Genomic DNA, 112,147 nt, shown 5'->3' on the forward strand with positions numbered 1-112,147 from the left:
CATTGGTGAACGGCGCAATCCCGAACTCCGGATAGATCTCGCTCGGGAAATACATCGTTCCGCCGCGCGAGACGAGAGCGATCGACTTGATCGCTTTGAGGTCTTCGGTCGGGTCACCGGGAACCAAGAAGAAGTCGGCGAGCTTGCCGGGCTCAATCGCGCCGCGGCTGTCGCCGAAACCCATATAGTCCGCCATGTCATAGGTGGCGCGCTTTAAGGCTTGGGCCGGCGTGAACCCGAAGCGCTGGAACAGTTCGACCTCGCGGTGCAGTTCGAAGGCGCCGCCGAGATCGGTGCCGGGAACGATGAATATCCCGCGCTCATGCATCATCGCCAGCGTGTCGATGATCTTGTCGAAGGCGGCGCGATAGGCGGCGTCTTCTTCCTCGTCGGCGACGTTGAGAAGCGCGACCTTCGACCCTCGTTGCACGGCCACGGGCATGTGGTCCACATAATCGGCCATGCCAATGCGAGTCTCGCCATTACGCGCGAGCAGGCCGAATTCGTGGATCACCGTGGTTGGATCGACAACGATGTTGTTGTCCACCATGAGGTTGATGGTGCGCTGGACCTTTTCACTCTCCAGATCGAGATCGGCGAATTTCGCCATTCCGGTAATCCGGGCGAGGGTGCGCGTGTCATCCTCGGGGCCCAGCACCCAGCTCAGCATCACCTGATTGATATGCGTGATTTCGTCATAACCGGCTTCGATCATTTCATCAGGCGTCGAAAAGGCCGGGATGTGACCGGCGACGCGCATGCCATGAGCATGGGCTTCGGCGGCCATGGCCGGCACCCATTCGCCCTTGACCGAGCTGTAGACCTTGATCTGGTGATAGCCGCCGCGCTCTGCATACATGCGCACGAGGTCAACCGCTTCTTCTTCGGAGGTCGCAAGCTCGCCTGTCGAATTGTTGGTTTCGCTGACGCCTTCGATGAAGCCGCTCATGGAGATGCGCGGCCCGGCGAGAACGCCGCTTTCGATTTTCTCACGCAACGGCTCCAGGACGTCGATCTCATTGCCCATGTCGCGCACGGAGGTAATCCCGGCGAGCACGTTAATAAGCGCGTCATCATCGCCCATATGGCCATGCATGTCGTAAAGACCCGGAATGAGCGAGCCGCCTGCGCCGTCGATCACCACTTCATTGTCGCCGCCTGCATCGGCGGCTTCGATGGCGGCGATGCGGTCGCCTTCGATGACGACGGAGACAGGCGCGGACATGTCGAGGCTTTCGGGCTGGAACAGCCTCACATTGCGGATGCGCACGGGGCCGTCATAGCGGTGAGCGTAGCGGGCCTGAATATCCTCATACCGTGCAGCGCCGTATTTGGCGGCGAGATTTCTGAGCCGTTCTTCCTCGCCTTCATAGCCTTTGCGAATGGTGATGAAGCGCGGCGTGATATAGGCGAAGAATTTGTTCTCGTCGTCGAGGATGAAATAATCAGGATCGAGATCGGCGCCGGAAAGCGCATAGGTAGTGATTGTTTCATCGCCGCCATCGCCGGTGACGGTCAGCGTCTCCATTTCCGTCAGGCGAAGCTCGCCGGCGGGCAGGGCCGGCATGGTGCGGTCGCTGTCCTGCAACAGGGCGTTTGCCTGAATGAAGGCGGCGTAAGGGCTGCCGAACTGGTTGATGTAAAGCGTCGGTTCGCCGACCGTCGCATTGCCTTCGCCGGCGGCGTCGGACCATGTGGCCGCTCCGCTGTTTAGCGCGTAGCTTTCCTCAATCTGATTACCGAAGGTCGTATTACCCGCAATCGACCAGGCGACAGGCGTTCCCGCCTCATCGAGCGACAGCGTTTCCTTGAAGCCGGGGCCCCGGCCGTTGTTTTTGAAGTCGTAGTCGATGGCGTATTCATTTCCATGACGCTCGACATTCATATAGCCGACCGGCGTTCCGGCGATGATCACCGAATAGGCTTCTTGCGACGCGGCCGTTTCAGTGGGCTCTGCAGCTTTCTGCGAACAGGCTGCGGCCAGCAACAAGATGACGCCAGCGCCGGCGCTGCGGCGCGCAATGGATAAAATTGACATGAAGCCCCTCTTTTCCCCGGTTTTGTAGTAAAAATAGTTTCTGATTGTGGACGACATTCTCATAAACCGCCAAGGCTGGCCAGCACGTTTTGCCGCAAAAAATAAGGGCTTGGCCGCATTGCCGGGCGTCTCGCAGAAAGCTACATACGGGGCCATCTCACTCATAATAATCAGGAGACGGCCCGAACGGCCGGCCAACCCAAATGACCAAACAGACCTTCGACTGGCAGGACCCGTTAAGCCTTGAAACACAGCTTTCGGATGAGGAGCGGATGATCCGCGACGCGGCGCGAGGGTTTGCGCAGGACAAGCTGATGCCGCGTATTCTCATGGCGAACCGCGAAGAGCGCTTCGACCGCGAGATCATGACCGAGCTTGGCCAGCAAGGATTGCTCGGCGCCACAGTGGCGGAAGAATATGGCGGCGGCGGCGCGAACCATGTCGCCTATGGTCTTATCGCAAGGGAAGTTGAGCGCGTTGATAGCGGTTACCGCTCGGCCATGTCGGTTCAGTCGTCTCTTGTCATGTACCCGATCGAAAGCTTCGGCACGGAAGAGCAGAAGAAAAAATATCTGCCGAAACTCGCGAGCGGCGAATGGGTCGGGTGTTTCGGCCTGACAGAGAGCGACGGCGGCTCCGATCCGGGCGCGATGCGCACGAAAGCGGAAAAGGTTGACGGCGGCTACAAGCTCAACGGTTCGAAAATGTGGATCACCAATTCACCCATTGCCGATCTCGCGGTGGTTTGGGCGAAGTTGGATGGTGAGATCCGCGGCTTCGTTGTTGAGCGCGGAACGAAAGGGTTTGAAACACCGAAAATCGAAGGCAAGCTTTCGCTGCGCGCCTCCGTGACGGGGGAGATTGCGCTTGATGACGCCATTGTGCCGGAAGATGCGCTGCTGCCGAATGTCAAAGGTTTGCGCGGCCCGTTCTCCTGTCTCAACAAGGCGCGTTACGGTATTTCGTGGGGCGCTATGGGCGCGGCGGAATATTGCTGGATGGCGGCGCGCGATTACGCCATGGAGCGCGTCGTCTTCGGCAAGCCCATCGCCGGCACGCAATTGGTTCAGAAAAAACTCGCCGACATGCAGACCGAAATTGCGCTCGGGCTTCAGGGCGCGCTGGCGCTGGGGCGTCTCCTCGACAGCGGCGCATATGTGCCCGAAGCGATCTCTATGATGAAGCGCAACAATTGCGGCAAGGCGCTCGACATCGCGCGCGTCGCCCGTGATGTCCATGGCGGCAACGGCATCTCTGATGAGTATCATGTCCTGCGCCATGCGGTGAATCTCGAAACGGTCAACACTTATGAGGGCACGCATGACATTCACGCCCTCATCCTCGGCCGCGCCATGACCGGCATCCAGGCGTTCATGTAATTTGCCTCACCCGAAGGCGGCGCCGGCTGCGCCGCCTGTAGCGGAGCTTGCCGGCGCCAGCGCCGTCCGGTGGCGTTTCCTCGCGAGGACGTTTCCTCCAGGGACGGCGCAGCCGTTATGTTCGGCTGTCTGCTCGGGCGCTTGGCGCGCCCCTGGGCGAGCGTTTAGCACGAGTACGGACAAAGGTCATTTTGCAGGCGCGAAGAGCGTTTCAGCCGCCGACTTGCGCCTGCAACCCTTTCGCAGATGTGGTGTGCTGGAATTTCAGCTTCCGGTCCGGAAAGACGTAATGGAAGGCCCCATGGGACATGAGCGCCGCCTCATGAAAGCCGGACAGGATCAGTTTCAGCTTGCCTGGATACCAGGCCATATCGCCGATGCAGAAAATGCCCGGTACGGAGGTTTCGAATTTTTCCGTGTCGACCTCGATGCGGTTTTCCGTGAGGTTCAGCCCAAATTCCGCGATCGGTCCCAGCTTCATGGTGAGCCCGTAAAAAGCGAGAAGCGTGTCGCAAGGAATGTCGAAAGCCCCGTCTTTTTCGCTCTCGACGGAAACTGCGCTGATCTGGCCGTTTATGCCTTTGAGCCCTTTGATCTGCGCCACTTGAAAGTCGATTTTCTCTTCATTGGCGAGCGCGTGCATTTTCTCGACACTGTCCGGCGCGGCGCGAAAATCCGGCCGGCGGTGAATGAGAGTTATCTTTTTGGCGATGGGCTGGAGATTTAAGGTCCAGTCGAGGGCGGAGTCTCCGCCGCCTGCGATGACGATGTTTTTGTCCTCAAAGGCGTCGCGTTCGCGCACGGCGAAAAAGACCGACTGTCCTTCGAAGTCATCGACGCCGGGGATGGGCGGCTTTTTCGGCTGGAACGAGCCGCCGCCCGCGGCGATGACAATCACAGGCGCAGTGATTGTCGTGCCGAGGTCGGTGGCGATCGTCCACTTTCCGTCCGGCGTTTTATCCAGTGAGACCGCCATTTCATTCATGTGAAATTTGGCGCCGAACGGGTCGATCTGTTCGAGTAATTGTTTCGTCAGTTGCTCGCCGGTGATCGACTTGATGGCGGGAATGTCGAGGATCGGCTTTTCGGGGTAAAGCTCGGCCGCCTGACCGCCGGGCTTGTCGAGAATATCGACTAGATGCGACTTGACGCCGAGGAGACCGAGTTCGAACACGGCGAAGAGGCCGCAGGGTCCTGCGCCGATGATGATCACATCGGTTTCATGGGCGCCGCCGGGCGGAACGCTCTCCACGGTTGCTGCGGCCATCGCCTTTCCTCCCGTCGAGTTTTGCGGCAAAGCCTAGACGAGTTCCGGGGCGTCAGGGAAGGGGCGCTTGAGCTGAATGCAGCCTCAGTTCAAGAGTTCGGCTTGCGAAGGCTCCGGAAAACCCGGGCGCGTCGCCTGTCTTCCAGACCAGAGGAAACGCGCCCCATGGGGTCGCCGCGGCGAAGATGAGCTTGCCCGGTCTTTCGGCCACCAGGACCGCGTTAATATGCTCGATTGGCGCCTCCAACGCCGCCAGCCAGACCGCCAGTTCTCCTTTGGGAGTAATCGTGACCGCACAAACGCCCTCCTGTTGAGCAATGCTGACAGCGCCCATTGCATTGTCAGCTTGCGGTTTTGCGTCCGGGTTGGAAACGAAAACGCCATCGTAGCCCCATTCGCCAGTAGGGCAGTGAACCGGATCCACGGTTTCGGCCGCAGCCGTCGCGATCAGTTCGCCTGTCGTTTCAATTCGGGATGTCCATGCGGCATTGGACAGGAGCGCTGAGGCGAAATTTCGAGAGCGGTTGTAGGTGAGTATCGATCTTGCGCCGGGCGTCACGCCGGCATGGTGGACGACCGGCTCTCCTTCCCAGTTTTTCCCTATGCGCCAGCCAAAGCCGATGGAAAAACGGTTCGTGCTGACAGGGTCGCCATTGTTCAGCGTCGCAGGGGTGATGGAGGCGTCTCGAAGATCGGGCCTGACAATCGCGCCGCGCATATAAGCATCAGCGAAGGTAACGAGGTCGGAAGGCGTGCTGAGAATGCCCGTGGCGCCAACTACATGATGCTGATCGTTCCGCGGGATTTCACCGCCATGTTGAACAAACAGGTGTGATGCATCGTTTGGCAGAGCATCGATATGTTCGACTTCGGTCCCCGTAAGAGAAAGAGGCTCCAAAATTTGCTGGCGAAAGTTTTCTTCAAAAGAAGCGCTTGTCGCGTTTTCAATCGCGGCGCCCATGAGCGCATAACCGTAGGAGCTATAATTATATTTCTCGCCGGGTGAGAACAGCAGGGGCTTGTGTGCGTATATCGAAAGTGAATCATTCAAAGAGGGATAGCTTGCAGTTGGATCGTAATTATCGTCACCGGTGTAATGGGCGATGCCCGAAATATGAGCCGCTAAATGGCGCAGGGTGATCTCACCTGCTGCGTTTTCAGGCCAGTCAGGGACGTAAACGCGAATATCATCGTCGATATTCAGGACTTCCGCCTCACTGAGCTTCAATGCCATCGCAGCGGCGAAAAGCTTGGAAACGCTGGCGATGCGAAATTGTGTCCGCTCTGTAATCGGGATCAGCCGTTCTGCGTCTGTAAACCCGGACTGTCCCGTCCATATGATTTCGCCGTCTTTCATGACAGCGGCGCTCAGTCCTGGCGCTCCCGATACTACCTGAAGAGAGTCTAGGAGGTGCTGCGCAGTGGTTTCGCCGGCATGCGCCGAGCCCAATAGCGTGCTGAGTGCGCAACAGATTGCCGGAACGAAGCGCCTTTTTATCATTCTCCCATCCCTCTCACTTTGGCGTATTTGGATTTCAACGCTGCAAAACCGGATTTCCGTCGCAGACAGTCTTGCCTTATCTCAAAAACAAAAAAAGGGCCCATATGGGCCCCTTTTCCGGTTGCGCTCTGTGCGCGCCTATTTCTGTTTTTCGGCCTCTTTCAGCTGTTCTTTCAGGCGCGCGATCATGGCTTCCCGGCGCTCGGCGTCACGCTTGGCGCTTTCTTCCATCCGGGCGATGGCCTTGCGCAGATGTTCCGCGCGCGCTTCCGGATCGGCGCTGTCATGGTCGCTGAGGCAGATGACTTCCCGGCTGATGACGCGCTCGCCGCCGTCGCCGTCATCTTCGCCCCAGGAAAGCACCATGGGGTCATCAGCCTCGACACCGTTGCAATCCGCCATCTGAAAATAATGGTCGCCATGGGCGCCATCCGATGTGACCGTGACCCAGCGCATGGCGCTCGCTTCAGGCGGCAAAGGCGCATCAGGAGCGGCGATGGAGTCAAAATCCGTATCGGCGTCGACATCGCCTGTGGTGAAAACCCTCACTCTGTGCGGCGCGCCTGCGCGCTTGATGGAGATTGTTTGTTCCTTGCCATCCTTCTTGTTGATCAGGGTGACTGTTTCAAAAGGCATTTCGTCGTCATCGTCGTAAATATCTTCAGAGATCAGCTTTCCCTTGCGGTCGAATATCTGGACATTTCGCTCGCCGTTTTCTTCCTCAATGACAAGCTTGCCCGGATTTTTAACGCCGTCGATTTTCATGGTTTCGCCGTCGTCAGCGGTGATGATCGTTCTTGACGTCACTTTCTTTTGTTCACCATGAGCGATCTTGATTGTCTTTGTTTGCTTTGCGTCTTTTTCGTCGGCAAACCCATAGGAGGCGGTTGCGGCGAGGCTGACGGCCGTGAAGATCGCGGCGGCGGCGACGCCAGCGGCGAGACGGGCGCGGCTTTTCTTGCGGGACTTAAGCAGCATTATTCTCTCCTTGACGGGATGGGCGAGGGTGAGGCCATAGGCGGGGGCGTTCATCTCCCTACGGACGGATTTCAAAATGGCGGCGGCGTAATTGCCTTCCGCGCCGCCGCAGCGGGCGAGGACAAAGGCGTCGCAGGCGGCTTCCTGATCGGTGCGGAAGGCGGAAAAGAAAAAATGCGCCAGCGGGTTCGGCCACTGCGCCGCCTGGAAGGCGAGGGCGGCCAGCGTCGCCGCCATATCGCCGCGCGCCACATGGGCGATTTCATGGGCGAGGACGAGGCGTTGCTCGGCGCGGGCGTAATCGGTTTCAAAGCCGGCGGGCAGGAAAATCACCGGCCGCAAAAGCCCGATGAGGCAGGGGCCATCCGTATCATTGTTATTCACGCGCAGCTGCGGCGCGCGGGAAAGACGCAGCCCCCTGGCGATGTCCTGGGCCATTGCGCTGGCGGACGGGGAAGCAGGCTTTGAATCCGCAATGCGTGCGCGCAGATATTTTGCCTGGTTTTCAAGATGAAGGCAGAACCAGGCGAAGGCGACCGCGGCCCAAAGGAACAGTGCGGCGCCGGCGACAAGCGAGAGCCAGTCGACGCCATATGTCAAAAATTCCGTATTGGACGGAAGCGGCGCTACAAGCGTCTCCCATCCCTGGGGCGCATTTACGGTGGCTGGTTCGGCGGCCGGGGCGATGGCCGGCTCCAGCGTGTCCGGCGCCGGAAGCAGCTTCAGCTCGGGCAGAAAGAGACGCGCCGCAGGGGCAAGCCACAGCGCATAGGCTGCGCGCGCGCCGAACAATCGCGCGAATGGTTTCCTGACCAGCAGAACAAGAAGGATCAAAATGCTGAGCGCCAGCGAGGTTTCGCCGAGCCAGCGGAGAAGGTCAATCGCTGTCACGTTTCAACTCTCCAATCAGGGCTTCAAGCTCACTTAAATCTTCGCGCGTGAGCCCCTTGCTCTCCGCCAGATGCGCGACCAGCGGCGCGGCGCGGCCGCCGAACAATTGGTCTGCAAGGCGCTGTGTCGCGCGCCGGGCATGGGCGTTCCGCGTGACTTTCGGGCTGTAGAGATAGCGCCTGCCATCAGGCTTGTGTTCAACGGCGCCTTTTTCAACAAGGCGCGACAGGAGCGTCTTTACGGTTTTAAGGCTCCAGCCGGTTTCGTCGGCGAGCCTTTCGGCGACAGTGGACGCTGCGAGCGGACTTTCGGCCCACAGGACATCCATGATCTGGAATTCCGCTTTGGTTATCTGCCTGGTCATCAGATTCCGGCGCTCACTTCCCTGCTGACTACAACTGTAGGCATTTCATGGATTACATCTGTAGTCAATAGGGGTTTGTCGCAGGGAAAGGTCGCTTTGACGTGAGGGTGATTTGCTCCCCGGGACGGCGCGCGTTATGCCTCCGTTTCAATGATAACCACTTAAATGTTGCGTATCAGGAAGTGTTTCCCATGGCCGCGAAGAATCAAAAGCCGCTCGGAACAGGGCTCGGGCCCCATACGACCGCTACCGAGGTGATGGAAGGCGTCCGCCTCGACGGCAAGACGGCCGTCGTGACCGGCGGTTATTCCGGCATCGGACTAGAGACGGTGAAGGCGCTTGTTGCGGCGGGCGCTGAGGTGATCGCCCCGGCGCGCGACAAGCGCAAGGCGGACGAAGCCTTCGCCTCTGCCGGGCTTGCCATCGCAACACTTGAAATGGATCTCGCCAATCTGACCAGCGTCTTTGAGGCGGCTGCGGAAATCGGCGACAGTCACAACAGCGTCGATTTCTTGTTCAACAATGCCGGCGTCATGGCCTGTCCGGAACAGCGCGTGGGCCCGGGCTGGGAATTTCAGTTCGCCGTGAACCATATCGGTCACTTTGTCTTCACGCGTGAGCTGATGCCTTATCTCCTGAATGGCGAAGGTGCGCGCGTCGTCACCACCTCTTCTGTGGGACACAAGCGCAGCCGCATTCGCTGGGACGACATCCATTTCGAAAAAGAGCCTTACGACAAGTGGCTTGCTTATGCGCAGTCGAAAACCGCGAATGCGCTTTTTGCATTGGAGCTTAACAATCGCCGCGATCGGGACGGGGTGAAATCGTTTTCCGTACATCCCGGTCCCGTGCTGACGCCGATCATGCGTCACATCACAGATGACGAATTGATCGCGATGGGCTGGAAACAGCCGAATGGCGACCTAACGGAGGAAGCGCACCGTTTCGTAAAGTCGCCTCTGACGGGCGCGGCGACATTGCTCTGGGCGGCGACAAGCCCGCTGCTTGAAAATCGCGGCGGCGAATATTGTGAGGATTGCGACATCGCGGCCATGTCGACGCCGGAAGCGCCGCGCTGGGTCAATGTCGCTGAATGGGCGGTCAATGACGATGACGCCAAGCGCCTTTGGGCGATGACCGAAGAGATGGTGCTGGCGGCGGAGGCTTAAACCGCCGCGCCGAAAAGAGATCCGATAAAATAGGTCGCCCCGCCCGCAAGCGCGCCGATAAACGCCATGCGCAAACCACCCGCAAGCGCACTTTTTCCGGAAAACAAACTCAAGGCGGCGCCAATGGCGAAAAGGCTGACGCCGGCCAGAGTCGCAGCGGCGGGAACGGCATTGTTTCCTGCGCCAAAAACGAACGGGACAAGCGGAATGATCGCGCCGCAGGTAAAAGCGAGAAAAGACGATAGCGCCGCTCCGGCTGGCGAGCCGAGATTGTCGGGATCAAGCCCCAACTCCTCACGCGTCAGGGCATCAAGCGCCGCGTCGTGATCCTTGATCAGGTCAAGCGCAAAGCTTCGCGCGTCTTCGAGCGCCATGCCGCGCGCATGATAGATCAGCGCCAGTTCTTCGGCCTCTTCTTCAGGATAAAGCTCCAGCTCTTCGCGTTCCTGTCCGATCTGATGCTCATACATCTCCCGTTGCGAGCGCACGGAAACATATTCACCCGCCGCCATGGAAAAGGCGCCGGCGAGCAGGCCGGCGACGCCGGTCAGTACGACGTCATTTGTCGCGAGCGCGGCGCCGGAAACGCCCATGACGAGCGACGTGTTTGAGATGAGCCCGTCATTGACGCCGAACACCGCCGCGCGCAAAGAGCCGCCGCCCGTCTGATGACGTTGCCCGATCTTTTCGACATCTGTCGGCATGGGATGGCCCGGTCTGAGCACGGGTCCTGAATAAACGGAGACGCCGCGCACTTTCACCGCGGCGAGAACGGGCCGCATGGCGCGCGGTCCGAATAGACCGACCATTTTGGCGATGAGCCGCGCCCGCAAGGACGGCGCGAAGGGCGGCGGCGAAAAGTCTTTGGCGATGATGCCAGCTTGCTCTTCCGCCGCAGCGGCCATTTGTTCAAACAGCTTTTTGCGCGCCGGCGCGTTCTCCGCTCTGGCGACGGCGGCGCTCAGATAGGCGGCGGTCTTTTCCGATGTCCAGCGGTCGAGATGGTCTTCCGGCATGGGCGCTCCCGGTCATGCAGCGCCGGGCTTTGCGTTTCCGGCGAATGGGTTAGACTGGCCAAAACAAAAGGGGTTTCGGGGTGATAATCAGACAGTTTGCGCGAATTACAACAATCGCCGCGACGATTGTCGCGTTTCTTTTTGCCGTGGCGGAGGCGCAATCCGTGCCGGACCGGTCCCTGGGTGAGGGGCCTTATGACCGGCTTGTGATCCGCGGCGTCACCGTCATCGATGGGGCGGGCGCCCCGCCTTTCGGGCCGGCGGATGTTGTTGTTGAAGGCGGCCGGATCACCGGGATTGTGCCCGTGGGCGCCCCGGGCCTGCCGATCAATCAAAACCGGCGCCCGGAGGCGGGCGGGCGCGAGATTGACGCCGACGGCATGTATCTCCTGCCGGGCTTCGTCAACATGCATGGCCATATCCATAATGAGGATACGGGCCAGGGCGTGCCGCCGGACTACATTTTCAAGCTCTGGCTCGCGCACGGCATCACGACTGTGCGTGAACTCGGCAACGAGGCGGGCGCGGCGTGGACCTCCGGCGTTGCGCGGGCGTCGGCGCGCAATGAAGTCGATGCGCCGAACATCTATCCTTATCCGGTGTTTCGCGGCTGGAGCGCCGGCGACGTCGACACGCCGGACGAAGCGCGGATGCGCATTCGCCAGTTGAAGCGCGACGGCGCCGTGGGCGTTAAATTCTTCGGCGCGCCGGAAGAGATCTTATGGGCTGGTTTGGAAGAGGCGAGAAAACAGGGCCTCAAAACCACCATGCACCACGCGCAGCTTGATGTGGCGCATGCGGATGTCATGGATACATCGGCGCATGGTCTCGGCTCCATGGAGCATTGGTACGGCTTGCCGGAAGCCCTGTTCGACGATCGCACGCTTCAGGATTATCCCGTCGAGTACAATTACAATGACGAGCAGCACCGCTTTGAGAACGCCGGCAAGCTCTGGAAACAGGCCGCAGGGCCTGACAGCGACCGCTGGGAAGAGGTGATGTCGACGCTTTTGGAGCGTGAGTTTTCCATCATTCCGACCTTCTCGATCTACTCTGCAAGCCGCGACTGGATGCGCAAGCGCCGCGCTGAATGGCATGACGAATACACTATGCCGTCGCTTTGGAAGTTCTATGCGCCCGACCGCAACGCCCATGGCTCTTACTGGTTCGACTGGGGCGCGGAACAGGAAGCGGCGTGGAAGGAAAATTACCGCCTGTGGATGCGCTTCATCGAGGAATATAAAAATCGCGGCGGCAAGATCGGCGTCGGCGAGGATGCGGGCTACATCTATTCCACCTATGGCTTCGGCTTCGTCGAAGAGATGGAGATGCTGCGTGAAGCCGGTTTTCATCCGCTGGAAGTCATCAAGGCGGCGACGCTCGACGGCGCAAAAATTCTCGGGCAGGACGGCGAGACCGGCTCCATTCAGGTGGGCAAGCGCGCCGATCTTGTGATCGTCGGGGGAAATCCGCTCGCCAATCTGAAAGTGCTTTACGCCACGGGCCATGTGAAGCTCGACCCCGAGACCAATCGTCCCGTTCGCGTCGGCGGCGTTGACTATGTGGTGAAGAATGGCGTCGTTTATGAGGGCGCGAAACTGCGCGACGACATCAAGGCGATGGTTGCCGGCGAAAAACAGCGCCTCGGCGTCGCGCCGGGGCCGATGCCGATTGTCGACTTTGAATTGCAAGGAAATTGAGGACGAGAATGAAAAAGTTTCTGTTATCCGCCGCCGCTGTCTTTGCGCTGACGGGCGCCGCCCAGACGGCCGCGCAAGCCGATGAACTGACTGATGCGGTGGCTGAGGATTACGACTACGTCTTCAATCTTTACAAGCACTTCCATGAAAATCCGGAGCTTTCCTTTAAGGAGAGCGAGAGCGCCAAGCGCATGGCCTCGGAGTTGGAGGGGCTGGGCTTTACGGTCACGACCGGCCTTGGCGACAAATGGACCAAGGCCAAGGCGAAAGCCGAGACCGGCGAGGTGCGCGAGGGCGTCGGCGGCTATGGCCTTGTGGCGGTGATGGAGAATGGCGAGGGGCCGACGGTTATGCTGCGCGCCGACATGGATGCGCTCCCGCTGGAGGAAAAAACCGGGCTTCCCTACGCCTCTAAAGTCGTCGCTGAAGATTACACCGGCCAGACTGCGCCGGTGATGCACGCCTGCGCCCATGACAGCCATATGGCGATCCTGATCGGGACCGCGCGCCGCCTTGTCGCCATGAAAGACCAGTGGTCGGGCACTTTGGTGCTGATCGGTCAGCCTGCGGAGGAAATCGGCTACGGCGCCATGGCGATGATCGATGACGGTCTCTACAAGAAGTTTCCAAAACCCGATTACGTGCTGGCGACGCACACTTCCGGCTGGGACGCCTCCTGGGACGTCACCTATACGCCGGGCTGGGCGCTCGCCAATGTCGATAGCGTCGACATCATCGTGAAGGGCGTGGGCGCCCATGGTTCGGCGCCGCATATGGGCAAGGACCCGGTGATGATCGGCTCGCAGATCGTCACCGCGCTGCAAACGCTCGTCAGCCGCGAGATCAATCCGCAGGATGACGGCGTCGTTACGGTCGGGTCCTTCCAGGCCGGTTACAAGCACAACATCATCCCCGATCAGGCGCATCTTAAAATCACCGTGCGCTCTTATTCGGACGACGTCCGTAAAACCCTGCTCGACGGCATCGAACGCATCGCCATCGCGCAGGCGCAATCCGCCGGCTTACCCGAAGACCTGATGCCGGAAGTGAAATTCGCGAGCGACTACACGCCCGCCACCTATAACGACGAGGAGATGACGATGCGCGTGATGAGCGCCATCGCCGGGCATATCGGGGAAGATCATGTTTATGAACGTCCGGCCAGCATGGGCGGAGAGGATTTCTCCCGTTTCGGGCGCACCGCGGATGACATTCCAACGGTGATTTTCTGGACCGGCTCCGTAGACCCCAAGGCCTTCAAGGCCGGGCAGGAAGGCAAGGCGCCGATGCCGCCGGCCAATCACTCGCCATTCTATGCGCCGCAGCCTGAGCCTGCGCTCAAAACCGGCGTCACCGCGATGACGGCCGGTGCGCTGGAATTGCTTGGGGAGTAAATGGTTTTTGGCAGGCGGGTGCTGGGGCTAAGATTTATGCTCCAGCAGGATCTGGCCCTGCTTTTCGATCTTGCCGGAAATGGATTCCGCCAGTGACGCGAGCAGGCCGGGCAGGGTCGCCGTAATGCGCACATGCTGCGGAAAGACGTCGATCGCGCCGGTGATGGTCTGGCCGAGACCTTTGGCGGTGAAGGTGAGCGTGTCTTCGCTGGTCCATTCCTCTGAGAATTTGAACATCAGTCCGTTGGTCATCGATCCCTTTAACTGATCGAAACCGTCGCGGATGCGCGCCCGCGCGCCCTCTTTTCCGAGGTCGTGGGAAATGGTGACGGTGACGGGCCGGGCCATGGACGCTCCTTATGCCTTGTTGAACGCCTCAAATGGGGTTTCGTTCCCGCGTGTTCAAGTTTGCGTCAGGCGAGCGCATCGGCAAACAGCGTCAACAGATGCGACCAGGCATGCTCGGCTTGCGTGTGGTTGTAAACGCGCGAATCCGGCGGGCACCAGCCATGCATGGCGCCTTTATAGACTTCGATTTTCGCAGGAAGTCCGGCGGCGTCATAGGCTTCGCGCAGCTTCACTTTTGCTTCCGGATCGCGCTCATCGTCATTCTCGGCGATGGCGATCAGCGCAGGGGCTTTCATCTGCGGGACGAGAAGATGCGGGCTGGTGGGTTCATCCGTTGCAAGACCGCCGCCATGAAACGATCCGATGGCGCCGATGCGGTCAGGCATCGCGGCGGCGCAGCGCATGGCGAAAGAGCCGGTCATGCAATAGCCGGTGACGCCGATCTTGCGTTTTTTGTCGACCTGGCCGCTCTTGTCGAGAAACTCAACGAACGCTTTGCCGTCTGTCACGGTTGTTTCCGGCGAAAGAGAACGGGCGTGCGGCAACAGGCGCTCGCGAACCTTCGGATCGGAGAAGCTTTCGCCTTCCTCGATGACGTCGCCCTTCGCCGTGCGATAATACGGATTTACAACGAGTACGGAATAACCGGACTGGGCGAGCCGCTCGCCCATCTGCCGGAAGGCGGGGCGGATGCCCATAATATCCGGCCAGATGATGACGCCGGCGTGTTTGCCGTTTTTGGGGTGAACGAAATAGGCGTCCGCCTCGCCGTCGGGCGTCTGAATGGTGACGTTGCTCGCTTCCACCGCCATCGCGTTCGCAGGCGCCGGAAGAATTATTGCAGCGCCCGCGCCGGCGGCGAGGGTCGTGAAATCTCGCCGGGACAGGCCCTTCATCCTTTTCAGATAAGCTTCGTTATCGGCGACGGTGTTGTCATCACACATAAGGCTGGCGCTCCGGTTAGGTAAAAATCGCGTGAAAGATGTGTTTCTAAGGCTATCGCAAGCGCGCTGACCCTGCAAATTGAGGACTTTGTGCTGTCCTGTCGTGTCTTTACTGGCAGGTGCAATTGAGTGTCGGTTGCGCTATGTTCCGGCCGGGGCTGGAAACGTATCAAGGGGCGTTTAATGAGAATTCTGACATTGCTTTTGGGTTTGGCCGCGCTTGGCTGTGCATTGGCGATTGCGCTCGCCGGACCGGGAACGCAAATGGGCTGGTGGAGCTGGGGCGATGGGCTTGGCCTCATCCGCAAGGTTTCGGCGCCGGTGGAACTGGGGCCGGTCGGCCTGCCGCCGGTCTTCACCCTTGCGGCGCTCGCCGGGATCGCCGGGATCGCAAGCTTTTTCATGAGCGCCCGCGGCGTCGGTCTGTTCGCAATCGCCGCCGCTGTTGCAGCGCTGGCCGCGGGACAGGTTCCATTGAAAATGCGGGCGGCCTTTGAAGGCAATCCGTTCATTCATGACGTTACCACGGATTTCGAAAACCCGCCGCAGATCATCGCCGGCGCCGATAAAGAGCGGATCAATCCTCCGGACTATATGGGCGATGATCTGGTTCCTAATTCCGACAAGACAGTGCGTGAAGCGCAGGAAGAAGCTTTTCCCGACCTTACGCCGCGCAAGGTGAATGCGAGTCTCGATGAAACGGCGGAGATCGTGCGCGTTATCCTGAGCGACATGAAGATGGAGATGCTCGACGAAACATTGACCGACGATGGTTGGCGGCTGGAAGCGGCCTATACGTCGCAATGGTTCGGGTTCGTCGATGATTTTGTCGTGCGGCTGACGCCGGAAGGGTCCATGACGATCGTCAATGTGCGCTCAAAATCGCGCGTCGGCGGCTCTGATCTTGGCGCGAACGCGGCGCGGGTGCGGGCGTTTTTCGAAAAGCTTGAATCAGCGACGTCTTAAATAACGGGCGGGTTGATGAGCGCGCCTTGCGCGGCGACGCTTTCGTCATAGGTGACGGTGGCGCCCGTAAGCCGCGCTTTGCCTTCAATGAGAAGACGAAGGCAGGCCGGATAAAGCCTGTGCTCTTCTTCGAGGATGCGCGCTGCGAGTTTGTCAGCATCGTCGCCGGGCAACACCGGCACGGCGGCCTGGCCGATGATGGGCCCGGAGTCGACTTCTGCAGAAACGAAGTGGACGGTGCAGCCGGCGAGTTTGACCCCGGCCTCGATCATGCGCTCATGCACATGCAAGCCTTCAAAGGACGGCAGCAGTGAAGGATGGATATTGATGAGCCTTCCGCGCCAGTCGCTGGCGAAGCCGCCGGTCAATACGCGCATGAATCCGGCAAGGCAGATGAAGTCAATCTTTGCGGTTTTGAGCGCGTCGTTGAGCGCCGCGTCGAAATCCTCGCGGGTTTCAAAATCCTGGTGATTGATGACCTCGCGCTGGATCCCTTCCAGCCCCGCCTTGTCGAGACCCGGCGCCTTCGGGCGGTTTGAAATGACGAGGGCGATGTCGGCCGGATAATCGGGATCGCGGGCGGCGTCGATCAGCGCCTGCATGTTGGTGCCGCGCCCAGAGATGAGAATGGCGATGCGCGCTTTCGCCATTACGACGCGCTCACAATGTCGCCGATGATGTGGGCCGTCTCTCCAGAAGCGGTCAGGCGCGCCAGGGTCGCCTCGACGGCTTTTGGAGAACACACGACGACGCCGCCAATGCCGCAATTAAACGTGCGGCGCATTTCTTCGTCGGAAAGCCCGCCTGCTTCTTTTAACCACTGAAATAATGGCGGCAACTGAAGGGCGCCGTCATCGAAGCGCGGCGCCAGGTCTTCGGTCAGGACGCGCGGCGTGTTGTCGGTGAGGCCGCCGCCGGTGATATGCGCGAAGGCTTTGACGTCTTCATCGTCGAGAAGACCAAGAATGCTTTTCACATAAATCCGTGTCGGTGCGATCAGCGCTTCGCCCAACGTTTTCGATGAATCGAACGGCGCAGGAGCGTCATATTTTGCGCCGGCGTCAGCGGCGATCTTGCGGATCAGCGAGTAACCGTTCGAATGCGCGCCGGAAGAGGCGAGGCCGATCATCACATCGCCTGCGGAGACCTTGCGCGGCAATAACCGGTCCCGCTCTGCGGCGCCGACACAAAAGCCGGCGAGATCGTATTCGCCCGGCCCGTACATGCCCGGCATCTCCGCGGTTTCACCGCCAATGAGAGCGCAGCCGGCTTCGGCGCAGGCGCGCGCGATCCCGGCGACAACGCGCGCCGCCGTGTCTTCATCGAGCTTGCCGGTCGCAAAATAATCGAGAAAGAAAAGCGGCTCCGCGCCCTGCGCCAAGACATCATTGACGCACATGGCGACGAGATCGGATCCGATCGTGTCATGCAGGCCGGTCTCGAAGGCGATCTTCAGCTTGGTGCCGACGCCGTCCGTGCCGGAAACGAGGATCGGGTCTTTGAAGCCCGCAGCCTTCAAGTCGAAAAGCCCGCCGAAACCACCGAGCGCTGCGTCCGCGCCAGGGCGCGCTGTCGCTTTTGCGAGCGGGCCGATGGCGTCCACCAGCCGTTCGCCGGCATCAATGTCGACACCCGCTTTTTTATACGCTTCGCTCATGGACCAATTGTCCTTTTTTAAGGCCTGATCAGGTTCCGGTGTTTGGGCGCCTTCTACGCAGGGTTGGCCGCCCAGACAAGCGCGGCCAACGCCGTGTCCGGGCTATTGAGACCCGGCGAAGACCGTATCCATACCCTCCAGCGCCAGCCAGTCCTTGGGCGGCTGGCTCAGCGTCAGGTCCAGAAACATCGGCGCAATGCTCCACAGGCGCCTGCTGCGCGTATTGGCGAGAACGACAATGCCCGCATTCAGTTCCGGGATGAAGGCGATTTGCGCCCCATAGCCGTCAACCGAGCCGCCATGAGCAATGATGCGCTTGCCGGCATAGTCATAGACGCGCCAGCCATAGGCGTATTGCGATGAAGCCAGATTCTGCATGACCGATCTCATGCGCCGCGTTTCGGAAGGCGTGTTCACCTGCGGCGTGTGGATCAGGTCCAGCACAGAAGCGGAGAGCACTTCCGGCGCATCGCCAAGCTGCGCTTTCAGCCATTGCGTCATGTCTGTGATGCTGGCGTTGACGCCGCCGGCCGCGGGAACGCCGTAATAAGGCTGTTTGACCTCGACTACATGCCAGGGATTGGGCGGCGCGTCGCGCGACTTTTTCCGGTCGCGCAAATGCGGGCGCGCCCAGTCGCCGGTTTTCGTCAGGCCCTCGGCGCCAATGGAGGCTGTTGTCATGCCAAGCGGCGTGAACAGGCGCGTTGAGACCAGATCGGCGTAAGGCGCGCCATAGGCCGTTGAGACGGCGCGACCTGCGAGATCGTAAGTGATGTTTTGATAGGTGTAGCATCTGCCGACGCCGCAGATCGGCTTCACTTTGCGATATTGCGGCAGGATCGACGTCGGCGGCACGCCCGCTTCGAGAAGATTGTCATAGGCGTTTGGCGGTAGCCCCGTGCGGTGGCTGAGAAGATGCGCCAGGGTCAGGCTCTTCTCAGCGCCGCCGGCCAGCGCCAGGGTAGGCGCGAAATCGATCGCCGGCGCATCGAGCGACAATTTTCCTTCGCTGACGGCGAGGCCCGCAAGGCTCGAGGCGAATCCCTTCGACAGGGAGGCGATGCGAAACAGCGTGTTTGGCGTTACCGGTTGACCGCCGCCGATTTCCGTCACGCCGTAGGTTTTTAGAAACTTTGTCTCGCCATTGCGGACGACGGCGACGGCGAGGCCGACAAAATCGCCGCTTTCCATGGCGCGTTCAATCGCTTCATCAAGCTGGTCGAGCTGGCTGTCCTCAAGGCTCAACGGGGCGAATGGCGTCAGCGCGGTCGGGGCGCCGTCGTCGGCGGCGTCCAGGGCGGCGGCCGGCAAGCCGGTGATTCCCGCCAGCAACAACAAGAAGGCCAGCCATCTGCCCATACACAACTCCTTCATGGTCCGCCTGTTTTTATGCTGGGCGCTGCTGCGCTGCGTCAAGCGCCGTGAGGGTGGGGAAATCATGCCTGAAATATCGTCAAGACAGGCGCTTCCGGGGTCGTTTCCGGGGGCGGGTCCGGCTATAAACGGCCGCAATCGGTGGTTATAATCGCGGCGCCTCGCGAAAACGGAGTTCTGAATGACCATAATTCGGCGTGCATTGATGGTTCTGGCCGCTCTCATGGCCTCGATCCCGGCGGCTTATGCGGCTGGCGACGACGTTTTCGTGGTGCCTCGCGTCACGGTTCAGGCCCAGGCTGACAGCGCTACGGCGGCGAAAAACATCGCCCAGCGCCAGGGCCGCCGCAAGGCTATCGAAATTCTGCTGCGCCGCCTCACGATCGAGGATGACTGGCCCTATCTGCCCCGCGTCGGCGCCGCGGCCGAGACCATTTCCCCGGACGGCCCCACCGCCAGCGTTGTTGATCGCACGGTGATCCCGCTGAGCGACCAGACCCTTGAGGATCTCGAATCCGGTTTCGAGGTCTATAACGAGAAGAGTTCGGCCAACACTTATCGCGCCTTTATCACCTATCGCTTCAAGCCGGCGTCGGTGCGCCGCCTGTTGCGGGAGGCGGGCATTCCCTATTCCGAGGCGCAGACGCGTACGGCGCTGGTCCTGCCGGTTCTGCAAACGGCGAACGGCCTTTATCTTTGGGAAGAGAACAATCCATGGATGGCCGCATGGAAAATTCGTCCTTACAACAATGAACTGACGCCCATGACGGCGCCGCTGGGCGATCTGGAAGACACCGCCGTCATCAGCGCGCGTCAGGCGCTGGCGCTCAATACGGAAGCGCTTGCGCGCATGGCGGAGCGCTATTCGGTCAGCCAGGTGATTGTCGCCCACGCTTATCTCCAGCAGGCCGAGGGCCAGTACAAGCTGCGTGTGCGCCTGATCAACGGGTTCCGTGAATCCGCAGAACTGAACGATGCAGACGACATGCTGAACCGGGTGAGCGCTGACGGCGCAGCGGAATTCGGCGGCGCCTTGCAGGGGCCGGCGACAAACACCTTCATCCCCGCCAAGGTCGGCGATGTGCTGGCGGAAGCGTGGTTCACGCGCGAGGCGGGGAATTTCCCGACGCTCGCTGAGGAGGCGATTGAGGTCGTCATCGCCAAACACGCCAAGCCCTGGAAAGAGCAGACGCTGATCGATCACACCGAGGCCGCCTTGCTTGAAGCGAGCGCCTATTTCCGCTCCCTCGACGAATGGGCGAAAATCCGCTCGGCGCTGATTTCGACGCCGCTTGTCGGGTCTGTGCAGGTGCGGTCCCTGTCGCGTTATGGCGCGGAGATGCTGGTGCGCGCCTATGGCGATCCGGACAAGCTGATTGTCGCCATGGAGGCGCAGGGCCTTGCTCTGTGGAGCGAAGATGGCGAGCGCTGGATGGTGGCGACGCCTTCGACGGCGCAGCAAGTGCGCGGTGACTCCCGTCGTCGCGGACAGCGCTTCGGCGCAACGGGCGAGCAGACTATTCCGGTGCAGCCCGCATCCTATGAGGAAACGCCGGACACGCGTTATTAAGCTGCCTTTATGCGCGGCGAAGGCGGCGTGTCCGCTTTCGAAGACAAGAACGGCGACGCCTTACCGGTGCGCCGCTATATGATTGTGGGTGAAAGCCCTTTTGACCGATAAACCAGAGCCGACCTTCATGTCCCTGACGGCGCGCCAGCTTCCGCTTGATCTGCCCGAAACACCGCCGCGCTACGACCGGGCGTCATTCGTGCGCGCGGACTGCAATGACGCCGCCTGGCGCGCGGGCGAGGCCTGGCTTAAATCCTCGGAGCCGGCATTGGTTATTTGCGGGCCTTCAGGCGCGGGAAAAACTCATTTCGCCCATGCGCTGATGGAGGGGCTCGACGCCGCGACGCTCACCGCTGATGCGCTCGCCGCGGCGCCTTATGGCGACGGGCTTGCGATCATCGACAATATGCCGGCGGAAGATCCGCGCGCCTTTCTGGCGGCGTTTGAAGGCGGGGCGAGCGAGGGCCGCCGTTTCCTTCTGGTCGGAGAGGGCCATCCCGGGTTCTGGTCCGGCGGGCTCAAGGATTTGCGGACCCGGCTGGAAGCTGCGCCCCGGGCGATCCTCGCCGACCCCGACGAAGCGCTCATCCGGGCGGTCATCGCCAAGGGTTTCCGCGACCGTCAGGTGGCCGTGTCCCCGGCCGTCATTGAATATGCCGTCCCGCGCCTGCCGCGCACTTTTGTGGCGGCGCGCGCATTTGTTGCGCTTGCGGACCGGGCCGCCCTCGAAGAAAAGCGGAAAATAACGACTCCTTTGGTTCAAAAACTTCTTGATAACCTTTCTGAAGGCGATCCGGCGGCATAAAAGAGCCTCGTAGCATTGCTGATGAGGAGAGCGCCGTGGCGGCGGATGACGGAACCAGACAGAATGTTGACGGCGCCGCACGGATTGCGCCCGACGCGCCTTCGCGTTTCATCAACCGCGAATTGTCGTGGCTGGCCTTCAATGGCCGTGTTCTTGAAGAGTCCTTCAACGAAAACCACCCGCTTCTGGAGCGGCTGAGATTCCTGTCGATCTCCGCCAGCAATCTTGACGAATTTTTCATGGTGCGCGTCGCTGGTCTTCGCGGACAGGTGCGCGAAGGCGTTTCAGCGCTGAGCCAGGAAGGTCTGCCGGCGCAGGAACAGCTGACCATGATTTCCGAACACGCCGCCGCGCTGATGAGCGAGCAGCAGCGTTGCTGGCGTGAGTTGAAACCCTTGCTACGTGACGCCGGCGTTGTCGTCATCGACGAAGATGAACTGAGCGATGCGGACGCCGAATGGCTGGAAGAAGAGTTCCAGTCGAACATCTTTCCGATCCTGACGCCTCTGGCGCTTGATCCGGCCCATCCCTTTCCGTTTGTGCCGAATATGGGATTCGCCCTTTGTTTTGAACTGACGCGCGCCGACGGTCAGCCGATGGAGGCGATCCTGCCGGTGCCGGTGAAAATCGGCCGTTTTATCCGCTTGCCCGATGCGCCCGGCGGCGAGGAAGCCCGCCCGCCCGCGCGATACATTTCGCTTGAAAAAACCATCGTCCGGTTCATTCATCACGTCTTTCCCGGCTTTGAAATTGCGTCACATGGATCGTTCCGTGTCTTGCGCGACAGCGACGTAGAGATCGAGGAAGAAGCCGAAGACCTCGTCCGCGTGTTCGAAACGATGCTGAAGCGCCGCCGCCGCGGCGACGTCATCCGTGTCAAGATTGACGCGGGCACGCCTCAGCATTTGCGCGATCTTATCCGCGAGCGGCTGCAGGCGACAGCGCAGGACATCGTTCTTGTGGATGGCATCCTCGGTCTTGCGCAGGTGAATGAGCTTATTCCCGCTGACCGGCCCGATCTGCAGTTCGCGCCTTATGAACCGCGCTTTCCGGAGCGTATCCGCGAACATGGCGGCGATTGTTTTTCCGCGATCAGGGCGAAGGACATTCTCGTTCATCACCCTTACGAGTCGTTCGATGTGGTGGTGCAGTTCCTGAAACAGGCCGCCGCCGACCCAAAAGTCGTCGCTATCAAGCAGACGCTTTATCGCACATCAAAACAGTCGCCTATTGTCGAGGCGCTGATCGAAGCGGCGGAGGCCGGCAAGAACGTCACTGCGCTCGTTGAGCTCAAGGCCCGTTTCGACGAAGAGGCGAATATCCGCTGGGCGCGGGCGCTGGAGCGCGCCGGCGTCAATGTGGTTTACGGCTTTCTCGAGTACAAAACCCACGGAAAACTCTCGGTTGTCGTCCGTCAGGAAGAGACCGGCACGCGCACCTACACGCATGTGGGCACGGGCAATTACCACCCGATCACGGCGAAGATTTACACTGACTTGTCGCTCTTTACCTGTGATCCGGCGATTGGACGCGACGCGGCGAAAGTCTTTAACTTCATCACCGGTTACGCCGCTCCGGAAAGCTTTGAGAAATTTGCGGTGGCGCCGCTGAACGCCCGAGAACATATCGTCAAGCTGATCGACAAAGAGATCAAGAACGCCCAGAAAGGAAAGCCTGCGGCGATCTGGATGAAGATGAATGCGCTCGTCGACGGGGCGATCATCGACAAGCTTTATGAAGCGTCAAACGCCGGTGTGCAAATCGATCTCGTCGTGCGTGGCATTTGCTGCTTGCGGCCGGGCGTTCCGGGCCTTTCTGAAAATATCCGGGTCAAGAGCATTGTCGGGCGGTTTCTGGAACATGCGCGCATCTATTGTTTCGGCGCCGGCGACAGCCTGCCCAATCCGGACGCCAAGGTTCTTGTTGCTTCCGCTGACTTGATGCCGCGCAATCTCAATCGCCGGGTCGAAGTTTTCTGTCCGGTCGAGAATGCGACGGTGCACAGCCAGATTCTCGATTATATCATGGTGGCGAACCTCAATGACGAGGCGCAAAGCTGGAAGCTCTTGCCGGATGGCTCTTATGAGCGGGTGAAGCCGAGCGGCGACGGCGAGCCTTTCAATGTCCACACCTATATGATGACCAATCCGTCCCTGTCGGGCCGCGGCGCGGCGGTTGAACTCAGCGCCCCGCGCGAGCTCAAGCGCAGAAAATAAACGGTGGCAAAGGGCGTTGTCCCTGCGAATCGGGAAAAACTGACGGATGGCGGCACGTCGCCGAACCGTTTAGAATGCGCCTCCAGGCATGATTTCGCGTAACGACATTTCCTCGATGAACCGGCCCCCGGCGAACATGCGCCGCGCCGTGGTCGACATCGGGTCGAATTCCGTTCGCCTGGTTGTTTATGACGGCCCTGCGCGTGCGCCTCTGCCGATTTGCAATGAAAAGGCTTTATGCGGGCTTGGGCGCGATATGACGCCGGAAGGCGGGCTCAATCCGGCGGCTGTTGAAGATGCGCTTTCAACGCTGAAGCGGTTTCGCCATGTGCTTGACGATCTCGGCCGCCCGCCGGTGACCGCCATTGCAACCTCTGCGGTCAGGGAGGCAACGGACGGTCCGCGGTTTGTGGCGGCCGCCCAAACGATCGGTTTCGACGTTGAGGTCATCTCCGGCGGAGAGGAAGGCGAGCTGGCCGCGCTTGGCGTAGCGTCGGTGGAGCCGGGCGCTACAGGGCTGGTGGGCGATATGGGCGGTGGCAGTCTTGAACTCGCCGTCCTTGAAAATGGCGAGCCCGGCGAGCGTCTCAGCCTCCCCATCGGGCCGTTAAGCCTCATGCGCTCTGCAAATGGCGATGTGAAAGCCGCTTTGGCCATCATTGAGGATCACCTCAAGGCCGTGCCGTTTTTGGAGAAAGGCGCATTCGATACACTCTATGCTGTCGGCGGCGCCTGGCGCGCGGTTGCGCGCATCCATATGAGCGTCAAAAACTATCCGTTGCCGGTGCTGCATCATTATGAATTGACCCCGGCGCAGGCAATTGAGGTCTGTGACCTCGTTTCCCGTCAAAGCCGCAAATCGCTGGAAGAGATACCCGGCATTCCGCGCCGGCGCATCGACACCTTGCCGCTAGCGTCCATCGTGTTGAAGTCCGTCATTACGCGAATGAAGGCGAAACGGGTTTGCATGTCGTCCGGCGGCGTGCGCGAAGGGCTCCTCTATCGGCACTTGTCGCGGGAAGAACGGGCTTCCGATCCGTTTCTTGACGCCTGCCGTTTTTATGCGGGCCGTCTGGCGCCTGACCCTGCCTTTGGTGAAAAGGCCTTTGATGTCATTGAGCCGCTTTTTGCCCGTGACGACCCCGATGGCGCGCGGTTGCGGTTCGGCACAGCGCTTCTTTGCGATATCGGCGCCTATTTTCATCCCGATTTGCGGGGGCGGCACGCTTTTGACACAGCGCTGCGCGCGCCATTCGCGAGCGTCAGCCATGAGGAGCGCCTTTGGATGGCGCTCGCCCTGTTCCGCCGCCATCAGGGGCGCTCAGCAGCGCCGCCCAATGAGCAGGCCATGGCGCTTTTATCGCCGGACGCGCAGCGGCGTGCGACGCAATTCGGGCTTGCCATGCGCTTCGCCGCCGCCATTGCGCCAAAGGCGCCTGCGGCGCTCGAAGGATGCAGCCTCGACGCGCGCGAAGGCGAACTTATTTTTCGTGCGCCGTCAGACCGCCAGGCGTTGATGGGCGAGACGCCGCGTCGCCGCTTTGTCTCGCTCGCCGCTGCATTCGACGCGATCGCCGCGGAGCAATATGAGGACTAAGGCGGATTACTTCCGGTATTTGGCGAGTCCGTTGACGCGCTCCAGCACACGGTCGGTGACGCCGGACGGCAGAAGATTTCGCAAAGCCAGCGCATAAGACATTTTGAACGGCGCGGTGTAACGCGAATGCGGATTTTCCGCTGTCAGGGCGTGATGGACAGCTTCAGCGACAACGACAGGCGAGGGCGCCGTCGGATGCTGCCGTGAAAACCAGGCTTTGAAAGTGCGCACCTGATCCCCGTAAGGATCGTCATTTTCATAGTTGGCGAGCATCTCCACTTCATGCTGGCCGAAGGGCGTATTGATCGCGCCGGGCCGAATGACGGAAACCTTGACGCCATAGGGCACAAGTTCGCGCCGGAGCGAATCCGACATGCCTTCGACCGCATGTTTCGTGGCTGCGTAAGCGCCCTGGAACGGTGAGGCGATGCGTCCCGTCAGCGAGCCGACATTGATGATGCGTCCGCGCCCCGCTGCGCGCATTTGCGGCAGCACGGCCTTCGTCACGGCCACAAGGCCGAAAAGGTTGGTTTCGAATAACCTGCGCCACTCATCGAGGGGGAGCTTTTCAACCGGCCCCATCGCGGAAACGCCTGCATTGTTGATGAGCCCGTAAAGCCTGATCCGTTCATCTGCGATTGTTTTTAGCGCAGCCTCAATGGAGGCCTGGTCGGTGACATCCATTTGCAGGGGCGTGATGCGCCCCGATCCAACGGCGGTCAGCTCTTTCAGCTTGTCGATCCGGCGCGCCGCTGCAAACACGCGAAAGCCTTTATGAGCGAGGAAGACGGCGCATTCCTCGCCAATGCCGCTGGATGCGCCGGTGATAAGAACGGATTGAAGCAAGGCGGCGGTCTCCTTTTGCGGCTTGCGCCAAGTCTACCGGCTGCCGTCTGGCGACGCAAAAATAAAGGCATAAAAAAAGCGCTGCAGCCGAAAGCTGCGGCGCCAGTCTGGCTTCATGGGGAAGCTTACCGCGATGCGATGGGGTCGCGGCGTTTGCGGGCGGCGAAACCAAGACCCGCAAGTCCTGAGAGAAGCAGCGGCAGGGCGGCCGGCACCGGCACTTCGCTGGCGTTGACAGTCAACTGGGCGATGGAGAAACCGCCTTCCGGCGTCAGCGCTTCGATCAGGAAGGACATGCCTGTACCGAGGAAGCCGATGACATCCTGCGCTGCGATAACGCCAACCACCATGCCGTCAATGGTCAGGCGGAAGTCACCACAAGGGCCTTCATCGCCAAAGCTTGAGCAATTGACGTCGCCGCCGGCGTTGAATTCAACATCCGTGACGGTGACTTCTTCATCGAAAGTGAAGGCGATCGATTCGCCCGTATCGAACTGGGTCTGGTCGTCATTCGGGTTCATTTCCGAAAAGGCGCCAAGACCTGAATCACCGGGCACCACATCCTGAATGAGGCGGGTCGGCTGGCCTTCGGCGAACGCGACGACATTTAAATTGACGCCGTCGAGCTCGTAATCAAAGCCGGCGGCGTCATTGATGGTGCAGTAGTCAGAACCGACAGTGCCGCAGTCGCGGGCATAGTCTACGCCTTCTGCGCCAAGCGGCGTGACATTGTTGCCGTCGCCTTTGAATATGAATGTTGTTGCGTGGGCCGCGCCTGTGGAGGCGGCGAGCGTCGCGGCGGCGATGGCTAAATGACGAAGTCTCATATTGATTATCTCCCGGTAGTAGAACTGCACACAGGGGAGGAACGCGGCGGGATCAGCTTCGTTCCGCATTTGAGACAAAGTTTTTTCAAATTATTTCCATATTGCGTTCTGGCGAGCGAAAGGGCGATCGCTTTTCGTCTTTAAGGAGAAATATGGACGGGTGAGCCCGCGCCTAGACCAGGCGCGAACGCTTGACCGCAGCGTCTATAAAGGACGCAAAGAGGGGGTGCGGATCGAACGGACGGGATTTCAGCTCCGGATGATATTGGACGCCGATAAACCACGGATGGTCCGGAATCTCCATAATCTCGGGCAATTCACCGTCAGGCGACGTGCCTGAGAAAATGACGCCATGGGCGGCGAGCCGGTCGGCCCAGTTTTTGTCCACCTCGAAACGGTGCCGGTGGCGTTCGGATATGTCTTCCGAGCCATAGATTTCGGCGACGCGGCTGCCCCGTTTGAGGCGCGCCGGATAGGCGCCGAGGCGCATGGTGCCGCCAAGGTCGCCGTCCTGTTTGCGGGTTTCGGTTTCATTGCCGCGCACCCACTCGGTCATGAGGCCGACCACCGGCTTGCCGCACTGTGAGAACTCCGACGAGCTTGCGTCTTTTTCACCGACCAGGTTTCGCGCCGCTTCGATCACCGCCATCTGCATGCCGTAACAGATGCCGAAATAGGGGATCTCTTTTTCACGGGCGAATTGCGCCGCCTTGATCTTGCCTTCTGCGCCGCGCTCGCCAAAGCCGCCGGGCACGAGAATGCCATGGACGCCTTCAAGGGCGGAGATCGCCTCTTCTTCCTTTTCGAACTTGTCGCTCTCGATCCACTCGATATTGACGCGCACATTATTGGCGATGCCGCCATGGGCGATCGCCTCGATGAGCGACTTATAGGCGTCTTTCAGGACCGTATATTTGCCGACCACAGCGATGGTGACTTCGCCATCGGGAGCTGTGATGCGTTCGACAATATTTTGCCAGCCTTCCAGCTTCGGCTCTGGCGGGTTCTTGACGCCGAAGGCGTCGAGCACTTCGCTGTCAAAGCCTTCCTTGTGATAGGTCAGGGGCACTTCGTAAATCGTGCGGCAATCGAGCGCCTGCACCACGGCGGATGAGCGGACGTTACAAAAGAGCGCGATCTTGCGGCGCTCGTCTTGCGGGATGTCGCGGTCGGCCCGCACAAGCAATACGTCCGGCTGAATGCCGATCGCGCGCAGTTCGCGCACCGAATGCTGGGTGGGTTTGGTTTTGAGCTCACCCGCAGACGGGATGAACGGCATCAAGGTCAGATGGACATAAACGGCGTCGCCGCGCGGCAGTTCGTTGCCGAGCTGGCGGATGGCTTCGAAGAAAGGCAGCGCCTCAATATCGCCGACCGTGCCGCCGATCTCGCATAAAACGAAATCCGCGCCGCCGGCGTCAGACAGGACGAACTGTTTGATGGCGTCAGTGACATGCGGGATCACCTGCACCGTCGCGCCGAGATAATCGCCGCGCCGTTCGCGTTCGAGAATATTCGAATAGATCTGCCCGGTCGTCACATTGTCGCCTTTTGAGGCCGACACGCCCGTGAAGCGTTCATAGTGACCGAGATCGAGATCGGTCTCCGCCCCGTCATCGGTGACAAAGACTTCGCCGTGTTGATAGGGCGACATAGTGCCGGGATCGACATTCAGATAAGGGTCGAGCTTGCGCAATCGAACCTTGTAGCCACGCGCCTGAAGGAGCGCGCCCAACGCCGCCGAAGCAACACCTTTTCCGAGAGACGACACCACGCCGCCGGTAATGAATATGTACCGCGCCATGGAAGTCCGTCTTAGCGAAGATTCCGTCAGGGGCAAACGCTATTTTTAAAAGATGCGAAAAAGGCCGAAATCGCGGGGGGAAACGTTATTCCTGCGGCGTTTCTTCTTCAGACGGGGCCTCGTCGGCCGGCGCCGCCGGCGCGTCGGCTTCGCCGCCCGGCTGGGTCTCAACGCCAAGATCTTCAAGCAGGTCTTCGGTGGTCGCCGGTTCGTTCTCCGCCGGCGCCGTTTCTTCGGCGCCGAGAGAATTCAACAGGTCGTCAGCGGTAATGTCGGCGGGATCGGTCGTGGTCTCGACAGCCGCCGGGGCGCTGGCCGCGCCGGTCAGCTCGTCAATCACCCGCTCATCGTCTTCCCCGCCGCCGGCGCGGATCGCGAGAATCAGGGATGTGGCGAAAAAAGCCGCCGCCAGGATGGAGGTGGTGCGCGTCAGGGCGTTTGCCGCGCCGCGGCCGGTCATGAAGCCGCCGCCGCCCCCACCGCCGCCAAGGCCAAGGGCGCCGCCGTCAGAGCGCTGCAGGAGCACGACGCCGATCAGGGCGATCACGATAAGGGTGTGAATCGTAAGAATGACGGCGGTCATGAATGTCTCTCTTGGCGCTGGGGCCGGGCCTCGTGGAGCCTATTTAGGGAGCCGGGCCGCGATGTCAAAGACAGGCAAGCGGGGCCGGGCGGAAGGGGCCGGGACATAACGGAAACCCCTCAATTCCGCAAGGCCCGCTCCCGGACGTCCCCGACTGCGCCAAGCGCCGCGCCCCGTAGCCTTTCGGCTAGCGGGCCAGCTTGCGCCGCACCCGGGCCACCTGACGCATGAGCACCGGCGGCAAGACGTCCTTCAGGAACTCGTCGGAGCGCACATGCCAGTCATAACGGTCATGGGTGCCGGGCCGGGCGTAGAACTGGGTGGTCTTGGAGGCTTTCGTCTCGTCCCAGGTGGAGGTGTAGTAATAAAGCGCGATGGACCGGCGTGCGCCGCCATTCGGATGATTGATCGGCTTCGGGTGGCCGTGCATGGACTGGCCCGTCGTCGTGAACATCACACAGCGATTGGCGAGCGGCAGGATTGACTGAACCTGCTCTGACATGTCCGTGCGCCAAAGCTCAAGCTGCCCGCCATATTCCTCTTTCCAGTCCGGGTTGAGATAGATGAGGACATTGACGCGGCGTTCGAGATCAAGCGGCTTGTGATGGTTAAAGTCCGCATGCATGTCGAGATGACCGCCCTGGCGGGTCTCGTGAAAACCGCCGCCGAGGTAAAACGGATCGGGGATAAGCCCCCTGATGCCGGTGATGTTTTCAACGATGCGAATGAAAGGCCGCGAGTTGAACGCATAGAAAAGATGACGCAGCTCCGGCTCCATATTGTCCGGATGATAGCTGGTCTTGTAGCGCTCCTGATCGCGGTCAAAGCTTTCGCTGCCCGGATCGGGCCTTTGAGGAAACTTTTCAATGCACAGATTGATCAGGTTTTCAGGCAGGAAGTTGTCGATAGCGATATGCGGGAAGGGATCGCCAGAAGCGTAGGTCTCGCTCAGCTCCTTGCCGAGATCCTTGACCGCGTCAAACTCAAAAAGGGTCGGGTCCTTCGGGTTGGTGGGAAGATACGACATGGGACTTCGCGCCTTTATTAACTCACTTGGATACTGCCCTTTAGCATGCATAGAACAGGCCGCGCCGCATTGACAAACGTCAAGTTAACGCGGGCGTTGAGATATCCCGTTGTCGTTAGTTTTTGATGACCAGCGGCAGGAGCAGGGCCGCGGCCAAAAAGATGATAAGCGCTAAAATCGCGGTCTTGAGCGAGATTTCCGCCGGCAGGAAGCCCAGATTAACCAACACAAGGTAAACTAGCGCAGCGCCTGCGAGCCAGATCACAAAAGCGAGTTTGAGTGCAAATGCTACGGTCTTGCGCCGGGCGTTAGCGAACAGCCAGACCATAGCGAACGCATAGATGAAGTCGGAAACGAGACTCACCAGTTCTTTTACGATGGGCGGCCAGGGCGGCGTAAATCCCATTTGAGCCGCTTCGCCTGCTGCGTCCCATAACTGGCCGAGCAACAGATTGTTGCCCAGCCAGCCAAGGATATTGAAGCCGAGTCCGAAAACAACCGTCCACAGAAGAATTCTTGGCCTGGCGTTTTCGGACTGATCAGACATTGCTCTATGCTTTCTGGTCCTCGACCCAGTCGTCAGCGACCTCGCGCAGGATGTCGAGGGGCATGGCGCCATTGATGAGGATCATCTCGTTGAAATCGCGCAAGTTGAACTTGTCGCCAAGCTCTGCTTCGGCTTTTGCGCGAATATCGAGGATCGCAAGCTGGCCGGTCTTGTAGGCGGTGGCCTGACCCGGCCAGACCACATAGCGTTCGATTTCACGCGTGACTTCCTCTTCGGTCATGCCGGTTTTTTCTACCATGTAGGCGATGGCTTCTTCGCGCGACCATTTTTTCGCGTGCATGCCGGTGTCGACCACAAGACGCACGGCGCGGAACATTTCCGCCTGAAGCCGTCCGAGATCGCCAAGCGGATCGTCCGCATACATGCCCATGTCCTGCGCCGCGAGACGTTCAGCGTAAAGCGCCCAGCCTTCGGTGTAGGCCGAGAAGGGCGAGAGGGTGCGCAACATCGGCACATTCTTCATTTTTTGCGATACCGAAATCTGGAAGTGATGGCCGGGCGCGGCTTCGTGATAGAGCAGCGTCGGCAATGTCCAGCGCGGATTGTCGGTGGTGTTTTTGAGGTTGATGTAGAACCGGCCCGGACGCGAGCCATCGATGGCCGCCTGATTGTAATACCCGCCCGGCGCGGAATCCTGCGAATATTCGGGCACGCGCACGATCTCCAGTTCCTGATCCGGAATGGTGGCGAAAAATTCCGGCGCTTTCGCCATCACTTCGTCATTCAGCTCGACAAGGTAATCGAGCATCTGTTGACGGCCTTCGTCGGTGTTCGGAAAATTATGCTCGGGCGCAGTCATAAGCGCTTTCACGCGTTCCGACACGGCGCCTTCCGTATAACCTTCCGCGGTCATGATGGCGTCCATTTCGGTCTCGATGCGCGCCACTTCCGACAGGCCGACATTGTGGATTTCGTCGGCTGTCATGTTGGTTGTTGTGTTGGACTTCAGAGCAGCGGCGTAAATCTTGTCGCCGTCCGGAATGCGCCAGATGCCGGCGTTGTGATCGGTGTTTTCAAGCAGCTCTTCATAAAGCGCGATCATGGCTTCGTAACCGGGGATGACCTCGGCTGCGACCGCGTCCTCAATTTCCGCGAGATAAGCGGCCTGTTCCTCGTCGCTAAGGCCGTCAATCTCTTTCAGCTTGTCCGGCATGGTCGTGACAAGCGGGTTTTCTGACGCGCCGCCCTCAATGAAAGAGCGCATGACGCCGAGCGACTTTTCGATGATGAAATCCGGGGGCACAACGCCGTGAGCGCGGTCGTCTTCAACCCTGGCTTTGACTTCGCCGAGCACGCGGCCGAATTCGTTAATGCGGGAGATATAGCGTTTGACGCTTTTCTCGTTCTTGATGACATGGGTGTCGGTGAGGAATTGCGGGAGATCCACCGTGACGCCGGAATTTTGCACCACGCGATACCCGCCATATTCGAATTCCGCCTGACGGATAATATCGTCAAAGAACCAGGCCGTGATTTCCCATGACAGCAGCTCCTGGCCGTCAAGCCCGTCAGGACCGTATTTGTCGAGACCGGCCCGCGCTTTTTTCAGCTTGGCCATGGTCTTTTCGTCCTGGGCCTTGGTGTAGTCGGCGAGCTTGCCGGAATGGAAATCGAGGGGCGTGTTGTCGATCATGCCGAGCCCGGTCAAGAGCTCCGGCGAGTCGACCGCCAGCTGAATGGTCACTTTGTTGATGTAATTGTTCACCCCGACCGGCGTGAACCAGAACCACATGGCGGCGCCCGCCACGGCCAAAATAACGAGCAGCAACAGCCCGCCGAAAATTCTTCCAATCAGTCGCATGGAAACGCCCCTCCTAGGTTGTTCGTGAAATGTCCCCTACAGGCGACTATGGCGCCGTTTCTTGAGGCTGGCGAGTTCGTTCCGCCGCGTCGAAGCGCGCATTCATCGTGTTTCCGGTCGGCTTTTTGCGCCGCATCAAGAAATTCTGCATCTATTGTATGGATTTAGCTGCGCATATTAGCTCTTGTCCGCTTCCCGGCGCAGCGGCTAGGAAGGGCCGAACGGCCGGCGTGCTGCTCCAGATCGCGGGCCCCAGATCGAAAGTCGAGACATATCAATGCCAACGCCGATCCTCATGCCTGCTCTCTCGCCGACTATGGAAGAGGGCACCCTCGCCAAATGGAATGTGAAAGAGGGAGACAAAGTCTCGTCCGGAGACGTGATTGCGGAAATTGAGACCGACAAGGCGACCATGGAAGTCGAGGCGGTGGATGAGGGGACCGTCGGAAAAATCCTCGTCGCTGAAGGAACGGAGAATGTGAAGGTCAACGACCCCATCGCCGTTCTGGTGGATGACGGGGAGAGCGCTGACGATATCGACGTCTCGAAGCTGAACGGAGCCGCCCCGAAAGAAGAGGCCCAGTCGGAAGCCAAGTCAGCACCTGAGGCCGGGGGAGAAGACGAGCCAGCCGGGGAAGAAGCCGCCCCACCGCAGCCCGCTGTGACCGCCGCAGCCGATCCGGAACTTCCCGCCGATGTGGAGATGGTCCCGACGACGATCCGTGACGCGCTGCGGGACGCCATGGCCGAAGAGATGCGCCGTGACCCTGACGTCTTCCTGATGGGCGAAGAGGTCGCGGAATATCAGGGCGCCTATAAGGTCTCGCGCGGGCTCCTCGACGAGTTCGGGCCGAGGCGGGTCGTCGACACGCCGATCACCGAATATGGCTTCGCCGGTCTCGGCGTCGGGGCCGCCTTTGCAGGGCTGAAACCCATTGTCGAGTTCATGACATGGAACTTCGCCATGCAGGCGATCGACCACATCATCAACTCAGCCGCGAAGACGCGTTACATGTCCGGCGGTCAGATGGGATCGCCCATTGTGTTCCGCGGCCCCAACGCCGCCGCAAGCCGCGTCGCCGCGCAACACTCGCAGGATTACGCCGCGTGGTATTCCAACGTGCCGGGCCTGATCGTGATTTCGCCTTACTCGGCGTCTGATGCCAAAGGTCTTCTGAAGGCGGCGATCCGCGATCCGAACCCCGTTGTCTTCCTCGAGCATGAATTGCTTTACGGCGACACGATGGATGTGCCCGAGGTCGATGACTGGGTGTTGCCCATCGGGAAAGCGAAAATTGCACGCGAAGGAACCGACGTCACCATCGTTTCCTATTCCCGCGGCGTGAAGTTTTCATTGGAGGCGGCTGCGAAGCTCGAAGAAGAGGGCGTCTCGGCGGAAGTCATCGACTTGCGCACGTTGCGGCCCATGGACGTCGAAACGGTGCTGGAGTCCGTGCGCAAAACCAATCGCGTCGTCACGGTGGAAGAAGGCTGGGCGCCCTGCGGCGTCGGCGCCGAAGTCGGCTGGCAGGTGACGCAGCACGCTTTCGATTATCTCGATGCACCGCCCGCGCGCGTGACGCAGGAAGACGCGCCGCTTCCCTACGCGGCCAATCTTGAAGCGTTAAGCCTCCCCAATGCGGATAAAATCGTGAAGGCGGTCAAAGCCGTCATGTACAAGGACTAACGGCATGCCAACCCCGATCCTGATGCCCGCTCTGTCGCCGACCATGGAGGAAGGCACGCTCGCCAAATGGAACGTCAAGGAGGGCGACAAGGTGTCGTCGGGTGACGTCATCGCCGAGATTGAGACCGACAAGGCCACGATGGAGGTCGAGGCGGTGGATGAGGGGACCGTCGGCAAGATCATTATCGAGGCGGGCACGGAGAATGTGAAAGTGAACGCCCCGATCGCTGTGTTGCTCGAAGACGGCGAAAGCGCGGGCGATATTGATGTGAGCGCGCTTGATAATAGCGGCAGCGGCGGAACCGCTCCGACGAAAGAAGAAAAAGCCGAAACGCTGAAAAAAGAAGAGGCCAAGCCTGCAAATGGTTCGGCGTCGCCTGCCCCAAAGGCTGCTCCAGCGCCGAAAGCGAACGGCCGCATCCTCGCTTCGCCGCTGGCGAAACGCATTGCGCAAAATGAAGGGCTCGACCTGTCGGCCGTATCCGGTACGGGTCCCCATGGCCGCATCGTCAAGCGCGACGTTGAAAAGGCGATGAAAGAAGGAACCGGCAAAGCGGCGCCCGCCGCTGCGAAACCCGCCCAGATCGCGCCGGCCTCGGTCGATGCGCGGCTCTATCCTGAAGACAGTTATACGGCGGTCAAACTTGACGGCATGCGCAAGGTCATCGCCAAGCGCCTCACCCAGAGCTTCAATCAGGAAGTGCCGCATTTCCCGCTCAATATCGACGTTGAGCTCGACAATCTTTTAGCGGCGCGCACGCGGATCAACGCGACATCGCCCAAAGAGGGTGATGACGCCTTCAAGCTGTCGGTGAATGATTTCATCATCAAGGCGTCGGCCATGGCGCTCAAAAAAGTGCCGGCGGCGAATGCGACCTATACGGATGAGGCGATCCTTCTCCACAAACATGCCGATATCGGCGTCGCGGTGGCGATTGACGGCGGCCTCATCACGCCGATTGTCTGGAAAGCGGAGGAGAAGGGGCTCAAACAGATTTCCGCTGAAGTCAAAGACATGGCGGGCCGGGCGCGCCAGAAAAAGCTGAAGCCTGAAGAGTATCAGGGCGGCACCTTCTCCGTCTCCAATCTCGGCATGTTCGGGATTAAAAGCTTCGCCTCCATTGTGAACCAGCCGCACGGCGCGATCATGTCGGTCGGCGCCGGTGAGGAGCGGGTGGTCGTCAGGAATGGCGAGATGGTGATCCGCAATGTCATGACCGTGACGCTCACCTGCGATCACCGGGTCGTCGACGGCGCGGTGGGCGCGGAGTTCCTCACCGCCTTCAAGGCGTTCATTGAAGAGCCGGCGGCGATGCTGCTTTAAGGATGGCGCGCAGGGGGAAATTCGACATCGCTGCCGAGCGGCTCGGCCCCTTGAGTTTTGGCGAGCGTTTGTTGCTCGCGCTTTCCGATCATCCTGACGATGTCGACAAAACGTCGAACTATGAAGCGCCGACCCGGCAATGGACGGTGGAGTCCGCGCTGGCGCAACTTGAAGAAGCTTTTCCCGGTTTCACCGAAAGCGTCAAAGGCAAGCGCGTTCTCGACTATGGCTGCGGCGACGGGTTTCAGTCCGTGGCGCTGGCGAAAGCCGGAGCGGCGCAAGTGCTGGGTGTGGAGATTGAGGCGAACCGGCGCGCCCATGGCCAGTCGCTCGCGTCGAAAGAAGGCGTGAACAATGTTTCCTTCGCTGAAACCGTCTCAGGCGATTTCGACATGGTGATCTCGCTCAACGCCATGGAGCATTTTATTCAGCCTACGGAAAATTTGCGAGAGATGAAGAGGGGGCTCGCGCCGGGCGGACGAATTTATCTCAGCTTCGGACCGTTGTGGATGGCGCCATACGGTCATCACATGCATTTCTTCACCCGGGCGCCGTGGATCAATCTCCTGTTCTCAGAAAGGGCCGTGTTTCGCATTCGCGGCCTTTATCGCGACGACGGCGCGGCAAGCTGGTCGCCGGGCATGAACCGGATGACGGTCGCCAGGTTCGAGCGCCTGGTCGCCGAATGCGGCCTTGTTCCCGTGCGCCGGCGCGACCGGACCGCGGCGAACCTGCCGCTCGTTTCGGCGATCCCGGGGCTGCGGGAGTTTTTCGTGAATATTATCGATGCGGAGCTGGCGCCGGCGGGGAGCTGATTGCTGCGCCTGCGAATTGTTACAAAATCCAATTCAATTTGAAATATATCCAAAAATCAAGAAATTCATTTAAAAACAGATGCTTGTGAAAATTATGCTCATGTTGAGAGTAAGATATTATAACAATACGTGATCTTGCATCGCAAAAATGACACATTTTTGCCGCGACTTTTGGCCAAGTGCTTGCAATATTCCACTCATCGCGAGGGCGTTGTGTTTAACCGCGCGTAGGCGAGGCGGTCAGCTTTCTCTCTCCCCCGTGCTGATTTCGCCTCGCCGCCCCTCGTAAGTAAGTAAACGTTGCGTCTGGCCGGGAACGTTTCTCCCCCTCTCATACCCGCCGGGCGCAGGTTTCTCCGATAGACTTTTCCCCTCAGAGTTTTTCTCTCTCCCCTCTGAGGGGAATTTTCCAATCTCTTGCACTCTTAAGAATGTAATTGTATAACATCACGAGAGATGGCGTTTCCGCCAATTTCTCGCATCTTCAGTTGCGTATCAGTATCGTATCGTTGCGTATCAAGGGCGGGCGGCCCCAAGTCCCCCATAGGGGCCGCCCGTTTCCTTTTTAGCTTTTCCCTTCAAAATCCGCTCTTTTCGCCCTTGCGGGAAGGCCCTGTCTCCTCTAAGAGCCCGGCCTTCGCGGGAGGTTTTGGGCCAAGTCCTTCCCAAACCGGACCGCGTCCCTTCAACGGGCGGCGATCGTTAAGTCGGTCTCCGCCACAACAAACGAGAAGGCTATAAAATGGCGAAGAAAATCTCAGGCTACCTGAAACTTCAGGTGCCGGCGGGAGCGGCGACGCCGTCACCCCCGATCGGCCCGGCGCTCGGCCAGCGCGGTCTCAACATCATGGAATTCTGCAAGGCGTTTAACGCCAAGACGCAGGAAATGGAAAAGGGGATGCCGGTTCCGACCATCATCACCATTTTTTCCGACAAGTCCTTTACGTTCATCACCAAGACGCCGCCGGCGTCGTTCTACCTGAAGAAAGCGGCGAAGCTGCAAAAGGGCGGTCAGACGCCTGGCAAAGCCGTCGCCGGTACAGTGACCACGGCGCAGTGCCGTGAAATCGCTGAAGCGAAAATGAAAGATCTCAACGCCAACGATCTCGACGCGGCGACAAAGATCATCATGGGTTCGGCGCGGGCCATGGGCCTTGAGGTACAGGGGTAAGGACGATGGCGAAATCTGGAAAGAAAATTCACACGGCGCGCAAGGCGATTGATCGCAATAAACAGTATTCCGTTGAGGAAGCTGTCGCGGAAGTCAAAAAGCACGCAACCGCAAAATTCGATGAAACAATCGAAATCGCCATGAATCTCGGCGTCGATCCCCGTCACGCCGATCAGATGGTGCGCGGCGTTGTCTCGCTGCCGAACGGCACGGGCCGGAGCGTTCGCGTTGCGGTGTTTGCAAAAGACGCCAAAGCCGAAGAAGCCAAGGAAGCCGGCGCGGACATCGTCGGCGCCGAAGACCTGATGCAGAAAATTCAGGACGGCTTCATGGACTTCGACCGCGTCATCGCGACGCCGGACATGATGGCCGTTGTCGGCCGTCTCGGCAAAGTGCTCGGCCCCCGCGGCCTGATGCCGAACCCGAAGGTCGGCACGGTGACGCCGAATGTGGCGCAGGCCGTGAAGGACTCCAAAGGCGGCGCCGTTGAGTTCCGTGTTGAAAAAGCAGGCATCGTCCACGCCGGGATCGGCAAGGCGAGCTTTGACGAAAAAGCCATTGCTGAAAACGCCAAGGCGTTCATCGATGCGGTGACCAAAGCCCGGCCTGCAGGCGCCAAGGGCACCTATGTGAAGAAGATTGCGATCTCCTCCACCATGGGCCCGGGCGTGAAGGTCGAAACGGCCGGCGCTGCGTAAGCCCACGTTAAAACTGAGCTTGAAAACGGCCCCTTCGCGGGGCCGTTTTTGTTTTGACGCAGCCCATCTTTATTCGGCCGAAGCTACACCGGCGCATCTCGGCCAATCCATAATAGATTGTAACGCTTCCACGGGTGTTTTTAGGCATGCGGTTTATCTTATGAGAACCCTGTCAGCATTGATGGGTTCGACATGGAAGATAATGACCTTCCCGACTTTGACGCCGAGGATTTGCTCGCGGCGATGGCTGAAGAACGCCGCAAGGATGAAAACGTAGCGTTAAAGGGCGATAGCAGCGATCCCGCGTCGCAGAACCATCGGGAAGAATTGGCCGCCGCCGAAGAAAGCGGCGTCGGCAATGTCCTGGACGACGTGATGGAGGATCGCGCAGCTGAGCCTGCGCGCTGACCTATGCGCAATGCTGCTGCGACGTGACCGGTCCTCAGACGTTTAAAATTGTGCGCATCGTTGCGCCGGATTTTCAAGGAATCCGGGCTATCCCACCCGCTGTTGCGTAGTGGAGTTTCCTGCATGCCGTTAAAGGCGCTTAACCCGGACCTGACAGATATCGCCGCGCTCGCGTCTGTCCTCAAAAACCGGCGCGCGCAGAAGGCTTTTCAGGCGGCCCTCAAAAAAGGCAAATCGCCGACGCTCAGCCTGACAGCAGCGATCAGCGCCTCGCTGGTTTCCGCCGCTGCAAAAGAAGAAGCGTTCGACCCGCTCGCCGGTCTAGTGGCGGTGGATGATCTTTCCAGCTTTGGCGAAGACTGCCTGCCGGGCGAAGCCTATGCGGCCGCGGGGCATGATCATGATGGGCTGGCCTCTGGCGCCGGTCATGACGGCCATCTGACGCACGCATCTTATCTTGCCGATCCTTTCGCCTCACGCTTTGCGAACGCTTATGCGCGCGATCATGGCGATCACGACCGCCACGAAACGCATGCCAACCACAACACCATGACCATTGGGCATGATGCGCATGCGGGCGAGGGGGCGCATGCGGCCGGTCATCAGTCACCGCATGCGGGCCATCATGGATCGCATCAAGGCGCCGGCGCGGGGCATGACAACCATCACGCCGCTTCATCAGGCGTTCACAGACAAGGTCATGATCAGCATGAGGGCGCGGCGCATGCTGCGCAGGCTTCCCATGACGGTGAACATCATGACGGCGCACACGATATGTCTGCGCATCAGTCTGCAGGACATTCAAACCATGGCGCGCATCAGGCTGCGGATGCGGGCGGCGCCCATGCCGGGCACACAGCCCCCGGGGCTGGACATGCGCCAGACGGTCACTTGTCCGAAGAAGACATTGATCTTGATCAGTCCATCGACGCCCTGGCGCAGAACGACCATGACGATCATGAAAGCGATGCGCCGGAGGAGGCGTCCGCTGCCGAAGCGCCGGAAGAGCATCACCATCATCACGCAACGCTCGGCGATCTGGATGCGGCCCCGGCGGATGATCTCGCCGCTGCGCCTCAGCCGCCGGTGATTTAACCGGGATGCGTCACTAAGCTCCTGCGCCGTCCATTGCCGCCCCTCGTGAAACAGCGTTTAGTCGTCCTGAATGACAAAGGGCGCGCGGCGGTGATGCGGTTCATAAAAAGCCTGACAGTGCAGAACGGCTTGGCATTGCGGCAGTGGGTGTCGCGCAAGCTCCTGTTGCGCGCCATGGTCTCGCTGTTCGCCGTTGCTCAGCTTATGCCCGCGGGCGCCTCTGTGGCGCAGGAAGGCGACGGCTTCGAGCTTGTCATGTGCACGCCGAATGGGCTCAAAACCCTCACTTGGGAAGAGGCGACCGGTGAGCCGTCGCCTTTTGACGCGCCGCAGGATGATGACGGTCATCGCGCGGTCGCCTGCCATGCGGTGACCAACGATCCCCGTGGTCAGATTTTGAAGCGCAACTGACCTAGTGGCATTTCTTCAGGTCACGGCTTAACAGCCACCAGTTCACCGGCCACGCAGCGAGGAAACCTGCTGGCACTGCTATCGCCAAACCAAGCCAGAAAATCGGCGATAAGACAGATCCCGTCTGCATCCCGCCAACAAGATAATCAGCGCCGTTCATCGCTATTTCCATTACGCCGATGGATATAGCTTCACCTATCCATATGAGCTTCAGCGCTTGCCAGAATGATTTCTGTTGACGGCGCATCACAGGAAGGAGGCCAAGCGTGAAGCCGGAAATATAGGCCAGGCTGGTGGCCAGAATGATGGTTGGCCAAACACCGATGCCGAGGCTAACGCCGATCGTCAAGCCTGCGACTTCGCCGATTACGCAACCGGTGAGACAGTGCAGAGTCGCCTGGGCAGAGGTGATGAGGGGATTTGTGCTGTCAGCGCTGTGCCCTGAATGGGCGTCTACATGACAATTATGCTCATTAGTCATCTGGTTTCTCCCAGAATATGGTGGGGCGTTTCATTTTCTGATTAAGCGCATATATACCCCCATAGGGTATACTCAAGTCACGAGGACGTTATAACAGGTCACGGCGACAAAACAGCGACAATCAAACGGCTTAATCGCATAGAGGGACAGGTCCGCGGCGTCGCCCGAATGATCGAGGAAGACCGCTATTGCATCGACATTCTGCACCAGGTTCAGGCGGTGAAGGCTGCATTGTCGCGGGTGGAGGACGCCATTTTGGCTGACCATGCGGCTTCATGTGTGGAAGACGCCATTGCCTCGGGTGACGCGGCGGAACAGCGCGATAAATTCAGCGAGCTCGTAACGCTGTTCGCCAAGGTCAAAGGCTAGTGATTTACGCCGCACAGGGGGTTGCTTTCACCGAAAAAGCCGGTATGAGCACGGCCTTCCACAGACGTCCTCGGACGTGTGTGGATACCTGTCCGAGACTGCGGGTGAGGAGTTTCTCCTCTTAATCTCCTGCATAGACAGAGGGAAAAGGATCAGCCGGTTTTCGCACCGGATGTTCATGAGACCTTCTGGGGCAGGCTCTCTGCGGGAAACGCGGGAGCCTTTTTGGTTTCCGCTTTATCTTCCGCATAGATCGAAGCCCCCCGCTTTCGGGCGGGGATAATTGGGGCCGGGAGGCGTCTTCCGGCCTTGTTTGAACCAAAGGACCTGCCTCATGGACAGAACCCAAAAGGCGGAAATGGTCGAATGGATCGGCGGCGTGTTCGATGCGAACACGGTTGTCGTGGTGGCGAATGGCGGCCTTTCGGTCGCTGAATTTGAGTCTCTGCGCGGTGAGCTGCGCGAGGCCGGCGCTTCCATGAAAATCGTCAAGAATCGTCTCGCCAAGATCGCGATCTCTGGAAAACCGGCGGAAAAGCTCGTCGATTTGTTCCAGGGGCCGACCGCCATTGCGTTCTCCGAAGACCCGGTCGCGGCGGCGAAAGCCGTCAAAAAATTCGCCAAGGATAATGAAAAACTCACGATCCTCGGCGGCGCGATGGGCGAGGAAATCATGGACGTGAAAGGGGTGGAAGCGCTTGCCTCCATGCCGTCACGCGAAGAACTCATCGCCTCTATCGTTGCGACCATCACGTCTCCCGCGGCGGAACTCGCCGGCGCCCTCGGCGCCCCGGCGTCCAATATCGCCGGCATCCTGGAGACTCTGGAGAATCGCGAAGCAGCGTAACGTTCGAACCAATTTTGTAATCTAATCAAAGAACTAGGAAACTAAGACAATGGCTGATCTTAAAAAACTGGCTGAAGAGCTTGTTGGCCTGACGCTTCTGGAAGCGGCTGAGCTGAAAAACATCCTGAAAGACGAGTACGGCATCGAGCCGGCTGCAGGCGCGGTTGCGGTTGCGGCTGCCCCGGGCGCCGGCGGCGGCGAAGCTGCTGAAGAAAAGACCGAATTCGACGTCATTCTGGTCGACGCAGGCGACAAGAAGATTAACGTGATCAAGGAAGTTCGCGCGATCACGGGTCTTGGCCTGAAAGAAGCCAAAGAGCTCGTCGAAGCTGGCGGCAAAGCGGTCAAGGAAGCTGCGGCGAAGGCCGAAGCCGAAGAAATCAAGAAAAAGCTCGAAGACGCCGGCGCCAAAGTCGAACTCAAATAGGTTCGGCGAAAACGCTGGAAGGGCGCGTTTGGGCCCCGAATTCTTCCCCCATTTTCTTAACACAGGGGGTTGCGGAGGGGCGCGAGCGTGCTTATTACACCCATTCGCCGCCGGTGGACCCCACCGGCGGCTTCAGGCTTTGCGGCGACGTGCTTCGGATAATCGAGATCAAAATTTAGTCACCCGCGACCCGCGGTCGAACCTGGTCCGGCCGGCGGGTTTTTGCGCATGCGTTAACCCTGTTGTCCGCAAGGGTGCGCTTACGCGTTTGAACGGCTGACACCCGCTTGTGAGGATAAGATGGCGCAATCCTTCGTTGAGAAGAAACGCATTCGCAAAAATTTCGGTCGTATCGGCGATGCGGCCCCCATGCCGAACCTGATCCAGGTTCAAAAAGATTCCTACGAACAATTCCTGCAGCGCTTCGCAAAACCCGAAGATCGCCTGCTTGAAGGCCTCGAAGCGGTGTTCCGCTCGGTCTTCCCGATCTCGGATTTCACCGAGACTGCAACCCTTGAATATGTCTCCTACGAGTTCGAGGAGCCTAAATATGACACCGAAGAGTGTCAGCAGCGCGACATGACCTATGCGGCGCCGCTCAAGGTGACGCTGCGCCTGATCGTTTTTGAAGTGGATGAAGAGACCGGCGCCAAATCCGTCAAGGATATCAAGGAGCAGGAAGTTTACATGGGCGACATGCCGCTCATGACCGACAACGGCACTTTCATCGTCAACGGAACAGAGCGCGTCATCGTTTCCCAGATGCACCGTTCGCCGGGCGTCTTCTTCGACCATGACAAGGGCAAGAGCCATTCGTCGGGCAAGCTTCTGTTCGCCGCGCGGATCATTCCTTACCGCGGCTCCTGGCTCGATTTTGAATTCGACGCCAAGGACATCGTCAATGTCCGCATCGACCGCCGCCGCAAGCTGCCGGCGACGACGCTCCTCTATGCGCTCGGCATGGATCAGGAAGAGATCCTCGACGAGTTCTATGACCGCGTCTCCCACAAAAAGATCAAGACCGGCTGGACCATGCCGTACAACCCTGAGCGCTGGAAAGGCGTGAAGGTCGAGCGCGATCTCATCAACGCCAAGAATGGCGAGGTTGTTCTCGAAGCCGGCAAAAAGCTGTCGGCGCGCGCGGCGAAAAAGCTCGCGGAAGAAGGCCTGAAAGAACTTCTCCTGTCCGATGAGGAGATGATCGGGCGCTATTTCGCTTCCGACCTCGTTAATTTCGACAATGGCGAGATCTACGCCGAGGCGGGGGAAGAGATCACGCCGGCGCATCTCGAGACCTTTGAAGAGATCGGCGTCAACTCCTTCGATACGATCGATGTCGATCACATCAATATTGGCGGTTATGTCCGCAACTCGCTCAATGCGGACAAGAACCGCAACCGCGAGATGGCGCTGATTGATATCTACCGCGTCATGCGTCCGGGCGAGCCGCCGACACTGGAAACGGCGGAAGGCCTTTTCTATTCCCTGTTCTTCGATCCCGAGCGTTATGACCTGTCTTCGGTCGGCCGGGTGAAGATGAACATCCGTCTCGGTTTCGAGACTGAAGACACGCTGAGGACGCTCCGCAAGGAAGACATTCTCGCTGTCCTGAAAACCCTCGTCCAGCTGCGCGACGGCAATGGCGAAATCGACGATATCGACAATCTCGGCAACCGCCGGGTGCGTTCGGTCGGCGAGTTGATGGAAAACCAGTATCGCATCGGCCTCCTGCGCATGGAGCGCGCCATTAAAGAGCGCATGTCCAGCCAGGAGCTCGACACGCTGATGCCGCACGACCTTATCAACGCCAAGCCGGCGGCGGCCGCGGTGCGTGAGTTCTTTGGCTCCTCGCAGCTCTCGCAGTTCATGGACCAGACCAACCCGCTCTCCGAGATCACCCACAAGCGCCGTCTTTCCGCGCTTGGTCCGGGCGGTCTCACCCGTGAGCGCGCCGGCTTTGAAGTCCGCGACGTTCACCCGACCCACTATGGCCGGATCTGCCCGATTGAAACGCCGGAAGGGCCGAATATCGGTCTCATCAACTCCCTGGCGACCCACGCGCAGGTCAATAAATACGGCTTCATCGAAAGCCCGTATCGCCGCGTCATCGACGGCAAGGTGACGGATGACGTCATCTATCTCTCCGCCATGGAGGAGCAACGCTTCGCCATCGCGCAGGCGAACGCCGAAGTCGACGAAAACGGCAAGCTTGCGAACGAGTTCGTCAACTGCCGCGTCGGCGGCGACGCGACTCTCGTGCCGCGCGAGGATGTGGCCTATATCGACGTCTCGCCGAAACAGCTCGTTTCGGTCGCAGCCGCGCTCATCCCGTTCCTTGAAAATGACGACGCCAACCGCGCCCTCATGGGCTCGAACATGCAGCGTCAGGCTGTGCCGCTTCTCCAGGCTGAAGCGCCGTTTGTCGGCACCGGCATGGAATCGGTGGTGGCCCGGGATTCCGGCGCCGCGGTCGCCGCCCGCCGCACAGGCGTCGTCGAACAGGTGGACGCGCAGCGCATCGTTATTCGCGCGACAGAAGAAAAAGACCCCACCAAGCCGGGCGTCGACATTTTCAACCTGCGCAAATTCCAGCGTTCGAACCAGAACACCTGTATCAACCAGCGCCCGCTGGTAAAGATCGGCGATCAGGTCCGCGAAGGCGACATCATCGCCGACGGTCCGTCGACGGATCTTGGCGAACTCGCGCTGGGCAAGAACGTGCTCGTCGCGTTCATGCCTTGGAACGGCTATAACTTCGAGGACTCCATCCTCATCTCCGAACGCATCGTGCGCGACGACGTGTTCACGTCCATCCACCTCGAAGAGTTTGAGGTGATGGCGCGCGACACCAAGCTCGGTCCGGAAGAGATCACCCGAGACATTCCGAACGTTTCGGAAGAAGCGCTGCGCAACCTTGACGAGGCCGGCATCGTCGCCATCGGCGCCGAAGTCCATCCGGGCGATATTCTCGTCGGCAAGATCACGCCGAAGGGCGAAAGCCCGATGACGCCGGAGGAAAAACTCCTGCGCGCCATCTTCGGCGAGAAAGCGTCCGACGTTCGCGACACCTCGCTGAAACTGCCGCCGGGCGTTGCGGGCACGGTCGTTGAAGTCCGCGTCTTCAACCGTCACGGCGTCGACAAGGACGAGCGCGCGGTTTCGATCGAGCGCGAGGAGATCGAGCGTCTCGCAAAAGACCGCGACGACGAACTCGCGATCCTGGAGCGCAACGTCTACGGCCGTCTGAAGCCGCTTTTGATGGGCAAGGATGCTGTCTCCGGTCCGAAGGGCTTTGAAAAAGGCGCGATCACCGAAGACGTGCTCGACAACCAGCTGTCCAAAGGCCAGTGGTGGAAAGTTGGCGTCGCCGATGATGCGGTGATGACCGAAATCGAAGCCATGAAGAAGCAGTTCGATGAGTCGAAAGCGCGCCTCGAGGCCCGTTTTGAAGACAAGGTCGACAAGCTGAAGCGCGGCGACGAGCTGCCGCCGGGCGTCATGAAAATGGTCAAGGTCTTCGTCGCCGTGAAGCGCAAGCTTCAGCCGGGCGACAAGATGGCCGGCCGTCACGGCAACAAGGGCGTCATTTCGAAAATCGCGCCCATGGAAGACATGCCGTTCCTCGAAGACGGCACCGCGGTCGACATCGTGCTCAACCCGCTGGGCGTGCCGTCGCGCATGAATGTGGGTCAGATTCTTGAAACGCATCTTGGCTGGGCGTGTCGCGGTCTCGGCCGTCAGATCGACAACCTGCTTGAAGAGTGGGATAGCGATCAGGCGACCCGGGAAGACCTTATCGCCAAGTTCAAGGACGTCTATGGCGAGGATCAGGTGCTGCCGCGCTCCAATGAGGAGCTGAAAGAGCTTGGCCAGAACCTTGTGCGCGGCGTTCCCATCGCCACGCCGGTCTTTGACGGCGCCCGCGAAGCGGAAATCGTCGAGATGCTGACCAAGGCCGGCCTTGAAGAGTCAGGTCAGGTGACGCTCTTTGACGGGCGCACTGGCGACACCTTCAAGCGCAAGGTCACGGTGGGCTACAAGTATCTCTTGAAGCTCCACCACCTGGTCGACGACAAAATCCACGCGCGCTCCATCGGCCCGTACTCGCTCGTCACGCAGCAGCCGCTTGGCGGCAAGGCCCAGTTCGGCGGTCAGCGTTTCGGCGAGATGGAAGTCTGGGCGCTCGAAGCTTACGGCGCGGCTTATACGCTGCAGGAAATGCTCACCGTGAAGTCGGACGACGTCGCCGGCCGCACCAAAGTCTACGAGGCTATCGTCCGCGGCGACGACAGCTTCGAAGCGGGCATCCCGGAAAGCTTCAACGTGCTCGTGAAAGAAATGCGTTCGCTCGGCCTCAATGTCGAGCTTCAGAACGGGTAGCGACTAGCGCTTCCCGTTCCACCCTTTGATGAATTCGCGGGGGTTTAGGTCCCGCACCGAAAGTTAAGAGGCGCTCATGTCACAGGAACTGCTGAACGTATTCAATCCGGCGGCCCCCGCGCAGACGTTCAACAAGATCCGCATCTCCCTTGCGAGCCCGGAGAAAATTCTCTCCTGGTCGTTCGGCGAGATCAAAAAGCCTGAAACCATCAACTACCGCACCTTCAAGCCGGAGCGGGACGGGCTTTTCTGCGCCCGCATCTTCGGCCCGACAAAGGATTACGAGTGCCTGTGCGGCAAGTACAAGCGCATGAAGTACAAAGGCATCGTCTGCGAAAAGTGCGGTGTTGAAGTCACGCTCACCAAGGTGCGGCGCGAGCGCATGGGCCATATCGAGCTCGCAGCGCCTTGCGCCCATATCTGGTTCCTGAAGTCGCTGCCCTCGCGCATTTCGCTGATGCTCGACATGACGTTGAAGGATGTAGAGCGCGTCCTCTATTTCGAACAGTACATTGTCATTGAGCCGGGTCTCACCAACCTCACGCCCAACCAGCTCCTGACGGAAGAAGAATATCTTCAGGCCCAGGAAGAGTTCGGCGAGGATTCGTTCACGGCCGGCATCGGCGCCGAGGCCATGCGTGAAATCCTGTCGAATATCGACATGGAAGCGGAAACCGAAAAGCTTCGCGTTGACATCGCCGAGTCGACCTCGGAACTGAAAACCAAGAAATACGCCAAGCGCCTCAAGCTCATCACGGCGTTTCTTGAATCCGGCAACAAGCCGGAATGGATGATCATGACGGTCATTCCGGTGATCCCGCCGGAGCTTCGCCCGCTGGTGCCGCTTGACGGCGGCCGTTTCGCAACGTCCGACCTCAACGATCTTTACCGCCGGGTGATCAACCGCAACAACCGCCTGAAGCGTCTGATTGAGCTGCGCGCGCCGGACATCATCGTGCGCAACGAAAAGCGCATGCTGCAGGAATCCGTCGATGCGCTGTTCGACAATGGCCGTCGCGGCCGCGTCATCACGGGCACCAACAAGCGCCCGCTGAAGTCGCTTTCCGACATGCTGAAAGGCAAGCAGGGCCGCTTCCGCCAGAACCTGCTCGGCAAACGCGTCGATTATTCCGGCCGTTCGGTCATCGTTGTGGGCCCGGAATTGAAACTCCATGAGTGCGGCCTGCCGAAGAAGATGGCGCTCGAACTCTTCAAGCCGTTCATCTATTCGCGCCTCGACGCCAAGGGCCTTTCCGCCACGGTGAAACAGGCGAAAAAACTCGTTGAAAAAGAACGCCCCGAAGTCTGGGACATTCTCGACGAAGTCATTCGCGAGCATCCGGTTCTCCTCAACCGGGCGCCGACGCTGCACCGCCTCGGCATTCAGGCTTTCGAGCCGAAACTCATCGAAGGCAAGGCGATCCAGCTCCACCCGCTCGTCTGTACGGCGTTCAACGCCGACTTCGACGGCGACCAGATGGCTGTGCACGTTCCGTTGTCGCTCGAGGCGCAGCTGGAAGCGCGCGTCCTGATGATGTCGACCAACAACATCCTGTCGCCCGCCAACGGCAAGCCGATCATCGTGCCGTCACAGGACATCGTTCTCGGCCTCTACTACATTACGATGGAAAAAGAGGGCGAGCCGGGCGAGGGCAAGATCTTCGGGACGATCCAGGAGATCGAGCACGCGCTCGACGCAGGCGTCGTCACGCTGCACACAAAAATCAGAGCGCGCTGGAACACCGTTGACGAGCATGGCGAGCCGGTAAGCGAAGTCGTGGAAACGACTCCGGGCCGCATGAAGGTTGCGCAGGTTTTGCCGCGCGATTCCAATGTGCCGTTCTCGGTGATCAACCAGCTGCTCACGAAGAAGACCATTCAGGGCCTCATTGATATCGTCTATCGCCACTGCGGCCAGAAGAAAACGGTCATCTTCGCCGACCACATCATGGACCTTGGTTTCAAGGAAGCCTGTAAAGCGGGCATCTCCTTCGGCAAGGACGACGTTGTTATCCCGGCGGCGAAAAAGTCGCTTGTGGACGAAACCCGTTCCCATGTGTCGGAGTTCGAACAGCAATACGCCGAAGGTCTCATCACCCGCGGCGAGAAATACAACAAGGTCATCGACGCCTGGGCGAAGTGTACGGATAAAATCGCCGACGCCATGATGGAAGAGATTTCCGAGACCAAATACGATCCGGAATCAAACCGTCAGCTTGAGCCGAACTCGATCTATATGATGTCCCATTCGGGCGCGCGCGGGTCGCCGACCCAGATGCGTCAGCTCGGCGCCATGCGCGGCCTCATGGCCAAGCCGTCCGGCGAGATTATCGAAACGCCGATCACCTCGAACTTTAAAGAGGGCCTCACGGTGCTCGAGTACTTCAACTCGACCCACGGCGCGCGGAAAGGTCTGGCTGACACGGCGCTGAAAACGGCGAACTCGGGCTATCTCACCCGTCGTCTTGTCGACGTCGCGCAGGATTGCATCGTGCGTGAAGTCGACTGCGGCACCACCAACGGCATCACCATGGAAGCCGTTGTGCAGTCGGGCGAGATCGTTGTGCCCCTGTCGCAGATCATTCTCGGCCGGACGCTGCTTGAAGACATCAAGCACCCGCAGACGGGCGAGCTTCTCGGCAAGGCCAATGATGAAGTCGATGAGGCTCAGGCCGAAGAAATCGAAGGGTCCGGGATCCAGAAAATCCGCGTGCGCTCGGTGCTGACCTGCGACTCGAAAGTCGGCGTCTGCGCCAAGTGCTATGGCCGCGATCTCGCGCGCGGCTGCCCGGTCAATATCGGCGAATCTGTCGGCGTCATCGCCGCGCAGTCCATCGGCGAGCCGGGCACGCAGCTTACCATGCGGACGTTCCACGTTGGCGGCACCGCGCAGGTTGGCGACACTTCGTTCATCGAGGCGAGCCACGAAGGCACGGTGAAGCTGGAGGGCGGCAGCGTTCTCAAAGACTCCAATGGCGATTTCGTCGTCATGGGCCGGAACACGCTCGTCAAAATTCTCGACAGCGATGGCAAGGAGCATGCTTCCTACAAAGTCTCCTACGGCGCGAAACTGCGTGTTGCGGATGGCGGCCAGGTCACCCGCGGTCAGCGTCTCGCCGACTGGGATCCTTATACCCTGCCGATCCTTACCGAGGTCGAAGGCAAGGTGAAGTTCGAGGACCTTCAGGAAGGCTTCTCCATGCAGGTCGTCGCCGACGAAGCGACGGGTATTGCAAGCCGCGTCGTCACCGACTGGCGGGCGAACCCGCGCGCGGCGGACCTCAAACCGGCGCTCGTCATTGTCGACGAAAAAGGCGAGCCCAAGAAACTCTCTTCGGGCGGCGAAGCGCGCTACCAGCTGCCGGTCGATGCGGTCCTGTCTGTCGAAGACGGCGAAGACATCCACCCCGGCGATGCGCTGTCGCGTATTCCGACTGAAGGCGCCAAGACCCGCGACATCACCGGCGGTCTGCCGCGCGTTGCGGAACTGTTCGAAGCCCGCCGTCCGAAAGATCACGCGATCATCGCCGATGTCGACGGCCGCGTAGAGTTCGGCCGCGATTACAAGAACAAGCGTCGCATCCGGATCATTCCGACCGATGAGAGCCTTGAGCCCTCCGATTATCTCGTCCCCAAAGGCCGCCACATTGCGGTTCAGGATGGCGACTTTATCGCCAAGGGCGAATATCTCATGGACGGCAATCCTGCGCCGCATGACATTCTGGCGATCATGGGAATCGAGGCGCTCGCCGACTTCCTCATTGATGAAATCCAGGAAGTCTATCGTCTTCAGGGCGTGCCGATTAACGACAAGCACATCGAGGTGATCGTTCGCCAGATGCTGCAAAAAGTCGAAATCACCGAGCCGGGCGACTCGCTGTTCCTCAAAGAAGAGCAGATCGACAAGCTCGAATTCGAGGAAACCAACGCCAAGCTTGAAGATGAGGGCAAGCGCCCGGCGCAGGCCGTGCCGGTGCTCTTGGGCATCACCAAGGCCTCGCTCCAGACGCGTTCGTTTATTTCGGCGGCGTCCTTCCAGGAGACGACCCGCGTCCTCACCGATGCGGCCGTCAACGGCAAGATCGACACGCTGGAAGGCTTAAAAGAGAACGTCATCGTCGGCCGTCTCATCCCGGCCGGCACCGGCGGCGCCATGTCCAAGCATCAGGTCGAGGCCGAACGCCGCGACCAGGTGCTTCTCGAAGAGCGTCAGAAACGCGCTGAAGCGTCGAGCGCGCCGCAACTGACCGCGCCGGAAGAAAGCGCCGCGCCTGCGGAAGCAGAAGCGCCGGCTGAAGAAAGCGCTGAGCAACCGGCTGACGCCGCAGAATAATCTGCATAATCTGCATAATCTGCATAATCTGCGCGGCGGACAACACGAATAAAAACGGCGGCCTTTTGGGCCGCCGTTTTCGTATTTCAGCTTCGGTCTGTCAGCTTTGTTCGATTTGCGCGTCCGGTTCGCCGTTCAAGACGACTTTGAGGATATGGGTCAGCCCGTAGCGCCGGTCGAGAAACGGGGCCGACGCCTCGGGGCAGGCTGCGACCATGGCGGCGTACCAGTCCGGATCGTCGATCAGTTTCAGGATCTCTTCCACATAGGAGTCCGGGTCGTTGGTGCGTCCCGCGACGGCGGCGGACCGCAACAGCTCCAGCGCCGGCACCACGGGGTTCGAGATCAGCGGGCGGCCTGCAAGCGCGGCTTCAGCGGCGGTCATGGCGAGCCCCTCAACAAAGGTGCTGCGGGTCGGCACGATGGAGCAATGGGACTGAGCGTAAACCTCGACGAGGTCGTCGAGCGAGGTCCACCCTTTGGCCTCAACGGCCTGATCGAGGCCAAGGGCTGATATCCGCTGTTTCATTTCCTCAAGCTCGGCGCCGGTGCCGCAGACCACCCAGCGCACCCGCCCGGGCGCCCGGGTCTCGACCTGACGGGCCATTTCCACGATGTCGAGGACGCCTTTGCCTTCCGTCACCCGGCCGATGAACATGATCTGGAAAGGCCGGCGGTCATGAGGCGGCGCGGGCGGTATGCGGTCGAAGAAGTCTTTCTGGAACTGGGCCCGGATCTGGAGCAGGGGGCGGCAGTCGGGACCGGCCAGCTCCTCGACCTGGCGGGAGCACACTGGGGACACGCACAGGCTCGCCAGCGGCACACGCCGCCAGAACGGGCGGTCCAACATCTCGATCAGCCGAACGGCCGCGCCGGAGGGCCTGAAACCGTTCGGCCATAGGGAATTGTGCAGGACCGGGACAACCTTGATCCCTGCGGCGGCGAAGAGCGATTGCCAGAAATAATGGGTGCAGCCTGAATCGAGGATCGCCACATCGGCCTTGAACCGGATCGCCCGCCGTAGGAGCTTCAGGCCGTAAGCCAGCTCCCGGAGGTGGTAGGCGAGGCCGCTTGCGCCGGGTGAGGGCTTCGGGAGATGTTCGATCGTGACATCGCCATCCTCGAAATAGGTCTTTTCGTGGTGATAACAGACGATATAGAGCGCGGCCCCGACATCCTTGGCGTATTGCTCGATCTGGCTCGAAAAGGTGATCGAGACCTCGGTCGGGTCATGAAGGCCCGCTTTCCAGGCTTTATGGGCGCCGACTGAGTCTCCGGGGCCGGCGACGTAAAAAACCCGTTTCGGGTTAAGCGGTTGGTTTTGAAGCGGGCGCGCCATAGATCCTTCCCTTTGAGCGATTCGAACTAGCACGCGCGTCTGAAAATTCCGCTACGGCGCGAAAGATGGCGCAAGTCCCGGGCCACCGGGGCCTGAAAGAGCGGCGGGGAAGGGCATTTTCCGCTTGATTTCAGCGCGCGACAGGCGATTTATGGCGTATCAGGCCTTGATGCCGCGGCGCTGAGCCTAAGCCGCGAAAAAACAGGCCGAAACGTCTTTTATTTTCGTAAACACGTATTGACCCATCCGACTCGCCTCGGTATGTCTCGCGCCGCTGAATGGCTGGCCGTCAGCTCTTCCTTCTTTGGAAGACCCTGAAACGCAGCCGCTTTTAGCTGATAACAGTTTGGTTTTTTGAGCGGCGTTCCGCCTGACGGGGCTCCGCTCGTTTGCGTCATGGATAATCCCGTCCATGGCGCGAGGGATTTGGGTCAACGCCCGCGAGAAGCGAAGGCAAGCCCCTGAGACTCGAGCCGGAGAACGGAAACGGATGCCGACGATACAACAACTTATCCGCAAGCCGCGGAAGCCGAAACGCGCGATTAACAAAGTGCCGGCGCTTGAGGGCAATCCTCAAAAGCGCGGCGTTTGTACGCGCGTTTACACGACGACTCCGAAAAAGCCGAACTCGGCGCTTCGGAAAGTCGCCAAAATCCGCCTGACCAATGGTCATGAGGTGATCGGCTATATTCCGGGCGAAGGCCACAATCTTCAGGAGCACTCGGTGGTCCTGATCCGCGGCGGCCGCGTGAAAGACCTTCCCGGCGTTCGCTACCACATCATCCGCGGCGTGCTCGACACGCAGGGCGTCAAAGACCGCAAACAGCGCCGTTCGAAATACGGCGCCAAGCGTCCGAAGTAAGGATATAAGAGATGTCACGTCGTCACCGCGCAGAAAAACGCGTCGTTCATCCGGACCCGAAGTTCGGCGACAAGACCGTTTCGAAATTCATGAACTACGTCATGGTCGACGGCAAAAAGCCGGCGGCTGAAAAGATCGTCTATGGCGCATTCGAAAAGATCGAATCTAAGCTTCGCCGTCCGCCGGTTGAGCTCTTCAAGGAAGCGCTTGAGAATGTGACGCCGGCGATCGAGGTCCGCTCCCGCCGCGTCGGCGGTGCGACATATCAGGTTCCGGTTGAAGTTCGCCCGGACCGCAAGCTCGCTCTCGCCATGCGCTGGATCATTTCCGCGGCTCGCTCGCGCAATGAAACCACCATGGTCGACAAGCTTTCGAACGAACTGATGGACGCCGCCCAGAACCGGGGCGCGGCTGTCAAAAAGCGCGAGGACACGCACCGGATGGCTGAAGCCAACCGCGCTTTCTCGCATTATCGCTGGTAACGGAATTGAAAGAGTAAGGGCCCGCAGTCATGGCGCGCACGCACAAAATCGAGGACTACCGTAACTTCGGCATCATGGCCCACATTGATGCGGGCAAGACGACGACGACCGAACGCGTCCTCTATTACACCGGCAAGTCCCACAAGATCGGCGAAGTCCATGACGGTGCCGCGACGATGGACTGGATGGAACAGGAGCAGGAGCGCGGGATTACGATCACGTCCGCTGCGACGACCTGCCATTGGAAAGACAAGCGTCTCAACATTATCGACACGCCAGGCCACGTCGACTTCACGATTGAAGTCGAGCGTTCCCTGCGCGTTCTCGATGGCGCCGTGGCGCTTCTCGACGCCAACGCCGGCGTTGAGCCGCAGACGGAAACGGTCTGGCGTCAGGGCGACAAATATAAAGTGCCGCGCATCTTCTTCATCAACAAGATGGATAAGATCGGCGCTGACTTCTATTACTCTGTCGACACCATTCACAAACGTCTCGCTGCGAAGACGGTTATTCTCCAGCTGCCGATTGGCGCTGAGAACAACTTCAAAGGCATTGTCGATCTCATCAAGATGAAAGCCGTCATCTGGGAAGAGGAAAGCCTCGGCGCCGCCTTCCACGAAGAAGACATTCCGGCTGATCTCGTCGACAAGGCGAATGAATACCGCGAAAAAATGATCGAGACGGTTGTCGAGATCGATGAAGAGGCGATGGAAGCCTATCTCGAAGGCAATGAGCCGGACGAGGCCACCATCAAGCGCCTCATCCGTCAGGGCACCTGTAAGGTCGAATTCCATCCGGTTCTGTGCGGCTCCGCCTTCAAGAACAAAGGCGTCCAGCCGATGCTCGACGCGGTTGTCGACTTCTTGCCGAGCCCGGTTGAAGTTCCGGCGATCAAAGGCGTTCTTCCCGACTCCGAAGAGGAAGTCGTGCGCAAGTCGTCTGACGATGAGCCGCTTTCCATGCTCGCCTTCAAGGTGATGAACGACCCGTTTGTGGGCTCGCTCACTTTCTGCCGCATCTATTCGGGCAAGCTCGAAGCCGGTTCGCAGCTGATGAACACGGTGAAGGGCAAGAAAGAACGCGCCGGCCGGATGCTGCAAATGCACTCCAACAGCCGCGAAGAAATCAAAGAGGCTTATGCTGGCGACATCATCGCTGTTGTGGGCCTTAAAGACACCACGACAGGCGACACGCTTTGCGATCCTCAAAAGCCGGTTGTGCTTGAGCGCATGGAATTCCCGGAGCCGGTGATCGAGCTTGCTGTTGAGCCGAAGACCAAGGCTGACCAGGAAAAAATGGGCCTCGCGCTGCAGCGTCTCGCCGCTGAAGACCCGTCCTTCCGCGTCTCGACCGATGAAGAATCCGGCCAGACCATCATCAAAGGCATGGGCGAGCTTCACCTCGACATTCTTGTCGACCGTATGAAGCGCGAATTCAAAGTCGAAGCCAATATCGGCGCGCCGCAGGTGGCCTATCGCGAAACGATCACCAAAGAAGCCGACATCGACTACACCCACAAGAAACAGTCGGGCGGTTCAGGCCAGTTCGCGCGCATCAAATTCCGGGTTATCCCGCAAGAGCCGGGAACGGGTTACGAGTTCGAAAGCCAGATCGTCGGCGGGTCCATTCCGAAGGAATATATTCCGGGCGTCGAAAAAGGCATCAACTCGATCCGTGAAACGGGTCTCCTGGTGGGCTTCCCGATTCTCGATTTCAAAATCGAGCTTTATGACGGCGCCTTCCACGATGTGGACTCCTCGGTGCTGGCCTTCGAAATCGCGGCGCGCGCTGCGTTCCGCGAAAACAAGCCGGCGCTTGGTCTTGCGCTGCTTGAGCCGGTCATGAAAGTGGAAGTCGTCACGCCGGAAGAATACACCGGCACCGTGATCGGCGACCTCAATTCGCGGCGCGGGCAGATCCAGGAACAGGAAATGCGCGGCAACGCCAACGTCGTTCACGCGATGGTGCCGCTCGCCAACATGTTTGGTTATGTGAACAATCTTCGCTCGGCGACCCAGGGTCGCGCTCAGTACACGATGCAATTTGATCATTATGAGCGCGTGCCGAAAGCGGTTGAAGACGAAGTGAAGGCGAAGCTGGCAGGCTAGCCAACTAAGAGAGGCCGCCCGCCAGAACGTAGATCCGGGCGATCAGGTTTAACGACAGACGTCAAAGAAGACGGAGAGAAGTGAAATGTCGAAGGAAAAGTTTGAACGTAACAAGCCGCACGCCAACATCGGCACCATTGGTCACGTTGACCATGGCAAAACGACGCTGACGGCGGCCATCACCAAATATTTCGGTGACTTCAAGGCGTATGACCAGATTGATGCGGCGCCGGAAGAAAAAGCCCGCGGCATCACCATTTCGACGGCGCACGTTGAATATGAAACCGATGCGCGTCACTACGCTCACGTCGACTGCCCAGGTCACGCTGACTATGTGAAAAACATGATCACCGGCGCGGCGCAGATGGACGGCGCGATCTTGGTTGTGAACGCCGCTGACGGCCCGATGCCGCAGACGCGCGAGCACATCCTGCTTGCTCGCCAGGTTGGCGTTCCGGCGATTGTTGTTTACCTCAACAAAGTCGACCAGGTTGACGACGAAGAGCTTCTTGAGCTCGTCGAAATGGAAGTTCGTGAACTTTTGTCTTCCTACGAATTCCCGGGCGACGATATTCCGATCGTCAAAGGTTCGGCGCTGGCCGCTCTTGAAGGTCGTGACCCGGAAATCGGCGAGAATTCCATCAAGGAACTGATGGAAGCTGTCGACAGCTACATCCCGACCCCGGATCGTCCGGTTGACCAGCCGTTCCTCCTGCCGATCGAAGACGTGTTCTCGATCTCCGGCCGCGGCACCGTTGTGACCGGCCGTGTTGAGCGCGGCGTTGTCAATGTTGGCGACGAACTCGAAATCGTCGGCATCAAAGACACCAAGAAAACGACCTGCACGGGCGTTGAAATGTTCCGCAAGCTGCTTGATCGCGGTGAAGCAGGCGACAACGTTGGCGTTCTTCTTCGCGGCATCGAGCGTGATGCGGTTGAACGCGGCCAGGTGCTCTGCAAGCCGGGCTCTGTGACCCCGCACACGAAATTCGTGGCCGAGGCCTACATCCTGACGAAAGAAGAAGGCGGCCGCCATACGCCGTTCTTCACGAACTACCGCCCGCAGTTCTACTTCCGCACGACCGACGTGACCGGTGTTGTGACGCTAAAAGAAGGCGTTGAGATGGTCATGCCGGGCGACAACGTGGAAGTGAATGTCGAGCTCATCGTGCCGATCGCCATGGAAGAAAAGCTCCGCTTTGCTATCCGTGAAGGCGGCCGCACCGTCGGCGCCGGCATCGTCTCGAAAATCATCGAGTAGCAGGCAGAAATATTGCGCGGACCGGCCCTAAACCGGTCCGCGCTTTCGACTCAAAAGACAGAAGTTAGAATTTTTCAAAGAGCGAAGCGTAGACCATGCAACAGAATATCCGCATCAGGCTCAAAGCGTTCGATCATCGCGTGCTCGACGCTTCGACGTTGGAAATCGTGAATACGGCGAAACGCACAGGCGCAAATGTGCGCGGGCCTATCCCGCTGCCGACCCGCATCGAGCGTTACACGGTCAACCGTTCGCCGCATATCGATAAGAAGAGCCGTGAGCAGTTCGAAATGCGCACCCATAAGCGCATGCTCGATATCGTCGATCCGACGCCGCAAACGGTGGATGCGCTGATGAAACTCGACCTCTCGGCTGGCGTCGATGTCGAAATCAAGCTTGGCGCCTAAGGAGCATTTGAGATGCGCACGGGATTAATTGCAAAGAAAGTCGGGATGACCCGCATCTTCTCGGCGGAAGGCGAACACCTTCCGGTGACGGTGATGCAGCTCGAGGGCTGTCAGGTCGTCGGTCAGCGAACGGCTGATAAAAACGGCTACACGGCGGTGCAGCTCGGCGCTGGCGCCAAAAAGGCCAAGCGCACGACCAAGGCTGAGCGCGGCCAGTTCGCCAAGGCGAATGTGGAGCCGAAGGCGAAAGTCGTCGAGTTCCGCGTGTCGGAAGACAACATGCTCAATGTCGGTGAAGAGATTATCGCCGACCATTATTTCGAAGGCCAGTATGTCGATGTGACCGGCACCTCCATTGGTAAAGGCTTCGCCGGCGCCATGAAGCGGCACAATTTCGGCGGCCTGCGTGCGACTCATGGTGTTTCGATCTCGCACCGTTCCCATGGTTCTACGGGCCAGTGTCAGGATCCGGGCAAGGTCTTCAAAGGCAAGAAGATGGCCGGTCACATGGGCGCATCGCGCGTGACCACGCAAAATCTTCAGGTCGTCAAAACGGACTCCGATCGCGGCCTGATCCTGATCAAAGGCGCCGTGCCAGGTCCGAAAGGCGGCTGGGTGCTGATCAAGGACGCCGTGAAAAAGCCGTTCCCTGAAAACGCCATTCTTCCTGCGGCGCTGAAGTCCGCTGCCGAGGAAGCTGCGAAGCAGGCTGAAGAGGCCGCCAAGCAGGCTGCCGCTGAAGAAGAGGCCGCGGCCAAGGCCGCCGCCGAAGAGGCGCGCGCCCAACAGGAAGCGGCGTTGAAAGAACAGCAATCCGGCGCCGGCGCTGAAGGCGTCGAAGCCGCAGATGAAACCGAGCAGAAGGAAGGGGACGAATAATGAAAACCGACGTCCTCAGCATTGACAGCAAGAAGGCCGGCTCCATCGATCTCGATGACGGGATCTTCGGACTTGAGCCGCGCGCAGACATTCTGCATCGCTGCGTTGTCTATCAATTGGCGAAACGCCAGCAAGGCACGCACAAGGCGAAAGAGCGCGGCGAGGTGAAAGCCACGTCGAAAAAATGGGGCCGCCAAAAAGGCGGCGGCGGCGCCCGTCACGGCAACCGCGCAGCCCCGCAATTCCGCGGCGGCGGCAAGGCTCACGGGCCTCGCGTGCGCAGCCATGCGATCGATCTGCCGAAAAAGGTCCGCCGTCTGGCGCTGAAGCATGCGCTGTCTGCAAAAGTGGCTGAAGGCTCGCTGATCATCATCGACGAAGCCAAGCTCGCCGACGCCAAGACCAAGACGCTGGTCGAGGCTTTTGCGAAAATGAACATCGCGAATGCGCTGATCGTTGACGCTTCTGTTGACGAGAATTTCGGCCTTGCTACGCGCAACCTCGCGGGCATCGACATGCTGCCGGTCATTGGCGCGAATGTTTACGACATTCTGCGCAAGGACAAGCTGGTCCTCACCAAAGCGGCCGTTGAAGGTCTGGAGGAGCGCCTCAAATGAGCAAGAAGAGCGAAACGACGGCCGTTGAGGCCCATTACAACACGCTGATTGCGCCGGTGATCACCGAGAAATCGACGATCGCCTCGGAGAATAATCAGGTTGTGTTCGAAACACCGCTCACGGCGACGAAGCCGGAGATCAAGGAAGCCGTTGAGGCGCTGTTCAAGGTGAAAGTGAAAGCCGTGAACACGTTGCGCATCAAAGGCAAAAACAAGCAGTTCAAAGGGCGCCCCTATACGCGCTCCACAGTGAAAAAAGCGGTTGTGACTCTCGAAGAAGGTCACGCCATCGATGTGACGACCGGACTTTAAGGCAGGTTTATTCCAATGGCTTTGAGAAAATTCAAACCGACGACGCCGAGCCGCCGCCAGCTTGTGCTGGTGGACCGCAGCGAGCTTTGGAAGGGCAAGCCTGTCAAATCGCTGACGGAAGGCCTGACCGAGAAAGCGGGCCGCAACAACACCGGCCGCATCACCGTTCGCCGCCGCGGCGGCGGGGTGAAGAAGACCTATCGCATCGTCGACTTCAAACGGAACAAGTTTGACATCGAAGCGAAGGTTGAGCGTCTCGAATATGATCCGAACCGTTCGGGCTTCATCGCGCTGGTGAAATATCTCGATGGCGAGCAGGCTTATATTCTCGCGCCGCAGCGCCTGAAAGCCGGCGATAAGATCATCGCTGGCGAAAAGGTCGACGTGAAGCCTGGCAACGCGATGAAGCTGAAAGCCATTCCGGTCGGCACGATCATTCACAATGTGGAATTGAAGCCAGGCAAAGGCGGCCAGGTGGCGCGTTCCGCCGGCTCTTACGCCCAGCTCGTCGGCCGTGACTCAGGCATGGCGCAGGTGCGGATGCAGTCGGGCGAAGTTCGTCTGATCTCCGGGGAATGCATGGGCACCATCGGCGCCGTTTCAAACCCGGACCACATGAACCAGTCGATCGGCAAAGCCGGCCGCAATCGCCACAAGGGCAAGCGTCCTTCCGTGCGCGGCGTCGTGATGAACCCGGTCGATCACCCCCATGGCGGCGGCGAAGGCCGCACCTCGGGCGGCCGTCACCCGGTCACGCCGTGGGGCAAGCCGACCAAGGGCGCCAAAACCCGCAAGAACAAAGCAACTGACAAATTCATTCTGCGCTCGCGTCACGCGCGCAAGAAGAAGAAATAGGCCGGAGATAAAACGACATGCCACGTTCAGTCTGGAAAGGTCCGTTCGTCGACCGCTATCTCCTGAAGAAAGCGGAAGAGTCGCAGGACGGAAAACACAAAGGCGGGATCAAGTCCTGGTCACGCCGTTCAACTATCCTGCCGCAATTCGTCGGGCTGACGTTCAACGTCTATAACGGCCAGAAATTCATCCCCGTTCATGTCACTGAAGACATGGTCGGTCACAAGTTCGGCGAATTCTCTCCGACCCGGTCCTATTACGGTCACGGCGCGGACAAGAAGGCGAAGAGGAAATAGTCATGGGGCAGAGCAAAAATCCCCGGCGCGTTGGTGAAACCCAGGCCATGGCCAAAGGCCGTCTGATCCGCACCTCGCCGCAGAAACTGAACCTCGTGGCGCAGCTCATCCGCGGCATGCCGGTTGAAAAGGCGCTCGCAGAGCTGACCTTCTCGCGCAAGCGCATCTCCCAGAACGTCAAAAAAGTTCTGGAAAGCGCGATCGCGAACGCTGAGAACAACCACGATCTCGACATCGACCAGCTCGTTGTCGATCAGGCTTTCGTCGGCAAGAACATGGTCATGAAGCGCTGGAAAGCCCGCGCCCGCGGCCGCGTCGGCAGAATTCAAAAACCGTTTTCTGAAATCACGATCGTCGTGAAAGAAGTTGAGGAGGCCGCTTAATGGGCCAGAAAGTCAACCCAATCGGCCTGCGCCTCGGTATCAACCGTACCTGGGACTCGCGCTGGTTCGCCGGTAAAGCCGCCTATGGCGATTTGCTGCATGAAGACCTCGCGATCCGGAAGTATCTCGAAAAGCGCCTTCAGCAGGCCGGCGTGTCGCGCATCGTGATTGAACGTCCGCACAAAAAATGCCGCGTGACGATCTACACCGCGCGTCCGGGTGTTGTGATCGGCAAAAAAGGCGCCGATATCGAAAAGCTGCGTCAGGAACTGTCGAAGCTTTCGTCGTCGGAAACGGTTCTCAACATCGTCGAGATCCGCAAGCCTGAAATCGATGCGACCCTCGTTGCAGAGAACATCGCGCAGCAGCTTGAGCGCCGCGTCGCGTTCCGCCGCGCCATGAAGCGCGCCATGCAGACCGCACAGCGCATGGGCGCCCTCGGCATTCGCGTCAACGTCTCCGGCCGTCTCGGCGGCGCTGAGATCGCGCGCATGGAATGGTACCGCGAAGGCCGCGTGCCGCTGCATACGCTTCGCGCCGACATCGATTACGGCGTCGCGACCGCCCAGACGACTTACGGCGCCATCGGCGTCAAGGTCTGGATCTTCAAGGGCGAGATTATGGAACATGACCCCATGGGTCAGGAAAAGCGGTTGATCGAAGCCCAGACGGGCGGCGTCGGTCATCAGCAGCGCAACAACTAGCGCGAAGAAGGATTTTGGAGCGAGCCAGTCATGCTGCAGCCTAAAAGAACAAAATTCCGCAAGATGCACAAAGGGCGCATCAAGGGCGCCGCAAAAGGCGGCACGGATCTGAATTTCGGATCCCATGGTCTGAAAGCCATGGAGCCGGAGCGCGTGACCTCGCGTCAGATCGAAGCCACTCGCCGCGCCATCACCCGCGCCATGAAGCGTCAGGGCCGTGTGTGGATTCGCATTTTCCCGGATGTGCCGGTGTCGAAAAAACCGACCGAGGTGCGCATGGGTAAAGGTAAGGGCTCGGTTGAATACTGGGCCGCGAAAGTGAAGCCGGGCCGCATCATGTTTGAACTTGACGGCGTGCCGGACGACATCGCCCGTGAGGCGCTGTTGCTTGGCGCGGCGAAGCTGCCGATCAAGACGCGCATCGTTTCGCGCATCGGTGAGTAAGGAGATCAGTCATGAACGCCAGCGAAGCACGCGATATGACCGCCGATGAACTGAAGGACCGTCTCCTGCAGCTCAAGCGCGAACAGTTTAACCTGCGCTTTCAAAAAGCGTCGGGTCAGCTCGAAAAAACCGCACGGATCGGCGAAGTGCGTAAAGACATCGCCCGGATCAAAACCATTCTCGGCGAAAAAAACCGGGCGAACTAAGGATAAGAGGCGAAAGCAATGCCAAAACGCATTCTGCAAGGCTCCGTGGTGAGCGACAAAGGCGAAAAGACAGTGGTCGTGAATGTCGAGCGTATGTTTACGCATCCGCTGTTCAAGAAAGTTGTTCGCCGCTCCAATCGTTTTCACGCTCATGATGCGGAAAACAAATACAAGGTCGGCGATCTCGTCCGCATCCAGGAATGCGCGCCGAAGTCCAAGCTGAAACGCTGGGAAGTCATCGGCCTCGGGTCAAAAGGTTAATCCCGTCCGCAAGTCGCGGGTGGAAAGAGTGAAGCGGGGCCTGAGGGCCCATCAGGAGGATCACCATGATCCAGATGCAATCAAATTTGGACGTCGCCGATAATTCCGGCGCAAAGCGCGTTCAGTGCATCAAGGTGCTTGGCGGCGCGAAACGCAAATATGCCGGCGTCGGCGACATTATCGTCGTGTCGGTGAAGGAAGCGATTCCGCGCGGCCGCGTGAAAAAGGGCCAGGTCATGAAGGCCGTGGTCGTGCGCACCGCGAAAGACATCAAGCGCAAGGACGGGTCGGTGATCCGGTTCGACCGCAACGCCGCTGTCCTTATCAATAACAACAAAGAGCCGATCGGCACACGTATCTTTGGCCCGGTGACCCGCGAACTGCGCGCCGCCAAGCACATGAAGATCGTGTCGCTTGCGCCGGAGGTGCTGTAATGGCTGCGAAGATCAAAAAGGGCGACAAGGTCGTCGTGCTCGCCGGCAAGGACCGGGGCGCTGAAGGTGAAGTCATTCAGGTCATGCCGAAAGCCGACCGCGTGGTCGTGCGCGGCGTCAACCTGATCAAGAAGCACCAGAAGCAAACGCCGCAACAAGAAGGCGGGATCATTACGCGCGAAACGTCGATCCATGTTTCCAATGTGGCGCTGAAAGATCCGTCGACGGGCAAACCAACCCGCGTCGGCTTCAAGATTGAAGATGGAAAGAAAGTGCGCGTCGCAAAAGCGTCGGGTGAGGTTATCGATGGCTGAAGCTCAATCATATGAACCGCGTCTGAAGACGCTTTATCGCGACACCATCCGGTCGAAAATGAACGACAAGTTCAAATATTCGAATCCGATGATGATGCCGTCGATCGACAAGATCGTGATCAATATGGGCGTCGGCGACGCCGTCAACGACCGCAAGGCGGTTGATGCGGCCCTGGCGGATCTCACTTTGATCGCCGGTCAGCGTCCGGTCGTCACCAAGGCCAAGAAATCCATCGCCGGCTTCAAGCTGCGCGAAGGCATGGCGGTCGGCGCCAAAGTGACGCTCCGCAAGGACCGCATGTACGAATTTCTCGATCGTCTGATCACCATCGCGCTGCCGCGCGTACGCGACTTCCGCGGTCTCAACGCCAAGAGCTTTGACGGACGCGGCAATTACGCGATGGGCCTTAAAGAACACATCGTGTTTCCGGAAATCGACTATGACAAGGTCGACAAGATCCGGGGCATGGACATCATCGTTTGCACAACCGCCGGCAATGACGACGAGGCGCGCGAGCTTCTTCGGGAATTCAACTTCCCGTTCAGGAAATAAGAAAGGCATTGGGCAAGGTCTGCGGGTTCCGCGGAAACCGGCTTGAGAAGGAGAATACATGGCGAAGAAATCAATGGTCGAGCGCGATCTCAAACGCCGCCGCATGGCGAAAAAGTTTGAGTCCAAACGCAACCGGCTGAAAGCGATCATCAGGGATCAGGAGCAGTCCGGCGAGGACCGCTTCATGGCGGCGCTCAAGCTCGCAGAGCTTCCGCGCAACTCCTCGAAGACGCGCATCCGCAATCGCTGCCAGGTCAGCGGCCGTCCGCGCGGCTACTACCGTAAGCTCAAGATGTCGCGCATCGCGCTGCGTCAACTGGGTTCGGCCGGGAAGATCCCGGGCCTCGTGAAGTCAAGCTGGTAAGGGAGCCTGTAGAACAATGGCTATCAATGATCCCGTCGGCGATTTGATCACCCGCATCCGCAACGCGCAGATGCGCCGGCATTCGACCATGAGCGTTCCGGCCTCGAAGCTGCGCGGCTGGCTGCTCGATGTTCTTGAGGCCGAAGGCTACATCCGTGGCTATTCGCGCATCGAGAAAGACGGCGAAAAGCCGAGCTTTGAAGTCGAGCTGAAATATTACGAAGGCGCGCCTGTGATCCAGAAGATCAAGCGGGTCTCCAAGCCCGGCCGCCGGGTTTATTCTTCGGTTCGCGATCTCGGGTCCGTTCGCAACGGCCTCGGCATCTCGATTGTTTCGACGCCGAAGGGCGTCATGTCAGATGCAGCTGCGCGCGACGCCAATGTTGGCGGCGAAGTGCTCTGCGAAGTTTACTAAGGCTGGGAGCGAGATAGATGTCCCGCATCGGTAAAAAAGCGATCCCCGTGCCGAAGGGCGTGACCGTGACGGTCGACGGCCAGTCGGTCACGGCGAAAGGTCCGAAAGGCGAACTCAATTTCGTCGTCAACGATCTGTGCACGGTTGCGCTCGAAAATGATGAGCTGACGGTGAAGCCGGTCAATAATTCGAAGCCTGCGCGCTCGCTCTGGGGTATGAGCCGCACGCAGCTTTCGAATATGTTCGACGGCGTCGCCAATGAGTTCACCAAGACCCTTGAGCTGGTGGGCGTTGGTTATCGCGCGCAGATGAAGGGCACGGCGCTTTCGCTGGCCCTCGGTTACAGCCACGATATCGACTATCCGGCCCCGGAGGGCGTCAAGCTCGCGGCGCCGAAGCCGACGGAAATCATCGTTTCCGGCATCGACAAGCAAAAGGTCGGACAGGCCGCCGCGGAGATCCGCGCGTTCCGTCCGCCGGAGCCTTATAAAGGCAAGGGCGTGAAATACGCTGACGAATTCATCTTCCGTAAGGAAGGCAAGAAGAAGTAACGCTTCGCTAGAGGAAATCGGGCAATGGCCGATCAAAAGAGAAAACAACAGATTTCACGGGCGGGCCGCACGCGCCGCAAGATCAAGCGCGTCTCCACTGAGCGTCCGCGCCTGTCGGTGTTCCGTTCGTCGAAAAACATCTCGGCGCAGATCATCGATGACGCGCAAGGAAAGACGCTTGCGGCGGCTTCTTCGCTGGAAAAGGATTTCGGCAAGGGCTCCGACAAGGACTCGGCGGCGAAAGTCGGCAAAGCGCTTGCTGATCGAGCTGTTAAAGCTGGCGTCAAGGAAGTCGTGTTTGACCGCGGCGGTTACATGTATCACGGCCGGGTGAAAGCGCTTGCGGACGCCGCGCGCGAAGCCGGTCTTAATTTCTAGGGAGTTTGAAGATGGCGCGTGAAGAAGGACGTGGCCGCGGACGCGGACAAGGCAGAGGCCGGGGCGAACGCGAAGAGCGCGACGAATTCGTCGACAAGCTCGTTGCGATCAACCGCGTTGCGAAAGTGGTGAAGGGCGGCAAGAACTTCGGTTTCGCCGCGCTCGTCGTCGTCGGCGATCAGAAAGGCCGCGTCGGTTTCGGCAAGGGCAAAGCCCGCGAAGTGCCGGAAGCGATCCGTAAGGCGACCCAGGAAGCCAAGCGCAACCTCGTGCGCGTGCCGCTTCGCGAAGGCCGCACGCTGCATCACGATGCTGCGGGCCGTTGGGGCGCAGGCAAGGTTGTTCTGCGGTCGGCCCCTCCGGGCACCGGCATCATCGCAGGCGGCCCGATGCGCGCGATCTTTGAAACGCTTGGCGTTCAGGACGTCGTTGCAAAATCGATCGGCTCCTCGAACCCTTACAACATGGTGCGCGCCACGGTGAATGCGCTGCAGAACCAGCAGAGCCCGCGGAGCATGGCCGCCAAGCGTGGTAAAAAGGTTTCCGATATTCTTTCCGCTCGCGGCCCCGCCGCCGATGCGGCTGACGCTGCTGCTTAAAGGATCACAGTCATGGCGAAGAAAATGTTGAAAGTCCGCCAGACGGGCAGCCCGATCCGCCGTCCGCAAGATCAACGGGCGACGCTGGTCGGCCTCGGTCTGAACAAGATCGGCCGCGAGCGCGAGCTTGAGGATACGCCGGCTGTGCGCGGCATGATCCGCAAGGTTTCCCACCTCGTCGAGGTGGTGGAAGACTAAACCGGCGGGGCGAAGGCCCCGTCATTTTGTTGCCCTCCGTTTATTTCGAGAGGGCGTTCAGGCGAGGCGGCGTTTCAACGAAATCGCTGTCGCAAGTCGAGGTAAAAAATGAAACTCAATCAGCTTTCCGACAATAAAGGCGCGCGCAAGTCACGCACGCGCGTTGGCCGCGGCATCGGCTCCGGCAAAGGCAAGACCGGCGGACGCGGCGTCAAGGGTCAGAAATCCCGTTCGGGCGTTTCCGGCATCCGCGCCTATGAAGGCGGTCAGATGCCGCTTTACATGCGTTTGCCGAAGCGCGGGTTTAACAAGCCGAACCGGGCGGCCTTTGTCGAAGTCAATGTGGGCCGTCTCCAGGCCGCTGTTGACGCCGGCAAGCTCGATGCGGGCAAATCCATTGACGTCGAGGCGCTGGTCGAGGCCGGCGTTGTCCGCCGCGCCAAGAACGGTGTCCGGCTGCTTGGCGTCGGCGAGCTCAAATCAAAGCTCAATCTTGTGGTCGCGCACGCTTCCGCTGGCGCCAAGGCGGCGGTCGAAAAGGCTGGCGGCTCCGTGACGCTGGTCCAGGGCGAAGCCAAAGGCGAGTAGGGGTTGACCGAAGGGGGTTGCGGGCGCCGCCCGCAGTCTCCACATGGCCACGGTTGCGCTCTAGCGCATGTGAGGGGCCGCCCAAAAGGGCAAGTTGAACAGGGACAGGCCGATGACGTCCGCAGCGGAACAGTTCGCGTCGAACATCAATCTCTCTTCTTTCGCGAAAGCGGAAGAGCTGAAGAAGCGTTTGCTGTTCACGCTCGGCGCGCTGATCGTCTATCGCCTCGGCACCTTCGTACCGATTCCGGGGATTGACCCCATCGCTTTCAGCCAAGGCTTCCAGAGCCAGCAGGGCGGCCTTCTCGGCACGCTCAATATCTTTGCCGGCGGCGCGGTTGAGCGCATGGCGATCTTCGCCCTCAACATCATGCCTTACATTTCGGCCTCGATCATCATGCAGCTCATGTCGGCGGTGATCCCGTCGCTTGAGAAGGTGAAGAAAGAGGGTGAGCAGGGCCGCCGCCAGATCAACCAGTACACCCGTTATCTGACCGTGTTCCTTGCGACCATGCAGGGCTATTTCATCGCGGTGTCGCTGCAAGGCTCGCCGGGCACCGTCATCGATCCGGGCCCGTACTTCCTCATGACGACGACGGTCACGCTGGTCGGCGGCGTGATGTTCCTGCTCTGGCTTGGCGAGCAGATTACGGCGCGCGGCGTCGGCAACGGCGTGTCGCTCATCATCTTCGCCGGCATCGTCGCGGAACTGCCGCGGGTTGCGGCCTCGCTCCTCGATCAGGGCCGGGCCGGCGGCGGCATTGGCGGCGGCGCGATCCTCGTGATCGCTGCGCTGGCGCTGGGCCTGATCGCCTTTGTGGTCTTTATGGAGCGCTCCCAGCGCCGGATTCTCGTCCAGTATCCGCGCCGCCAGGTCGGTCAGCGCATGACGCAAGGGGAGAAATCCCACCTGCCGCTCAAGATCAACGTGTCGGGCGTCATTCCGCCGATTTTCGCGTCTTCGCTGCTGCTCCTGCCGGCGACGGCGGCGGGTGCGGTTGGCGACGGATCGCCCCAGTGGCTGCAGGACCTCACCTTCCTGTTCGCGCCGGGCCGTCCGCTTTACATCGCGTTCTACGCGACGCTGATCATCGTCTTCACCTTCATCTACACCTCCGTTGTCTTCAACGTCGAAGATGTGGCGGATAACCTCAAGAAATATGGCGGTTTCGTTCAGGGCTACCGCCCGGGGCCGCGCACGGCGGAATATCTCGATTTCGTCCTGACCCGCCTCACGGTCATCGGCGCCATGTATCTGACGGCGGTCTGTATTTTCCCGGAAATCTTGAAATCGGCCTATGGCCAGTCGATCCCGGTCTATATCGGCGGCACGTCGCTCCTGATCGTCGTGTCCGTGACCCTCGACACGGTGGGCCAGATCCAGGGCCATCTGGTCGCCCAGCAATATGAAGCGCTGATCAAGAAATCGAAATTGCGCGGGGGGAGACGATGATTGTTATCTTTCTCGGACCGCCGGGCGCCGGCAAAGGCACCCAGGCCGCTCATATCGTAGAACGCTACGGCATTCCCCAGCTTTCCACCGGCGACATGCTGCGCGCTGCGGTCGCCGCGAAATCTCCGGTTGGCCTGAAGGCCAAGGCGATCATGGACGCCGGCAATCTCGTCTCGGATGACATTGTGGCCGCGATCATCGAGGAGCGCATCGAGGCTGACGATTGCGCCCCCGGCTTCCTGCTGGACGGCTTCCCGCGGACCATTCCGCAGGCCGAGATGCTCGATGCGATCCTGACCAAAAAGGGCCGGGCCGTCGACGCGGTCGTGGAGCTCCGGGTGGACGAGGCGGCGCTGATCGACCGCCTCCGCAACCGCATCAAGGAAACCAAGGCCAGGGGCGAGGAAGTCCGGGCTGACGACAATGAAGAGACCTTCGCGAAACGGCTTCAGGTCTATCGCGAACAGACGGCGCCGCTGATCCCTTACTATGAGGGACAGGGCAAATTGCGGGCTGTGGACGGCATGCAGACGGTCGAGGCCGTTTCCGCCGCCATTGACGCGATATTGGACCAAATTCAGGGCTGAATTAGCCTTGAAAAGCGGTTGACGGCGGGCGGCGCGTGGGCTTATCAACGCGCTCTCCGTCAGAAGGAGTACCGCCCGCCCGGCAGGGGTTACCCCCTATGCGCCGTCGCGGGTCTTGTTGCTTGGAAACAGGCGGCTTTTTGAGTTGCGTAAGAGGCGGGTCCGAATGGACCTTTAAAATGGTTGGCCCGGCCAAGGGAAAAGGGGCGAGATGAAACAGAAGGGAACAACCTGTGGCCCGTATAGCAGGCGTTAATATTCCAACGAACAAGCGCGTCACCATCGCGCTGCGTTACATTCACGGCATCGGCCCGGCGAAAGCCGCAGAGATTTGCGAAAAGGTCGGCATCGCGCCTGAGCGCCGCGTCAATGAACTGTCGGACTCCGAAGTCCTGCAGATCCGCGAAACCATCGACAGCGATTACATGGTTGAGGGCGACCTTCGCCGCGACGTCGCGGTGAACATCAAGCGCCTGATGGACCAGGGCTGCTATCGCGGTCTGCGTCACCGTCGCGGCCTGCCGGTTCGCGGCCAGCGCACCCACACAAACGCCCGCACGCGCAAGGGCCCCGCGAAGCCGATCGCCGGCAAGAAGAAGTAAGGATACTGAACAATGGCGAAGCAAGCAGCCGGAACGCGCGTCAAACGCCGGGAACGCAAAAACATCTCGACGGGCGTTGTTCATGTGAACGCGTCCTTCAACAACACCATGATCACAATTTCCGACGAACAGGGAAACACGATTTCCTGGTCTTCGGCAGGCGGCATGGGCTTTAAGGGCTCGCGCAAGTCAACGCCTTACGCCGCGCAGCTCGCTGCGGAAGACGCCGCGAAAAAAGCCATGGATCACGGCCTTCAGACCGTCAGCGTCGAAGTGCGCGGACCGGGTTCAGGCCGTGAAAGCGCGCTTCGCGCGCTGCAGTCCGCGGGCCTTACGGTTACCGTTATTCATGACGTCACGCCAATTCCCCATAATGGCTGCCGTCCCCGCAAGCGCCGCCGCGTTTAATCACGATACGGAATAAAGAGAGCGATCCACCTATGGATACGACAAACATCCTCGAAAAAAACTGGCTTGAGCTGATCCGCCCGACGAAACTGGAAGTTTCGCCAGGCGCTGACGCCAATCGCAAGGCGGCCATCATAGCCCAGCCGCTTGAGCGCGGCTTTGGCCTGACGCTTGGCAACTCCCTGCGCCGCATTCTGATGTCCTCGCTGCAGGGCGCGGCCGTGACCTCGATCCAGATCGACGGCGTGGTCCACGAATTCTCGTCCATTCCGGGCGTGCGCGAGGACGTGACGGACATCGTTCTCAACATTAAACAGCTTGCGCTGCGCATGCATGCGGACGGGCCGAAGCGCCTGGTTCTGAAGAAATCAACGCCAGGCGTTGTGACGGCCGGCGACATTGAGGAAACCTCTGCGGTTGAAATCCTCAATAAGGATCATGTCATCTGCCATCTCGATCAGGGCGCGAATTTGCGCATTGAGATGACGGTGAACACGGGCAAGGGCTACGCCCCAGCCGAAGCGAACCGTCCGGAAGATGCGCCGATCGGCCTTATCCCGGTCGACAGCCTCTATTCACCGGTGAGCCGCGTCGCCTATCGCGTGGAAAACACCCGCGAAGGTCAGGTGCTCGACTATGACAAGCTGATCATGGATGTCGAAACTGACGGCTCCCTGTCTCCTGACGACGCGGTCGCCTATGCGGCGCGCATCCTTCAGGACCAGCTCCAGATCTTCATCAATTTCGACGAACCGACGAAAGACAAAGGCGGCGACGCCCGCGAAGAGCTTCCGTTCAACCCGGCGCTGTTGCGCAAGGTCGACGAGCTTGAGCTTTCGGTGCGTTCTGCGAACTGCCTGAAGAACGACAACATCGTTTATATCGGCGACCTTATCCAGAAAACCGAAGCGGAAATGCTCCGCACACCGAACTTCGGCCGCAAGTCCTTGAACGAGATCAAGGAAGTGCTTGCTGGTCTCGGCCTTCACCTCGGTATGGATGTGCCCGACTGGCCGCCAGAAAACATCGAAGAACTCGCGAAGAAATTTGACGAATAGAAAACGACCGGCGAGAGCCGGCCATAAGGAGTAAAAGCCATGCGACACGGGATGGCGCAAAGAAAACTGAACCGGACTCACGAACACCGCAAAGCGATGTTCGCGAACATGTCCTGTGCGCTGATCAAGCATGAGCAGATCACGACGACGTTGCCGAAAGCCAAAGAGCTTCGCCCCATCGTCGAAAAGCTCGTGACGAAAGCGAAACATGCGGCCAAAGACGAAGGCCGTGCGCTTCACCTGCGCCGTCAGGTCATTTCGTCGATCCGGGACGAAAGCATGGCGAAAAAGCTTTTCGACACGCTTGGCCCCCGCTACGCCGAACGTGACGGCGGCTATATCCGCATCATGAAGGCCGGCTTCCGCTATGGCGACAATGCGCCGCTCGCGGTCATTGAATTCGTCGACCGCGATGAAGACGCCAAGGGACTGGATTCCGGCCCCGTCATGGGCGTTGAGGATGATGACGAAGAATAGATCTCTGGTCTTTTCGATACGGCTTAAAGGCGGTCTTCGGGCCGCCTTTTCTTTTGCTGAAGGGGCGCAAATAATCTGACGGCGATGCGCTGCAATTGCCGCCGCGATCCCTTATATTTCAGCAGCGGCGTCGCCGCGCCAGAAAATCCGCTGCAGATAGGTTGACCCATGCGTCTTTTCTCCCACGGACTCATTTCTTCATTTGCGATCCTCGCCGCGTCTGCGGCCTGCGCCCAGCCGGCCCCGGAAGCGCCGAGCGCGCCGGCCGGTGAAATGGCGGGTGACGCCATCGCTCAGTCGCCGCGCGTTGTGCCCAATTCCATGGAAGATGTGAAAATGTCTTTCGCGCCGGTGGTGGAGCGCGCCGCGCCCGCCGTCGTCAATGTTTACACCAAACGCGTCGTGCAGCAGCGCAGCCCCTTTGCGGGCGATCCGTTCTTCGAACGCTTTTTTGGCGGCGGGGGCCCGCGCGAGCAAAATTCGCTCGGGTCCGGCGTTGTCGTCAGCCCGGATGGGGTCGTTGTCACGAACAATCATGTCATTGACGGTATGACGGAGATCAAGGTCGTGTTGAGCGACCGGCGCGAGTTTGAAGCGGAGCTCGTGCTCGCTGATCCGCAGACGGACCTTGCGGTTCTGCGCATCACACCGGACGAGCCCTTGCCTTATCTCACTTTCGCCAATTCCGATTCCATCCATGTGGGTGATGTGGTTCTCGCCATCGGCAACCCGTTCGGCGTCGGCCAGACGGTGACCAGCGGCATCATTTCCGCGCTGGCGCGCACCGCCGTTTCCATTTCCGATTATCAGTTCTTTATCCAGACCGACGCCGCGATCAATCCGGGTAATTCCGGCGGCGCCCTGATCGACATTGACGGTCGCGTGGTCGGCATCAACTCGGCGATCTATTCGCGCTCGGGCGGGTCTAACGGCATCGGTTTCGCCATCCCCTCGCGGCTTGTGCAGCAGGTAATCAAATCGGCGATCTCCGGCACGGCGCTGGTGCGCCCGTGGCTCGGCGCGTCGTCAAGCACGGTGACGGCCGACATGGCCAAGGCCCTGAAACTCGATCGCCCGGCGGGCGCTATTGTCGACGACACATGGGAGAAAGGGCCGGCGGAACTGGCGGGAATTCGCGCTGGCGATGTCATCATCGAGGTCGACGGCCAGCCGGTCTATGACGCCCAGACCCTGCAATATCGCGTTGGCGTCAATAATGACGGCGACAATGCAGAGGTGGTTTATGTGCGCAACGGCAAGACGCGCAACGCAACGGTGAAGCTCACGCTGCCGCCGGAAACGCCGGCGCGCGACACCCGTGAGCTTGAGGGCAACCACCCTCTGAACGGCGTTACGGTCGACAATCTTTCGCCGCGCTTCGCCGAGGAGCTCGGTCTCGACCCTCTATCCAAAGGCGTTGTCGTCTCCGATGTGGCGCCGCGTTCTTTCGCGGCGCGCCGGGGCTTGCGTCCCGGCCACAAGATTGTCTCCGTCAATGGAAACCATGTGACGACAGCGGCGGCGCTGGCGCGCGAGATCAGCAAACCGGCGGCGAGCTGGGAGCTGGAAGTTGACACCGGCGGGCGCATCGTTCCCTGGCGGGTGGGTAGATAGGAACGCGCATGAGCGATCTCTTTGGCGCGGCGGGACTGGAAAAAGACGCGCCGCGTCCGCTTGCGGACCGGCTGCGCCCGACGACGCTTGCAGAGGTTGTGGGGCAGGATCACCTGCTGGCGAAAGGCGCGCCCTTGCGGCGGATGCTCGATGCGGGGCGATTGTCCTCGCTCGTCCTCTGGGGCCCGCCCGGCGTCGGCAAGACGACCATTGCGCGGCTTCTCGCTGAGGACGCCAAGCTCGAATTTGAACAGATTTCCGCGATCTTTTCCGGCGTCGCCGATTTGCGCAAAGTCTTTGAACGCGCCAAGGCGCGGCGTGCGGCGGGGAAGGGAACGCTGCTCTTTGTTGACGAGATCCATCGCTTCAACAAGGCGCAGCAGGACAGTTTCCTGCCTCATGTGGAATCCGGCGTCATTACGCTTGTCGGCGCCACCACGGAAAATCCGTCCTTCGAGCTGAACGCCGCGCTCTTGTCGCGCGCGCAGGTCTTTACGCTGAACCGTCTCGATGACGCCGCACTTGAACTGCTTTTGAAGCGCGCGGAAAAAGAGGAAGGACGCGACCTTCCACTCGCGGAAAACGCCCGCGAGTTGATGCGCAATATGGCCGATGGCGACGGCCGCTTCATGCTCAATCTCGCCGAGGAAGTGTTCGCCGAACCCGAAGGGCGCAAACCGATTGAGCCGAAGGAACTAGGCGAGATCGTCCAGCGCCGGGCGCCGGTTTACGACAAGAGCGATGAGTCCCACTACAATCTCGCCAGCGCTTTGCAAAAATCCATTCGCGGCTCGGATGTTGACGCCGCGCTTTACTGGGCGGCGCGCATGGTTGTTGGCGGGGAAGATCCGAAATTCATCTTCCGCCGCCTTATCGTTGTGGCGTCTGAGGATGTGGGCAACGCCGACCCGCAGGCGCTGCCGCTGGCGATCGCGGCGAAGGACGCCTATGAGTTCCTCGGCCAGCCGGAAGGCGAGATCGCCCTCGGCCAACTCGTGACCTATCTCGCCACTGCGCCCAAGTCGAACCGCGCCTATGTCGCCTTTCACAACGCCAAGGCCGCGGCGAAAGAGACGGGTTCGCTGATGCCGCCCATGCATGCCGTCAATGCGCCGACGAAACTCATGAAAGAGCTCGGCTATCACAAAGGCTATGAATACGACCATGACGCCGATGGCGGTTTTGCCGGGCTCAGTTATTTTCCTGACGGGATGGCGCGCCAGAAATTCTATCAGCCGACGCAATACGGGTTCGACAAGGAAATCGCCAAACGTCTCGATTATTGGGACCGCAAGCGGCGCGAGAAATCCGGGTCCTGATGCAGACGATTGAGTCTCTTATGACCGCTGCCGGCGGCGTGAAGCCGTTGATTGGCGGGGCGGTGTTCCTGCTGCTCTTTATCGGCGAACGGCTCGCCGCGGCTGCGCCGCGCCCGAAGATCAAGCACCGATTGATTCATAATTTCGGTCTTTGGGCGATCGTTCTGGTCATGTCGCCGCTCATCATCGCGCCGCTGACCGCTTTCGGCGCCAATCATCTTTTATGGGCGCGGCCGGAGGCGCTGCAGGCTGGTGCCTTGCTTCTTGTAGTGGACATCGTTCTTCTCGATCTGTGGACCTATTGGGCGCACCGCGCCTGGCATCGCGTGCCGGTCATGTGGCGTTTTCATAAAGTCCACCATTTCGATGAGTTCCTCGACACGACCAGCGCTTTCCGTTTCCACATTTTCGAGGTGATGATCTCGGCGCTGTTGCGGCTGATCCCGATCGCGCTCCTTGCCATTCCGTTCGCGCATGTGATTGCTTTTGAGACGGTGTTCATCTGCGCAGTGATGTTTCACCATTCCAATCTACGCTTGCCGGCCCCGTTTGAGCGAGCGTTGTCGCGGATCATGGTGACGCCGTCGATCCACTGGGTGCATCATCACGCGGTCATGAAGGACACCCATTCCAATTACGCCTCGATTTTGAGCCTCTGGGACCCGCTATTTGCCTCGCGCAGCGCAACGCAGCGCACCCCGGAGATGAAAATCGGCCTAGAATCCGTTGAAGACAAACCGCTTTTACGGCTAATCCTGACGCCGTTTATGAGGAGAGGCTGATGGGCCCACATATCTGGCTGGCGGTTGCGGCGGGCGGCGCTGTCGGGGCGATGGCGCGCCACGGCGTATCGCGCACGGCAATGCACCTTTTGGGGCCGAATTTTCCCTGGGGGACGCTGGCGGCGAATCTTATGGGCTCTTTCGCCATGGGGCTGATTATTGTCTGGCTCGCGCACCGTGAACCGGCGACGCCCGCCTTGCGCGCCTTTCTGACGGTCGGCCTGCTTGGCGCGTTCACCACCTTCTCGACTTTCTCTCTTGATGTGGTGACGCTTTATCGCGACCGCACGCTGATGATCGCCGGCGCCTATCTTCTTGCTTCCGTCATTTTGTCGGTGGGCGCGCTTTTGGGCGGGCTCGCCTTGGGAAGGCACTTAACATGAGCGGCGTTCAGACCCGTAAAGTCAAATCCGATGAAGAAGGCATGCGTCTTGACCGCTGGTTCAAGACGCATTTCCCGCAAGTGCGTCATGGCGAGCTGGAAAAATTTCTGCGCAAAGGACAGGTGCGCGTTGCGGGCGGTCGCGTGAAGGCGAACCGACGACTGGAAAAAGGCGAGGAAATACGCATCCCGCCGCTTTCCGACGCGCCGACAGAAAAGAAACCGCGCGTTCCCAACAAGGCAGACGCCGAGGCGGTGCGCCGCCTGATCGTGTTTGAAGACGACGATCTTATCGCATTGAACAAGCCCTTCGGTCTGGCGGTGCAGGGCGGCACCAACACCAAACAGCATCTCGACGGCATGTTAGGCGCGCTTGAGAAAAACGGCGAGCGTCCGCGCCTTGTCCACCGTCTCGACAAGGATACGGGCGGCTTGATAATTGTCGCCAGGACGCGGCAGGCGGCGCAGCGTCTCGGCGACGCCTTTAAAGGCCATGACGTTGAAAAAACCTATTGGGCGCTGGTCGCCGGGGTTCCCCGTCCGCATGAAGGGACCATCGATCTCGCCATCGCCAAAAGGATGACCCGCGTGATGGACGGCGAAGAAGAACGCGTCGTTCCGGCGGAAGGCGAAGACGCCAAAAGAGCGCTGACCGATTATCAACTCATCGAAGAAGCCGGAACAGTTTCGTTTCTCGCCATGCGTCCGGTCACGGGCCGCACGCACCAGCTTCGCGTTCACGCGGCCGCCATGGGCTGCCCCATTGTCGGCGACGGCAAATATGGCGGGCCCGATGCGAAGATCGAAGGCGTGTCGCCGAAACTTCATCTCTTCTGCCGGTCGATGACGTTTCCGCATCCAAAGACAGGCCGTAAAATGACCCTGTCGGCGCCGCTTGAAGGGCACATGCTGGAGACGTGGAAATTCTTTTCCTTTGACAGGAGCGTCAAAGTTGAATGGCCGGAGAATCTGCGCTGATGAGTGAACCCGTCCGCCCCAGGAGGTTTTACAAGGACGTTGCGGTTGTTCCCCATGAAGGCCGTTACGCCATCGCCCTCGACGGGCGTATGGCGAAGACCATGCAGCGGCATGTGTTGTCTGCGCCTTGCGAAGCGCTGGCCGACGTGGTCGTGACGGAATGGGCGGCGCAGGGCGACCATATTGACCGCGCCTCCATGCCGCTGACAGGCATGTTGTCTGCAGCGATCGACGGCGGCGACGAAGACATCGGGCAATGGCGCGAAGAGATCGTGAAATATCTCGGCTCCGACCTTGTTTGCTATCGCGCCGGCGAGCCGGAAAAACTGGCGTCGCGGCAGGCGGCGATTTGGGATCCTTATGTGGAGTTCCTGCGTGCGGAATTCGGCGCCATTCTGGTGACGACGTCGGGAATTATGGCGGTGCCGCAGGCCGACGCCTCGCTGGTCGCCATAAGAAGCGCCTTGACCAAAGTTGCGCCTGAAACCGTGTTCGCCCTGCAAATCGCGACAGCGATCGCCGGGTCGGCGGTGCTGGCGCTGGCGCTCTGGAAAGGCTTTGACGAGCCTGAAACGATCTTCGAAGCGTCGCGTGTGGACGAACGGTTTCAGGAAGAGCAATGGGGCGTCGATGAAGAAGCAAAAGCGAGAGAGGAACGGCTCAAGGCCGATTTTCTCACGGTGGCGCGATTTCTCGCCCTCATCAAAGACTAACTACATATCCAGCGTTTCGCCGCGATTGAGCGCGCGGAACCGCATCAGCTCATTGCCGGTCAGCACCGTGTCTTTGTCCGTATCCATGGAATCGAAATCGAGAAGATATTCGCGGACATAATCCTGCAGGCTCATGGTTTCCGCAGCGCCGGCCATGAAAGCGAATTTTTCAAGCGCATAAGCCTCGGTCTGTTGTTGCGCAACGGAAGGATCGAGCTCTTCGAGAAAAGCGTCATACTGGCGCTGCCTTGCGATTTCTTCTGTCGGCGCATCGGCCTTGCGGGCGTCGTTTTTGCGCCAGCTATCGACAAGAGCAGCAAATTCCTGACCGGTCATCGCCTCATCGCGGTCAACGTCAGCGACAAGAAAATCAAGCTTGGCTTCCTCAAACGCTTCCGTGCGCGTTAGCGCCTCGCCGTCGAAAGAGGCCTTCAACCGTTCAAGCGTCGTCTGTCCGGCTTCTGTTTCGCGATAAGGCATATCGCGTGAAAAAGTGACGGTGCGCTTATCGGTCTCGACCACTTCGCCATTGATTGTGCGTTTCAGGGTGAAGGTTTGTTTGAGCTGCTGATTTGAATTCAGCATGTCCGCCATTTCGTCGGGATTGACCTCGACAGTCTCGCCAACCTCTTCGCCTTCGGCGGCTTGCGCATCATCGATAGGCATGGCGGCGGCTTCTGGCATGTCGGCGGGCGGCGTCTCCTCCTGCGCGAGCGCTGGAAAAGCGAGACAAGAAATGCCCGCAAGCAAAGCTGAAATCCGTAACGCCGCCATCATAAACGCCTCCATTTAGCACTTGACCCAAGTTAACACGACAGAGGGTAAAATGTCCGCAAACTCAAAGGCCTTTTCCGGTAAAATTGTAAATTAAATCGCCTTAACAAGCTCCAGGGCGCGGGCCGCATCAATTACGGCGTCGCGCCCCGGGCGGAAGGCGACGTCTGTAAGGTCGGTGACGTAAGCGGTTTGCGCATGCGGGGCCGCGCCGAGATCCGGCAGCACACTGGCGATGCTGCGATCAAACAGCGCCATGAGGCGCACCAGCCCATCCGGCAGGGCGGCGGAGGGAATTTTCTTTGCGCGATCCGGAAACGCTTCGCGAAGAATGGCGGCGATTTCCTGAAGGGACAGCGTGTTGGAGGAAGCGATGAGACGGCGCCCGCCGGTTTCGGGTTTTTCAAGCGCCGCGACATGCACGGCGGCGACATCGCGCACATCGACAATTGGATAAGAAACATTCGGCATCGCCGGATAAGCGCCGGTCATCATCAGCCGGATCAGATCGAGCGAAGCGCCGATGTCATCATCGAGAGTTGGGCCCAGCACCAGCCCCGGGTTTACGGTTGTCAGCCTGTGTTTGAAACCGCCGATGACGGCGGCGTCCCAGGCGGCTTTTTCTGCGGCGGTCTTGGAGACGATATAGGGCGTGTTCCGTTTCCAGTCTTCATCGGTCCAGTCGTCTTCCGTGACGGTGAGGGTCGGCGGGCGCCCCGCGCGATACATCATCGCAACCATGGAAGAGGTCATGACAATATGGCTGGCTTTTTGGGCTGCGTTCAACACGCGCACGGCGCCGTCGCGCGCCGCGGGGACAAGGGCGTAGCGGTCACGCGGCTGCGCTGTCGGGAAGGGGGATGCCACGTGAAGAACGCCGTCGCAGTCCTGCGCCGCTTCCGCCCAACCTTCATCAGCGGAAAGATCGGCGGCCGCAAAGGAAAGCCGGCTGATGTCGGCGCCGGCCTCTTCCAGCGACTTCTTGACCTGGATCGCCTTGTTCAGCGCACGGATCGTGCCGCGCACTTCATAGCCCTTGTTTAAGAGCTGAAGCGCTGCATGTTTGGCGATGAATCCGCTAATGCCGGTGACGAGTATTTTGTCCGCCATGGCCTGCCTGCCCTTCGGGAATCACTCTCCCCAATGACTATTTCAACATGACGGCGGAGCGGCGTCGAGCGTTGGGCCGAAAACCTTGTGAAAAGCGGCTTTCAGGGTCTCATCCGCATCGTCCATGGTGACCGGCAGGCCGAGATCGACGAGGCTGGTGACGCCGAGGCCAGGATCGCTGACGCCGCAAGGCGTGATGCCGGTGAAATGGGAAAGGTCGGGCTCAACATTGAGGGCGATGCCGTGAAAGCTCACCCACTTTCTGACCCGTACGCCGATGGCGGCGATCTTGTCTTCACGCAGGGGCCCGCCGGGGTCGGTGCGGTCGACCCAGACGCCGACCCTGTCGCTACGGCGTTCGCCTTTCACATTGAAAGCGTCGAGCGTTTCGATGATCCATTGTTCGAGCCCGTGCACGAAACAGCGGATGTCCTTGGCGCGGCTTTCAAGGTCGAGCATCACATAGGCGACGCGCTGGCCGGGGCCGTGATAGGTGTATTGTCCGCCCCGGGAGGATTTGTAGACCGGAAAGCGATCAGCGTTCAGGAGGTCGCTTACCTTCGCGCTGGTGCCGCCGGTGTAAAGCGGCTCATGTTCAAGGAGCCAGACAAGTTCCGGGGCTTCGCCGGCGCGGATCGCGGCGGCGCGGGCTTCCATGAAATCGACGGCGGCGTCATAGGAGACGCGCCCCGGGGAGACCGCCCAATCCACAGGCGCATCGCGGAAAAGCTTCGACGCGCCGCCTGTGCTCGTTGATTGAAGCCGGTCAGAGGCCATGACGCCGATACTGCTCCCAAGAAGTGACAGGCCGGATATGCGCCGCCTGATCCCTGAGAACAAGGGCGGGACAACTCAGGATGTCGGGAGCTTGTTTCCGGAGAGAAAATGGTGCGGTCGAGAAGACTCGAACTTCCACGGGTTGCCCCACAGCGACCTCAACGCTGCGCGTCTACCAATTCCGCCACGACCGCACGTCGCGCCATGGAGCAAGGCCCCACAGAACAAATGGTATCCAGCAGCTCCTTGGAACCGCTGGCGAGGAGCGGGCGACATAGCAAAAGCCATCGGGCCTCACAAGCCCAAATCGGGACCCCCGGGCAGCATCTTCGTTCTGGCTCCCCGGGAGCGCAATGCTAGGGAAATCAGCCCGTAAAGCCCCTAATCTCCGTTAATCCTTAATCTGGCGCGGATGATGCACCGGCCGGCCCATGGAAGCAGGCCGCATCATTCTCGCCGGGATTTCCTTCGCCGTCGCCGGGCTCGGCGCGGTCTGGGATGTCGTGATCGTGCGGCCCGGTCCCTGCGCCGCCGCCGAAACCTACCTCCTCGCCGGCAACAGCGCCGCGATCATCCAGGTTGAAGAAGACGCCGTCGCCGAGACGGACGGGGTGATCGTCTATCGCGAACAGGCCCGCAAGGGCTGGGCGAGCCGCCGCATTCTCGGCCGCTTCGACCTCCGTCTCGATGAGGCGGGAACAACCATCGTCAATTCAGGTCAATATTGCAGGGGGTCCCAATGAAAATGCTGGGCTTCATGATCGCGATGACTCTCGTTTACTGGGTTATGGCGACCTACGCGCATTCAATCATCGCAACCGTCGATCCGTGTCCGTCGGCCGAGTTCGTCTCCGCTGGCGAGGACCATCTCAGCGCGGCGGAGGTCGGTCCCGCTCAAATGAGTGCGGGTGAGGAGGCGGCCGTTAAGCTGCGCGGCCGCTGGTCCGTTGAGGGCGATTATCAGATGATCGACAGAGCGGGCGCGACCGCGCCGTCCGCCTGCGCCGGCTAGGCCGAGCAAGGCCTTTGCGCCGGGGTTTCCCCTCGGCCGGAAAACCGACTAGAAGGCTCCGCGAAACTCAAATTTTGCGGACCCTCCATGCGTCTTTCCCGATTTTATCTGCCTGTTCTGAAAGAAACCCCTGCTGACGCCCAGATCGCGTCGCACCGGCTGATGCTGCGCGCCGGCATGATCCGTCAGGAAGGGGCCGGCATCTATGCATGGCTGCCGCTGGGCTTTCGGGTGCTCAAGAAGATCGAGCAGATCGTGCGTGAAGAGCAGGACCGGGCGGGCGCGGTCGAGATGCTGATGCCCACTATCCAGTCCGCCGATCTCTGGCGCGAGAGCGGGCGCTATGACGCCTATGGCAAGGAGATGCTGCGCATCACCGACCGCGCCGACCGCGAAATGCTCTATGGGCCCACCAATGAAGAGATGATCACGGAGATATTTCGCTCCGGCGTCCGGTCCTACAAGGACTTGCCGAAGATGCTGTATCATATTCAATGGAAATTTCGCGACGAGATCCGTCCGCGGTTCGGCATCATGCGCGGCCGCGAGTTTCTCATGAAGGATTGCTATTCCTTCGACATTGATGAGGCTGGCGCGCGCAAAAGCTACAATAAAATGTTTGTTTCTTATCTGCGCACTTTCGCGCGGATGGGATTGAAGTCTATCCCCATGCGCGCGGACACCGGTCCCATCGGCGGAGACCTTTCTCATGAATTCATCGTGCTCGCCGACACAGGCGAAAGCGCGGTCTTCTGCGACAAGGGGCTCATTGATATGGAGACCCCTTCGAAAGAGACCGACTTTGACAGCGATCTCCAGCCTGTAATCGATCAGTTCACGTCGCTTTACGCCGCAACCGATGAAATGCATGACGAAAGCGAGTTCGAAGCAAAGGTTGCAGACGAGAACCGCATCTCCGCCCGCGGCATCGAAGTCGGCCATATTTTCTTTTTCGGCGAGAAATATTCAAAACCCATGAAGGCCGTGGTGGCGGGCCCGGACAGCGGCGACATCAATGTCCAGATGGGCTCTTACGGCGTCGGCGTGTCGCGTCTTCTCGGCGCCATCATCGAGGCTTATCATGATGACGCCGGCTGCAAATGGCCAATGCCGGTTGCGCCTTATCATGTGGGGCTCATCAATCTGCGCGTGGGCGATGACGCTTGCGACGCGGCCTGCCTGAAACTCTATGCCGATCTCGAAGCGGCGGGCGTTGACGTTCTTTACGATGACACCGCCGCACGTCCCGGTGAAAAATTCGCGCGCATGGACCTCATTGGCCTGCCTTACCAGATCACCATCGGCCCGCGCGGGCTTGAGGCCGGTGAGGCTGAGGTGAAGGATCGCCATACGGGTGAGAAATCGAACGCCGCGCTCACATCCGTTGCGTCAGAGATTGCGCAAAAGGTCAAAACCGCGCTTCAATACGCTTAAGGCTGCGGGGCCAAAAAATGAGTAGCTGGATCGAATGACGGCATCGGCAAAAACAAAGCCTTTTTCCTATTTCGAATGGATGGTGGCGCGCCGCTATCTCGGCGCCACGCGGTCGGGAAAGGGAATTTCGCTCATCTCCATGATCGCCTTTGGCGGCATCATGCTCGCTGTCATGGCGCTGATCAGCGTGATGTCGATCATGCAGGGCTTTCGCCTGACGCTGCTTGACCAGCTGCTCGGCACGAACGGTCATGCGCATGTGCAGGCGGAAGAGCCGCTGACCGGCTATGATGATCTGGCCGAACGTCTCGCGGCCCTTTCGGGCGTCACCAGCGCGACGCCGTTGATCGAGATGCCGGTCTTTGCAAGCGCCAACGGCGAAACCGGCATGGTGGTGCGCGGCGTGCGGCGCGGTGATCTTCTCGCTAACGAATACATTACCGGGCCGGAGCATATTCTCGACGGGTCTGTTGAAAATTTCGGCGTCGGCGACAAGGGCGGCAATGACATTCTGCTTGGCAGCCGCGTGGCGTCTCAGCTTGGCGTCAGGGCCGGGGATAAGGTGCGCTTGCTCACAGGGCAGGGAGCGGAAACGGCCTTTGGCCGCACGCCGCGTTCCAAGGTCTACACTGTCGGCGCGATCTTCCATGTGGGCAATGCGGAATATGACGCGATTTACGGCTTCATGCCGCTGGAACAGGCGCAGCTCTTTTTCGGTTTCGGCGACGGCGTGCAGAATATCGAAGTCAATGTCGCCGAACCCGAACAGATCAAATCCTATCGTGAGCGATTGATGTCCGTTGCGCCGGGACTTTACGTCTCCGATTGGCAGCAGCGCTTTCAAAGCTATTTCAACGCGCTTCAGGTGGAGCGCTTCGCCATGCGCCTTGTGTTGTTTCTCATTATCATCGTGGCGACGCTGAACATCGTGACCGGGCTCATCATGCTGGTGAAAGACAAAACGGGCGACATCGCGGTGTTGCGCACCATGGGCGCCACGCAAGGCTCTGTCCTGCGCATCTTCTTGTTGTCAGGCGCGCTGATCGGCGTTCTCGGGACGCTCGCCGGCATCGTTCTTGGCGCGCTTTTTGTGTCGAATATCGACGCCATTGAAAACGGCCTTTCCGCGCTGGTCGGCCATGACCTCTTCCCGGCGGAAGTTTATTATCTCGACGGCGTGCCGGCGAAGCTGGAATGGCGCGAAGTGGGGCTCATCGCCGGCTTTTCGCTCTTCATGTCGTTCATCACGACGCTCTATCCCGCCAGCCGGGCCGCGCGTCTCGACCCGGTGGAGGCGCTGCGTTATGAGTGAGCCCGTTCTCCGCCTTGAAAATGTTGCGCGGCGTTATGGCGATCTCGTCGTTGTCGAGGAGATCAATTTCTCTCTTCACCCGGGAGAGACGGCGGCGCTTCTGGGGCCGTCCGGTTCCGGCAAGTCCTCGCTGCTTCATATCGCCGGTCTTCTGGAAGCGGCATCCGCGGGTGAGGTTCACATCAATGGCCGCGCCACCTCGACGCTGAATGATGCGGAACGCACGCGCATCCGCCGCGCGACATTGGGCTTTGTCTATCAGTTTCACCATCTGCTTCCGGAATTTTCCGCGCTCGGCAATGTGTCGCTGCCGCAGTTGATCGCCGGCGTTAAAAAGAAAGACGCCGAGGCGGAGGCTGTCCGGCTCCTCAAGCTCATGGGGCTTGGCGAGCGCACCCATCACCAGCCGGGCCAGCTGTCGGGCGGCGAACAGCAGCGCACGGCGATCGCCCGCGCGCTCGCCAACAAGCCGAAAATCCTGCTGGCTGACGAGCCCACCGGCAATCTCGATCCGAAAACATCGGATGTTGTCTTTGAGGCTTTGCTCAATCTCGTGCGCAAGGAAGGGTTGGCGGCGTTGATCGCCACGCATGATCAGCGGCTCGCAAAACGCATGGACCGCGTCTATGTGATCCGCGACCAGCGGCTCGTGGAAGTAAAAAAAGAGCCCGCTTAAGCTTTTTGCACGGTCATCTGGCGCACATTGGTGGTGCCGGCGCGAAAACCCGCCTCGCAATAGGCGAGATAGAACCGCCATAATTTCTCGAAGCGTTCATCGAACCCCATGCTGCGGATATCGTCCCAGGCGGCAAGGAAACGGTCGCTCCATTCATGCAGGGTGCGGGCGTAATCCTGTCCGAAATCCTGAATGCCTTTGAGTTTCAGTCCCGCCTGTTCGGTCAGGTTCGAGAGCGTCGAATTGCTCGGCAAGACGCCGCCGGGAAAGACATAGCGCTGAATGAAATCGGTCGACTTCATGTAACGCTCGAAGAAACGGTCGGCGATGGTGATGATCTGCAAGCCGGCAAGCCCGCCGGGCTTTAAAACCTCGCGCACTTTTTTGAAATAGGCGTCCCAATATTCCCTGCCCACCGCCTCGAACATTTCAATCGAAGCGACTTTGTCGAACGTCCCTGTCTCGTCCCGATAATCCTGAAGGCGAAACTCCACCTTGTCGGAGAGTCCGGCGCGTTCGATGCGTTTGCGCGCATAGTCGAGCTGTGAGGGCGACAAGGTGAGGCCGGTGACATGGGCGCCGTATTTGCCGGCGGCGTATTCCGCAAAGCCGCCCCAGCCAGAACCGATTTCCAGCACCCGGTCCCCGGGTTTGAGGTCGATCATTTTCGCGAGGCTTTCATATTTGTTGAGCTGCGCGGCTTCGAGGCTGTTGGTCAGCGGCGAGAACCGCGCTGACGAATAGGTCATCGTCGGGTCGAGCCATTTTTCATAAAAGCTGTTTCCGAGATCGTAATGGGCGACGATATTTCGTTTGGCGCCGGATTTGGTGTTCTTTTCGCTTTTTCGCCGCAGGTTTTGCAACCAGTCCACAAAGGGCAGGCCGGTAAAGGCGCGCTGCACATGATCGGCGTTGCGTGCAAAAATATAAAGGCAGGCGGCGAGATCGGGCGTGTCCCAATCGCCGTCGGCGAAGCTTTCGAAAAAACCGATATCGCCGCCAAAAACGGCCCGGCGCGCGAAACGATACCGCCGGATCAAAAGAACGCCTTTCGCGTCTTTTTCTTCCTTGCCTTCAATGACAAGGCGCCGCCCGTCCGGCAGTTCGAATTCAAGCGTTCCATATTGAATATGAGACGCAATCTTCAAAATCTGGCGAAAGAAAAACGGCAGTCCGCTTGTGTCTCCGCTTGCGTTCAAGGCAGGCGCGGGGCGGTCGCTCTCAGAGAGGCGTTCGGACGCTGACATAGTTCTAAGACCCTTTCGCAGCGAAACAGTTCCCGCCGCCGGTCGCAAAACTCATGCGCGCTTGTTACTTTCTTATTGTTTTATACCCGTCAAGCGCGCGCTGACGCGCGGCGGCGTGATCTACTATGGGTTCCGGATAGGATTTTCCAAGTTCGACGCCCGCTTTGTCAAGGACTTCCTGCGGCGCCTTCCACGGCGCGTGAATATGCTTTGCAGGCATATGTTGCAGTGCAGGAATGAATTCCCGGATATAGTTTCCATCCGGATCGAATTTCTCGCCCTGCGTCACCGGATTGAAAATGCGAAAATAAGGAGCGGCGTCCGCGCCGCATCCCGCGACCCACTGCCAGCTTGCGGAATTATTGGCGAGGTCCGCGTCGACAAGCGTGTCCCAGAACCAGGCCTCTCCCTTCTGCCAGGGAACCAACAGATCCTTGATGAGAAAACTCGCCACGATCATCCGCACACGGTTATGCATCCAGCCCGTGCGCCAAAGCTGGCGCATCCCCGCGTCGACGATGGGATAACCGGTAAGACCTTCTTGCCAGGCGTCGAGGCCTTTCTTGTCCTTGCGCCAGGGATAGTCCGCGAACTCCTCGCGCAAAGGTTTTTCCGGCAGGTCCTTATTGTGAAAAAGAAGGTTGTAGGAAAATTCGCGCCAAGCGAGTTCGGACAGGAACTTGTCGCCGGCGCTGTCGCCGATCGCGCCATCGGACATTTTCGCGTGGGTCGCCTGCCAGATCGTCAGGGGACTGATTTCGCCGAACGCAAGATGCGGGGAGAGGCGGGATGTATAGTCCTTGTCCGGACGGTCGCGGCCTGCTTTGTAATCGTCGATGGCGCCATTCAGAAAATCGCGCAGGCGTTCGCGGGCGCCTGTTTCACCCGGCGTCCAGACGTCGTCGAATTCTGTCGCCCAGTCAGGGTTCGTTGGCGTCAGCGCCCAGTCTTTCAACTTGTCGCTCTTGGGAAATTTTTTGGGCGTTTCGATCTTGCGCGGCTTGGCTTCCGTCTCGGCGCGGGCGGGTTTCGCCTGTTTCAGCGATTTCCAGAAAGGCGTGAAGACCTTGTAATAGCCGCCAGACCCGGTCTTCAGCTCCCACGGTTCGCGCAGCAGGTTTCCGTTGAACGTCTCCACCTTGACGCCGCTATCGCAGAGGTCGCTTTTCAGTTTTTTGTCGATGTCGATATGGCGTTGGTGATAGCGCCGGTTCCAGAACACATAAGCGGCCTTTGTCTCCTCCACCAATGCGGGAATGAGCTCGGCCGCTTCGCCGCGCCGCAGGACAAGTTTTGAGCCGAGCTTTTCAAGATCGGCGGCGAGCGCTGCGAGGCTATGATGAAGCCACCAGCGTGCGGCGGCGCCCGGAGCATGATCGACGCTCTCATCCAGCACATAGACGGGGATTACCGGCGCGCCGGTTTTCCGCGCTGCAGCAAGCGCCGGATTATCATCGAGTCGAAGGTCCTGGCGCAGCCAGACCAGAGCGGGGCCGTCAGGGGCGGGGCGGTCAGACATCAAGCAAATTCAGTTCCATGGGTGGACCCGGCGGCCTTCTGCCGGTAGCCTGTTATATAGTCACGGGGGGTGACGGTAAGGGGATGCGGCTTTCGGGTTGCGTAACAGGGGTGATACATGTCGGGTGCTGAAGATTTTTCCAACGGTTTTCTGGTCGTTCAGGCGGGCGTTCTTCTGGTGACAGTGCTGGCGCTGGTCGGTTCCATGATGTTCGCCAAAAGGGCTCTCAAGGCGGCGTCTTTCGTGCGGGAAGCGCAGGAAGAAGCGCATACGCTTTATGGCTCCATGGACCGTCAGGTGCAGAACATCCAGATGATGAGCGACGATCTGCGCCGCATGTCCGACGATCTCGCCCAGCGCCAGGAAGATATCGTGTCGCGCACTCATGCGCCGGCAAACCCCGCGCCCGCCGCAGGCGATACGGCCCATGCGCCGGAAGAGCAGAATTTTGCGGCGGATGAAGCGGCCGAGGCGCCGGAAGACGACGAGAAGAAACCGGGCGCCCTGTTTCGCAGCCTGTTGCGCCGCCGCTAACCGACAGGCGACAAAATGGCGGCCGGTTTTTCGTTAAACCGGCGCGGCCTTTAAGATCACGCAACGCCAATCGATAAACAGTCATGGACATGGATGAGGCCCACGGGCTTCTCGTCGCTGATGACGAAAATCGCCGTGATCTTGTTACGGCTCATATAGGCCAGCACATCGCCGGCGAGCGTTTCGGGATATACCGTACGCGGATTTTGGGTCATCACTTCGGCCGCTGTCTTTGATTGGGCGTCGCCGGTGAAATGGCGGCGGATGTCGCCATCGGTGATGATGCCTTTCAGGCCGCCCTTCTCATCGACAATCCCGGCGCAGCCAAACCCGCCTTTGGAAATGACGGCGACAATTTCAGTCATCGGCGTATCGAGACCGGCAAGCGGCAACGCGTCGGGCCCGTGCATCAGGTCGCGCGCCTTTCTGAGCGCGGCGCCGAGTTTGCCGCCCGGATGGAAGCCCTGAAAGTCGCTCGCCGAAAAGCCGCGCCCGCGCAACAGCGCGACGGCGAGCGCGTCGCCGAGCGCGATCATCATGGTGGTCGAGGTTGTCGGGGCGAAGGTCTCGCCGCAGGCCTCTTCGATGTCGGGCAACAGTAAATCGATTTGCGCCGATTTGGACAACGCCGAGCCCGCAACGCTGGTAATGGACACGACAGGGATCGAAAACCGCGCCGCATAGGCGAGGAGGTCGCCGAGCTCCGCCGTCTCGCCGGATTTCGACAGGGCGAGCACCACATCATCCCTGGAGATCATGCCGAGATCGCCATGGCTGGCTTCGGCCGGATGAACAAAGAGCGCGGGCGTGCCGGTGGAGGAAAAGGTCGCGGCGATCTTGCGGGCGATATGCCCGGACTTGCCCATGCCCGTGACCACGACCCGGCCTTTGGCGTTATGGATCAGGTCGACGGCGGCGGCGAAGTCGGAGCCGAGACCCGCTTGCAGGGCCTCAAGCCCCTTGATTTCGAGCGCGAGGACATTTCGCGCGATGTCGAGTGAATTGAACATAAGGAATTGATACCACAGAAACTTGATGCCATGGGCGAGGCGGGCCATGAACTGATCGCCGGAATCGCTATGATGAGGCAAGTGAAGGAGCATTCATGGCCTCAAAAACCGAATATGCGGACAAGTCAGTCGAGATCGTCCCGAATGTCATGGTCGGCAATACGCTGCCCCTGGCGGTATTCGCGGGCCCTTGCGCCATGGAAAGCCGGGCTCATGCGCTTGAATGCGCTCATGCGCTGAAAGAGATCGCCGAGCGGCTCGGGATCGGCCTTGTCTATAAATCGTCTTTCGACAAGGCGAACCGCACCAGCGCCGGCTCGGCGCGCGGGGTGGGGCTGGCCGACGCGCTGCCGGTCTTCGCGGAAATCAGGGAAGCGACCGGCCTGCCGGTTGTGACGGATGTGCATGAGGCGGCGCAATGCGCGCGCGTTGCGGAGGCTGTGGACGTCCTCCAGATTCCCGCCTTTCTCTGCCGTCAGACCGATTTGCTGGTCGCCGCGGCGCAAACCGGCCGGGTCATCAAGGTCAAGAAGGGCCAGTTCCTCGCCCCGTGGGATATGAAAAATGTCGCCGCCAAGGTCCGCGAGGCGGGCAATGACCGGGTGCTCGTGACCGAACGGGGCGCGAGCTTTGGCTACAATACCCTTGTCAGTGATATGCGCAGCCTGCCGATCATGGCCCGGGAGACGGGCGCACCGGTGGTCTATGACATCACCCATTCGGTGCAGACGCCGGGCGGGGCCGGGACCACGTCGGGCGGTCAGCGGGAATTCGCGCCGACCCTCGCTAGGGCGGCCGTTGCCGTCGGCGTCGCCGCGGTCTTCGCAGAGACCCATCCTGACCCTGACAAGGCACTTTCTGACGGTCCCAATATGATACCGCTCGGCCAGTTTGAGGCGTTCCTGAAGGATCTGCAGGCCCTTGACGCCCTCGCCAAGGCCCGGCCGTCGCTCCATGGTTTTGCGGACTAAGCGCCGGGCGAAAAAGTGGTTACCGGTTTTTCGCAAAACCGGCGCACGCTAAATAGGCGAAAACCGCGAAAAAGCGCCATTTTCCGCCCCTCAGCGCCTTGCGCCGGGGGATAAGAGGGCGTATAGCGCGCGCCATCTCACACGCGGCGTGATCTTCGGTGATCCGGCGGCTTTAGAGCCAATCCGGGTTTTCAACGCGCCGCGGCGGTAAAACTGAAGGAGACTACCTAATGGCGCTGCCAGAATATTCCATGCGTCAGCTGCTTGAAGCTGGCGTCCATTTCGGACACCAAACCCATCGCTGGAATCCGAAGATGAAATCCTACATCTTCGGCGACCGCAATGGCATCCACATTCTCGATCTGTCGCAGACGGTTCCGTTGCTTCACCAGGCCCTGGTGAAAGTGCGTGACGTTGTTTCCGGCGGCGGCCGCGTTCTTTTCGTCGGCACGAAGCGTCAGGCCCAGGGGCCGGTTTCGGAAGCGGCGAAGCGTTGCGCGCAATATTACATGAACGTGCGCTGGCTCGGCGGCACGCTCACCAACTGGGAGACGATCTCCGCATCCATCCGTCGTCTGAAGGATATGGAAGAAAAGCTCGCCGGCGGCGCAGCTTCCGGTCTCACCAAAAAAGAACAGATGATGCTGGGCCGCGAACGCGACCGTCTTGAAGCGTCTCTCGGCGGCATCCGTGAAATGGGCGGTCTGCCGGACCTTATGTTCGTCATCGACGTGAAGAAAGAAGCGATCGCCATTCAGGAAGCCAGAAAACTCGGCATTCCGGTCATCGCCGTCGTCGACACCAATTGCGACCCGGACAATATCGATTACGTGATCCCGGGCAATGACGACGCGTCGCGCGCGATTTCGCTCTACTGCAATCTCGTTGCGGATGCGGTCATTGACGGCATCGGTGAAAGCCAGGCGGCGCTTGGCGTCGATGTTGGCGCCATGGAAGAAGTTCCCGCTGAAGCGGCGCTTGCAGAGCCCCAGGCCGAAGAAGCAAGCGCCTAAGCATTCGCTGACCAGGCGGTGATATGCGGGCGCGGAAAACCTTCCGGCCCGCCTGTCGCCTTATGGTCATAAAACCCGATTAAAGCGCCTGACGGCGTAACGACTGAAACGTAAAGGAGAACAGCAATGTCTGGCATTACCGCTGCGACCGTGAAGCAACTTCGCGAGATGACCGGCGCAGGCATGATGGACTGCAAGGCCGCTCTTAAGGAAACCGACGGCGACATGGACGCCGCCGTTGACTGGCTGCGCAAGAAAGGTCTTTCCAAGGCGGCGAAGAAAGCTGGCCGCACCGCAAGCGAAGGCCTTGTCGCCATCGCGGTGGAGCCGAACGCTTCGGGCGCAACAGGCGTTGTCGTTGAGGTGAACTCCGAAACCGACTTCGTCGCCCGCAACGACGTGTTTCAGAAAATGGTGCGCGACATCGCCAACACAGCGATTGGCGTCGCTGGCGATCTACAAAAGCTCCGTGCGGAAACCTATCCGGGCGCGGGCAAGTCGGTCGAAGAACATATCGCCGAAATGGTCGGCCAGATCGGTGAGAATATCGGCTTGCGCCGTTCCGAAGGCATTGTCGTCGATGAAGGCGTCGTCGCCTCTTACGTCCACGGTCCGGTGACCGACGGCGCCGGCAAGATCGGCGTTCTCGTCGGCCTGAAATCGTCCGGCGACAAAGCCAAGCTCGAAGCGCTCGGCAAGCAGATCGCCATGCATGTGGCGGCCGCGCGTCCTTTGTCGGCGAAAATCGAGGAACTCGATCAGACGGTCGTCAACAAAGAGAAGGAAGTTCTCGCCGAACAGGCGCGCGCTTCCGGCAAGCCGGAGAACATCATCGAAAAGATGGTCGAAGGCCGCCTCCGCAAATTCTATGAGGAATCGGTTCTGCTGGAGCAGATCTTTGTGATCGACGGCGAGACCAAAGTCGGCAAAGTCATCGAGAACGCCGCCAAGGATGTTGGCGCTCCGATTGAGCTGGTTGGCTTTATCCGCCTTGAACTGGGTGACGGCGTCGAGAAAAGCGACGACGAAGACTAAACGCCTCGCGGGCTCGTTTGACGCCCGCGCGCAAAAGGATCAAAAGCGCCGCGGGGGGAGACTGTCCCCCGCGGCGTTTTTACTGGGGCCTGACAGCGTCAGGGGGCTGCCATTCCCCGCCGGGCGGGCTTAGGGTGGCGCCGCCTTCCTGCGAGCCGCCAGAGTAAAGGAACACGGTCTTATGCCTCAGTCTTCCGCCCCAGCATCTTCCGGCAAAGCCTTGCGTTTTCGGCGTGTGCTTTTGAAAATCAGCGGCGAGGCGCTGATGGGAAAGGGCCAGTACGGCATCGACAATGACACCGTGCGCCGCGTCGCCTCGGAGGTGAAGGAAGCGAAAGAGTTGGGGGTCGAGCTGTCGCTGGTCATCGGCGGCGGCAACATCTTTCGCGGCATGTCCACCGCCGCGCAAGGGATGGAGCGGGCAAGCGCCGATTATATGGGCATGCTGGCGACCGTCATGAACGCGCTCGCCGTGCAGAACGCGCTTGAGAGCATCGGGGTTTATACGCGCGTCCTCTCTGCGATCGAGATGACGGCGATCTGCGAGCCCTATATCCGCCGCCGGGCGTTGCGCCATATGGAAAAGGATCGTGTGGTGATTTTCGCGGCCGGCACCGGCAATCCGTTTTTCACGACGGACACGGCGGCGGCGTTGCGGGCTGCTGAAATGGGCTGTGACGCCCTCTTGAAGGGGACGCAGGTCGACGGGGTCTATTCGGCCGATCCGAAGAAAGACCCCAATGCAGAACGTTTCGAGCATCTGAGCTACCACGAGGTGCTGATGCGCGACTTGAAAGTGATGGATCAGGCGGCCATTTCCCTCACCCGGGAGAGCGGCATCCCCATCGTCGTCTTCCCCATCGGCGAGCGCGGCGGGATTGTGGGGGCCTTGACCGGCGAGGGGCCGTCAACGGTCATCAGCGATGAAGCGCCATAATCCAGACAAGACATGAGCCGAATTTCAACGTAAAATCAGTTGATAAGAAAAAAAGGAGCAGGAGCGACATGACGGACATCAAAGAGCTGCGCAAACGTATGGACGGCGCGCTGGCGTCCCTGAAATCGGAATTTTCCGGTCTTAGAACCGGGCGCGCCAATGCGCAGCTGGTGGAGCCCATCGACGTCGACGCCTACGGGTCGAAAATGCCCATGACGCAGGTTGGCACCATCACCGTGCCGGAGCCGCGCATGATAACCATCAATGTCTGGGACAAGGGTCTTGTCGGGGCTGTGGAAAAAGCCATTCGCGAGGCTGGCATCGGCGTCAATCCCGTGGTCGACGGCCAGAATGTGCGCATTCCCATCCCTGCGCTTACCGAGGAGCGGCGCAAGGAGCTCGCCAAGGTCGCTGCGAAATATGCGGAGCAGGCCAAGGTCGCCATCCGCAATGTGCGCCGCGAAGGCATGGAAGCGGTGAAATCCGCCGAAGGCGGCGAAGACCAACAGAAAAAGCTTTCAGAAGACGTGCAGAAGCTGACGGATGAAATGGTGAAGAAGGTCGACGACGCTTACGCGACCAAAGAAGCGGAGATCATGCAGGTCTGAGACATGCGTCTCAAACATGGGATCAGGAAATTGAGTGCACTCTCTCATAGCGTATCGAGCGAATGGCCTTGCGGAGCGGTCCGGTGAGCGCCGCCCCTGCGCCATCGACCCGCGCTGTTGAAGGCGATGCGCCTGCGCCCAAGCATGTCGCGATCATCATGGACGGCAATGGCCGCTGGGCGAAGGCCCGCGGACTTGCGCGCACTGAAGGCCACAAGGAAGGCGTCGAAGCGGCGCGGCGCGCGGTGGAGGCGGCCCGTGAACTGGGTCTTCAATATCTGACGCTTTATTCCTTTTCGACCGAAAACTGGCGCCGTCCTGCGGGGGAAGTCCGCGATCTTATGGGGCTGTTGCGCCAGTTCATTGTCGATGACCTTCCGAAGCTGAAGAAAGAAGGCTGCAAGGTCGTCATTATCGGCGACCGGGATAATCTTTCGCTCGATCTGAAAGCGCTCGTTAGTCGCGCGGAAAGCGAGACAAAAGACAACGCAAAATTCGTCCTGCAAATCGCCTTCAATTACGGTGGGCGCGACGAGATTGCGCGCGCCGCCCGCGCCGCAGCGGAAGCGGTGAAATCGGGCGCTATGGCGCCTCAAGACATTACGGAAAAAACTTTCGAACGTTTCCTCGACACCAGAGATATTCCGGACCCGGATCTTGTTATCCGCACCAGCGGCGAAAAACGCATCTCCAACTACCTGTTGTGGCAGGCGGCTTATGCGGAATATGTGTTTCTCGATGTGTTATGGCCCGATTTCACCAAAGAGGTGTTCGCCGGCGCGCTTGAAGAGTTTTACCGCCGCGAACGCCGTTATGGCGGCGTCGGCGCCGGTTGACGGCCCGGCGCATGTCCCCTTCCGTTGACAAACTGGACGCCGCGAAACCTGCGTCCGCCGGCGCGCTGACAAGGCGGATTCTTTCCGCTGTCATCTTGATGCCCATTGTCGTCGCCGCCGTTTATCAGGGCGGCGCCGCTTTTGCCGCGATGATCTCTTTTGCGGCCGTGATCATGCTCTTTGAATGGTCGCGCATGGTGGAGCGCCGCACCTTCACAAATGCTTTTTACGCGCTTGTCTTTGCATCCGCCGCGGCCATGTATTTCGCCGCCGCAGGCAATTACGACGCCGCGCTTTTTTCCGCCGCCATCGGCGGGCTTGCCGGCAGTTGGTTCGCCAAGCGCAATAGCGGCGTTGGCGTCTGGTCGGGCTTCGCCGCCTTCTACATCATCATTCCCTGCATCGCGCTTGTCTGGCTGCGCCTCGATGCGCCGTCCGGTGGATCATTGTCCTTCCTTCTTTACGGCGTCGTCTGGGCGGCGGATTCGGGCGCCTTTCTGTTCGGGAAATTCATCGGCGGCCCGAAAATCAGTTACGCCCTGTCACCCTCCAAAACCTGGGCCGGGATCGGCGGCGGGGTGCTCGGCGGCTGTCTGATCGGTGCGGTTTTCGGGGCGTGGACGGTCGGCCCGGCGGCGGCGCTGCTCTACGCGGTCATTGGCGGGGGGCTTGGGGCGGCGTCAGTTCTCGGGGACCTCTTTGAGTCGGGAATCAAGCGTTATTTCGGCCTCAAGGACATTTCAGGCTTCATTCCGGGCCATGGCGGGGCGCTGGATCGCCTCGACGGCATGATTTTCGCCACTTCGGCGATGACGGCGGGGCTTCTCCTCTATATGCTGGCGGAAAGGATTCAGGGGTGACCAGGGGATGAAGAACACGCAAGGGGCCAAGGCCCGGCGGCGCATTACGATTCTCGGATCTACGGGCTCCATCGGCGAGTCGACATTAAGCGTGCTTGAGCATGCCGACGGTCTCGGCGAAGCCGATTTCGAAATCGAGGCGCTCACCGCGAACCGCAATGTGGAAAAGCTCGCCGAGCAGGCGAGAAAGTTCAAACCGAAATTCGTCGCTGTCGCCGATGCTTCTATGGGCGACGATCTGAAAGCTGCGCTTGCGGGCACGGGCATCGAAACGGGCGCCGGGCAAGCTGCTGTGGAAGAGGCGGCGTCTCGTGACGCTGACTGGGTGATGGCGGCGATTGTCGGCGCCGCCGGCTTAAAGCCTACCTTGAAAGCCGCGGCGCGCGGCGCTGACATCGCGCTCGCCAACAAGGAATGTCTTGTCTGCGCCGGTGAAGTCGTCACCAAAGCAATTCGAGAAGGCGGGGGCGCGCTGCTTCCTGTCGATTCAGAACACAATGCGATTTTTCAGGTCTTCGATTTCGATCAGCCGCAGCGCGTGTCGCGCTTGATCCTGACAGCGTCTGGTGGACCGTTCCGGTCCTGGACGCGCGAGGCCATGGGCGAGGCGACGCCGGCGCAGGCGGTGGCCCATCCCAACTGGTCCATGGGCGCGAAGATCTCGGTTGATTCCGCGACCATGATGAACAAGGGGCTGGAGCTGATCGAAGCGGCGCATATCTTTCCGGTCGATCATGAAAAGATCGAAATTCTCGTCCACCCGCAGTCGGTGATTCACTCCATGGTTGAGTATGTGGACGGGTCGGTGCTGGCGCAGCTCGGCACTCCGGATATGCGAACGCCCATCGCGACCACGCTCGCCTGGCCCAAGAGAACGCCGAGCCCAAGCGCTCAGCTCAACTTCGCAAAAGTCGCCAAACTGACCTTTGAAGATCCTGATTTAATTCGCTTTCCAGCGCTTAGGTTGGCGCGTGAGGCGATCTCCGCCGGGGGCGTGATGCCGGCTGTCCTGAACGCCGCAAACGAGATCGCGGTCGCGGCTTTCCTGGCCGGAGGGATCAAATTTCTTGATATCGCCGCAATTTCCGAGCAGGTACTGGATAGATCGGGGCGACTCAACGGACCAGCGAGCTTATCCACGCTGGAGGAAGTCATGGACGCCGACGCGAGCGCGCGGGCCATGGCGGAAGAATGTGTCGCCGCGCGTGCGGCGGCGTAAGTAGTGGAATAACGAAAAAAAGGTCGCCGACTGACAGGTTCATGCTGGAAACGCTCCTAATCCTGCCGATTTCGATCATCGCTTTCATCGCTTTGCTGATGATCATCGTATTCTTTCATGAATACGGTCACTTCTCCGTTGCGCGCATGCTTGGCGTGAAGGTCGATGTTTTTTCCATCGGCTTCGGCAAGCCCATTCTGCAATGGATTGACCGCAAGGGCACGCAATGGCGGATATCCGCCTTACCGCTTGGCGGTTACGTCAAATTTTTCGGCGACTTGAACGCTGCGTCTCAGGGGCCCGCAGAAGCAGCGCAGAAACCTGCGACGACGCAGTTTCCCGGTCCGCGCGAGGCGGAGGAAATCGCCGGCGGGATGAGCGCCGAAGACCGCAAGGTCTGTTTTCATTTCAAACCGGTCTGGGTGCGCGCCGCGGTTGTCGCCGCGGGACCGATTGCGAATTTTGTGCTCGCCGTCGTGATTTTCGCAGGGCTTTATATGAGTCTTGGGCGCGTGATCGTCGAGCCGATGGTCATGGATGTCACCACGGACAGCGCCGCCGCCGAGGCCGGTTTCCTGCCGGGCGACCGAATCGTTACGGTCAACGGGCGTCAGGTCGCCGAGTTTGGCGATGTCGCTGACGCTGTGCTCGTGAGCGGCGGCGATGAAATCCGCTTTGAAGTTGATCGTGGCGGTGAGACGGTCGCGATCACGGCGGCGGCCACCCGAATCGAAAACACGGACCGCTACGGCAACAAGATCGAAAGCTGGCGTCTCGGGATTGTCGGCCCGTCGGCGCAGGATTTCACTTTCCGCAAATACGGGCCGATTGAAGCCGTCTCCGCAGGATTCGGCGAGCTTGGCAGGATATTAGAGCTTACGGTCCGCTATATCGGCAAGATCGTGCTCGGCAAGGAAGATGCGAGCCAGCTCGGCGGGCCAATCAAAATGGCCCAATATGCCGGTCAATCGGTGATGTCGGGCTTTGATGATTCGTCCTACCGGGAGCCGCCAGGCTTCTTGTTGAAGTTGCGTGCGAGCCTCGTCGATTTCATTTTTCTCGCAGCGGTTGTGTCGGTCTCCATTGGATTCCTGAATTTGATGCCAGTGCCGGTTCTCGACGGCGGTCATCTTATGTATTACGCATACGAAGCCATCGCTGGGCGGCCTTTGGGGGCCCAGGCGCAGGCGTTTGGTTTTCGTTTGGGTGTCGTCCTCTTGGCGTCGCTCATGATCTTTGTGACCTGGAACGATATCAATAATCTCCTTTCATCTATCAGCTAGGGCGGCGGCATGAGTTTGTACAAGTCGGGGGGCGGGGTTATACGCGCGATTATTGGACGCGCGAGCATCGGACGCGCAGCCGCTGCGATCATGGCGTCGATGCTGGCTATGTGCAGCTTCGCCGTCGCACAACAGCAGCCCGTGCAACAAGAATCCGCGCCGCAGCCGTCTTTGACGGCGGAAGACCTCTTCCGGCCGACGCCGGCGCCGATCATTCAGGGCGTGCGCGTCGCCGGCAACCAGCGCATCGAAGCGGACACGGTCGGTTCCTATCTGCCGTTGCAGCCTGGCATGCCTGCCGATCAGGAATTGCTTGACCTGTCGCTGAAGACGCTGTTTCGCACCGGCCTTTTCTCTGACGTCCAGCTAGAGATGCAGCCCAACAATGTGTTGCTCATCACCGTCGTTGAGAACCCGATCGTCAATCAGGTGATTTACGAGGGCAACCGGCGAATCAAGAACGACAAACTTGAGCCCGAGCTTCAGCTCTCGCCGCGCTCTGTTTATACGCGCGCGAAGGTTCAGGCCGACGTTCAAAAGATTATCGAGCTCTATCGCGCCAAGGGCCGTTTCGCGACCATCGTTACGCCCAAGGTGAAGCCGCTGGAGCAGAACCGCATCGATGTCATCTTCGAAATCGACGAGGGCCCGAAAACCGGCATCGCCAAGGTCAACTTCATCGGCAACGAGGTCTTTACCGACAACGAGTTGCGCGGCGTGGTCCTGACCAAGGAAAGCCGCTGGTGGCGGTTCTTCACCAATTACGACAACTACGATCCCGACCGCCTCGAATATGAGCGCCAGCTTCTGCGCGAGCATTACGGCAAGAATGGATACGCCGATTTTCAGGTTGTTTCCGCGGTCGCCGAGCTGACGCCTGACCGGAAAGACTTCTTCATCACCTTCAAGGTGGATGAAGGGCCGAAATACACCGTCGGCGATGTGCGTGTGAAGACGACGCTCGCCAAGCTCAACGCTGAGGCGCTTGAGAATTTTGTTCCTATCAAGGAGGGGCAGACTTTCGACTCCGAGCGCGTGGAAAAGGCGGTTGAATCGATCACCTTTGCGACCGGTACGGCGGGCTATGCGTTCGTTGACGTCAATCAGCGGCTTATTCGCCACGAAGATTCAAATACGATCGACCTGACTTTCGAAGTGAACGAAGGTCCGCGGGTTTATGTCGATCGCATCAACATCAAGGGCAACGCGCGCACGCTCGACAAGATTATCCGCCGCGAAATCCGTCTTGCGGAAGGCGACGCCTTTAACCGCGTGCTTGTCGACCGGTCGAGAGCGCGCGTGCGCTCCCTCGGTTACTTCAAGGAAGTGACGATTGAGGAGAAGCCGGGCTCGGCGCCGGACCGCACCGAGCTTGACGTCAATGTGGAAGAGCAATCGACCGGCTCGCTCAGCCTTGGCGTCGGTATTTCCTCGACCGAGAATTTTATCGTCGATGTTTCCGTTGAAGAAAGAAACCTTCTCGGGCGGGGCCAGTATCTGCGCTTCCGGGTGCAGGCTTCGTCTCGCACGCGTCAGGTCGATATCCGTTTCACGCAGCCATACTTCCTTGACCGCAACCTTGCGGCCGGCGGCTCGGTATTCAATCAGCGCACGGACTATCGCGAGGCGGGCTTCATCCGCAACAGGATCGGTTTCGGCCTCAACGCCGGGTTCCAGATCTCTGAATATGGTCGCGGCGGGCTGAATTATCTGTTGACCCATGACAGCGTGAAGATCGATACGGAAAACGCCATCTTTGTTGCCGATCCCGCCGATCCTTTCTCTGTCCTTGTGGCGGGCGCAATGCCAACAAGCATCACGCCAACAACAGGGCAAGACATTAACGGCAACGACATTAGCGGTAACAATGTCGTGGCGAATATCTGCGATTTCGCCGCTCAATCCCTGACGCCGACCTGCGAATCGCGCGGCGATTTCTTGACCTCGCTCGTTGGCGTGAGCGTTAATTTCGACACACGCGACGACCCGATCACACCGCGGCGCGGCTGGCGCGGCGGCGCGAGCATCGGCATTGCGGGCCTTGGCGGCGACGTCAATTATTACCAGACTGAACTCAACGGCGCCTGGTATCATCCGATCATCGGTGACTTCATCGGCTCCTTGAAGGGCCGGGTCGGCTATATCGACGGATGGGGCGGGGACGGCGTACGGCTGTCGGACCGCTTCTTTGAAGGCGCTTCCACGTTCCGGGGCTTTGAGGTGGCTGGCGTGGGGCCGCGTTACGTGACGCGCGTCGACCCTGAAACCGGCGATCTTCTTGGCCAGTCCATCGGCGCCAAGGCTTACGCCATCGGCACCGCGGAAATCCTGCTGCCATTGCCTTTGCCGGACCAGTATGGCATTCGAGCGTCCTTGTTCAGCGATTTCGGCACAGTCGGCCTGGTCGATGACTCGACAAAGCTGTTGAACGAAAATCCGCAGTTTTTCGTGGATGCGGACCAGGACCTGACGACGGGTGTGAATGGCCGGGAATTTGCGCCGATACGAGACGACCTGTCGCTGCGGGTGACAGCCGGTGTTTCAGTGAGCTGGGATTCGCCTTTCGGGCCGGTTCGCTTTGATTTCGCCAAAATTATCCGCAAAGAAGATTACGACCAGACGGAGGGGTTCCGTTTCAGCGCGGGGACCAACTTTTAGGTAGAGGTGTAAGATGAAGAAACAAGCTATTGCGATTATGGGCGCAGCCATGCTCGCGGCTGCAGGGTTTGCCGGTGGAGCAATGATCAGCAGCGCCGAAGCGCAAAGCTCTGGCAAGGCGCCGGTTATTCTGATCGTTGATCGTGCGCAGATCGTCTCCCAGACGAAAGCGGGCAAGACGATTCCGGGCCAGGCTGAAGACGTGAAAAAAAGCGTCGAAAAAGAGCTGGAGGCGGAAGCTGAAAAGCTCAAGAAAGACATAGAGAGCTTCCAGAAAAATGCGTCTTTGATGTCTGAAGAAGTGCGCAAGAAAACCGAGCAGGAACTCGGCGCGCGCTATCAGTACGGGTTGCCGCAGCGCGTCCAGATCATGGAGCAGGCCTTTTCGGCGGCTGTGCAGCAGGCGCAAGCGAAAATCCTCGTTGAAAGCCAGCCGATCCTCAAAGACATCGTCGACAAGCGGGGGGCTACGATCCTTCTCGACCGGTCGGCGGTGATGTATGCAGCGCCGGAAACCGATGTGACTCAGGAAGTCATTGCGGCGCTCGACAAGAAATTCCCTTCTGTTGACGTTGAGAAAGTTTCGCTCGCCGATCTTGAAAAACAGATCTCGGAAGCGCAGGCGAAGGCTCAGGCGGCCAACAAGAAGTAAGTTGTACGTTTTGGAACTTTAACGGAGCGGCCGGCGCGAGCGTCGGCCGTTTCGTGTTTCAGGGATGAGGGCATCCATGCCGGACAGCCGATTTTTTGAAACCTTAGCGCCGCTGAGCGTTGCTGACGCAACGGAGATCGTCGGCGCCCGGCTTGTCTCCGGAGAGGCCAAAGCAACGCTCACTCATGTGGCCGCGCTGGGCGCTGCGGATGACGACGGCGCTGTCGTTTATTGTGAAAAACCAAACGGGCTCTCCGCGCTTGCCGGGAAACGCTTTGGATTATGTTTAGCGCCGGAAGGTTCAGAGCAGGCTGCGGCCGGTCTTTCCGGCGCGGTCGCACTTGTGAAAAGCCCGCGTCTTGGGTTCGCCCTTCTCGGCGCGCGGCTTCACCGGCCGTTGAAGCCCGGCGACGGGATGAAAGTCCGGCCCAGGGGCGCTCATAGCGCCGCCTTTATCGACGGTTCGGCTGAGATCGCCGACGATGCGGAAATCGGGCCCGGAGCTTATATCGGGCCTGGCGTCGTCATCGGCGCCGGCGCCGTCATCGGCCATGACGTTTCAATAAGTCATGCGTTGATCGGGCCCCGCGCGCGGATCCTTCCGGGCGCACGGCTTGGCCAGTCGGGCTTTGGTTTTGTTCCGGGCCCGTCAGGTCTCGTAAAAGTGCCCCAGCTCGGGCGCGTGGTCCTTGGCGCCGACGTCGAGATTGGGGCGAACACCACGATTGACCGCGGCGCCCTTGAGGACACCATCATTGGCGACGGAACCAAGATCGACAATCTTGTGCAAATCGGCCACAACGTCCGCCTTGGGCGCAATTGCGTCATCGCCGCCCAGTGCGGCGTTTCAGGAAGTTGCGTCATTGGCGACGGTGTCATGATGGGGGGGCAGGTCGGGCTTGCCGATCATTTGACGATTGGCGCCGGCGCCATGCTTGCGGCGGGATCGGGCCTGATGCGCGATGTTCCGGCGGGGGAAACATGGGGCGGCCGGCCGGCGCGACCCATAAAGGAGTGGTTGCGCGAAACGGCGGCGCTGGCGAAAATGACAAAGAAGAGGAACGGATAGCCCCATGTCCAAAATTGAGCCCGGAAAAAGCGTCCTGGAAGTGGATGAGCTGATGCAGATCCTGCCTCATCGTTATCCCATCCTGCTTGTGGACCGGCTGGTGGATATCGTGCCGGGCGAAGGCGCTGTGGGGATCAAGAACGTCTCTTATGGGGAGCCGATTTTTCAGGGCCACTTTCCGGAAAAGCCGGTCTTGCCCGGGGTCTTTATGATCGAGGCGATGGCGCAGACTGCTGCGGCCTATACGTCGTATACGGAAAATCTCGACACAGAAGGGAAGATTGTTTTGTTCATGGGCGTCGACAAGGCGCGCTTCCGCCGTCCGGTCGTGCCGGGGGATCAGGTAAGAATTGCGGTCAGGACCGTTCAGCGTCGTCCGCCGGTCTGGCGTTTTGAAGGCGTTGCGACGGTCGAAGGCAAGAAGGTCGCCGAAGCGCAATTCTCCGCCATGCTGGCGCAGTCGGTCTGAGAATTTTCATGAGAGTCCATCCTACCGCCATAATCGAAAAAGGCGCCGAAATCGGCGACGCCGAAATTGGCCCTTTCTGCCATGTCGGCGACGGCGTGAAGATCCATGACGGCGCCATCCTGAAAAGCCATGTGGTGATTGAAGGGCCGACGGAGATTGGACCCCGCACGCAGGTTTATCCTTATTGCGTTCTTGGCGAGCCGCCGCAGCATCTTGGCTGCAAGGGTGACGGCGCCCGGCTTGTCATCGGCGCGGACAATATCATTCGCGAACATGTGACAATGCACCGGGGCACGGTTGCGGGCGGCGCCTTGACCAGCGTCGGCGACGGCGGGTTTTTCATGGTGGGCTCGCATATCGCCCATGACTGCCAGGTCGGCGACAAGGTCATTCTCGCCAACGCCGCCGCCGTCGGTGGACATGTGCATATTGGCGATCAGGCGTTTCTCGGCGGCATGTGCGCCATTCACCAGCATTGCCGGATTGGCGAACATTCCTTCGTGGGCGGTTGCGCGGCCGTGACGAGCGACATCATTCCCTACGCATCGGCGGTCGGCAATCACGCCCGGCTTGTCGGTTTGAATGTGGTGGGGCTGAAACGGCGCGGTTTTTCCCGGGCCGCGATCCATGATTTGCGCGCAGCCTACCGTCTTCTGTTTTACGGGGACGCCGTCTTCAAGGAGCGTCTTGAGCTCGTACGCGATAAATTTGGATCGAGCCCTGAAGTCAGCCGTCTCGTCGATTTTATCGACACCGGAAAGGCAAGACCGCTGATGCCGGCGGCGCGAGAGGACTGATGGCGCGTTGGCGCAAGCTTGGCGTCATTGCAGGCGGCGGCGCGTTGCCAGTGCGCATTGCGGCGGCCTGCGCCGCACAAGGCGCCGACCATCATGTCATCCGTCTGGCGGGCGTGGCGGATCCTGCGCTTGCGGATGCGCCAGGCGATGATTGCGCCATTGGCGAAGCGGGCAAAATCATTCGCATTCTGAAACAGGAAAACTGCGATGCCGCCGTCTTCGCAGGCATTGTTCAGCGTCCTGACTTTTCCGCTCTGAAAGCGGACTGGCGCGGCGCGGCGCTGTTGCCGAAGATTATCACGGCGGCGGCCCGCGGAGACGGCGCGATCCTGTCTGTACTTGTTGAAACCCTTGAATCCGAGGGGCTGATTGTCATCGGCGTGGAGGAGGCCGTGCAGGAATTGACCGTTCGGCCCGGCGCTTTTGGCGCCCGAACGCCCGAAGAAGCCAATTTTGCGGATATGCGCAAGGCCGCTGAAATCGTTCACGCCCTGGGGCCTTTCGATGTCGGGCAGGGCGCGGTTGTCGCCAATGGTCTCGTTCTGGCGATCGAGGCGGCGGAGGGGACGGACGCCATGCTCGACCGCTGTGCGGCGCTTCATAACGGGGTTAGCCAGGGCGGCGTTCTCGTCAAACGGCCGAAACCGGGTCAGGAGCTGCGCATCGACTTGCCGGTGATTGGCGCTGAGACGGTTCGCCGAGCAGCCAGGGCCGGGCTTGCTGGCGTCGCCGTCGAGGCTGGCGTGGCGCTCATTATCGACGCCGAAGAGGTTGCTGCGCTTGCAGACGAGGTGGGATTGTTCGTTTACGGATTTACGGCGCAGGAAGTCGCGCCCCGCTAAGAGCCTGGCTTAAAATCTGGCAAGGGAGCAAAAATCATAATGATCAGACGTCCGCCAGCCAAAACACGATGCGGCGCCAGGCTCTTATTCTTTTGTTTTAGAGCCCGAGACGTATCGTGTTTTGGCCGGCGAACGCCTGTCAAGCCGACTTTGCGGAGCTCTGGCAGGTGCTCAGTTGGGCTCTAAAGGAAGGCGGCGATGAAAATTCTTCTTTGCGCACTTGAGCCTTCTGCGGATGCGCTTGGGGCGGCGCTGATGAAAGCGCTCCGGAACTTGCGCGCCGATGTTCAGTTTATCGGCTGCGGCGGCGCCTTGATGGAAAAAGAAGGGCTGAAAAGTCTTTTCGACATCACGCCCTTTTCCGTGCTCGGTCCCGCCGCCGCTTTAAGCCTGTTGCCGCGTGCGTTGAAGGCCGCAGATGCGCTTGCAGCGCTCGCCGCAGAAGAAAAGCCGGACGCGGCTATTTTCATCGACAGTTGGTCGTTCGCCCGCATCGCTGCGGAAAAATTCGCGCGCAAGGCGCCGGCGGTGAAGCGATTTAAATATGTGGCGCCGCAGGTCTGGGCGTCCCGTCCGAAACGCGCGCAAAAGGCGGCGGCGCTTTTTGACGGCGTTATGTGCTTGTTCGAGTTTGAAACGCCGCTGTTCGAAGCCGCCGGCGCCCGCGCGCGTTTTGTCGGCCATCCGGGGTTTCAGGCGGCGCGCGACCGGGTCATCGACCGCGCCGGGTTCCGGCAACGCTATGATCTTGGAGAGGGGCCGTTGCTCGCCGTGTTGCCGGGCAGCCGGGCCAGCGAGTTGAAACGGCTGGGCGAGCCGTTCCGCGAGACGGTCAAACGCGCCGCCGAGGCGGTTCCCGATCTGCGGGTCGTCATTCCGGCGGCGCCGTCGGTGGTCGCCGACCTTCCAGACTATCTCACCGGCTGGCCCGGGCGCCCGGTCATTATTGAGGGCGATGACCGGCCCGACGCCTTCGCGGCGGCCGATGCTGCGCTGGCGGCGTCAGGCACCGCGGCGGCCGAACTCGCCATCATGGGTACGCCCCAGGTGGTCGCCTATAAGGTCGACCTGATCACCGAGATCTGGGCGCGGGCGATCTTCACGATCCGTCATGCTGCGCTCGCGAATATCTCGGCGGGCCGGGAGGTGATCCCTGAATTCCTCCAGCGGCGCTGCCGGGCGGAGCTGATGGCGCCGGCGCTGATCCCGCTTTTGAACGGCGGGCCGGAGCGTGAGGCGCAGCTTGCCGCTTTGCCTGAGATTGTCCGTGGCTGGACAGGGGAAACGCGCCCGGCGGCGGAAATGGCGGCGGAAGCGGTGCTTGACTGGCTTCAGGGCTGAAACTGGCAGGGGCGGAGGGACTCGAACCCACGACCCTCGGTTTTGGAGACCGATGCTCTACCAACTGAGCTACACCCCTAGGCCAGCCCTTGCATTAAGGCCGTAACCCGGCGCTTTCAATAGGCTTGAGGTGAAATTCCACGCGGCGGCCGGTATTATAGGTTAACGGCCTTTCCGGCTTTTGCCGTCGGGGCGCGAACCTTGCTAGGATTGGCATCAGGATCATGACCGGAGACAGTTTCATGTCGCGCAGTTTGAGAGTTCTCGCCGCCGCCTTTTTCGTCATGGGGACGGTCGCCTGCGGCGCCGGCGGCGATTCCACGGCGGCGGAGCCCCAACCTCAAACCGCTGTTAATGACGGCCTCGCGGACGCGCGTGCCCAGCTTAGCGCCCAGATATCAGCCTCGGCTAAGACATCAAAGCCGCAAGGGCCGTTGCTTCAGGCGGGGCCGTGGTATCCGGCGGCTTTCAACATGGAAGAGCCGTTCGCCAATCTTTTGAATGGCAGCGTTGTTGTCTGGGAAGGCGGCGGCATGGATACCGGCCAGATGATCGCGGCCGGGATCGTCGACAAAACGACATTGCTGCCTTCGCGTCTGCCTAATGGAAAATGGCTCAATGGCGGCATTTATTTTCCGGGCAATACGCCGGAGATGGCCCTGCACTGGGACGGCGACTGGGTGCTTGAATGGGAAGGCGACGCGGATTTCTGGATCGAATATCTTCCGCGCGAGATGCAATGGCGGGACGGGAAAAACCGCATTGTTTTCACGCGCGACTTCAAGCGCGGCAAGACGCCGGATCATTCGCGCATTCAGATCCGGCGCCTCAATGGTCCGCTGAAATCCCTCAAGCTTTATCGTGCGGAAAATGAAGACGCGATCAAAGCTGGAAAGATCTACAATCCGGCGTTCCTTGAGGCGCTCTCAGGGTATGACGTTATTCGCACAATGGATCTTCAGTCGGTGAATTCCACGACGATCCGGTCCATTGAAGACATGGCGACCATGGCGACGCCTTACTGGGCGACCTCGGATGCTGGCAACGCGCAAGGCGAACCGCAATTCAAATATCCAAGCCCCCTGCAGGGCATGCCCATCGAGGCGACGTTTCGGCTCGGGACCGAGAGCGGCAAGAGCGTCTGGTTTCAGGCGCCCATTACACTCGGCGCGCCGGCGCCGCTGTTCGACTTTGCGGGCGACGATCCCTTTCCTCACTGGGCGGCGCGGTTTTCCGACGCCGCGAAAGACGATGCGGTCAATGTCATCGAAAGCGAAGAGTGGGACCGCTACGCGGATGCTTTTGTTGAGGCGCTGATCGCGAGCGGCTATCCGGCGGATCGTCCGCTTTATGTCTCCCTCGCCAATGAAGTCTGGAATTTCGCAGGCCAGTATTTCCTGACCACCACCTATGCGCAGCGTATGGGCTGGGGCCTTGCCCCATGGCTTGAGATTCCTGAGCATAACGGTTTGCGCGAGGGCTATGGGGCGCTCATGGCGCGGTTCAAGCTGGCCCTGGATGGCGCGCTGGAACGGGCGGACCGCGAACAGAACATTACCTATGTGATCGAAGGCCAGGCGGCTTATGTGGAGCTGACCGGGGCGGCGCTTCGCGGCGCCAAGGCCTATATGGACAAAAAGGGCGAGCGCTGGGCTGATCACGCCCCGGGCTTCGGGGTTTCCGTGGCGTCCTATTGGGGCTGGCGGTCGCCGGCCGATTATGGCGTCGATACGAGCGACTTCGACGCCCTGGAGAATTTCTTTCTGAATGGCAGTGATCGGCAGGAAGGCACGCGCGCCAATGTGCTGAAGCTGTTTCGCGGCGCCGCTGCGCAAGGCGCGCAATATGGCGTGCGGCTGATCGGCGCCTATGAGGGCGGGTCTCATTTCGGCCGGCCCTGCAAGACGTGGGATCCGAACCGCGGCTGTGTCGAACACGGCATGACCCAGGAGGAATATCGGGAATTTCTCTGGGGCGAGCATGGCGGGCGCGTCAATTACGAGATCAACAAGGCGCTGGCGGAGGCGTTTCCGGGGATTATCCTCTCAAATTACGTCCTCGCAGGCCCCATTGGCGCGCCGTGGAATGAGGGCGAGTTGGGGGCGACCAACCCCTATGCCCGCTCCTGGAAGGCCCTGATGACCCATGATGAGGCCCCTGCCGGCCAGTGATGGGGACCAGTGATTTTCGGACCCCGGCCGAAAGCCTCCTTGACGGGCTCGCGAAAAGGTTTACCTAGAGCGGCGTCTTCCGAAATCCTCTGGAGATTCTTCAAAGCGCGGGACCCGCGCACGAGAAGCTGTGTCCGGAGGGAAATCGGGAATTGGCCCTTAAGTCCCGGAATATAAGGCGGCGAGATATGGCGAAGAAGAAAAAACCGGCAGGCGAAGCCGAGGTCATCGAAGGCAAGGCGACCGAAGTCAAAAAGAAAAAACGCACCAGCCCGATGGAGTTCATCCAGCAGGTCCGGAACGAAGCTGCAAAAGTCACATGGACAACGCGTAATGAAACGCTTGTCTCGACCACGATGGTGTTGATCATGGTGGCGATCATGGCGCTGTTTTTCTTCGGCGTGGATCAGGTATTGCGCTTGGCTGTCTGCACGGGCCTGCCCATCGACTGCGTCGGCTCCAGCAACTAACAAATCAACAAACGGATCACTGGCATGGCGAGCAACTGGTATATCGTTCACGCATATTCGAATTTCGAAAAGAAAGTCGCTGAATCGATTCAGGTCTCCGCGAAGGATAAAGGCCTCGACCATTTAATCGAGGAAGTCTTCGTGCCGACTGAAGAGGTCACCGAAGTGCGCCGCGGCCGCAAGATCAATACGGAGCGCCGTTTCTTCCCGGGCTATGTGCTCGTCAAGATGACGCTTAACGACGAAACCTACCACCTCATCAAGGAAACCCCGAAGGTGACCGGCTTCCTCGGCTCCGGCAACAAACCCATGCCCGTGCCGCAAAAGGAAGTGGACCGCATTCGCGGCGTCATCGAAGAAGGCGAAACCCGTCCGCGCTCGACCATCACCTTCGAAATCGGCGAGAATGTGCGCGTCACCGACGGACCCTTCGCATCCTTCTCCGGTGTTGTCGAAGAAGTCGACGAAGACGCCGAGCGCGTTAAGGTTGCTGTCTCGATCTTCGGCCGCGCCACGCCGGTGGAGCTGGAATTCACCCAGGTCGAAAAAGAAGCCGCCTAAGACTGTCGTCTAAGACGGGACGCCAGCGAGCATTTGTTTTGCGCGCAAGCGCTTCAATGTTGCGGCGTCAAACCAGTAATTCACAGGATCGAGGCGCGGGCGCAATGTCGCCAGCGCCTCTTGCGTATAAATCTCGTAAATCGTTTCCGGCATCGCTGTAACGCCATCCTTTTTGAGAAGGCGGTAGAGCACTTGTTTCTGGAAATGCCGCTCCGAATAGCGGCGCAGACGGCGGCGATAAAGGCTGAGATCCCGCCAGTTCGCCTGCAGCGAGTCAAATTCGAAAGTGGCGTCTTCAGCGATCACGATGCGCTGGGTGTGGCTGTCGTCAGGCCCGCCCTTGAGGTCCGTCAGCAACAGATACGTAATGAGCCCGTCTTCGCCTTTGGCGCCGAAAGGAAGGCGCAAAGACTGACGCCGGAAGGCGGCGATGGCCGCGCCGGAAAGGGCGTAGAGATTGCCGCTGAGATAATTGTTCGCCAGAAGCAGCGTCGCCCAGTCTCGCCGGCTGCGGCCGGCGGCGGGCAGCGCCGCCGCGCCATAGGCGTCGGGTGAGGCTTCAAGCGCGGCGCCGAGCGCTGTAATGGCGCCTTCGCTCGCTGTGACGTCGCCATCCGTGAACACATGGACAGGGATCGCCGGGTCGGCATGGCGATGAACATAGTCGTTCCAGGCGTTGGCTTTGTCGCCTATAGGAAGCTCATGCGCAGTGATGCGGCGGTCTGCCGTTGCAAGGGATCTTGCCGTGCCGGCCGTATCGTCCGTACAGCCATTAACAAGGATATGCGCAGTGTCGTTGACGCCTAGCCCGGCGGCGTCAAGCGCACCGACGCTACGCGGCAAAAGCCGTTCTTCATTACGCGCAAAGATACAGACGGAAACGCTCATGACCGGCTTTTATCATCACGGCGTCATCTGTTGCAGTTAAAAATCAACCGGGCCTCAAGCTTAACCATCTTTTTCCGGCGGGGCGGGATGGGTCGCCGGATCGGTGTCCTCAAACGTTTCATGGTAACGCTTGGGTGAATGGCGCGCGGCCTTGCGCACCAGAAAGTCGAACCAGCGCCAGCGCCGCCGCATAGCGAGGATCAGGGGGCGGGCGGCCGGGTTCGCCGCCGCAATCATGATGAGACCGAGAATGACCAGCGGCGCGCCCAGCGGCAGCGGGGAGAAGGCGGCGATCAGCCCGTAAAGCATGAGCACGATCCCCGTCAGCGTTGTCGCCAGCCTTGCGATCACCCGTCCTGCACCTTTCCTTGAAGCCTGCGCCTGATAGTTGAATCTTGTGGTTCAAAAACTGTAATCTTGCCCGCAACGAAATCAAAGCCGGAGGAGATGTTCATGCCTGACCACGGAGATGTCGGCGCGCCGCGCGCCAAGTTTCACGCCATGACCGAAGGCACGCAGGAAGACTGGATGGTCATCGCCAGCCAGTTTGCGCCTTTTGCAGCGAAAGGCGGCGCCCGGGTGCTGGACCATTTGCGGCTGTTGAAAGGCGATTATGGCGGATTCCCGGTGGACCGGCTGGAACATTGTCTGCAAACGGCGACGCGCGCCCATCGCGACGGGCGCGATGAGGAATATGTGGTCTGTGCGCTATTGCACGATATCGGCGATACGCTCGGCGCCTATAATCACCCGGATATAGCGGCGGCGATATTGAAGCCGTTTGTGTCGGAAAAAAATCACTGGATGGTTGAAAAGCACGGGATCTTTCAAGGCTATTATTTCTTTCACTATCTCGGCATGGACCGCGATATGCGCGATCAGTTCCGCGATCATGACTATTTTCAGCACACGGCGGAATTTTGCGAAAAGTACGATCAGGCGGCTTTTGATCCAAACTATGACTCCATGCCGCTGGAGGCGTTTGAGCCGATGGTGATGAAGCTTTTTGAAGCGCCGAAGCAGTCCGTCTACAAGGCGGCGATGGCGGAAGAGTAAGCCTTTCCCTCGGATGCAATGAAAAACCCCGGCGCAAAGATTTGCGCCGGGGTTATTTTTCTACTCACCGCTTTCGTCAGTTACGGACCGTCAACTGGAAGCCGACAATGCGCGGTTCATTGACAAAGCCGGTCAGGTTGTTGAAGTCGATGCCGCCTTTCAGGTTTTCCGCATCGAGAATATTGCGGGCGAAGAAAGCGGCTTCATAAGCGCCGCTTTCGGCGCGGTAGCCAATGCGAAGTCCGCCTTCGGTGTTGCCGCTCGATTGGAACTCGGCGGATTCATAGAGGAAGAAATTCGTCTTGCCCTGAACCGCCCAGTCGGTGTTGGCGAAGAACTCGCCGTGATCGCGGAACGGCACGGTATATTCAGCAAACACGTTGAAGGTGAGCTCTGGGGCGTTGGGGAACGGATTGCCGTCAATCAGCGCCTGTCCGAGGCCGTTTAACGGGTCCAGCACGGTGCAGGCTCCGGAGCCGCAAGGCGCCGTGGCGAGCAAGGCGTCCTTGATCTCGGTGTTGTTGTAGCTGAAGCCTGCGCCGATATAGAAATTTTCTGACAGCGCAGCCTCCGCATCGGCTTCAAATCCCCAGCCGACGCCTTTGTCGGCGTTCACAACCTGATTGATATTGCCGGCGCCGCCGATGATCGAGAATTGCTGGTCGTCGACCGTGTAGTAATAGGCGTCAGCGTTCAGGCGCACGCGGTTGTCGAGCAGCTCCGATTTGAAGCCGGCTTCATAGGAGAGGATCGTTTCCGACGTCGCCACCGTTTGCGGGTCGACCGAGCCAGAGAAGGCGGCGAAAGCGACGTCGCGGCCCTGGATCGTCGGACCGCGGAAGCCGCGCGCGACCCGCGCATAGATGTTGAAGCCGTCTGTCACTTTATAAAGCGCGCTCACATCCCACGAGAAATCGTCATCGGATGCAGAGGTCGGATTGACTGTCACCAGCGGCGGCAAAGTGACGGCGCTGAAGTCGCGATCATCCTCGGTGTAGCGCACGCCCGCCGTGATCGTGAATTGATCGGTGAGATCATATGAGCCCTGACCGAAGACGGCCCAGCTTTCGTTCTGATGACGCAGGGTCGTCAGCGGCGGGAAACCGTCGCCGACCGTCGATACGAGCGCGTCGGAGTCGAAATAGTAGAACCCGATCTGCCAATCGAGGACATTGTCGCCGCTCGAGGCGAGGCGGATTTCCTGGGTGAACTGATCAAGGTCGTCGATGGAATCCTGTGTGTCGGACGGGAAGGGGATGAAACCGGGGAACGAGCCGCCGGGCAGAAATGCGCCGCCGTCAATATCGCCGCGGCTGCTGCTTGACGCGGTTTCATAACCGGTAATCGAAGTGAAGGTAACGCCGCCGAGATCCCAATCGAGTTTCGCCGATCCGCCCCAACCGTCTGATTCCTGGGGGTTGTTGGCGCCGCCGTCATACCAGACGGTGTCGCGCTTGAAATTCCCGTTCAGTTCGCTGCTGCCCGGGCTCAAGATGTTGGCGCGGAAGAGGGCTGATGTGCCTTCATAGTCCCGGCCATGAACATTGAGGAGGAGGCTCACAGCTTCCGTCGGCGTGAACAAGACCTGCAACCGCCCGGCGAGTTCCTCAAAACCGCCCATCACATCGTCTTCGCCAGTGACGCCATTATCGATCCAGTCGTCGCGGCGCTGATAAAGACCCGAAAGGCGCACGGACAAGATGTCGGCGATGATCGGCCCGCCAATACCGCCCTGCGCGGTCACCGTG

114 protein-coding genes and 2 tRNA genes (2 of these 116 cut by a window edge) are annotated in these 112,147 nt (G+C 59.8%); 85 read left to right on the forward strand and 31 right to left on the reverse strand.

The window, feature by feature from the left end:
- A protein-coding gene (locus ACFC5L_RS09275) for an amidohydrolase family protein (RefSeq protein ID WP_375203223.1) crosses the window boundary here: on the reverse strand, positions 1–2,038 show its 5' portion. Its footprint begins 23 nt before the window's first position; only the first 2,038 of its 2,061 coding nucleotides appear in the window; it begins with the start codon at positions 2,036–2,038; the stop codon falls past the left edge of the window.
- Between the two features lie 203 nt (positions 2,039–2,241).
- Between ACFC5L_RS09275 and ACFC5L_RS09280 the strand changes: the two genes are divergently transcribed.
- Complete coding sequence (locus ACFC5L_RS09280) at positions 2,242–3,417, forward strand: acyl-CoA dehydrogenase (RefSeq protein ID WP_375203222.1); 1,176 nt, start codon at positions 2,242–2,244, stop codon at positions 3,415–3,417.
- 211 nt (positions 3,418–3,628) lie between these two features.
- On the opposite strand, the gene ACFC5L_RS09285 is transcribed toward ACFC5L_RS09280, so the two are convergent.
- The 4 genes from ACFC5L_RS09285 to ACFC5L_RS09300 form a co-directional block, all read right to left on the reverse strand.
- Positions 3,629–4,684, reverse strand: a complete 1,056-nt coding sequence (locus ACFC5L_RS09285) for an NAD(P)/FAD-dependent oxidoreductase (protein WP_375203221.1) — start codon at positions 4,682–4,684, stop codon at positions 3,629–3,631.
- Positions 4,685–4,736: 52 nt separating this feature from the next.
- On the reverse strand, positions 4,737–6,185 hold the full coding sequence (locus ACFC5L_RS09290) for a serine hydrolase domain-containing protein (protein WP_375203220.1): 1,449 nt from the start codon (positions 6,183–6,185) through the stop codon (positions 4,737–4,739).
- 138 nt (positions 6,186–6,323) lie between these two features.
- Positions 6,324–8,054 (reverse strand): M56 family metallopeptidase, encoded by a 1,731-nt coding sequence (locus ACFC5L_RS09295; protein WP_375203219.1) that lies wholly within the window; start codon positions 8,052–8,054, stop codon positions 6,324–6,326.
- On the reverse strand, positions 8,041–8,418 hold the full coding sequence (locus ACFC5L_RS09300; protein WP_375203218.1) for a BlaI/MecI/CopY family transcriptional regulator: 378 nt from the start codon (positions 8,416–8,418) through the stop codon (positions 8,041–8,043). The genes ACFC5L_RS09295 and ACFC5L_RS09300 overlap by 14 nt, the downstream gene beginning before the upstream one ends.
- Positions 8,419–8,609: 191 nt before the next feature.
- Here ACFC5L_RS09300 and ACFC5L_RS09305 point away from each other — a divergent pair, with 191 nt between their 5' ends.
- A complete protein-coding gene (locus tag ACFC5L_RS09305; RefSeq protein ID WP_375203217.1) occupies positions 8,610–9,587 on the forward strand; it encodes an SDR family NAD(P)-dependent oxidoreductase in 978 nt (325 codons plus the stop codon).
- On the opposite strand, the gene ACFC5L_RS09310 is transcribed toward ACFC5L_RS09305, so the two are convergent.
- Positions 9,584–10,603 (reverse strand): VIT1/CCC1 transporter family protein, encoded by a 1,020-nt coding sequence (locus ACFC5L_RS09310; protein WP_375203216.1) that lies wholly within the window; start codon positions 10,601–10,603, stop codon positions 9,584–9,586. The genes ACFC5L_RS09305 and ACFC5L_RS09310 overlap by 4 nt on opposite strands.
- An 80-nt stretch (positions 10,604–10,683) precedes the next feature.
- Between ACFC5L_RS09310 and ACFC5L_RS09315 the strand changes: the two genes are divergently transcribed.
- Positions 10,684–12,303, forward strand: coding sequence for an amidohydrolase family protein (locus ACFC5L_RS09315; RefSeq protein ID WP_375203215.1), 1,620 nt, complete (start codon positions 10,684–10,686; stop codon positions 12,301–12,303).
- Between the two features lie 8 nt (positions 12,304–12,311).
- Entirely contained in the window at positions 12,312–13,697 is a 1,386-nt protein-coding gene (locus ACFC5L_RS09320) for an amidohydrolase (protein WP_375203214.1), read from the forward strand.
- A 27-nt stretch (positions 13,698–13,724) separates the two neighbouring features.
- On the opposite strand, the gene ACFC5L_RS09325 is transcribed toward ACFC5L_RS09320, so the two are convergent.
- Both ACFC5L_RS09325 and ACFC5L_RS09330 read right to left on the reverse strand, forming a co-directional pair.
- Positions 13,725–14,045, reverse strand: a complete 321-nt coding sequence (locus ACFC5L_RS09325) for a polyhydroxyalkanoic acid system family protein (protein WP_375203213.1) — start codon at positions 14,043–14,045, stop codon at positions 13,725–13,727.
- Positions 14,046–14,110: 65 nt separating this feature from the next.
- On the reverse strand, positions 14,111–14,989 hold the full coding sequence (locus ACFC5L_RS09330) for a dienelactone hydrolase family protein (protein WP_375203212.1): 879 nt from the start codon (positions 14,987–14,989) through the stop codon (positions 14,111–14,113).
- A gap of 594 nt (positions 14,990–15,583) precedes the next feature.
- Here ACFC5L_RS09330 and ACFC5L_RS09335 point away from each other — a divergent pair.
- On the forward strand, positions 15,584–15,955 hold the full coding sequence (locus ACFC5L_RS09335; protein ID WP_375210752.1) for a DUF1499 domain-containing protein: 372 nt from the start codon (positions 15,584–15,586) through the stop codon (positions 15,953–15,955).
- On the opposite strand, the gene purN is transcribed toward ACFC5L_RS09335, so the two are convergent.
- From purN to ACFC5L_RS09350, 3 genes are all read right to left on the reverse strand, one after another.
- Positions 15,952–16,605, reverse strand: coding sequence for a phosphoribosylglycinamide formyltransferase (gene purN, locus ACFC5L_RS09340; protein ID WP_375203210.1), 654 nt, complete (start codon positions 16,603–16,605; stop codon positions 15,952–15,954). The genes ACFC5L_RS09335 and purN overlap by 4 nt on opposite strands.
- On the reverse strand, positions 16,605–17,612 hold the full coding sequence (purM, locus tag ACFC5L_RS09345; protein WP_375203209.1) for a phosphoribosylformylglycinamidine cyclo-ligase: 1,008 nt from the start codon (positions 17,610–17,612) through the stop codon (positions 16,605–16,607). The genes purN and purM overlap by 1 nt, the downstream gene beginning before the upstream one ends.
- Positions 17,613–17,714: 102 nt before the next feature.
- The gene (locus ACFC5L_RS09350) at positions 17,715–18,971 is read right to left on the reverse strand and encodes a serine hydrolase domain-containing protein (protein WP_375203208.1); all 1,257 of its coding nucleotides are present in this window, start codon (positions 18,969–18,971) and stop codon (positions 17,715–17,717) included.
- 196 nt (positions 18,972–19,167) lie between these two features.
- Between ACFC5L_RS09350 and ACFC5L_RS09355 the strand changes: the two genes are divergently transcribed.
- The 4 genes from ACFC5L_RS09355 (at position 19,168) to ACFC5L_RS09370 (ending at position 25,174) form a co-directional block, all read left to right on the forward strand.
- Entirely contained in the window at positions 19,168–20,556 is a 1,389-nt protein-coding gene (locus ACFC5L_RS09355) for a DUF2066 domain-containing protein (protein WP_375203207.1), read from the forward strand.
- A 100-nt stretch (positions 20,557–20,656) separates the two neighbouring features.
- Entirely contained in the window at positions 20,657–21,361 is a 705-nt protein-coding gene (locus ACFC5L_RS09360) for an AAA family ATPase (protein WP_375203206.1), read from the forward strand.
- Positions 21,362–21,396: 35 nt separating this feature from the next.
- Positions 21,397–23,577: an RNA degradosome polyphosphate kinase gene (locus ACFC5L_RS09365; protein ID WP_375203205.1), complete on the forward strand. Its 2,181-nt coding sequence runs from the start codon at positions 21,397–21,399 to the stop codon at positions 23,575–23,577.
- An 88-nt stretch (positions 23,578–23,665) separates the two neighbouring features.
- The gene (locus ACFC5L_RS09370; protein WP_375203204.1) at positions 23,666–25,174 is read left to right on the forward strand and encodes a Ppx/GppA phosphatase family protein; all 1,509 of its coding nucleotides are present in this window, start codon (positions 23,666–23,668) and stop codon (positions 25,172–25,174) included.
- A 6-nt stretch (positions 25,175–25,180) separates the two neighbouring features.
- Here ACFC5L_RS09370 and ACFC5L_RS09375 read toward each other — a convergent pair whose 3' ends face one another.
- The 7 genes from ACFC5L_RS09375 to ACFC5L_RS09405 all read right to left on the reverse strand — a co-directional run bounded on the left by ACFC5L_RS09375 (position 25,181) and on the right by ACFC5L_RS09405 (position 32,630).
- Positions 25,181–26,020: an SDR family oxidoreductase gene (locus ACFC5L_RS09375; protein ID WP_375203203.1), complete on the reverse strand. Its 840-nt coding sequence runs from the start codon at positions 26,018–26,020 to the stop codon at positions 25,181–25,183.
- A gap of 125 nt (positions 26,021–26,145) precedes the next feature.
- On the reverse strand, positions 26,146–26,847 hold the full coding sequence (locus ACFC5L_RS09380) for a VPLPA-CTERM sorting domain-containing protein (RefSeq protein ID WP_375203202.1): 702 nt from the start codon (positions 26,845–26,847) through the stop codon (positions 26,146–26,148).
- Positions 26,848–27,019: 172 nt separating this feature from the next.
- Entirely contained in the window at positions 27,020–28,651 is a 1,632-nt protein-coding gene (locus ACFC5L_RS09385) for a CTP synthase (protein ID WP_375203201.1), read from the reverse strand.
- An 85-nt stretch (positions 28,652–28,736) separates the two neighbouring features.
- Positions 28,737–29,234, reverse strand: coding sequence for a preprotein translocase subunit SecG (secG, locus tag ACFC5L_RS09390; protein ID WP_375203200.1), 498 nt, complete (start codon positions 29,232–29,234; stop codon positions 28,737–28,739).
- Positions 29,235–29,421: 187 nt separating this feature from the next.
- Positions 29,422–30,261, reverse strand: a complete 840-nt coding sequence (locus tag ACFC5L_RS09395; RefSeq protein WP_375203199.1) for a 2OG-Fe(II) oxygenase — start codon at positions 30,259–30,261, stop codon at positions 29,422–29,424.
- Positions 30,262–30,376: 115 nt separating this feature from the next.
- Positions 30,377–30,808: a hypothetical protein gene (locus ACFC5L_RS09400; RefSeq protein ID WP_375203198.1), complete on the reverse strand. Its 432-nt coding sequence runs from the start codon at positions 30,806–30,808 to the stop codon at positions 30,377–30,379.
- A gap of 4 nt (positions 30,809–30,812) precedes the next feature.
- Entirely contained in the window at positions 30,813–32,630 is a 1,818-nt protein-coding gene (locus ACFC5L_RS09405) for a DUF885 domain-containing protein (protein ID WP_375203197.1), read from the reverse strand.
- Between the two features lie 277 nt (positions 32,631–32,907).
- Here ACFC5L_RS09405 and ACFC5L_RS09410 point away from each other — a divergent pair, with 277 nt between their 5' ends.
- From ACFC5L_RS09410 to ACFC5L_RS09445, 8 genes are all read left to right on the forward strand, one after another.
- The gene (locus ACFC5L_RS09410; RefSeq protein ID WP_375203196.1) at positions 32,908–34,317 is read left to right on the forward strand and encodes a pyruvate dehydrogenase complex E1 component subunit beta; all 1,410 of its coding nucleotides are present in this window, start codon (positions 32,908–32,910) and stop codon (positions 34,315–34,317) included.
- A 4-nt stretch (positions 34,318–34,321) separates the two neighbouring features.
- Positions 34,322–35,641 (forward strand): pyruvate dehydrogenase complex dihydrolipoamide acetyltransferase, encoded by a 1,320-nt coding sequence (locus ACFC5L_RS09415; protein ID WP_375203195.1) that lies wholly within the window; start codon positions 34,322–34,324, stop codon positions 35,639–35,641.
- 2 nt (positions 35,642–35,643) lie between these two features.
- Complete coding sequence (locus ACFC5L_RS09420) at positions 35,644–36,456, forward strand: class I SAM-dependent methyltransferase (RefSeq protein ID WP_375203194.1); 813 nt, start codon at positions 35,644–35,646, stop codon at positions 36,454–36,456.
- A 742-nt stretch (positions 36,457–37,198) separates the two neighbouring features.
- Positions 37,199–37,627: a 50S ribosomal protein L11 gene (rplK, locus tag ACFC5L_RS09425; RefSeq protein WP_375203193.1), complete on the forward strand. Its 429-nt coding sequence runs from the start codon at positions 37,199–37,201 to the stop codon at positions 37,625–37,627.
- A gap of 5 nt (positions 37,628–37,632) precedes the next feature.
- Entirely contained in the window at positions 37,633–38,325 is a 693-nt protein-coding gene (gene rplA, locus ACFC5L_RS09430) for a 50S ribosomal protein L1 (protein WP_375203192.1), read from the forward strand.
- A gap of 192 nt (positions 38,326–38,517) precedes the next feature.
- Entirely contained in the window at positions 38,518–38,733 is a 216-nt protein-coding gene (locus tag ACFC5L_RS09435; RefSeq protein ID WP_375203191.1) for a hypothetical protein, read from the forward strand.
- Positions 38,734–38,856: 123 nt separating this feature from the next.
- Entirely contained in the window at positions 38,857–39,828 is a 972-nt protein-coding gene (locus ACFC5L_RS09440) for a hypothetical protein (protein WP_375203190.1), read from the forward strand.
- A gap of 45 nt (positions 39,829–39,873) precedes the next feature.
- Positions 39,874–40,239 carry a hypothetical protein gene (locus tag ACFC5L_RS09445; RefSeq protein ID WP_375210746.1) on the forward strand — a complete coding sequence of 122 codons (366 nt, stop codon included), beginning with the start codon at positions 39,874–39,876 and terminating at the stop codon, positions 40,237–40,239.
- A 1-nt stretch (position 40,240) separates the two neighbouring features.
- Here ACFC5L_RS09445 and ACFC5L_RS09450 read toward each other — a convergent pair whose 3' ends face one another.
- The gene (locus ACFC5L_RS09450) at positions 40,241–40,720 is read right to left on the reverse strand and encodes a DUF4396 domain-containing protein (RefSeq protein WP_375203188.1); all 480 of its coding nucleotides are present in this window, start codon (positions 40,718–40,720) and stop codon (positions 40,241–40,243) included.
- A 90-nt stretch (positions 40,721–40,810) separates the two neighbouring features.
- Here ACFC5L_RS09450 and ACFC5L_RS09455 point away from each other — a divergent pair, with 90 nt between their 5' ends.
- From ACFC5L_RS09455 to rpoC, 5 genes are all read left to right on the forward strand, one after another.
- Positions 40,811–41,089: a metal-sensitive transcriptional regulator gene (locus ACFC5L_RS09455; RefSeq protein ID WP_375203290.1), complete on the forward strand. Its 279-nt coding sequence runs from the start codon at positions 40,811–40,813 to the stop codon at positions 41,087–41,089.
- Between the two features lie 334 nt (positions 41,090–41,423).
- Positions 41,424–41,936, forward strand: a complete 513-nt coding sequence (gene rplJ / locus ACFC5L_RS09460) for a 50S ribosomal protein L10 (RefSeq protein ID WP_375203187.1) — start codon at positions 41,424–41,426, stop codon at positions 41,934–41,936.
- Between the two features lie 49 nt (positions 41,937–41,985).
- Entirely contained in the window at positions 41,986–42,363 is a 378-nt protein-coding gene (gene rplL / locus ACFC5L_RS09465; RefSeq protein ID WP_375203186.1) for a 50S ribosomal protein L7/L12, read from the forward strand.
- Between the two features lie 300 nt (positions 42,364–42,663).
- Entirely contained in the window at positions 42,664–46,743 is a 4,080-nt protein-coding gene (rpoB, locus tag ACFC5L_RS09470) for a DNA-directed RNA polymerase subunit beta (RefSeq protein ID WP_375203185.1), read from the forward strand.
- A 76-nt stretch (positions 46,744–46,819) separates the two neighbouring features.
- Positions 46,820–51,076 (forward strand): DNA-directed RNA polymerase subunit beta', encoded by a 4,257-nt coding sequence (gene rpoC, locus ACFC5L_RS09475; RefSeq protein ID WP_375203184.1) that lies wholly within the window; start codon positions 46,820–46,822, stop codon positions 51,074–51,076.
- Positions 51,077–51,176: 100 nt separating this feature from the next.
- On the opposite strand, the gene ACFC5L_RS09480 is transcribed toward rpoC, so the two are convergent.
- On the reverse strand, positions 51,177–52,415 hold the full coding sequence (locus tag ACFC5L_RS09480; RefSeq protein ID WP_375203183.1) for a glycosyltransferase family 4 protein: 1,239 nt from the start codon (positions 52,413–52,415) through the stop codon (positions 51,177–51,179).
- A gap of 490 nt (positions 52,416–52,905) precedes the next feature.
- On the opposite strand from ACFC5L_RS09480, the gene rpsL reads away from it, so the two are divergent.
- From rpsL to ACFC5L_RS09665, 37 genes are all read left to right on the forward strand, one after another.
- Entirely contained in the window at positions 52,906–53,277 is a 372-nt protein-coding gene (gene rpsL / locus ACFC5L_RS09485) for a 30S ribosomal protein S12 (RefSeq protein ID WP_375203182.1), read from the forward strand.
- Between the two features lie 11 nt (positions 53,278–53,288).
- Positions 53,289–53,759 (forward strand): 30S ribosomal protein S7, encoded by a 471-nt coding sequence (rpsG, locus tag ACFC5L_RS09490; protein ID WP_375203181.1) that lies wholly within the window; start codon positions 53,289–53,291, stop codon positions 53,757–53,759.
- Positions 53,760–53,788: 29 nt separating this feature from the next.
- A complete protein-coding gene (gene fusA / locus ACFC5L_RS09495) occupies positions 53,789–55,867 on the forward strand; it encodes an elongation factor G (protein ID WP_375203180.1) in 2,079 nt (692 codons plus the stop codon).
- 85 nt (positions 55,868–55,952) lie between these two features.
- Positions 55,953–57,128, forward strand: a complete 1,176-nt coding sequence (tuf, locus tag ACFC5L_RS09500; RefSeq protein WP_375203179.1) for an elongation factor Tu — start codon at positions 55,953–55,955, stop codon at positions 57,126–57,128.
- 95 nt (positions 57,129–57,223) lie between these two features.
- A complete protein-coding gene (gene rpsJ, locus ACFC5L_RS09505; RefSeq protein WP_369313984.1) occupies positions 57,224–57,535 on the forward strand; it encodes a 30S ribosomal protein S10 in 312 nt (103 codons plus the stop codon).
- Between the two features lie 12 nt (positions 57,536–57,547).
- Positions 57,548–58,414 carry a 50S ribosomal protein L3 gene (rplC, locus tag ACFC5L_RS09510; protein WP_375203178.1) on the forward strand — a complete coding sequence of 289 codons (867 nt, stop codon included), beginning with the start codon at positions 57,548–57,550 and terminating at the stop codon, positions 58,412–58,414.
- The gene (gene rplD / locus ACFC5L_RS09515) at positions 58,414–59,031 is read left to right on the forward strand and encodes a 50S ribosomal protein L4 (RefSeq protein WP_375203177.1); all 618 of its coding nucleotides are present in this window, start codon (positions 58,414–58,416) and stop codon (positions 59,029–59,031) included. Before rplC ends, rplD begins: the two co-directional genes overlap by 1 nt.
- Positions 59,028–59,342 carry a 50S ribosomal protein L23 gene (locus ACFC5L_RS09520; RefSeq protein WP_375203176.1) on the forward strand — a complete coding sequence of 105 codons (315 nt, stop codon included), beginning with the start codon at positions 59,028–59,030 and terminating at the stop codon, positions 59,340–59,342. Before rplD ends, ACFC5L_RS09520 begins: the two co-directional genes overlap by 4 nt.
- 15 nt (positions 59,343–59,357) lie before the next feature.
- Positions 59,358–60,197, forward strand: a complete 840-nt coding sequence (rplB, locus tag ACFC5L_RS09525) for a 50S ribosomal protein L2 (RefSeq protein ID WP_375203175.1) — start codon at positions 59,358–59,360, stop codon at positions 60,195–60,197.
- Positions 60,198–60,214: 17 nt separating this feature from the next.
- Complete coding sequence (gene rpsS / locus ACFC5L_RS09530) at positions 60,215–60,493, forward strand: 30S ribosomal protein S19 (RefSeq protein ID WP_375203174.1); 279 nt, start codon at positions 60,215–60,217, stop codon at positions 60,491–60,493.
- Between the two features lie 2 nt (positions 60,494–60,495).
- Positions 60,496–60,876, forward strand: coding sequence for a 50S ribosomal protein L22 (gene rplV, locus ACFC5L_RS09535; protein WP_375203173.1), 381 nt, complete (start codon positions 60,496–60,498; stop codon positions 60,874–60,876).
- Complete coding sequence (gene rpsC, locus ACFC5L_RS09540; RefSeq protein WP_375203172.1) at positions 60,876–61,580, forward strand: 30S ribosomal protein S3; 705 nt, start codon at positions 60,876–60,878, stop codon at positions 61,578–61,580. The genes rplV and rpsC overlap by 1 nt, the downstream gene beginning before the upstream one ends.
- Positions 61,581–61,610: 30 nt before the next feature.
- Positions 61,611–62,024, forward strand: coding sequence for a 50S ribosomal protein L16 (gene rplP, locus ACFC5L_RS09545; protein ID WP_375203171.1), 414 nt, complete (start codon positions 61,611–61,613; stop codon positions 62,022–62,024).
- A gap of 11 nt (positions 62,025–62,035) precedes the next feature.
- Complete coding sequence (rpmC, locus tag ACFC5L_RS09550) at positions 62,036–62,230, forward strand: 50S ribosomal protein L29 (RefSeq protein ID WP_375203170.1); 195 nt, start codon at positions 62,036–62,038, stop codon at positions 62,228–62,230.
- Between the two features lie 18 nt (positions 62,231–62,248).
- Complete coding sequence (gene rpsQ, locus ACFC5L_RS09555) at positions 62,249–62,491, forward strand: 30S ribosomal protein S17 (RefSeq protein ID WP_375203169.1); 243 nt, start codon at positions 62,249–62,251, stop codon at positions 62,489–62,491.
- Between the two features lie 65 nt (positions 62,492–62,556).
- Positions 62,557–62,925 (forward strand): 50S ribosomal protein L14, encoded by a 369-nt coding sequence (gene rplN, locus ACFC5L_RS09560; RefSeq protein ID WP_375203168.1) that lies wholly within the window; start codon positions 62,557–62,559, stop codon positions 62,923–62,925.
- Entirely contained in the window at positions 62,925–63,239 is a 315-nt protein-coding gene (rplX, locus tag ACFC5L_RS09565) for a 50S ribosomal protein L24 (RefSeq protein WP_375203167.1), read from the forward strand. The genes rplN and rplX overlap by 1 nt, the downstream gene beginning before the upstream one ends.
- Complete coding sequence (gene rplE, locus ACFC5L_RS09570) at positions 63,232–63,792, forward strand: 50S ribosomal protein L5 (RefSeq protein WP_375203166.1); 561 nt, start codon at positions 63,232–63,234, stop codon at positions 63,790–63,792. Before rplX ends, rplE begins: the two co-directional genes overlap by 8 nt.
- A gap of 58 nt (positions 63,793–63,850) precedes the next feature.
- The gene (gene rpsN, locus ACFC5L_RS09575) at positions 63,851–64,156 is read left to right on the forward strand and encodes a 30S ribosomal protein S14 (RefSeq protein ID WP_375203165.1); all 306 of its coding nucleotides are present in this window, start codon (positions 63,851–63,853) and stop codon (positions 64,154–64,156) included.
- A 16-nt stretch (positions 64,157–64,172) separates the two neighbouring features.
- Positions 64,173–64,571 (forward strand): 30S ribosomal protein S8, encoded by a 399-nt coding sequence (rpsH, locus tag ACFC5L_RS09580; RefSeq protein WP_375203164.1) that lies wholly within the window; start codon positions 64,173–64,175, stop codon positions 64,569–64,571.
- A 17-nt stretch (positions 64,572–64,588) separates the two neighbouring features.
- The gene (gene rplF, locus ACFC5L_RS09585; RefSeq protein WP_375203163.1) at positions 64,589–65,122 is read left to right on the forward strand and encodes a 50S ribosomal protein L6; all 534 of its coding nucleotides are present in this window, start codon (positions 64,589–64,591) and stop codon (positions 65,120–65,122) included.
- 24 nt (positions 65,123–65,146) lie between these two features.
- On the forward strand, positions 65,147–65,500 hold the full coding sequence (rplR, locus tag ACFC5L_RS09590) for a 50S ribosomal protein L18 (RefSeq protein ID WP_375203162.1): 354 nt from the start codon (positions 65,147–65,149) through the stop codon (positions 65,498–65,500).
- An 11-nt stretch (positions 65,501–65,511) separates the two neighbouring features.
- Positions 65,512–66,099, forward strand: coding sequence for a 30S ribosomal protein S5 (gene rpsE, locus ACFC5L_RS09595; RefSeq protein WP_375203161.1), 588 nt, complete (start codon positions 65,512–65,514; stop codon positions 66,097–66,099).
- Between the two features lie 12 nt (positions 66,100–66,111).
- Positions 66,112–66,297 carry a 50S ribosomal protein L30 gene (rpmD, locus tag ACFC5L_RS09600; protein ID WP_375203160.1) on the forward strand — a complete coding sequence of 62 codons (186 nt, stop codon included), beginning with the start codon at positions 66,112–66,114 and terminating at the stop codon, positions 66,295–66,297.
- A 108-nt stretch (positions 66,298–66,405) separates the two neighbouring features.
- On the forward strand, positions 66,406–66,885 hold the full coding sequence (rplO, locus tag ACFC5L_RS09605; protein ID WP_375203159.1) for a 50S ribosomal protein L15: 480 nt from the start codon (positions 66,406–66,408) through the stop codon (positions 66,883–66,885).
- 112 nt (positions 66,886–66,997) lie between these two features.
- The gene (gene secY, locus ACFC5L_RS09610; protein WP_375203158.1) at positions 66,998–68,338 is read left to right on the forward strand and encodes a preprotein translocase subunit SecY; all 1,341 of its coding nucleotides are present in this window, start codon (positions 66,998–67,000) and stop codon (positions 68,336–68,338) included.
- Positions 68,335–68,925 (forward strand): adenylate kinase, encoded by a 591-nt coding sequence (locus tag ACFC5L_RS09615; RefSeq protein WP_375203157.1) that lies wholly within the window; start codon positions 68,335–68,337, stop codon positions 68,923–68,925. Before secY ends, ACFC5L_RS09615 begins: the two co-directional genes overlap by 4 nt.
- Before the next feature lie 233 nt (positions 68,926–69,158).
- A complete protein-coding gene (gene rpsM / locus ACFC5L_RS09620) occupies positions 69,159–69,527 on the forward strand; it encodes a 30S ribosomal protein S13 (protein ID WP_375203156.1) in 369 nt (122 codons plus the stop codon).
- A 12-nt stretch (positions 69,528–69,539) separates the two neighbouring features.
- Entirely contained in the window at positions 69,540–69,935 is a 396-nt protein-coding gene (gene rpsK / locus ACFC5L_RS09625; RefSeq protein WP_375203155.1) for a 30S ribosomal protein S11, read from the forward strand.
- A 47-nt stretch (positions 69,936–69,982) separates the two neighbouring features.
- Positions 69,983–70,993: a DNA-directed RNA polymerase subunit alpha gene (locus tag ACFC5L_RS09630; protein WP_375203289.1), complete on the forward strand. Its 1,011-nt coding sequence runs from the start codon at positions 69,983–69,985 to the stop codon at positions 70,991–70,993.
- A 39-nt stretch (positions 70,994–71,032) separates the two neighbouring features.
- Positions 71,033–71,470, forward strand: coding sequence for a 50S ribosomal protein L17 (gene rplQ / locus ACFC5L_RS09635; RefSeq protein ID WP_375203154.1), 438 nt, complete (start codon positions 71,033–71,035; stop codon positions 71,468–71,470).
- Between the two features lie 168 nt (positions 71,471–71,638).
- Positions 71,639–73,084 carry a Do family serine endopeptidase gene (locus ACFC5L_RS09640; RefSeq protein WP_375203153.1) on the forward strand — a complete coding sequence of 482 codons (1,446 nt, stop codon included), beginning with the start codon at positions 71,639–71,641 and terminating at the stop codon, positions 73,082–73,084.
- A gap of 8 nt (positions 73,085–73,092) precedes the next feature.
- A complete protein-coding gene (locus ACFC5L_RS09645) occupies positions 73,093–74,403 on the forward strand; it encodes a replication-associated recombination protein A (protein ID WP_375203152.1) in 1,311 nt (436 codons plus the stop codon).
- A 20-nt stretch (positions 74,404–74,423) separates the two neighbouring features.
- Entirely contained in the window at positions 74,424–75,185 is a 762-nt protein-coding gene (locus ACFC5L_RS09650; protein ID WP_375203151.1) for a sterol desaturase family protein, read from the forward strand.
- Positions 75,185–75,568 (forward strand): fluoride efflux transporter CrcB, encoded by a 384-nt coding sequence (gene crcB, locus ACFC5L_RS09655; protein WP_375203150.1) that lies wholly within the window; start codon positions 75,185–75,187, stop codon positions 75,566–75,568. Before ACFC5L_RS09650 ends, crcB begins: the two co-directional genes overlap by 1 nt.
- Entirely contained in the window at positions 75,565–76,545 is a 981-nt protein-coding gene (locus ACFC5L_RS09660; RefSeq protein ID WP_375203149.1) for an RluA family pseudouridine synthase, read from the forward strand. Before crcB ends, ACFC5L_RS09660 begins: the two co-directional genes overlap by 4 nt.
- A complete protein-coding gene (locus tag ACFC5L_RS09665) occupies positions 76,524–77,258 on the forward strand; it encodes an ATP12 family chaperone protein (RefSeq protein WP_375203148.1) in 735 nt (244 codons plus the stop codon). The genes ACFC5L_RS09660 and ACFC5L_RS09665 overlap by 22 nt, the downstream gene beginning before the upstream one ends.
- Here the strand turns inward: ACFC5L_RS09665 and ACFC5L_RS09670 are convergent, their stop codons facing one another.
- The 4 genes from ACFC5L_RS09670 to ACFC5L_RS09685 all read right to left on the reverse strand — a co-directional run bounded on the left by ACFC5L_RS09670 (position 77,259) and on the right by ACFC5L_RS09685 (position 80,113).
- Positions 77,259–78,035 carry a hypothetical protein gene (locus ACFC5L_RS09670; protein ID WP_375203147.1) on the reverse strand — a complete coding sequence of 259 codons (777 nt, stop codon included), beginning with the start codon at positions 78,033–78,035 and terminating at the stop codon, positions 77,259–77,261. It abuts the gene before it with no gap.
- Positions 78,036–78,125: 90 nt separating this feature from the next.
- Entirely contained in the window at positions 78,126–79,142 is a 1,017-nt protein-coding gene (locus tag ACFC5L_RS09675) for an NAD-dependent epimerase/dehydratase family protein (RefSeq protein ID WP_375203146.1), read from the reverse strand.
- Between the two features lie 42 nt (positions 79,143–79,184).
- Complete coding sequence (lipB, locus tag ACFC5L_RS09680) at positions 79,185–79,919, reverse strand: lipoyl(octanoyl) transferase LipB (RefSeq protein ID WP_375203145.1); 735 nt, start codon at positions 79,917–79,919, stop codon at positions 79,185–79,187.
- A 109-nt stretch (positions 79,920–80,028) separates the two neighbouring features.
- A tRNA-Leu gene (locus ACFC5L_RS09685) sits at positions 80,029–80,113 on the reverse strand.
- A 237-nt stretch (positions 80,114–80,350) separates the two neighbouring features.
- Here ACFC5L_RS09685 and ACFC5L_RS09690 point away from each other — a divergent pair.
- From ACFC5L_RS09690 to ACFC5L_RS09710, 5 genes are all read left to right on the forward strand, one after another.
- The gene (locus ACFC5L_RS09690) at positions 80,351–80,662 is read left to right on the forward strand and encodes a hypothetical protein (RefSeq protein ID WP_375203144.1); all 312 of its coding nucleotides are present in this window, start codon (positions 80,351–80,353) and stop codon (positions 80,660–80,662) included.
- The gene (locus tag ACFC5L_RS09695) at positions 80,659–80,931 is read left to right on the forward strand and encodes a hypothetical protein (RefSeq protein WP_375203143.1); all 273 of its coding nucleotides are present in this window, start codon (positions 80,659–80,661) and stop codon (positions 80,929–80,931) included. The genes ACFC5L_RS09690 and ACFC5L_RS09695 overlap by 4 nt, the downstream gene beginning before the upstream one ends.
- Before the next feature lie 87 nt (positions 80,932–81,018).
- Positions 81,019–82,365, forward strand: coding sequence for a proline--tRNA ligase (gene proS / locus ACFC5L_RS09700; RefSeq protein WP_375203142.1), 1,347 nt, complete (start codon positions 81,019–81,021; stop codon positions 82,363–82,365).
- A 34-nt stretch (positions 82,366–82,399) separates the two neighbouring features.
- Positions 82,400–83,677 carry a lipoprotein-releasing ABC transporter permease subunit gene (locus ACFC5L_RS09705; RefSeq protein ID WP_375203141.1) on the forward strand — a complete coding sequence of 426 codons (1,278 nt, stop codon included), beginning with the start codon at positions 82,400–82,402 and terminating at the stop codon, positions 83,675–83,677.
- The gene (locus ACFC5L_RS09710; protein ID WP_375203140.1) at positions 83,670–84,353 is read left to right on the forward strand and encodes an ABC transporter ATP-binding protein; all 684 of its coding nucleotides are present in this window, start codon (positions 83,670–83,672) and stop codon (positions 84,351–84,353) included. Before ACFC5L_RS09705 ends, ACFC5L_RS09710 begins: the two co-directional genes overlap by 8 nt.
- Here ACFC5L_RS09710 and ACFC5L_RS09715 read toward each other — a convergent pair.
- Entirely contained in the window at positions 84,350–85,600 is a 1,251-nt protein-coding gene (locus ACFC5L_RS09715; protein WP_375203139.1) for a class I SAM-dependent methyltransferase, read from the reverse strand. The two genes, ACFC5L_RS09710 and ACFC5L_RS09715, sit on opposite strands and share 4 nt — an antisense overlap.
- Before the next feature lie 64 nt (positions 85,601–85,664).
- Positions 85,665–87,119 carry a cryptochrome/photolyase family protein gene (locus ACFC5L_RS09720; protein ID WP_375203138.1) on the reverse strand — a complete coding sequence of 485 codons (1,455 nt, stop codon included), beginning with the start codon at positions 87,117–87,119 and terminating at the stop codon, positions 85,665–85,667.
- A 117-nt stretch (positions 87,120–87,236) separates the two neighbouring features.
- Here ACFC5L_RS09720 and ACFC5L_RS09725 point away from each other — a divergent pair, with 117 nt between their 5' ends.
- Positions 87,237–87,653 (forward strand): hypothetical protein, encoded by a 417-nt coding sequence (locus ACFC5L_RS09725; protein WP_375203137.1) that lies wholly within the window; start codon positions 87,237–87,239, stop codon positions 87,651–87,653.
- Between the two features lie 56 nt (positions 87,654–87,709).
- Here the strand turns inward: ACFC5L_RS09725 and ACFC5L_RS09730 are convergent, their stop codons facing one another.
- Positions 87,710–88,663, reverse strand: a complete 954-nt coding sequence (locus ACFC5L_RS09730; protein WP_375203288.1) for a KpsF/GutQ family sugar-phosphate isomerase — start codon at positions 88,661–88,663, stop codon at positions 87,710–87,712.
- Between the two features lie 95 nt (positions 88,664–88,758).
- Here ACFC5L_RS09730 and kdsA point away from each other — a divergent pair, with 95 nt between their 5' ends.
- The 16 genes from kdsA (at position 88,759) to lpxB (ending at position 105,253) form a co-directional block, all read left to right on the forward strand.
- Positions 88,759–89,634 carry a 3-deoxy-8-phosphooctulonate synthase gene (kdsA, locus tag ACFC5L_RS09735; RefSeq protein WP_375203136.1) on the forward strand — a complete coding sequence of 292 codons (876 nt, stop codon included), beginning with the start codon at positions 88,759–88,761 and terminating at the stop codon, positions 89,632–89,634.
- Between the two features lie 230 nt (positions 89,635–89,864).
- Positions 89,865–90,647 (forward strand): 30S ribosomal protein S2, encoded by a 783-nt coding sequence (gene rpsB, locus ACFC5L_RS09740; protein WP_375203135.1) that lies wholly within the window; start codon positions 89,865–89,867, stop codon positions 90,645–90,647.
- 126 nt (positions 90,648–90,773) lie between these two features.
- Complete coding sequence (gene tsf / locus ACFC5L_RS09745; RefSeq protein WP_375203134.1) at positions 90,774–91,682, forward strand: translation elongation factor Ts; 909 nt, start codon at positions 90,774–90,776, stop codon at positions 91,680–91,682.
- Between the two features lie 181 nt (positions 91,683–91,863).
- Entirely contained in the window at positions 91,864–92,619 is a 756-nt protein-coding gene (gene pyrH, locus ACFC5L_RS09750; protein WP_375203133.1) for a UMP kinase, read from the forward strand.
- Between the two features lie 68 nt (positions 92,620–92,687).
- Positions 92,688–93,227: a ribosome recycling factor gene (gene frr / locus ACFC5L_RS09755; RefSeq protein ID WP_375203132.1), complete on the forward strand. Its 540-nt coding sequence runs from the start codon at positions 92,688–92,690 to the stop codon at positions 93,225–93,227.
- Between the two features lie 83 nt (positions 93,228–93,310).
- Entirely contained in the window at positions 93,311–94,063 is a 753-nt protein-coding gene (locus ACFC5L_RS09760) for an isoprenyl transferase (RefSeq protein WP_375203131.1), read from the forward strand.
- Positions 94,064–94,074: 11 nt separating this feature from the next.
- Complete coding sequence (locus ACFC5L_RS09765) at positions 94,075–94,923, forward strand: phosphatidate cytidylyltransferase (protein WP_375203130.1); 849 nt, start codon at positions 94,075–94,077, stop codon at positions 94,921–94,923.
- A 7-nt stretch (positions 94,924–94,930) separates the two neighbouring features.
- Positions 94,931–96,142: a 1-deoxy-D-xylulose-5-phosphate reductoisomerase gene (locus tag ACFC5L_RS09770; RefSeq protein ID WP_375203129.1), complete on the forward strand. Its 1,212-nt coding sequence runs from the start codon at positions 94,931–94,933 to the stop codon at positions 96,140–96,142.
- A gap of 41 nt (positions 96,143–96,183) precedes the next feature.
- Positions 96,184–97,425 (forward strand): M50 family metallopeptidase, encoded by a 1,242-nt coding sequence (locus ACFC5L_RS09775; RefSeq protein WP_375203128.1) that lies wholly within the window; start codon positions 96,184–96,186, stop codon positions 97,423–97,425.
- A 9-nt stretch (positions 97,426–97,434) separates the two neighbouring features.
- Positions 97,435–100,083: an outer membrane protein assembly factor BamA gene (bamA, locus tag ACFC5L_RS09780; RefSeq protein ID WP_375203127.1), complete on the forward strand. Its 2,649-nt coding sequence runs from the start codon at positions 97,435–97,437 to the stop codon at positions 100,081–100,083.
- A 13-nt stretch (positions 100,084–100,096) separates the two neighbouring features.
- Positions 100,097–100,735: an OmpH family outer membrane protein gene (locus tag ACFC5L_RS09785; protein WP_375203126.1), complete on the forward strand. Its 639-nt coding sequence runs from the start codon at positions 100,097–100,099 to the stop codon at positions 100,733–100,735.
- A gap of 76 nt (positions 100,736–100,811) precedes the next feature.
- Positions 100,812–101,804 (forward strand): UDP-3-O-(3-hydroxymyristoyl)glucosamine N-acyltransferase, encoded by a 993-nt coding sequence (gene lpxD, locus ACFC5L_RS09790; protein ID WP_375203125.1) that lies wholly within the window; start codon positions 100,812–100,814, stop codon positions 101,802–101,804.
- A gap of 4 nt (positions 101,805–101,808) precedes the next feature.
- Positions 101,809–102,273 (forward strand): 3-hydroxyacyl-ACP dehydratase FabZ, encoded by a 465-nt coding sequence (gene fabZ / locus ACFC5L_RS09795; RefSeq protein WP_375203124.1) that lies wholly within the window; start codon positions 101,809–101,811, stop codon positions 102,271–102,273.
- A gap of 8 nt (positions 102,274–102,281) precedes the next feature.
- Positions 102,282–103,070 carry an acyl-ACP--UDP-N-acetylglucosamine O-acyltransferase gene (gene lpxA, locus ACFC5L_RS09800; RefSeq protein WP_375203123.1) on the forward strand — a complete coding sequence of 263 codons (789 nt, stop codon included), beginning with the start codon at positions 102,282–102,284 and terminating at the stop codon, positions 103,068–103,070.
- Between the two features lie 50 nt (positions 103,071–103,120).
- Positions 103,121–103,912: an LpxI family protein gene (locus ACFC5L_RS09805; RefSeq protein ID WP_375203122.1), complete on the forward strand. Its 792-nt coding sequence runs from the start codon at positions 103,121–103,123 to the stop codon at positions 103,910–103,912.
- A 198-nt stretch (positions 103,913–104,110) separates the two neighbouring features.
- Positions 104,111–105,253, forward strand: a complete 1,143-nt coding sequence (lpxB, locus tag ACFC5L_RS09810) for a lipid-A-disaccharide synthase (RefSeq protein WP_375203121.1) — start codon at positions 104,111–104,113, stop codon at positions 105,251–105,253.
- A 3-nt stretch (positions 105,254–105,256) separates the two neighbouring features.
- On the opposite strand, the gene ACFC5L_RS09815 is transcribed toward lpxB, so the two are convergent.
- Positions 105,257–105,332: transfer RNA gene (locus ACFC5L_RS09815), tRNA-Trp, on the reverse strand.
- A gap of 145 nt (positions 105,333–105,477) precedes the next feature.
- Here ACFC5L_RS09815 and ACFC5L_RS09820 point away from each other — a divergent pair.
- From ACFC5L_RS09820 to nusG, 3 genes are all read left to right on the forward strand, one after another.
- Positions 105,478–107,424: a hypothetical protein gene (locus ACFC5L_RS09820; protein ID WP_375203120.1), complete on the forward strand. Its 1,947-nt coding sequence runs from the start codon at positions 105,478–105,480 to the stop codon at positions 107,422–107,424.
- Between the two features lie 188 nt (positions 107,425–107,612).
- On the forward strand, positions 107,613–107,894 hold the full coding sequence (secE, locus tag ACFC5L_RS09825; protein ID WP_375203119.1) for a preprotein translocase subunit SecE: 282 nt from the start codon (positions 107,613–107,615) through the stop codon (positions 107,892–107,894).
- A gap of 24 nt (positions 107,895–107,918) precedes the next feature.
- Complete coding sequence (gene nusG / locus ACFC5L_RS09830; RefSeq protein WP_375203118.1) at positions 107,919–108,455, forward strand: transcription termination/antitermination protein NusG; 537 nt, start codon at positions 107,919–107,921, stop codon at positions 108,453–108,455.
- 9 nt (positions 108,456–108,464) lie between these two features.
- Here nusG and ACFC5L_RS09835 read toward each other — a convergent pair whose 3' ends face one another.
- Both ACFC5L_RS09835 and ACFC5L_RS09840 read right to left on the reverse strand, forming a co-directional pair.
- Positions 108,465–109,343, reverse strand: a complete 879-nt coding sequence (locus tag ACFC5L_RS09835; RefSeq protein WP_375203117.1) for a hypothetical protein — start codon at positions 109,341–109,343, stop codon at positions 108,465–108,467.
- Positions 109,344–109,403: 60 nt separating this feature from the next.
- Entirely contained in the window at positions 109,404–109,694 is a 291-nt protein-coding gene (locus tag ACFC5L_RS09840; RefSeq protein ID WP_375203116.1) for a hypothetical protein, read from the reverse strand.
- Between the two features lie 102 nt (positions 109,695–109,796).
- Between ACFC5L_RS09840 and ACFC5L_RS09845 the strand changes: the two genes are divergently transcribed.
- Complete coding sequence (locus ACFC5L_RS09845; RefSeq protein WP_375203115.1) at positions 109,797–110,399, forward strand: HD domain-containing protein; 603 nt, start codon at positions 109,797–109,799, stop codon at positions 110,397–110,399.
- 76 nt (positions 110,400–110,475) lie between these two features.
- Here ACFC5L_RS09845 and ACFC5L_RS09850 read toward each other — a convergent pair whose 3' ends face one another.
- Positions 110,476–112,147: the 3' portion of a TonB-dependent receptor gene (locus tag ACFC5L_RS09850; protein WP_375203114.1), read on the reverse strand. 539 nt of this gene lie beyond the right edge of the window; only the last 1,672 of its 2,211 coding nucleotides appear in the window; the start codon falls outside the window, past its right edge; the stop codon is at positions 110,476–110,478.

It is taken from the genome of Hyphococcus sp., from assembly GCF_041986965.1.
In the GTDB taxonomy this organism is placed as follows: domain Bacteria; phylum Pseudomonadota; class Alphaproteobacteria; order Caulobacterales; family Parvularculaceae; genus Hyphococcus.

Bases quoted from the DNA above. Each gene is read 5' to 3' on its own strand.
- ACFC5L_RS09310 (WP_375203216.1), bottom strand. From the start codon at position 10,603: ATGCCGGAAGACCATCTCGACCGCTGGACATCGGAAAAGACCGCCGCC.
- rplF (WP_375203163.1), top strand. From the start codon at position 64,589: ATGTCCCGCATCGGTAAAAAAGCGATCCCCGTGCCGAAGGGCGTGACC.
- ACFC5L_RS09640 (WP_375203153.1), top strand. From the start codon at position 71,639: ATGCGTCTTTTCTCCCACGGACTCATTTCTTCATTTGCGATCCTCGCC.
- ACFC5L_RS09705 (WP_375203141.1), top strand. From the start codon at position 82,400: ATGACGGCATCGGCAAAAACAAAGCCTTTTTCCTATTTCGAATGGATG.
- ACFC5L_RS09305 (WP_375203217.1), top strand. From the start codon at position 8,610: ATGGCCGCGAAGAATCAAAAGCCGCTCGGAACAGGGCTCGGGCCCCAT.
- crcB (WP_375203150.1), top strand. From the start codon at position 75,185: ATGGGCCCACATATCTGGCTGGCGGTTGCGGCGGGCGGCGCTGTCGGG.
- ACFC5L_RS09660 (WP_375203149.1), top strand. From the start codon at position 75,565: ATGAGCGGCGTTCAGACCCGTAAAGTCAAATCCGATGAAGAAGGCATG.
- nusG (WP_375203118.1), top strand. From the start codon at position 107,919: ATGGCGAGCAACTGGTATATCGTTCACGCATATTCGAATTTCGAAAAG.
- rpsS (WP_375203174.1), top strand. From the start codon at position 60,215: ATGCCACGTTCAGTCTGGAAAGGTCCGTTCGTCGACCGCTATCTCCTG.
- ACFC5L_RS09380 (WP_375203202.1), bottom strand. From the start codon at position 26,847: ATGAGACTTCGTCATTTAGCCATCGCCGCCGCGACGCTCGCCGCCTCC.
- ACFC5L_RS09520 (WP_375203176.1), top strand. From the start codon at position 59,028: ATGAGCAAGAAGAGCGAAACGACGGCCGTTGAGGCCCATTACAACACG.
- ACFC5L_RS09650 (WP_375203151.1), top strand. From the start codon at position 74,424: ATGACCGCTGCCGGCGGCGTGAAGCCGTTGATTGGCGGGGCGGTGTTC.
- lipB (WP_375203145.1), bottom strand. From the start codon at position 79,919: ATGGCCTCTGACCGGCTTCAATCAACGAGCACAGGCGGCGCGTCGAAG.
- ACFC5L_RS09730 (WP_375203288.1), bottom strand. From the start codon at position 88,663: ATGTTCAATTCACTCGACATCGCGCGAAATGTCCTCGCGCTCGAAATC.
- rplQ (WP_375203154.1), top strand. From the start codon at position 71,033: ATGCGACACGGGATGGCGCAAAGAAAACTGAACCGGACTCACGAACAC.
- ACFC5L_RS09420 (WP_375203194.1), top strand. From the start codon at position 35,644: ATGGCGCGCAGGGGGAAATTCGACATCGCTGCCGAGCGGCTCGGCCCC.
- ACFC5L_RS09775 (WP_375203128.1), top strand. From the start codon at position 96,184: ATGCTGGAAACGCTCCTAATCCTGCCGATTTCGATCATCGCTTTCATC.
- ACFC5L_RS09765 (WP_375203130.1), top strand. From the start codon at position 94,075: ATGTCCCCTTCCGTTGACAAACTGGACGCCGCGAAACCTGCGTCCGCC.
- rpoC (WP_375203184.1), top strand. From the start codon at position 46,820: ATGTCACAGGAACTGCTGAACGTATTCAATCCGGCGGCCCCCGCGCAG.
- ACFC5L_RS09440 (WP_375203190.1), top strand. From the start codon at position 38,857: ATGCCGTTAAAGGCGCTTAACCCGGACCTGACAGATATCGCCGCGCTC.
- ACFC5L_RS09280 (WP_375203222.1), top strand. From the start codon at position 2,242: ATGACCAAACAGACCTTCGACTGGCAGGACCCGTTAAGCCTTGAAACA.
- ACFC5L_RS09400 (WP_375203198.1), bottom strand. From the start codon at position 30,808: ATGTCTGATCAGTCCGAAAACGCCAGGCCAAGAATTCTTCTGTGGACG.
- tsf (WP_375203134.1), top strand. From the start codon at position 90,774: ATGTCTGGCATTACCGCTGCGACCGTGAAGCAACTTCGCGAGATGACC.
- rpsB (WP_375203135.1), top strand. From the start codon at position 89,865: ATGGCGCTGCCAGAATATTCCATGCGTCAGCTGCTTGAAGCTGGCGTC.
- rpsL (WP_375203182.1), top strand. From the start codon at position 52,906: ATGCCGACGATACAACAACTTATCCGCAAGCCGCGGAAGCCGAAACGC.
- rplE (WP_375203166.1), top strand. From the start codon at position 63,232: ATGGCTGAAGCTCAATCATATGAACCGCGTCTGAAGACGCTTTATCGC.
- ACFC5L_RS09395 (WP_375203199.1), bottom strand. From the start codon at position 30,261: ATGTCGTATCTTCCCACCAACCCGAAGGACCCGACCCTTTTTGAGTTT.
- ACFC5L_RS09285 (WP_375203221.1), bottom strand. From the start codon at position 4,684: ATGGCCGCAGCAACCGTGGAGAGCGTTCCGCCCGGCGGCGCCCATGAA.
- ACFC5L_RS09335 (WP_375210752.1), top strand. From the start codon at position 15,584: ATGGGCGATGATCTGGTTCCTAATTCCGACAAGACAGTGCGTGAAGCG.
- ACFC5L_RS09300 (WP_375203218.1), bottom strand. From the start codon at position 8,418: ATGACCAGGCAGATAACCAAAGCGGAATTCCAGATCATGGATGTCCTG.
- purM (WP_375203209.1), bottom strand. From the start codon at position 17,612: ATGAGCGAAGCGTATAAAAAAGCGGGTGTCGACATTGATGCCGGCGAA.
- ACFC5L_RS09645 (WP_375203152.1), top strand. From the start codon at position 73,093: ATGAGCGATCTCTTTGGCGCGGCGGGACTGGAAAAAGACGCGCCGCGT.
- ACFC5L_RS09675 (WP_375203146.1), bottom strand. From the start codon at position 79,142: ATGGCGGACAAAATACTCGTCACCGGCATTAGCGGATTCATCGCCAAA.
- rplO (WP_375203159.1), top strand. From the start codon at position 66,406: ATGAAACTCAATCAGCTTTCCGACAATAAAGGCGCGCGCAAGTCACGC.
- rpsN (WP_375203165.1), top strand. From the start codon at position 63,851: ATGGCGAAGAAATCAATGGTCGAGCGCGATCTCAAACGCCGCCGCATG.
- tuf (WP_375203179.1), top strand. From the start codon at position 55,953: ATGTCGAAGGAAAAGTTTGAACGTAACAAGCCGCACGCCAACATCGGC.
- purN (WP_375203210.1), bottom strand. From the start codon at position 16,605: ATGGCGAAAGCGCGCATCGCCATTCTCATCTCTGGGCGCGGCACCAAC.
- ACFC5L_RS09665 (WP_375203148.1), top strand. From the start codon at position 76,524: ATGGCCGGAGAATCTGCGCTGATGAGTGAACCCGTCCGCCCCAGGAGG.
- ACFC5L_RS09845 (WP_375203115.1), top strand. From the start codon at position 109,797: ATGCCTGACCACGGAGATGTCGGCGCGCCGCGCGCCAAGTTTCACGCC.
- secY (WP_375203158.1), top strand. From the start codon at position 66,998: ATGACGTCCGCAGCGGAACAGTTCGCGTCGAACATCAATCTCTCTTCT.
- ACFC5L_RS09690 (WP_375203144.1), top strand. From the start codon at position 80,351: ATGGAAGCAGGCCGCATCATTCTCGCCGGGATTTCCTTCGCCGTCGCC.
- rpsJ (WP_369313984.1), top strand. From the start codon at position 57,224: ATGCAACAGAATATCCGCATCAGGCTCAAAGCGTTCGATCATCGCGTG.
- rplD (WP_375203177.1), top strand. From the start codon at position 58,414: ATGAAAACCGACGTCCTCAGCATTGACAGCAAGAAGGCCGGCTCCATC.
- ACFC5L_RS09835 (WP_375203117.1), bottom strand. From the start codon at position 109,343: ATGAGCGTTTCCGTCTGTATCTTTGCGCGTAATGAAGAACGGCTTTTG.
- rplC (WP_375203178.1), top strand. From the start codon at position 57,548: ATGCGCACGGGATTAATTGCAAAGAAAGTCGGGATGACCCGCATCTTC.
- bamA (WP_375203127.1), top strand. From the start codon at position 97,435: ATGAGTTTGTACAAGTCGGGGGGCGGGGTTATACGCGCGATTATTGGA.
- ACFC5L_RS09695 (WP_375203143.1), top strand. From the start codon at position 80,659: ATGAAAATGCTGGGCTTCATGATCGCGATGACTCTCGTTTACTGGGTT.
- ACFC5L_RS09350 (WP_375203208.1), bottom strand. From the start codon at position 18,971: ATGGGCAGATGGCTGGCCTTCTTGTTGTTGCTGGCGGGAATCACCGGC.
- rplA (WP_375203192.1), top strand. From the start codon at position 37,633: ATGGCGAAATCTGGAAAGAAAATTCACACGGCGCGCAAGGCGATTGAT.
- rplK (WP_375203193.1), top strand. From the start codon at position 37,199: ATGGCGAAGAAAATCTCAGGCTACCTGAAACTTCAGGTGCCGGCGGGA.
- ACFC5L_RS09715 (WP_375203139.1), bottom strand. From the start codon at position 85,600: ATGTCAGCGTCCGAACGCCTCTCTGAGAGCGACCGCCCCGCGCCTGCC.
- rplR (WP_375203162.1), top strand. From the start codon at position 65,147: ATGGCCGATCAAAAGAGAAAACAACAGATTTCACGGGCGGGCCGCACG.
- lpxA (WP_375203123.1), top strand. From the start codon at position 102,282: ATGAGAGTCCATCCTACCGCCATAATCGAAAAAGGCGCCGAAATCGGC.
- secE (WP_375203119.1), top strand. From the start codon at position 107,613: ATGGCGAAGAAGAAAAAACCGGCAGGCGAAGCCGAGGTCATCGAAGGC.
- lpxB (WP_375203121.1), top strand. From the start codon at position 104,111: ATGAAAATTCTTCTTTGCGCACTTGAGCCTTCTGCGGATGCGCTTGGG.
- ACFC5L_RS09405 (WP_375203197.1), bottom strand. From the start codon at position 32,630: ATGCGACTGATTGGAAGAATTTTCGGCGGGCTGTTGCTGCTCGTTATT.
- ACFC5L_RS09785 (WP_375203126.1), top strand. From the start codon at position 100,097: ATGAAGAAACAAGCTATTGCGATTATGGGCGCAGCCATGCTCGCGGCT.
- rpsG (WP_375203181.1), top strand. From the start codon at position 53,289: ATGTCACGTCGTCACCGCGCAGAAAAACGCGTCGTTCATCCGGACCCG.
- ACFC5L_RS09725 (WP_375203137.1), top strand. From the start codon at position 87,237: ATGTCGGGTGCTGAAGATTTTTCCAACGGTTTTCTGGTCGTTCAGGCG.
- pyrH (WP_375203133.1), top strand. From the start codon at position 91,864: ATGCCTCAGTCTTCCGCCCCAGCATCTTCCGGCAAAGCCTTGCGTTTT.
- rplP (WP_375203171.1), top strand. From the start codon at position 61,611: ATGCTGCAGCCTAAAAGAACAAAATTCCGCAAGATGCACAAAGGGCGC.
- ACFC5L_RS09820 (WP_375203120.1), top strand. From the start codon at position 105,478: ATGACCGGAGACAGTTTCATGTCGCGCAGTTTGAGAGTTCTCGCCGCC.
- fabZ (WP_375203124.1), top strand. From the start codon at position 101,809: ATGTCCAAAATTGAGCCCGGAAAAAGCGTCCTGGAAGTGGATGAGCTG.
- fusA (WP_375203180.1), top strand. From the start codon at position 53,789: ATGGCGCGCACGCACAAAATCGAGGACTACCGTAACTTCGGCATCATG.
- ACFC5L_RS09720 (WP_375203138.1), bottom strand. From the start codon at position 87,119: ATGTCTGACCGCCCCGCCCCTGACGGCCCCGCTCTGGTCTGGCTGCGC.
- ACFC5L_RS09325 (WP_375203213.1), bottom strand. From the start codon at position 14,045: ATGGCCCGGCCCGTCACCGTCACCATTTCCCACGACCTCGGAAAAGAG.
- rpsC (WP_375203172.1), top strand. From the start codon at position 60,876: ATGGGCCAGAAAGTCAACCCAATCGGCCTGCGCCTCGGTATCAACCGT.
- ACFC5L_RS09355 (WP_375203207.1), top strand. From the start codon at position 19,168: ATGACCATAATTCGGCGTGCATTGATGGTTCTGGCCGCTCTCATGGCC.
- rpsQ (WP_375203169.1), top strand. From the start codon at position 62,249: ATGCCAAAACGCATTCTGCAAGGCTCCGTGGTGAGCGACAAAGGCGAA.
- ACFC5L_RS09710 (WP_375203140.1), top strand. From the start codon at position 83,670: ATGAGTGAGCCCGTTCTCCGCCTTGAAAATGTTGCGCGGCGTTATGGC.
- rplB (WP_375203175.1), top strand. From the start codon at position 59,358: ATGGCTTTGAGAAAATTCAAACCGACGACGCCGAGCCGCCGCCAGCTT.
- ACFC5L_RS09415 (WP_375203195.1), top strand. From the start codon at position 34,322: ATGCCAACCCCGATCCTGATGCCCGCTCTGTCGCCGACCATGGAGGAA.
- frr (WP_375203132.1), top strand. From the start codon at position 92,688: ATGACGGACATCAAAGAGCTGCGCAAACGTATGGACGGCGCGCTGGCG.
- rpoB (WP_375203185.1), top strand. From the start codon at position 42,664: ATGGCGCAATCCTTCGTTGAGAAGAAACGCATTCGCAAAAATTTCGGT.
- ACFC5L_RS09370 (WP_375203204.1), top strand. From the start codon at position 23,666: ATGATTTCGCGTAACGACATTTCCTCGATGAACCGGCCCCCGGCGAAC.
- secG (WP_375203200.1), bottom strand. From the start codon at position 29,234: ATGACCGCCGTCATTCTTACGATTCACACCCTTATCGTGATCGCCCTG.
- ACFC5L_RS09320 (WP_375203214.1), top strand. From the start codon at position 12,312: ATGAAAAAGTTTCTGTTATCCGCCGCCGCTGTCTTTGCGCTGACGGGC.
- ACFC5L_RS09330 (WP_375203212.1), bottom strand. From the start codon at position 14,989: ATGTGTGATGACAACACCGTCGCCGATAACGAAGCTTATCTGAAAAGG.
- rplN (WP_375203168.1), top strand. From the start codon at position 62,557: ATGATCCAGATGCAATCAAATTTGGACGTCGCCGATAATTCCGGCGCA.
- rpsH (WP_375203164.1), top strand. From the start codon at position 64,173: ATGGCTATCAATGATCCCGTCGGCGATTTGATCACCCGCATCCGCAAC.
- rplV (WP_375203173.1), top strand. From the start codon at position 60,496: ATGGGGCAGAGCAAAAATCCCCGGCGCGTTGGTGAAACCCAGGCCATG.
- ACFC5L_RS09290 (WP_375203220.1), bottom strand. From the start codon at position 6,185: ATGATAAAAAGGCGCTTCGTTCCGGCAATCTGTTGCGCACTCAGCACG.
- rplX (WP_375203167.1), top strand. From the start codon at position 62,925: ATGGCTGCGAAGATCAAAAAGGGCGACAAGGTCGTCGTGCTCGCCGGC.
- rpmC (WP_375203170.1), top strand. From the start codon at position 62,036: ATGAACGCCAGCGAAGCACGCGATATGACCGCCGATGAACTGAAGGAC.
- ACFC5L_RS09450 (WP_375203188.1), bottom strand. From the start codon at position 40,720: ATGACTAATGAGCATAATTGTCATGTAGACGCCCATTCAGGGCACAGC.
- ACFC5L_RS09410 (WP_375203196.1), top strand. From the start codon at position 32,908: ATGCCAACGCCGATCCTCATGCCTGCTCTCTCGCCGACTATGGAAGAG.
- kdsA (WP_375203136.1), top strand. From the start codon at position 88,759: ATGGCCTCAAAAACCGAATATGCGGACAAGTCAGTCGAGATCGTCCCG.
- ACFC5L_RS09770 (WP_375203129.1), top strand. From the start codon at position 94,931: ATGAAGAACACGCAAGGGGCCAAGGCCCGGCGGCGCATTACGATTCTC.
- proS (WP_375203142.1), top strand. From the start codon at position 81,019: ATGCGTCTTTCCCGATTTTATCTGCCTGTTCTGAAAGAAACCCCTGCT.
- rpmD (WP_375203160.1), top strand. From the start codon at position 66,112: ATGGCGAAGAAAATGTTGAAAGTCCGCCAGACGGGCAGCCCGATCCGC.
- ACFC5L_RS09615 (WP_375203157.1), top strand. From the start codon at position 68,335: ATGATTGTTATCTTTCTCGGACCGCCGGGCGCCGGCAAAGGCACCCAG.
- rplL (WP_375203186.1), top strand. From the start codon at position 41,986: ATGGCTGATCTTAAAAAACTGGCTGAAGAGCTTGTTGGCCTGACGCTT.
- rplJ (WP_375203187.1), top strand. From the start codon at position 41,424: ATGGACAGAACCCAAAAGGCGGAAATGGTCGAATGGATCGGCGGCGTG.
- ACFC5L_RS09385 (WP_375203201.1), bottom strand. From the start codon at position 28,651: ATGGCGCGGTACATATTCATTACCGGCGGCGTGGTGTCGTCTCTCGGA.
- ACFC5L_RS09435 (WP_375203191.1), top strand. From the start codon at position 38,518: ATGGAAGATAATGACCTTCCCGACTTTGACGCCGAGGATTTGCTCGCG.
- rpsE (WP_375203161.1), top strand. From the start codon at position 65,512: ATGGCGCGTGAAGAAGGACGTGGCCGCGGACGCGGACAAGGCAGAGGC.
- rpsK (WP_375203155.1), top strand. From the start codon at position 69,540: ATGGCGAAGCAAGCAGCCGGAACGCGCGTCAAACGCCGGGAACGCAAA.
- ACFC5L_RS09480 (WP_375203183.1), bottom strand. From the start codon at position 52,415: ATGGCGCGCCCGCTTCAAAACCAACCGCTTAACCCGAAACGGGTTTTT.
- ACFC5L_RS09670 (WP_375203147.1), bottom strand. From the start codon at position 78,035: ATGATGGCGGCGTTACGGATTTCAGCTTTGCTTGCGGGCATTTCTTGT.
- lpxD (WP_375203125.1), top strand. From the start codon at position 100,812: ATGCCGGACAGCCGATTTTTTGAAACCTTAGCGCCGCTGAGCGTTGCT.